Origin of the sequence: Amycolatopsis sp. lyj-23 (assembly GCF_046549135.1) — a bacterium.
Classification (GTDB): domain Bacteria; phylum Actinomycetota; class Actinomycetes; order Mycobacteriales; family Pseudonocardiaceae; genus Amycolatopsis.
On sequence record NZ_JAJPWN010000004.1, the window covers coordinates 167,796 to 281,560 of the forward strand.

General features: G+C 70.7%; 103 protein-coding genes and 1 tRNA gene (2 of these 104 cut by a window edge). 52 read left to right on the forward strand and 52 right to left on the reverse strand.

What is annotated here, in order from left to right:
• The 3 genes in view from ACLJPY_RS10130 to ACLJPY_RS10140 are tightly spaced (at most 2 nt apart) and all read left to right on the forward strand, a layout consistent with a single transcriptional unit that may run on beyond the window.
• Positions 1 to 323, forward strand: partial view of a carboxyl transferase domain-containing protein gene (locus ACLJPY_RS10130; RefSeq protein WP_410587767.1) — the 3' end only. 1,291 nt of this gene lie to the left of the window's left edge; the window shows 323 of its 1,614 coding nt (coding positions 1,292–1,614); its start codon lies beyond the left edge, outside the window; it ends in the stop codon at positions 321 to 323.
• Positions 324 to 325: 2 nt separating this feature from the next.
• Entirely contained in the window at positions 326 to 2,311 is a 1,986-nt protein-coding gene (locus ACLJPY_RS10135; RefSeq protein WP_410587768.1) for a biotin carboxylase N-terminal domain-containing protein, read from the forward strand.
• A complete protein-coding gene (locus ACLJPY_RS10140; RefSeq protein ID WP_410587769.1) occupies positions 2,308 to 3,462 on the forward strand; it encodes an acyl-CoA dehydrogenase family protein in 1,155 nt (384 codons plus the stop codon). The genes ACLJPY_RS10135 and ACLJPY_RS10140 overlap by 4 nt, the downstream gene beginning before the upstream one ends.
• Before the next feature lie 43 nt (positions 3,463 to 3,505).
• Here the strand turns inward: ACLJPY_RS10140 and ACLJPY_RS10145 are convergent, their stop codons facing one another.
• The 3 genes from ACLJPY_RS10145 to ACLJPY_RS10155 are packed head-to-tail and all read right to left on the reverse strand — an operon-like array spanning position 3,506 to position 5,745.
• Positions 3,506 to 4,861, reverse strand: a complete 1,356-nt coding sequence (locus tag ACLJPY_RS10145) for a hypothetical protein (RefSeq protein ID WP_410587770.1) — start codon at positions 4,859 to 4,861, stop codon at positions 3,506 to 3,508.
• Entirely contained in the window at positions 4,858 to 5,193 is a 336-nt protein-coding gene (locus ACLJPY_RS10150; protein ID WP_410587771.1) for a hypothetical protein, read from the reverse strand. The genes ACLJPY_RS10145 and ACLJPY_RS10150 overlap by 4 nt, the downstream gene beginning before the upstream one ends.
• A gap of 15 nt (positions 5,194 to 5,208) precedes the next feature.
• A complete protein-coding gene (locus tag ACLJPY_RS10155) occupies positions 5,209 to 5,745 on the reverse strand; it encodes a YbaB/EbfC family nucleoid-associated protein (protein ID WP_410587772.1) in 537 nt (178 codons plus the stop codon).
• A 145-nt stretch (positions 5,746 to 5,890) separates the two neighbouring features.
• On the opposite strand from ACLJPY_RS10155, the gene map reads away from it, so the two are divergent.
• From map to ACLJPY_RS10175, 4 genes are all read left to right on the forward strand, one after another.
• Positions 5,891 to 6,655 carry a type I methionyl aminopeptidase gene (map, locus tag ACLJPY_RS10160; protein ID WP_410587773.1) on the forward strand — a complete coding sequence of 255 codons (765 nt, stop codon included), beginning with the start codon at positions 5,891 to 5,893 and terminating at the stop codon, positions 6,653 to 6,655.
• A 9-nt stretch (positions 6,656 to 6,664) separates the two neighbouring features.
• Positions 6,665 to 7,177, forward strand: a complete 513-nt coding sequence (locus tag ACLJPY_RS10165; protein ID WP_410587774.1) for a GNAT family N-acetyltransferase — start codon at positions 6,665 to 6,667, stop codon at positions 7,175 to 7,177.
• Between the two features lie 59 nt (positions 7,178 to 7,236).
• The gene (locus ACLJPY_RS10170) at positions 7,237 to 8,082 is read left to right on the forward strand and encodes an SDR family oxidoreductase (RefSeq protein ID WP_410588271.1); all 846 of its coding nucleotides are present in this window, start codon (positions 7,237 to 7,239) and stop codon (positions 8,080 to 8,082) included.
• A 99-nt stretch (positions 8,083 to 8,181) separates the two neighbouring features.
• Positions 8,182 to 9,237 (forward strand): alpha/beta fold hydrolase, encoded by a 1,056-nt coding sequence (locus ACLJPY_RS10175; RefSeq protein ID WP_410587775.1) that lies wholly within the window; start codon positions 8,182 to 8,184, stop codon positions 9,235 to 9,237.
• Between the two features lie 48 nt (positions 9,238 to 9,285).
• Here ACLJPY_RS10175 and ACLJPY_RS10180 read toward each other — a convergent pair whose 3' ends face one another.
• The 3 genes from ACLJPY_RS10180 to ACLJPY_RS10190 form a co-directional block, all read right to left on the reverse strand.
• Entirely contained in the window at positions 9,286 to 10,491 is a 1,206-nt protein-coding gene (locus ACLJPY_RS10180; protein WP_410587776.1) for an acyl-CoA dehydrogenase family protein, read from the reverse strand.
• Positions 10,492 to 10,510: 19 nt separating this feature from the next.
• Positions 10,511 to 11,806, reverse strand: coding sequence for an acyl-CoA dehydrogenase family protein (locus ACLJPY_RS10185; protein WP_410588272.1), 1,296 nt, complete (start codon positions 11,804 to 11,806; stop codon positions 10,511 to 10,513).
• A 97-nt stretch (positions 11,807 to 11,903) separates the two neighbouring features.
• Complete coding sequence (locus ACLJPY_RS10190) at positions 11,904 to 12,707, reverse strand: SDR family NAD(P)-dependent oxidoreductase (protein ID WP_410587777.1); 804 nt, start codon at positions 12,705 to 12,707, stop codon at positions 11,904 to 11,906.
• A 100-nt stretch (positions 12,708 to 12,807) separates the two neighbouring features.
• Here ACLJPY_RS10190 and ACLJPY_RS10195 point away from each other — a divergent pair, with 100 nt between their 5' ends.
• Complete coding sequence (locus ACLJPY_RS10195; RefSeq protein ID WP_410587778.1) at positions 12,808 to 13,632, forward strand: helix-turn-helix transcriptional regulator; 825 nt, start codon at positions 12,808 to 12,810, stop codon at positions 13,630 to 13,632.
• Here the strand turns inward: ACLJPY_RS10195 and ACLJPY_RS10200 are convergent.
• Positions 13,627 to 14,832 (reverse strand): low temperature requirement protein A, encoded by a 1,206-nt coding sequence (locus tag ACLJPY_RS10200; RefSeq protein WP_410587779.1) that lies wholly within the window; start codon positions 14,830 to 14,832, stop codon positions 13,627 to 13,629. The genes ACLJPY_RS10195 and ACLJPY_RS10200 overlap by 6 nt on opposite strands.
• A gap of 147 nt (positions 14,833 to 14,979) precedes the next feature.
• Here ACLJPY_RS10200 and ACLJPY_RS10205 point away from each other — a divergent pair, with 147 nt between their 5' ends.
• From ACLJPY_RS10205 to fxsT (ACLJPY_RS10220), 4 genes are all read left to right on the forward strand, one after another.
• Complete coding sequence (locus ACLJPY_RS10205; protein WP_410587780.1) at positions 14,980 to 15,855, forward strand: effector-associated domain 2-containing protein; 876 nt, start codon at positions 14,980 to 14,982, stop codon at positions 15,853 to 15,855.
• 115 nt (positions 15,856 to 15,970) lie between these two features.
• Positions 15,971 to 17,461 (forward strand): effector-associated domain 2-containing protein, encoded by a 1,491-nt coding sequence (locus ACLJPY_RS10210; protein ID WP_410587781.1) that lies wholly within the window; start codon positions 15,971 to 15,973, stop codon positions 17,459 to 17,461.
• A complete protein-coding gene (locus ACLJPY_RS10215) occupies positions 17,445 to 18,536 on the forward strand; it encodes an AAA family ATPase (protein ID WP_410588273.1) in 1,092 nt (363 codons plus the stop codon). The genes ACLJPY_RS10210 and ACLJPY_RS10215 overlap by 17 nt, the downstream gene beginning before the upstream one ends.
• A 1-nt stretch (position 18,537) precedes the next feature.
• Complete coding sequence (fxsT, locus tag ACLJPY_RS10220) at positions 18,538 to 22,977, forward strand: FxSxx-COOH system tetratricopeptide repeat protein (RefSeq protein ID WP_410587782.1); 4,440 nt, start codon at positions 18,538 to 18,540, stop codon at positions 22,975 to 22,977.
• 22 nt (positions 22,978 to 22,999) lie between these two features.
• On the opposite strand, the gene ACLJPY_RS10225 is transcribed toward fxsT (ACLJPY_RS10220), so the two are convergent.
• On the reverse strand, positions 23,000 to 24,838 hold the full coding sequence (locus ACLJPY_RS10225; protein ID WP_410587783.1) for an aKG-HExxH-type peptide beta-hydroxylase: 1,839 nt from the start codon (positions 24,836 to 24,838) through the stop codon (positions 23,000 to 23,002).
• Positions 24,839 to 24,840: 2 nt separating this feature from the next.
• A complete protein-coding gene (locus ACLJPY_RS10230) occupies positions 24,841 to 25,038 on the reverse strand; it encodes a hypothetical protein (protein WP_410587784.1) in 198 nt (65 codons plus the stop codon).
• Between the two features lie 430 nt (positions 25,039 to 25,468).
• Here ACLJPY_RS10230 and ACLJPY_RS10235 point away from each other — a divergent pair, with 430 nt between their 5' ends.
• The 3 genes from ACLJPY_RS10235 to fxsT (ACLJPY_RS10245) are packed head-to-tail and all read left to right on the forward strand — an operon-like array spanning position 25,469 to position 32,292.
• Entirely contained in the window at positions 25,469 to 26,995 is a 1,527-nt protein-coding gene (locus ACLJPY_RS10235) for an effector-associated domain 2-containing protein (RefSeq protein WP_410587785.1), read from the forward strand.
• Entirely contained in the window at positions 26,973 to 28,028 is a 1,056-nt protein-coding gene (locus tag ACLJPY_RS10240) for an AAA family ATPase (protein ID WP_410587786.1), read from the forward strand. Before ACLJPY_RS10235 ends, ACLJPY_RS10240 begins: the two co-directional genes overlap by 23 nt.
• 1 nt (position 28,029) lies before the next feature.
• Positions 28,030 to 32,292, forward strand: a complete 4,263-nt coding sequence (gene fxsT / locus ACLJPY_RS10245; protein WP_410587787.1) for an FxSxx-COOH system tetratricopeptide repeat protein — start codon at positions 28,030 to 28,032, stop codon at positions 32,290 to 32,292.
• Between the two features lie 5 nt (positions 32,293 to 32,297).
• On the opposite strand, the gene ACLJPY_RS10250 is transcribed toward fxsT (ACLJPY_RS10245), so the two are convergent.
• Positions 32,298 to 34,079 carry an HEXXH motif domain-containing protein gene (locus ACLJPY_RS10250; RefSeq protein ID WP_410588274.1) on the reverse strand — a complete coding sequence of 594 codons (1,782 nt, stop codon included), beginning with the start codon at positions 34,077 to 34,079 and terminating at the stop codon, positions 32,298 to 32,300.
• Here ACLJPY_RS10250 and ACLJPY_RS10255 point away from each other — a divergent pair.
• Positions 34,078 to 34,329 carry a hypothetical protein gene (locus ACLJPY_RS10255; protein ID WP_410587788.1) on the forward strand — a complete coding sequence of 84 codons (252 nt, stop codon included), beginning with the start codon at positions 34,078 to 34,080 and terminating at the stop codon, positions 34,327 to 34,329. The genes ACLJPY_RS10250 and ACLJPY_RS10255 overlap by 2 nt on opposite strands.
• 253 nt (positions 34,330 to 34,582) lie before the next feature.
• Here the strand turns inward: ACLJPY_RS10255 and ACLJPY_RS10260 are convergent, their stop codons facing one another.
• Positions 34,583 to 35,764 (reverse strand): TetR/AcrR family transcriptional regulator, encoded by a 1,182-nt coding sequence (locus ACLJPY_RS10260; RefSeq protein ID WP_410587789.1) that lies wholly within the window; start codon positions 35,762 to 35,764, stop codon positions 34,583 to 34,585.
• 149 nt (positions 35,765 to 35,913) lie between these two features.
• Between ACLJPY_RS10260 and ACLJPY_RS10265 the strand changes: the two genes are divergently transcribed.
• The gene (locus ACLJPY_RS10265) at positions 35,914 to 37,125 is read left to right on the forward strand and encodes an acetyl-CoA C-acetyltransferase (RefSeq protein WP_410567710.1); all 1,212 of its coding nucleotides are present in this window, start codon (positions 35,914 to 35,916) and stop codon (positions 37,123 to 37,125) included.
• A gap of 8 nt (positions 37,126 to 37,133) precedes the next feature.
• A complete protein-coding gene (locus ACLJPY_RS10270; RefSeq protein WP_410587790.1) occupies positions 37,134 to 39,305 on the forward strand; it encodes a 3-hydroxyacyl-CoA dehydrogenase NAD-binding domain-containing protein in 2,172 nt (723 codons plus the stop codon).
• 51 nt (positions 39,306 to 39,356) lie between these two features.
• On the opposite strand, the gene ACLJPY_RS10275 is transcribed toward ACLJPY_RS10270, so the two are convergent.
• The 4 genes from ACLJPY_RS10275 to ACLJPY_RS10290 all read right to left on the reverse strand — a co-directional run bounded on the left by ACLJPY_RS10275 (position 39,357) and on the right by ACLJPY_RS10290 (position 43,603).
• Complete coding sequence (locus ACLJPY_RS10275) at positions 39,357 to 39,662, reverse strand: antibiotic biosynthesis monooxygenase family protein (protein ID WP_410587791.1); 306 nt, start codon at positions 39,660 to 39,662, stop codon at positions 39,357 to 39,359.
• Positions 39,663 to 39,709: 47 nt separating this feature from the next.
• On the reverse strand, positions 39,710 to 41,749 hold the full coding sequence (locus ACLJPY_RS10280; RefSeq protein ID WP_410587792.1) for an MMPL family transporter: 2,040 nt from the start codon (positions 41,747 to 41,749) through the stop codon (positions 39,710 to 39,712).
• 113 nt (positions 41,750 to 41,862) lie between these two features.
• Entirely contained in the window at positions 41,863 to 42,528 is a 666-nt protein-coding gene (locus ACLJPY_RS10285) for a response regulator (RefSeq protein WP_410587793.1), read from the reverse strand.
• 7 nt (positions 42,529 to 42,535) lie between these two features.
• On the reverse strand, positions 42,536 to 43,603 hold the full coding sequence (locus tag ACLJPY_RS10290; RefSeq protein WP_410587794.1) for a sensor histidine kinase: 1,068 nt from the start codon (positions 43,601 to 43,603) through the stop codon (positions 42,536 to 42,538).
• Between the two features lie 90 nt (positions 43,604 to 43,693).
• Between ACLJPY_RS10290 and ACLJPY_RS10295 the strand changes: the two genes are divergently transcribed.
• Both ACLJPY_RS10295 and ACLJPY_RS10300 read left to right on the forward strand, forming a co-directional pair.
• On the forward strand, positions 43,694 to 44,161 hold the full coding sequence (locus ACLJPY_RS10295) for a DUF3761 domain-containing protein (protein ID WP_410588275.1): 468 nt from the start codon (positions 43,694 to 43,696) through the stop codon (positions 44,159 to 44,161).
• An 86-nt stretch (positions 44,162 to 44,247) separates the two neighbouring features.
• Positions 44,248 to 45,651, forward strand: a complete 1,404-nt coding sequence (locus ACLJPY_RS10300; RefSeq protein WP_410587795.1) for an MFS transporter — start codon at positions 44,248 to 44,250, stop codon at positions 45,649 to 45,651.
• A 170-nt stretch (positions 45,652 to 45,821) separates the two neighbouring features.
• Here the strand turns inward: ACLJPY_RS10300 and ACLJPY_RS10305 are convergent, their stop codons facing one another.
• The 4 genes from ACLJPY_RS10305 to ACLJPY_RS10320 form a co-directional block, all read right to left on the reverse strand.
• Positions 45,822 to 46,628, reverse strand: a complete 807-nt coding sequence (locus ACLJPY_RS10305; protein WP_410587796.1) for an SAM-dependent methyltransferase — start codon at positions 46,626 to 46,628, stop codon at positions 45,822 to 45,824.
• 62 nt (positions 46,629 to 46,690) lie between these two features.
• Positions 46,691 to 47,494 (reverse strand): SAM-dependent methyltransferase, encoded by an 804-nt coding sequence (locus ACLJPY_RS10310; RefSeq protein ID WP_410587797.1) that lies wholly within the window; start codon positions 47,492 to 47,494, stop codon positions 46,691 to 46,693.
• Positions 47,495 to 47,535: 41 nt separating this feature from the next.
• Positions 47,536 to 49,089, reverse strand: coding sequence for an acetolactate synthase large subunit (locus ACLJPY_RS10315; RefSeq protein WP_410588277.1), 1,554 nt, complete (start codon positions 49,087 to 49,089; stop codon positions 47,536 to 47,538).
• Between the two features lie 82 nt (positions 49,090 to 49,171).
• On the reverse strand, positions 49,172 to 50,557 hold the full coding sequence (locus ACLJPY_RS10320) for an FAD-binding oxidoreductase (protein WP_410587798.1): 1,386 nt from the start codon (positions 50,555 to 50,557) through the stop codon (positions 49,172 to 49,174).
• Positions 50,558 to 50,738: 181 nt separating this feature from the next.
• Here ACLJPY_RS10320 and ACLJPY_RS10325 point away from each other — a divergent pair, with 181 nt between their 5' ends.
• The gene (locus ACLJPY_RS10325) at positions 50,739 to 51,560 is read left to right on the forward strand and encodes an aldo/keto reductase (RefSeq protein WP_410587799.1); all 822 of its coding nucleotides are present in this window, start codon (positions 50,739 to 50,741) and stop codon (positions 51,558 to 51,560) included.
• Positions 51,561 to 51,601: 41 nt separating this feature from the next.
• Here ACLJPY_RS10325 and ACLJPY_RS10330 read toward each other — a convergent pair whose 3' ends face one another.
• Together ACLJPY_RS10330 and ACLJPY_RS10335 are read right to left on the reverse strand one after the other, a co-directional pair.
• The gene (locus ACLJPY_RS10330) at positions 51,602 to 52,099 is read right to left on the reverse strand and encodes a DUF3830 family protein (protein WP_003079597.1); all 498 of its coding nucleotides are present in this window, start codon (positions 52,097 to 52,099) and stop codon (positions 51,602 to 51,604) included.
• A 2-nt stretch (positions 52,100 to 52,101) separates the two neighbouring features.
• A complete protein-coding gene (locus ACLJPY_RS10335) occupies positions 52,102 to 53,358 on the reverse strand; it encodes an aspartate aminotransferase family protein (protein WP_410587800.1) in 1,257 nt (418 codons plus the stop codon).
• A 94-nt stretch (positions 53,359 to 53,452) separates the two neighbouring features.
• Between ACLJPY_RS10335 and ACLJPY_RS10340 the strand changes: the two genes are divergently transcribed.
• From ACLJPY_RS10340 to ACLJPY_RS10350, 3 genes are all read left to right on the forward strand, one after another.
• Entirely contained in the window at positions 53,453 to 54,916 is a 1,464-nt protein-coding gene (locus ACLJPY_RS10340) for an NAD-dependent succinate-semialdehyde dehydrogenase (protein ID WP_410587801.1), read from the forward strand.
• Positions 54,913 to 55,971 carry a tartrate dehydrogenase gene (locus ACLJPY_RS10345; RefSeq protein ID WP_410587802.1) on the forward strand — a complete coding sequence of 353 codons (1,059 nt, stop codon included), beginning with the start codon at positions 54,913 to 54,915 and terminating at the stop codon, positions 55,969 to 55,971. Before ACLJPY_RS10340 ends, ACLJPY_RS10345 begins: the two co-directional genes overlap by 4 nt.
• 61 nt (positions 55,972 to 56,032) lie before the next feature.
• Positions 56,033 to 56,497, forward strand: a complete 465-nt coding sequence (locus ACLJPY_RS10350; protein WP_410587803.1) for a DUF4262 domain-containing protein — start codon at positions 56,033 to 56,035, stop codon at positions 56,495 to 56,497.
• A gap of 319 nt (positions 56,498 to 56,816) precedes the next feature.
• Here ACLJPY_RS10350 and ACLJPY_RS10355 read toward each other — a convergent pair whose 3' ends face one another.
• From ACLJPY_RS10355 to ACLJPY_RS10365, 3 genes are all read right to left on the reverse strand, one after another.
• Complete coding sequence (locus ACLJPY_RS10355; RefSeq protein WP_410587804.1) at positions 56,817 to 57,536, reverse strand: GntR family transcriptional regulator; 720 nt, start codon at positions 57,534 to 57,536, stop codon at positions 56,817 to 56,819.
• Position 57,537: 1 nt separating this feature from the next.
• Entirely contained in the window at positions 57,538 to 58,284 is a 747-nt protein-coding gene (locus ACLJPY_RS10360; RefSeq protein WP_410587805.1) for a maleate cis-trans isomerase, read from the reverse strand.
• A gap of 61 nt (positions 58,285 to 58,345) precedes the next feature.
• The gene (locus ACLJPY_RS10365) at positions 58,346 to 59,086 is read right to left on the reverse strand and encodes an Asp/Glu/hydantoin racemase (protein ID WP_410587806.1); all 741 of its coding nucleotides are present in this window, start codon (positions 59,084 to 59,086) and stop codon (positions 58,346 to 58,348) included.
• A 100-nt stretch (positions 59,087 to 59,186) separates the two neighbouring features.
• Between ACLJPY_RS10365 and ACLJPY_RS10370 the strand changes: the two genes are divergently transcribed.
• The 3 genes from ACLJPY_RS10370 to ACLJPY_RS10380 are packed head-to-tail and all read left to right on the forward strand — an operon-like array spanning position 59,187 to position 61,880.
• The gene (locus tag ACLJPY_RS10370; RefSeq protein WP_410587807.1) at positions 59,187 to 60,185 is read left to right on the forward strand and encodes a D-2-hydroxyacid dehydrogenase; all 999 of its coding nucleotides are present in this window, start codon (positions 59,187 to 59,189) and stop codon (positions 60,183 to 60,185) included.
• Entirely contained in the window at positions 60,182 to 61,564 is a 1,383-nt protein-coding gene (locus ACLJPY_RS10375) for an amidase (RefSeq protein WP_410587808.1), read from the forward strand. The genes ACLJPY_RS10370 and ACLJPY_RS10375 overlap by 4 nt, the downstream gene beginning before the upstream one ends.
• A gap of 58 nt (positions 61,565 to 61,622) precedes the next feature.
• Positions 61,623 to 61,880: a hypothetical protein gene (locus ACLJPY_RS10380; RefSeq protein WP_410587809.1), complete on the forward strand. Its 258-nt coding sequence runs from the start codon at positions 61,623 to 61,625 to the stop codon at positions 61,878 to 61,880.
• A gap of 3 nt (positions 61,881 to 61,883) precedes the next feature.
• Here the strand turns inward: ACLJPY_RS10380 and ACLJPY_RS10385 are convergent, their stop codons facing one another.
• The 7 genes from ACLJPY_RS10385 to ACLJPY_RS10415 form a co-directional block, all read right to left on the reverse strand.
• Complete coding sequence (locus ACLJPY_RS10385) at positions 61,884 to 63,107, reverse strand: MFS transporter (protein WP_410587810.1); 1,224 nt, start codon at positions 63,105 to 63,107, stop codon at positions 61,884 to 61,886.
• A 553-nt stretch (positions 63,108 to 63,660) separates the two neighbouring features.
• Entirely contained in the window at positions 63,661 to 64,479 is an 819-nt protein-coding gene (pqqB, locus tag ACLJPY_RS10390; protein WP_410587811.1) for a pyrroloquinoline quinone biosynthesis protein PqqB, read from the reverse strand.
• The gene (gene pqqE / locus ACLJPY_RS10395) at positions 64,476 to 65,540 is read right to left on the reverse strand and encodes a pyrroloquinoline quinone biosynthesis protein PqqE (RefSeq protein ID WP_410587812.1); all 1,065 of its coding nucleotides are present in this window, start codon (positions 65,538 to 65,540) and stop codon (positions 64,476 to 64,478) included. Before pqqE ends, pqqB begins: the two co-directional genes overlap by 4 nt.
• A complete protein-coding gene (gene pqqD / locus ACLJPY_RS10400; protein ID WP_410587813.1) occupies positions 65,531 to 65,797 on the reverse strand; it encodes a pyrroloquinoline quinone biosynthesis peptide chaperone PqqD in 267 nt (88 codons plus the stop codon). Before pqqD ends, pqqE begins: the two co-directional genes overlap by 10 nt.
• Positions 65,794 to 66,483 (reverse strand): pyrroloquinoline-quinone synthase PqqC, encoded by a 690-nt coding sequence (pqqC, locus tag ACLJPY_RS10405; RefSeq protein WP_410587814.1) that lies wholly within the window; start codon positions 66,481 to 66,483, stop codon positions 65,794 to 65,796. The genes pqqD and pqqC overlap by 4 nt, the downstream gene beginning before the upstream one ends.
• 3 nt (positions 66,484 to 66,486) lie before the next feature.
• On the reverse strand, positions 66,487 to 66,573 hold the full coding sequence (gene pqqA / locus ACLJPY_RS10410; RefSeq protein WP_043776987.1) for a pyrroloquinoline quinone precursor peptide PqqA: 87 nt from the start codon (positions 66,571 to 66,573) through the stop codon (positions 66,487 to 66,489).
• A 127-nt stretch (positions 66,574 to 66,700) separates the two neighbouring features.
• Positions 66,701 to 68,065, reverse strand: coding sequence for a WS/DGAT/MGAT family O-acyltransferase (locus ACLJPY_RS10415; protein WP_410587815.1), 1,365 nt, complete (start codon positions 68,063 to 68,065; stop codon positions 66,701 to 66,703).
• Between the two features lie 80 nt (positions 68,066 to 68,145).
• Between ACLJPY_RS10415 and ACLJPY_RS10420 the strand changes: the two genes are divergently transcribed.
• From ACLJPY_RS10420 to ACLJPY_RS10445, 6 genes are read left to right on the forward strand one after another with little or no spacing between them, the layout of a single operon-like run.
• Positions 68,146 to 69,321 (forward strand): NAD(P)/FAD-dependent oxidoreductase, encoded by a 1,176-nt coding sequence (locus tag ACLJPY_RS10420; RefSeq protein WP_410587816.1) that lies wholly within the window; start codon positions 68,146 to 68,148, stop codon positions 69,319 to 69,321.
• Positions 69,322 to 69,365: 44 nt separating this feature from the next.
• On the forward strand, positions 69,366 to 70,988 hold the full coding sequence (locus tag ACLJPY_RS10425) for a thiamine pyrophosphate-binding protein (RefSeq protein WP_410587817.1): 1,623 nt from the start codon (positions 69,366 to 69,368) through the stop codon (positions 70,986 to 70,988).
• Entirely contained in the window at positions 70,985 to 73,003 is a 2,019-nt protein-coding gene (locus ACLJPY_RS10430; protein WP_410587818.1) for a hydantoinase/oxoprolinase family protein, read from the forward strand. The genes ACLJPY_RS10425 and ACLJPY_RS10430 overlap by 4 nt, the downstream gene beginning before the upstream one ends.
• Positions 73,000 to 74,700 (forward strand): hydantoinase B/oxoprolinase family protein, encoded by a 1,701-nt coding sequence (locus tag ACLJPY_RS10435; RefSeq protein WP_410587819.1) that lies wholly within the window; start codon positions 73,000 to 73,002, stop codon positions 74,698 to 74,700. The genes ACLJPY_RS10430 and ACLJPY_RS10435 overlap by 4 nt, the downstream gene beginning before the upstream one ends.
• Before the next feature lie 2 nt (positions 74,701 to 74,702).
• Positions 74,703 to 75,488 (forward strand): SDR family NAD(P)-dependent oxidoreductase, encoded by a 786-nt coding sequence (locus ACLJPY_RS10440; RefSeq protein ID WP_410587820.1) that lies wholly within the window; start codon positions 74,703 to 74,705, stop codon positions 75,486 to 75,488.
• A gap of 4 nt (positions 75,489 to 75,492) precedes the next feature.
• Positions 75,493 to 76,206 carry a GntR family transcriptional regulator gene (locus ACLJPY_RS10445; RefSeq protein WP_410587821.1) on the forward strand — a complete coding sequence of 238 codons (714 nt, stop codon included), beginning with the start codon at positions 75,493 to 75,495 and terminating at the stop codon, positions 76,204 to 76,206.
• Here ACLJPY_RS10445 and ACLJPY_RS10450 read toward each other — a convergent pair.
• Entirely contained in the window at positions 76,125 to 76,382 is a 258-nt protein-coding gene (locus tag ACLJPY_RS10450) for a hypothetical protein (RefSeq protein ID WP_410587822.1), read from the reverse strand. The two genes, ACLJPY_RS10445 and ACLJPY_RS10450, sit on opposite strands and share 82 nt — an antisense overlap.
• An 86-nt stretch (positions 76,383 to 76,468) precedes the next feature.
• Here ACLJPY_RS10450 and ACLJPY_RS10455 point away from each other — a divergent pair, with 86 nt between their 5' ends.
• From ACLJPY_RS10455 to ACLJPY_RS10465, 3 genes are read left to right on the forward strand one after another with little or no spacing between them, the layout of a single operon-like run.
• Entirely contained in the window at positions 76,469 to 77,446 is a 978-nt protein-coding gene (locus tag ACLJPY_RS10455) for a DUF5937 family protein (protein ID WP_410587823.1), read from the forward strand.
• A 37-nt stretch (positions 77,447 to 77,483) separates the two neighbouring features.
• A complete protein-coding gene (locus tag ACLJPY_RS10460) occupies positions 77,484 to 78,665 on the forward strand; it encodes a CaiB/BaiF CoA transferase family protein (protein WP_410587824.1) in 1,182 nt (393 codons plus the stop codon).
• 33 nt (positions 78,666 to 78,698) lie between these two features.
• On the forward strand, positions 78,699 to 79,967 hold the full coding sequence (locus tag ACLJPY_RS10465) for an aspartate aminotransferase family protein (protein ID WP_410587825.1): 1,269 nt from the start codon (positions 78,699 to 78,701) through the stop codon (positions 79,965 to 79,967).
• A 69-nt stretch (positions 79,968 to 80,036) separates the two neighbouring features.
• On the opposite strand, the gene ACLJPY_RS10470 is transcribed toward ACLJPY_RS10465, so the two are convergent.
• The 7 genes from ACLJPY_RS10470 to ACLJPY_RS10500 all read right to left on the reverse strand — a co-directional run bounded on the left by ACLJPY_RS10470 (position 80,037) and on the right by ACLJPY_RS10500 (position 85,053).
• On the reverse strand, positions 80,037 to 80,453 hold the full coding sequence (locus ACLJPY_RS10470) for a VOC family protein (RefSeq protein WP_410588278.1): 417 nt from the start codon (positions 80,451 to 80,453) through the stop codon (positions 80,037 to 80,039).
• Positions 80,453 to 80,650: a hypothetical protein gene (locus ACLJPY_RS10475; protein WP_004561810.1), complete on the reverse strand. Its 198-nt coding sequence runs from the start codon at positions 80,648 to 80,650 to the stop codon at positions 80,453 to 80,455. Before ACLJPY_RS10475 ends, ACLJPY_RS10470 begins: the two co-directional genes overlap by 1 nt.
• 133 nt (positions 80,651 to 80,783) lie before the next feature.
• The gene (locus tag ACLJPY_RS10480; RefSeq protein WP_410587826.1) at positions 80,784 to 81,287 is read right to left on the reverse strand and encodes a GNAT family N-acetyltransferase; all 504 of its coding nucleotides are present in this window, start codon (positions 81,285 to 81,287) and stop codon (positions 80,784 to 80,786) included.
• 31 nt (positions 81,288 to 81,318) lie between these two features.
• Complete coding sequence (locus tag ACLJPY_RS10485; protein ID WP_410587827.1) at positions 81,319 to 82,104, reverse strand: IclR family transcriptional regulator; 786 nt, start codon at positions 82,102 to 82,104, stop codon at positions 81,319 to 81,321.
• 122 nt (positions 82,105 to 82,226) lie between these two features.
• Entirely contained in the window at positions 82,227 to 82,934 is a 708-nt protein-coding gene (locus ACLJPY_RS10490; RefSeq protein ID WP_410587828.1) for a family 16 glycoside hydrolase, read from the reverse strand.
• Positions 82,935 to 83,011: 77 nt separating this feature from the next.
• The gene (locus ACLJPY_RS10495; protein ID WP_410588280.1) at positions 83,012 to 84,472 is read right to left on the reverse strand and encodes a PH domain-containing protein; all 1,461 of its coding nucleotides are present in this window, start codon (positions 84,470 to 84,472) and stop codon (positions 83,012 to 83,014) included.
• A 71-nt stretch (positions 84,473 to 84,543) separates the two neighbouring features.
• Positions 84,544 to 85,053 (reverse strand): PH domain-containing protein, encoded by a 510-nt coding sequence (locus ACLJPY_RS10500; RefSeq protein ID WP_410587829.1) that lies wholly within the window; start codon positions 85,051 to 85,053, stop codon positions 84,544 to 84,546.
• A 178-nt stretch (positions 85,054 to 85,231) separates the two neighbouring features.
• On the opposite strand from ACLJPY_RS10500, the gene ACLJPY_RS10505 reads away from it, so the two are divergent.
• Both ACLJPY_RS10505 and ACLJPY_RS10510 read left to right on the forward strand, forming a co-directional pair.
• Positions 85,232 to 86,149 carry a proteasome assembly chaperone family protein gene (locus tag ACLJPY_RS10505; protein WP_410587830.1) on the forward strand — a complete coding sequence of 306 codons (918 nt, stop codon included), beginning with the start codon at positions 85,232 to 85,234 and terminating at the stop codon, positions 86,147 to 86,149.
• Positions 86,149 to 86,880 (forward strand): class I SAM-dependent methyltransferase, encoded by a 732-nt coding sequence (locus ACLJPY_RS10510; RefSeq protein ID WP_410587831.1) that lies wholly within the window; start codon positions 86,149 to 86,151, stop codon positions 86,878 to 86,880. The genes ACLJPY_RS10505 and ACLJPY_RS10510 overlap by 1 nt, the downstream gene beginning before the upstream one ends.
• 4 nt (positions 86,881 to 86,884) lie before the next feature.
• On the opposite strand, the gene ACLJPY_RS10515 is transcribed toward ACLJPY_RS10510, so the two are convergent.
• Entirely contained in the window at positions 86,885 to 87,307 is a 423-nt protein-coding gene (locus tag ACLJPY_RS10515; RefSeq protein ID WP_410587832.1) for a MarR family winged helix-turn-helix transcriptional regulator, read from the reverse strand.
• 64 nt (positions 87,308 to 87,371) lie between these two features.
• Here ACLJPY_RS10515 and ACLJPY_RS10520 point away from each other — a divergent pair, with 64 nt between their 5' ends.
• Positions 87,372 to 87,779 carry a PaaI family thioesterase gene (locus ACLJPY_RS10520; protein WP_410587833.1) on the forward strand — a complete coding sequence of 136 codons (408 nt, stop codon included), beginning with the start codon at positions 87,372 to 87,374 and terminating at the stop codon, positions 87,777 to 87,779.
• A gap of 45 nt (positions 87,780 to 87,824) precedes the next feature.
• Here the strand turns inward: ACLJPY_RS10520 and ACLJPY_RS10525 are convergent, their stop codons facing one another.
• Positions 87,825 to 89,036, reverse strand: a complete 1,212-nt coding sequence (locus ACLJPY_RS10525) for an FAD-dependent monooxygenase (protein ID WP_410587834.1) — start codon at positions 89,034 to 89,036, stop codon at positions 87,825 to 87,827.
• Between the two features lie 115 nt (positions 89,037 to 89,151).
• Between ACLJPY_RS10525 and ACLJPY_RS10530 the strand changes: the two genes are divergently transcribed.
• Positions 89,152 to 89,811 carry a TetR/AcrR family transcriptional regulator gene (locus ACLJPY_RS10530; protein WP_410587835.1) on the forward strand — a complete coding sequence of 220 codons (660 nt, stop codon included), beginning with the start codon at positions 89,152 to 89,154 and terminating at the stop codon, positions 89,809 to 89,811.
• Here ACLJPY_RS10530 and ACLJPY_RS10535 read toward each other — a convergent pair.
• From ACLJPY_RS10535 to ACLJPY_RS10550, 4 genes are all read right to left on the reverse strand, one after another.
• Positions 89,808 to 90,083: a YggT family protein gene (locus tag ACLJPY_RS10535; protein ID WP_410587836.1), complete on the reverse strand. Its 276-nt coding sequence runs from the start codon at positions 90,081 to 90,083 to the stop codon at positions 89,808 to 89,810. The two genes, ACLJPY_RS10530 and ACLJPY_RS10535, sit on opposite strands and share 4 nt — an antisense overlap.
• Before the next feature lie 114 nt (positions 90,084 to 90,197).
• Positions 90,198 to 91,358 (reverse strand): right-handed parallel beta-helix repeat-containing protein, encoded by a 1,161-nt coding sequence (locus ACLJPY_RS10540; protein WP_410587837.1) that lies wholly within the window; start codon positions 91,356 to 91,358, stop codon positions 90,198 to 90,200.
• A gap of 145 nt (positions 91,359 to 91,503) precedes the next feature.
• Complete coding sequence (locus ACLJPY_RS10545; protein WP_410587838.1) at positions 91,504 to 92,973, reverse strand: hypothetical protein; 1,470 nt, start codon at positions 92,971 to 92,973, stop codon at positions 91,504 to 91,506.
• Complete coding sequence (locus ACLJPY_RS10550; protein WP_410587839.1) at positions 92,970 to 93,638, reverse strand: TetR/AcrR family transcriptional regulator; 669 nt, start codon at positions 93,636 to 93,638, stop codon at positions 92,970 to 92,972. Before ACLJPY_RS10550 ends, ACLJPY_RS10545 begins: the two co-directional genes overlap by 4 nt.
• Positions 93,639 to 93,706: 68 nt before the next feature.
• Here ACLJPY_RS10550 and ACLJPY_RS10555 point away from each other — a divergent pair, with 68 nt between their 5' ends.
• Entirely contained in the window at positions 93,707 to 94,204 is a 498-nt protein-coding gene (locus ACLJPY_RS10555) for a VOC family protein (RefSeq protein WP_410587840.1), read from the forward strand.
• A gap of 279 nt (positions 94,205 to 94,483) precedes the next feature.
• Positions 94,484 to 94,876, forward strand: a complete 393-nt coding sequence (locus ACLJPY_RS10560; RefSeq protein WP_410587841.1) for an MAPEG family protein — start codon at positions 94,484 to 94,486, stop codon at positions 94,874 to 94,876.
• A gap of 96 nt (positions 94,877 to 94,972) precedes the next feature.
• On the opposite strand, the gene ACLJPY_RS10565 is transcribed toward ACLJPY_RS10560, so the two are convergent.
• Positions 94,973 to 95,045 (reverse strand) — tRNA-Arg (locus ACLJPY_RS10565).
• Between the two features lie 149 nt (positions 95,046 to 95,194).
• On the opposite strand from ACLJPY_RS10565, the gene ACLJPY_RS10570 reads away from it, so the two are divergent.
• A complete protein-coding gene (locus tag ACLJPY_RS10570; protein WP_410587842.1) occupies positions 95,195 to 96,295 on the forward strand; it encodes an epoxide hydrolase family protein in 1,101 nt (366 codons plus the stop codon).
• 235 nt (positions 96,296 to 96,530) lie between these two features.
• Positions 96,531 to 97,451: a cation diffusion facilitator family transporter gene (locus ACLJPY_RS10575; RefSeq protein ID WP_410587843.1), complete on the forward strand. Its 921-nt coding sequence runs from the start codon at positions 96,531 to 96,533 to the stop codon at positions 97,449 to 97,451.
• Between the two features lie 25 nt (positions 97,452 to 97,476).
• Here ACLJPY_RS10575 and ACLJPY_RS10580 read toward each other — a convergent pair whose 3' ends face one another.
• Positions 97,477 to 98,202: a DUF305 domain-containing protein gene (locus tag ACLJPY_RS10580; RefSeq protein WP_410587844.1), complete on the reverse strand. Its 726-nt coding sequence runs from the start codon at positions 98,200 to 98,202 to the stop codon at positions 97,477 to 97,479.
• The gene (locus tag ACLJPY_RS10585) at positions 98,199 to 99,011 is read right to left on the reverse strand and encodes a DUF3105 domain-containing protein (RefSeq protein WP_410587845.1); all 813 of its coding nucleotides are present in this window, start codon (positions 99,009 to 99,011) and stop codon (positions 98,199 to 98,201) included. Before ACLJPY_RS10585 ends, ACLJPY_RS10580 begins: the two co-directional genes overlap by 4 nt.
• A gap of 196 nt (positions 99,012 to 99,207) precedes the next feature.
• Between ACLJPY_RS10585 and argS the strand changes: the two genes are divergently transcribed.
• The 8 genes from argS (at position 99,208) to prfA (ending at position 109,559) form a co-directional block, all read left to right on the forward strand.
• On the forward strand, positions 99,208 to 100,872 hold the full coding sequence (argS, locus tag ACLJPY_RS10590; protein ID WP_410587846.1) for an arginine--tRNA ligase: 1,665 nt from the start codon (positions 99,208 to 99,210) through the stop codon (positions 100,870 to 100,872).
• A 3-nt stretch (positions 100,873 to 100,875) separates the two neighbouring features.
• On the forward strand, positions 100,876 to 102,306 hold the full coding sequence (gene lysA / locus ACLJPY_RS10595; protein ID WP_410587847.1) for a diaminopimelate decarboxylase: 1,431 nt from the start codon (positions 100,876 to 100,878) through the stop codon (positions 102,304 to 102,306).
• A gap of 5 nt (positions 102,307 to 102,311) precedes the next feature.
• Positions 102,312 to 103,625, forward strand: coding sequence for a homoserine dehydrogenase (locus ACLJPY_RS10600; protein WP_410587848.1), 1,314 nt, complete (start codon positions 102,312 to 102,314; stop codon positions 103,623 to 103,625).
• Positions 103,622 to 104,683 (forward strand): threonine synthase, encoded by a 1,062-nt coding sequence (gene thrC / locus ACLJPY_RS10605; RefSeq protein ID WP_410587849.1) that lies wholly within the window; start codon positions 103,622 to 103,624, stop codon positions 104,681 to 104,683. The genes ACLJPY_RS10600 and thrC overlap by 4 nt, the downstream gene beginning before the upstream one ends.
• Entirely contained in the window at positions 104,680 to 105,567 is an 888-nt protein-coding gene (gene thrB / locus ACLJPY_RS10610; RefSeq protein ID WP_410587850.1) for a homoserine kinase, read from the forward strand. The genes thrC and thrB overlap by 4 nt, the downstream gene beginning before the upstream one ends.
• Before the next feature lie 410 nt (positions 105,568 to 105,977).
• Entirely contained in the window at positions 105,978 to 107,984 is a 2,007-nt protein-coding gene (rho, locus tag ACLJPY_RS10615) for a transcription termination factor Rho (RefSeq protein ID WP_410587851.1), read from the forward strand.
• A gap of 184 nt (positions 107,985 to 108,168) precedes the next feature.
• Entirely contained in the window at positions 108,169 to 108,396 is a 228-nt protein-coding gene (gene rpmE, locus ACLJPY_RS10620; protein ID WP_410587852.1) for a 50S ribosomal protein L31, read from the forward strand.
• Positions 108,397 to 108,488: 92 nt separating this feature from the next.
• Positions 108,489 to 109,559 carry a peptide chain release factor 1 gene (gene prfA / locus ACLJPY_RS10625; protein ID WP_410587853.1) on the forward strand — a complete coding sequence of 357 codons (1,071 nt, stop codon included), beginning with the start codon at positions 108,489 to 108,491 and terminating at the stop codon, positions 109,557 to 109,559.
• 82 nt (positions 109,560 to 109,641) lie between these two features.
• Here prfA and ACLJPY_RS10630 read toward each other — a convergent pair whose 3' ends face one another.
• The 4 genes from ACLJPY_RS10630 to ACLJPY_RS10645 all read right to left on the reverse strand — a co-directional run.
• A complete protein-coding gene (locus tag ACLJPY_RS10630) occupies positions 109,642 to 110,169 on the reverse strand; it encodes a hypothetical protein (RefSeq protein ID WP_410587854.1) in 528 nt (175 codons plus the stop codon).
• Between the two features lie 68 nt (positions 110,170 to 110,237).
• Positions 110,238 to 111,401, reverse strand: a complete 1,164-nt coding sequence (locus tag ACLJPY_RS10635; RefSeq protein ID WP_410587855.1) for a trypsin-like serine protease — start codon at positions 111,399 to 111,401, stop codon at positions 110,238 to 110,240.
• A 269-nt stretch (positions 111,402 to 111,670) separates the two neighbouring features.
• Positions 111,671 to 112,951 carry a hypothetical protein gene (locus tag ACLJPY_RS10640; RefSeq protein WP_410587856.1) on the reverse strand — a complete coding sequence of 427 codons (1,281 nt, stop codon included), beginning with the start codon at positions 112,949 to 112,951 and terminating at the stop codon, positions 111,671 to 111,673.
• Between the two features lie 25 nt (positions 112,952 to 112,976).
• Positions 112,977 to 113,765, reverse strand: partial view of a mannosyltransferase family protein gene (locus tag ACLJPY_RS10645; RefSeq protein ID WP_410587857.1) — the 3' portion only. The gene runs 477 nt beyond the window's last position; only the last 789 of its 1,266 coding nucleotides appear in the window; its start codon lies off the right edge, out of view; the stop codon is at positions 112,977 to 112,979.

Consider the following 113,765-nt stretch of genomic DNA (forward strand, 5'->3'; position numbering starts at 1 on the left):
ACTCGCCGCGGTTCCTCTGGATGTGGCCGAACGCGCGCATCTCGGTGATGGGTGGCGAGCAGGCCGCTTCGGTGCTCTCGACGGTCCGCCGCGATTCGATCGAGGCGCGCGGCGGGGAATGGTCCGCCGAGGACGAAGAGGCGTTCAAGGACCCGATCCGCGAGCAGTACGAGGCGCAGGGCAGCCCGTACTACTCCACCGCGCGGCTCTGGGACGACGGCGTCATCGACCCGGCGGACACCCGCACGGTGCTCGGCCTCGCGCTGTCGGCCGCGGCCAACGCACCCCTGTCCGATGTCAACTACGGCGTCTTCCGGATGTGAGCATGTTCGACTCAGTGTTGGTCGCGAACCGGGGCGAGATCGCGGTCCGGGTCATCCGCACGCTGCGGGCCCTCGGCATCCGCGCGGTCGCCGTGTACAGCGACGCGGACGCCGATGCTCGGCACGTCCGCGAGGCGCACACGGCCGTCCGCATCGGCCCGGCGGAAGCCGCCCGCAGCTATCTGGACATCCCGGCCATCGTGGACGCGGCGGTGTCTTCCGGGGCGCAGGCCGTGCACCCCGGTTACGGCTTCCTGGCCGAGAACGCCGAGTTCGCGCGGGCCTGCGAAGCCGCCGGGCTCGTGTTCATCGGACCGCCGGTCGCGGCGATCGACGCCATGGGCGACAAGATCCGCGCCAAGGCCACGGTGTCGAAGGCCGGGGTCCCGGTCGTACCGGGTACGTCCGATGTGGACATCCCGGACGGCGGCTTCGCCGAAGCCGCCGCTGAAGTCGGCTACCCGCTGCTGCTCAAGCCGTCGGCGGGCGGTGGCGGCAAGGGCATGCGGCTGGTGCACGCGCCCGAAGAACTGGACGCGGCGATCGAGTCCGCGCGCCGGGAAGCCAAGGGCTCCTTCGGCGACGACACGCTGCTGGTGGAGCGGTTCGTCACCACCCCGCGGCACATCGAAATCCAGGTGCTGGCCGACACGCACGGCCACGTCATCCACCTCGGCGAGCGCGAGTGCAGCCTGCAGCGGCGGCACCAGAAGATCATCGAGGAAGCGCCGTCGGTGCTGCTCGACGAGGCCACGCGCGAGAAGATGGGCTCGGCCGCGGCCGAGGCCGCGCGGTCGGTCGGGTACGTCGGTGCCGGGACCGTCGAGTTCATCATGTCGGCGAAGAACCCGGACGAGTTCTTCTTCATGGAGATGAACACCCGCCTGCAGGTCGAGCACCCGGTCACCGAGCTGGTCACCGGCCTGGACCTCGTCGAGTGGCAGGTGCGGGTGGCCGCCGGGGAACACCTGACCGTCGAGCAGGAAGACGTCGTCCTCAATGGACACGCCGTCGAAGCGCGGGTGTACGCCGAGGACCCGGCGCGCGGGTTCATCCCCACCGGCGGCACGGTGCTGGCGGTGCACGAGCCGGCCGGTGACGGCGTTCGCGTCGACTCCTGGATGACGCCGGGCGCGGTCGTCGGCTCGAACTACGACCCGATGCTGGCCAAGGTGATCGCGTGGGGCCCGGACCGGGCGGCGGCGCTGCACCGGCTGGACCTGGCGCTGGCCGACACGGCGTTGCTGGGCATCGGCACGAACACGGCGTTCCTGCGCGGGTTGCTGGCCGACGCCGACGTCCGCGCCGGCCGCCTCGACACCGAGCTCGTCGACCGGCGGCTGTCCACTTTGGTCTCGACCGAGGTGCCCGCGGAGTTCTTCGTCGCGGCGGCGCTGGACCGGTTCCTGGAGCTGCAGCCCGCCGGGCCCGTGGTGGACCCGTGGGACGTGCCGGACGGCTGGCGGATGGGCGGGTCCGGCGGCGTGACGTTCCGGTTGAAGTCGGGCACCGCGCACGCGGTGGTCCGGGTGCAGGGCACTCCGTCGGCCGCGACCGTGTTCGTCGACGACGCTTCGCCGGTGCACGTGTCGGCCCGGCGCGACGGCGACGTCCTCGAGGTCCGCCACGCGGGCGGCTTCCACCGCTACCGCCAGGCCTGCGGTCCGGATCGGACGGTCTGGCTCGCGCGCGACGGCCTGAGCTTCCCCTTCGGGGAGCAGGAGTTCGTGCTCGCCTCGCGCGGCGAGGTGGCCGGCGCGGGCCCGGTCACCAGCCCGATGCCGGGCACGGTGCTCGTCGTCAAGGTCGTCGCGGGTGACGTCGTGAAGGCTGGGACGCCGTTGCTGGTCGTCGAAGCGATGAAGATGGAGCACACGGTCACCGCGCCGATCGACGGCGTCGTCAGCGAACTCCCCGTCCGGGCCGGCCAACAGGTCGCGCTGGACGAAACCCTTGCCGTCGTTACGCCCCAAGAGGAGCAGCAGTGATCGACTTCCGCCTGGACGAGGAGTACGAGTCCCTCCGCAAGACCGTCGAGGACTTCGCGCACGCCGAAGTCGCGCCGGTGATCGGCGAGCTGTACGAGAAGGAAGAGTTCCCGTACGCGATCGTCGCGAAGATGGGCGAGATGGGCCTGTTCGGCCTGCCGTTCCCCGAGGAGTTCGGCGGCATGGGCGGCGACTACTTCGCGCTGTGCCTGGCGCTGGAGGAACTGGCCCGGGTGGACTCGTCGGTCGCGATCACCCTCGAAGCCGGCGTCTCCCTCGGCGCGATGCCGATCTACCGCTTCGGCTCCCAGGAGCAGAAGGAGAAGTGGCTCCCTGACTTGTGCGCGGGCACCGCGCTGGGCGGCTTCGGCCTGACGGAACCGGGCGGCGGCTCGGACGCGGGGGCGACGCGCACGCGCGCCGCGCTGGACGGCGACGAGTGGATCATCAACGGCAGCAAGGCGTTCATCACGAACTCGGGCACGGACATCACGCGCCTGGTCACGGTGACGGCCGTGACGGACGTGATGGAAAACGGCCGCAAGGAGATCTCGGCGATCATCGTCCCTTCGGGCACGCCGGGCTTCGCGGTGGCGCCGAAGTACTCCAAGGTCGGCTGGAACTGCTCGGACACCCACGAGCTGTCCTTTTCGGACGTCCGCGTCCCGGCGGAGAACCTGGTGGGCCGGCGCGGCCGCGGGTACGCCCAGTTCCTGTCCATTCTGGACGAAGGCCGGGTGGCGATCGCCGCGCTGTCGGTCGGGCTCGCGCAGGGGTGCGTGGACGAGTGCCTCAAGTACGTGAAGGACCGGGTGGCCTTCGGCAAGCGGATCGGCGAGTACCAGGCGATCCAGTTCAAGGTGGCGGACATGGAGGTCCGCACGCACACCGCGCGCCTGGCGTACTACCAGGCGGCGTCGAAGATGCTGCGCGGCGAGCCGTTCAAGAAGGAGGCGTCGATCGCGAAGCTGGTGGCCTCCAACGCGGCCATGGACAACGCACGCGACGCGACGCAGATCTTCGGCGGGTACGGGTTCATGAACGAGTTCCCGGTGAGCCGCTTCTACCGCGACGCGAAGATCCTCGAGATCGGCGAGGGGACGAGCGAGGTCCAGAAGATGCTGATCTCGCGGCACCTCGGCGTGGCCTGAGCACCGTGCGGGGCACCTCGGCCGAGGTGCCCCGCACGGTGCGTCACTGCGGTTGCTGCTGCTTCTTGTCCTCTTCCGCCCAGGCGGCTTCCGCCTGCATCTGGATGTCGGTGAGGCCGCGGTCGACCTGCACGATGTCCTTGCCCGCCCAGCCCACGAAGTTCTTCGAGCTCTTGGCGTCGGACAACGCCTTCAGCATCGGGTAGTACTCCGGGTGGTTCTTCTTGATCCAGTCGTCGGCGAACTTCATCTTCTGGTAACTGTCGCCGAACTTCGTCTTCAGCCAGTCCTCGTGCTTCTTGATCGTCGAGACGTCGTGGTCGCTCAGGTGCGACTTCGGCGGGGCCGGCTTCGGCGCGGGCGCCGGGGGCGGCAGCGGCCGCGAGAAGTTCGGCGTCGTCCCGTCGCCCGGCGGCCGCGTGCTCGGCGTGGCGCCCCCGGTGCCGGGGGTGTCGTGGGTGACCGCGGTGCCCGGCGGGGGCAGTGGCCGGGAGAAGTTCGGGACCGTGCCGTCGCCCGGGGGCCGGGTGCTGGGCGTCGCGCCTCCGCCCGGTCGCGGCGGCAGCGGCCGCGAGAAGTTCGGCACGGTGTTGCCGCCCGGCCGCGGCACCGGCGTCAGCTCGTGGCCCGCGCCCGACGCGCCCGGCTTCGGCTTGACCAGCTTCGACAGCTGGGTGAGCCGCGCCATCGTGCGTCCGGCGTAGGCGACGACCTTGGCGAGCTTGGCCGCCATCGCCGCGACCTGCACCGACACCTGCACGACGATCTTGCTCACGCCGACGGCGATGGACGCGCCGAAGGTGAACGCGGCCATCGCGAGGGCGATCAGCATCGTGGAGATGATGTCGCCGAGGATGGTCGTGATGATGTCGCGCAGCAGTGCGCGGACCGCGGCGATCAGCGCCCCGGTGGTCTCGACCATGTAGCCGGCGACGTCGGACGCCTTCGCGTTCGCGTCGATCCAGCCCTTCCGGTCGTCGATGGACTTCTTGAAGCTGTCGTAGCCCTTGCCCTGCCACTGGGTGATCGTCGACTTGAGCGTGTCGTCGAGCTGCGTGCCGGTGTTGCGCAGCGACTCGCCGATCTTGTGCAGCTCGTTGGCGACCTTGGTGACCTCCGACGGGTTGCCCGCCACCTGGTCCAGCGGCCACTTCAGGAACGAAACGTGCTCGATCAGCCAGCCGAGGCCCGCGGCGATCAGCTTCGCCAGCGGGTCCATGGCGAACGCGACGGTGTCCAGCGCGGCGCTGACGATGTTGATGCCGAGTTCCACGCCGACGGCCGCGAGGTCGCCGCCGTGTTCGGTCTGGACCTTGCCGATCGAGTCGCCGACCTGCTTCCAGCTGTCGAAGACACCGGCGCCGGTCGTGGAGTTCGACGCGGTGATGGGAACGGTCACTTGCCCAGCTCCGTCTCGAAGGTGCTCAAACCCTGCGCGGTGTTCGAGTCGTGGGTCGCGTACGTTTCGGCGGCTTTTTTGACGTCCGCGGCGGATTTGCCGATGTCGCCGGCGAGCTTGCCGATCTCGCCGGCGATGACGCCCATGGTGATCCGCGAGGGCACCGCGAGCACCTGGGCCAGCAGGATGCCGAACGCGGCGTTGTCGAACCCGTTGGCGGCCTGCACCCGGTTCGCGGCGTCCTGCACCGCCGGCTGCGTGGTGCCCGACAGGAACTGGCTGAACTTCTGCAGCTCGGCCGGGTCGACCGAGAAACCTGCTCCGGAAACCACCGGTCCTCCTCCGTACTACCAGGGGTTGCTTTCGCCGTCGTCCTCGTCCGGCGCGGGCCGGGGACGACGGCGCGGCGGCTGCCCGCGCTGCGGTTGCGGCGGGGCCGGCGGGCGCTGCGGCGGCGCGGACGGCCGGTCGTCGGCCTCCTGCTCCGGCATGAACACGTCGCTCTTGTCCGGGGGCGGTCCGGCGTCCGGCTCCGGGGCGGGCAGGAACTCCTCCAGCAGCTCGCGGGCGGCCGAGTTCTCGCCGACCATGCCGCCGAAGGCCTCGGCCACCTCGGCCGAGACCTTCTGCTGCGCCCGGCCGATCAGCTGCAGCACCAAGCCGGACAGGGCTTGCGGGGGCCGCTCGTACGCGCGCGGGCCGAACTTGAGGTCCTGCAGGACGCCGCTGGGGCCGACGGTCACCGAAACCGCCCCGTCCGGGGACTGCGCGGTGGCGACGGCGGAGCGGAGTTTTTCCTGGGCGGCCGCGGCTTTCGCCCGGATGTCGTCGAGTTCGGCGCCGAACGCGGCGAGCGGGTCGCCGCCGGGCACTGACTGGGTCAATTTGTCCCCGTCGCGAGAGAGGTCGTGAACGGGTGAAGTCAATCAGCGCCGGTTGAACTCCGGATGACACGGACGGAGCCGACGGTTGAACGCCCCCAGGACGGGCGCACTGGACAGCGATAACTATACCGGTATAGTTATCGCCATGGTCGAAATCAAAACGGAGTCCGAGCTGGCGATGATGCGGGAAGCCGGCCGGGTGGTGGCGAACACGCTGCACGCGGTCAAGGAGGCCGCTGCGGTCGGCGTCTCCCTGCGCGAGCTGGACGACGTCGCCGCCCACGTCATCAGCGAAGCCGGTGCGAAACCGTCGTTCCTGCACTACCAGCCGAGGTCCGCGCCGACGCCCTACCCGAACGTCCTGTGCGCCAGCGTCAACGACGTCGTCGTGCACGGGATCCCGACGGCCTACCGCCTCCGGGACGGCGACCTGGTGAGCATCGACTGCGGCGCGATCCTCGACGGCTGGAACGGCGACGCGGCGATCAGCTTCGTCGTCGGCACGGCCGACCCCGCCGACCTCGCGCTCATCGAGGCCACCGAGCGGGCCCTGCAGGCCGGGATCGCCGCCGCGCAGCCGGGCGGGAAGCTCGGCGACATCTCCCACGCCGTCGGCGTCGCCGGGCGCGCGCAGGGGCACGGCATGCTCGACGACCACGGCGGGCACGGCATCGGCCGCGCGATGCACGAGGACCCGCACCTGCCGAACGAAGGCCGGCCGGGGCGCGGGATGCGGCTGAAGCCGGGGCTCGTGCTGGCGATCGAGCCGATGCTCACCCGGGGCGGCGACGCCTACCGGTACGCCGAGGACGGCTGGTCGATCCACACGGCCGACGGCAGCCGGGCCGCGCACGTCGAGCACACCGTCGCGATCACCGAAGCCGGCCCGCGCGTGCTCACCCTGCGGTAGACAGGGGGAATGGACAACACCGTCATACGATCGGGTGATTCCGGGGACGTCGACACGCTGCTGCGTTTCTTCGACGAAGCGGTCGAATGGCTGGTCGCGCGCGGCAGTTCGGGGCAGTGGGGGACCGAGCCGTGGAGCCGCGTGCCGAAGCGCGTCGAGCGGGTCAAGGGCATGGCCGCGGACCCGGGCCTGCGCATCGCGGTGGTCGACGGCGAGGCCGCCGGCGCGCTGATCGTTTCGGAGGAGCGCGACCCGCACGTGCCGGCCGTCGACGAGCGTGAGCTGTACATCCGGCTGCTCATCACGTCCCGGCGGTTCACCGGGCGGCGCGTCGGCGGGCGCCTGGTCGAGTACGCGCTCGACGAGGCGCGGCGGCGCGGGATCGGCCTCGTGCGCGTCGACTGCTGGGCCGGCGGTGACGGCGAACTCCAGCGGTACTACGAGAGCCAGGGGTTCAGCCCGACCGTCCGGTTCCGCGTCGAGGACTGGTCCGGGCAGGTGCTGGAGCAGCGCGTGGGGTAGCGCTCTTCCGGTTCGGGGGCGACACTGTTGACACGGTGCCAACAGACGAAGGGGTCGCCATGGAACTCGCGGGCAAGGTCGTCGTCATCACCGGCGGCGGGCAGGGGATCGGCGCGGCGACCGCGTCGGCGCTGGCCCGGCTGGGCGCGCGGGTGGTGATCGGCGACCTCGACCAGGTCCGGGCCGAGAAGACCGCCGGCGAGCTGGGCGCCGACGCGTTGCCGCTGGACGTCACCGACATCCGCGGGTTCACCAAGTTCCTCGACGAGGTCGAGCGCCGCCACGGCCGGATCGACGTGCTGGTCAACAACGCCGGCATCATGCCGCTCGGCAACCTGGACGAGGAGAGCGACGCGACCACCCGGCGGCAGCTGGAGATCAACCTGCACGCCGTCATCCACGGCACGCGCGAAGCGGTGAAGCGGATGCGGCCACGGCGGTCCGGGCACATCGTCAACGTCGCTTCGTTCGCGGGCAAGGCCGGCTTCCCCGGCGCGGCGACTTACTGCGCCACCAAGCACGCGGTCGTCGGGCTGTCCGAAGCCGTGCACCTGGAGCTGCACGGCAGCGGCGTGCACGTTTCGTGCGTGATGCCGGCGATCGTGCGGACGGAACTGGCGAGCGGCCTCGGCGAAGCGAAGCTGTTCAAGTCTTCGCGGCCGGAAGATGTGGCCGACGCCATCGTATCCACGCTGCGGAAGCCTCGTTTCGACGTCTACGTGCCGCGCTCGGTGGGTACTATGGGCAAGCTCACCCGGCTGCTGCCGCGGCGGTTCGGCGAAGCGCTCTCGCGAGCGCTCAAGGCGGACCGGCTTCTGGCTTCGGCGGCCCATTCCCCGGCCCGCGCGGCCTACGAAGCCCGTGCGGCGGAGAGCGGGCCCGGGGTAGCTCGAACGGACCAGTGACTGTCCGAAATAGACGTTTCGGCTGGGCGTTGGGTGTTGAGTCCACCCGCCCGGCCCGGCAAGATTGCTCCCGGATCGGTTCTCCGGGAGGCTCGAGCAATGGTTTCACCACCCGCACGGCTGGCGGCCGCGGCGTCGAACGTGGTCGGCAAGGTGCTGCACGGCGGCGTCGCCGACCTGCGCCCGATGCCGCGGGTGCTGATCGACCAGGGGCCCAACCGCTCGCTGTACCGGATGACCCACCGCGGCGGCACGGTGTCCGGGCCGCCGATCCTGCTGGTGCCCCCGCTGGCGGCCCCGGCGATCTGCTTCGACCTGCGCCGCGGCTGCAGCCTCATCGAGCACCTGATCGAGGGCGGCCGCAACACCTACCTCGTCGACTACGGCGTGGTGGCGTTCTCCGACCGCCGCCTGGGCATCGAGCACTGGATCGACGAGGTGCTCCCCCGCGCGATCCGGCGCGTGAGCCTCGATGCGGGCGGCCAGGACGTGCACCTGGTGTCGTGGTCGCTCGGCGGGATCTTCTCCCTGCTGGTGAACGCCGACCGCCCGGACCTCCCGATCGCGTCGATCACCGCGATCGGCTCACCGGTGGACTTCACGGCGATCCCGATCGTGGCCCCGTTCCGCCCCTTGGTCGACCTGACGAACGGCCACCTGCTCACGCCGATTTATCGAGTGTTCGGCGGCGCACCGTCCTATTTGGTCAGCCGCGTCTTCCGCGCGACGGGCATCAGCAAGGAGATCACGAAGCCCCTGGCCATTTTGAGGAACCTCGACGACCGGGACTACCTGGCCCAGATCGAGGCGGTCGACCACTTCATGAGCAACATGTACGCCTACCCGGGGCGCACGTTCGGCCAGCTGTACCACCGCCTGTTCCGCACGAACGACCTGGCGGAGGGCAAGGTGGACCTGAACGGCCGGATCATCTCGCTGTCATCGGTCCGCGTGCCGACGCTGGTGGTGGCGGGCGAGAACGACACGATCGCGCCGAGGCCGTCGGTGGAGCGCGTGGTGGAGTTGCTGGACAAAGCCCCGGAGGTGCGTTTCAAGACGGCCCCGGGCGGGCACTTGGGCGTGCTGACGGGCCGGAAGGCGCGTGGGACGACTTGGCGGTACTTGGACGAGTTCCTGGACGATCAGATTTCTTGAACGCGGTGAAGGCCACCTCGATGGACTCGAGGTGGCCTTCACCGTTTGTCACTTGAGTTCGGCGGACGTTTTCCCGAGGATCCGCCTCGCGACGATCAGCTGCTGAATCTGCTGCGTCCCCTCGAAAATATCGAGGATCTTCGCGTCCCGAGCCCACTTCTCGAGCAGCGACTCCTCGCTGTACGCCCCGGTCAGTTCGACGCACTTCAGCGCGATCTCCACCCCCGAGCGCCCCGCCTTGGCCTTCGCCATCGACGCCTGCAGCGAGTTCGGCTTGCGGTTGTCCGCCATCCACGCCGATTCCAGCGTCAGCAGGTACGCCGACTCGTAGTCCGCCTCCAGGCGCAGGAACTCCGCCGCCGCTGCGTGCTGGGCGTTCGGCGGGCGGTCGTAGTCGATCGGGATGCCGGCCGAGGTGAGGATCTTGCGGGTCTCGTCCAGGGCGGCGCGGGCCACGCCGATCGCCATCGCCGCCACGAGGGGACGCGTGTTGTCGAACGTCTGCATGACGCCCGCGAACCCCTTCTTCGTGTCGATCTCCGGCGTGCCCAGGAGGTTTTCGCGCGGGACGCGGCAGTTCTCGAAGCGCAGCACCGCCGTGTCTGAGGCGCGGATGCCGAGCTTGTGCTCGGTGCGCACCACCTCGAAGCCCGGCGTGCCCTTCTCCACCACGAACGACTTGATCGCCGCCCGGCCCTTGCTCTTGTCCAATGTCGCCCAGACGACCACCGCGTCCGCGCGCTCACCCGACGTCACGAAGATCTTCTCGCCGTTCAGCACGTAGTGGTCGCCGTCGAGGCGGGCCGTCGTGCTGACCGCCGCCGAGTCGGAGCCGAAGCCCGGCTCGGTGATCGCCATCGCGGCCCACATGCCCGAGAACCGCTCGAGCTGCTCGTCCGTGGCCACCGAGCTGATCGCCGCGTTGCCCAGGCCCTGGCGCGGCATCGACAGCAGGAGTCCGACGTCGCCCCAGCACATCTCGATCGTGCCGAGGACGACGTTCAGGTTGGCGCCGTTGCGGTTCCCCTTGGCCGAATCGTCCGCGCCGGAGCGGCGGACGCCGGCCGCGCCCGCGCCGCCCTCGCCGGAGGAGTTCAGCCCGTCCAGCAGCGCCGCGAACATGTCGAGCTCGGTCGGGTACGTGTGTTCCGCGCGGTCGTACTTGCGCGAGATCGGCCGGAACACCTCGGCCGCGGCCTGGTACGCCTGGTTGATCAGCGCGCCGGCCTTCTTGGGGACTTCCAGGTTGATCATGACTTGCCTTTCCCAAAGCCTAGAGAAGGACGGCGCCTTCCATGACGCCGATGGCCCGCAGGTCCCGGTACCAGCGCTCGACCGGGTGCTCCTTGACGAAGCCGTGCCCGCCGAGCAGCTGCACGCCCGCGCTGCCGATCTGCATGCCCTTGTCCGTGGCCAGCTTCCGGGCCAGCGCGACCTCGCGGGCGTAGGGCTTGCCCTGCTCGGCGCGCGCCGCGGCGCGCAGCGTGACCAGCCGCAAGCCCTCCAGCTCGATCGCGATGTCGGCGACGGAGAACGCCACCGCCTGCCGGTGGCTGATCGGCTCGCCGAACGCCACCCGCTCGTTGACGTAGGGGACGACGTAGTCGAGGACGGCCTTCGCGGTGCCGGCGGCCAGCGCGGCCCAGCCCAGCCGCGACAGCCGGACGACCTCGGCGAAGACGTCCGCCTTCCCGCCGCCGAGCAGCGCGCCCGCGGGGAGCGAAACGCCCTCCAGGTGCAGCTTGCCGGTCGCGGCGCCGCGCAGGCCCATCGCCGGCTCGGCCTCGATGGACACCCCGGCGCTCGACGACTCGACGATGAACAGCGCCGGACCGCGGCCTTCGAGGTCGGCCGAGACGATGAACAGCTCCGCCTGCGCCGCCCGCGGGACCAGCGCCTTCACGCCGTCGAGCTGGTAGCCCTTCGGGGTGCGACGCGCCTTCGTCGCCGGCTTGAAGGGGTCGTACAGCGCTTTCTGCTCCTGCAGCGCGAGCGCGGCGGCCGGGACGTGCTCGCCGACGAACGCGGGCAGGTAGTCGGCCTGCTGCTGCTCGTCGCCCCAGCTGACCAGCGCGGTGCTCACCGCCGAGGGCGCGAGCACGGCCACGGCCAGGCCCATGTCGCCGTGGGCGAGCGCTTCCGCGACGAGCGCGTTGGTCACCACCGAGCGCTCGGTGCCGACGCCGCCCAGCTCCTCGGGGATGCCGACCAGGCTGATGCCCAGTTCGGCGGCCCGGCTCAGCAGTCCCTCGGGCGCCTGGAGCTTGGCGTCGGCGTCCGCGGCGGCCGGCCGCAGCTGCTCGGCGGCGAACTCGGTCACCGTCTCGACGATGAGCTGCTGGTCCTCGCTCGGCGTGAGGTCGAACAGCCCGGTGTCGGTGGCCGGCGCGAGCCGGGCGGGCTTCCCGAGCCTCTGCACGGACTTGAACGACCGGCTCGCCGCCCCGGCGACGCGGAAGCCGTTGCGGGTCCCCGCGGTGACCAGGCCTTCGAGGGGCTTGCGCAGCCCGGCTCGCTCGACGACCTTGTTCCCGGCCAGCCGGGTCAGCGCGGACAGGCCCCAGCCCATCGCGTCCCGTTTCCTTGGCGCAGCCATGTGGCCCTCCATCCCGTTACCTACTCGCGAGTAGGTTAACCCGGCGGGCGGGATCGCGCCAGTGCGGGGTTCATCCCCCAGTGAGCCGGGCCGACACCTCCCAGAGCCGGCGGGCCAGGTCGCTGTCCACGCTGCGCTGCCGTTCGAGCTTCGGCCGGCCGCCCGACCGGTCGCCGGGCCCGACGTAGGCGCCGCCCGGGACGTCTCCGGTGGCGGCGAACAGGATCGGCCGGGCCCCGTACTCGGGCTTCTTCTGCGCGATCACCGGGTAAAGCGCTTTCACCACGGCGGCGCGCACGCCGCGGAAGTGCCGGTCGAGCCCGGTCCGCGCGACACCCGGGTGCGCCGCGACGGCGAGCGTGTCCCGCCCGGCCTCGGAGAGCCGCCGCTGCAGTTCGTGCGTGAACAGCAGGTTCGCCAGTTTCGACTGGTTGTACGCGCCCAGCGCCGAGTACCGGCGGTGCTCCCAGTTCAGGTCGTCGAGCGGGAGCTTGCCCCGCCGCGCCAGGTTCGACGACACCGTGACCACCCGGCCGGTGACGTGCGGCAGGAGCAGGTTGGTCAGCAGGAACGGGCCGAAGTGGTTGACGGCCATGTGCGTCTCGAAGCCGTCGGCGGTCTTCGCGTGCGGCACGGCCATCACGCCGGCGTTGTTGATCAGGACGTCGAGGTCGCCCGCCCAGCCGGCCGCGAACGCGCGCACCGAGGCGAGGTCGGCGAGGTCGAGGCGCCGGACCTCGGTGTCGCCCGGCGGCGGCGTGACGCGGGCGGGGTCGCGGACGGCGAGCACGACGCGGGCGCCGGTGGCGGCGAGTTCGCGGGCGGTGATGGCGCCGAGGCCGCTGCCGGCCCCGGTGACGAGGTAAGTGGTCATGCGCTCAGCGTCGCCGGGCCGGGGAGGCCGCGGCAGAGTGCGCCGATCGGGGGATCGGTGATCCCTGGCACCGGGCGGACGGGCGCCGATAATCGAGGACGTGGACCGCACCGGACTCGCCGACTTCCTGCGCCGCCGCCGCGAAGCCCTGCGGCCGGACGACGTCGGGCTGCCGCCGGGGCAGCGCCGCCGCACGTCCGGCCTGCGGCGCGAGGAGGTCGCGGCGCTGTCGGGCATGTCGGCGGACTACTACACGCGGCTCGAGCAGCAGCGCGGGCCGCGGCCGTCGGAGCAGCTGCTCGCCGCGCTCGCCCGCGGCCTGCGGCTCACCCTGGACGAGCGCGACCACCTGTTCCGGCTGGCCGGCCACACCGCACCGACGCGGGTGTCGCGCGCGGACCACGTCAGCCCGGCGCTGATGCGCGTGCTGGACCGGCTGCACGACACGCCCGCGCAGGTGATGTCGAACCTCGGCGAGACGCTGGTGCAGAACCGCCCCGCCGAGGCCCTGCTCGGCACCGAGACCGGCCACCGCGGGCCCGCGCGCAGCGCCGTCTACCGGTGGTTCACCGACCCGGCGGAGCAGCGGATCTACCCGGCGCCCGATCGCGTGCGCCACGCGCGCTTCCTGGTGGCGAAGCTGCGGGCCGCCAGCGCGACCGACCCCCGCGCCACCGAACTCGCGCGGCTGCTGACCGCGAAGAGCGCGGAGTTCGCGAAGCTGTGGGAGGCGCACGAGGTCGCGGTGCCGTTCGAGCGGCGCAAGACGATCGTGCACCCCGGCGTCGGCGAGATCGCGCTCGACTGCCAGCTGCTCTTCACCGACGACCTCGGCCAGGTGCTGCTGGTGTTCACGGCCACGCCCGGGACTGAGGACGCGGAGAAGCTGCAGCTGCTGTCGGTCGTCGGTCCCGGATTGCTATGAGTGCTCGGCGTGCACCTTCCGCCGCCATTCGCCGAACCGCAGCCGCTCGAAGGCGATGAGCCCGAGCACGAGCCCGGCCGCGGCGAGCAGCAGCACGGCGGCGGGCACGTGTTCCAGGACCGGCGTCACCGCGACCAGGAGCACGCCGAGCACGAGCCGCTGGACGTTCCAGCTGCCGAGGTTGCGCTTGCGCAGGGCGCTCAGCGCGATCAGGTAGAGCGCGAGGCCGCCGGTGAGCGTCCAGATGGGGACGCCGTGCAGGGCTTCGCCGGGGGTGTGGTGCTCGGTGTCGGCGATGGAGAGGAAGGCCTTCTTGAGGCCGAGGGCGACCAGCACGATGCCGGCGATCAGCGGCAGGTGCAGGAAGGTGTAGGAGTCGGTGGCGAGCTTCGTGCGCTCGGTCCCGGTCGCCTGGGCGAGCCGGTGTTCGGACACGCGCGCGACGACGTCGAAGTAGGTCCACCACATCCCGGCGGCCAGCGCCAGCCCGCACACGGCCGCGCCCGCGACGAGCCACGACATCGGCAGCGCCCCGATCCCGATCCCGATCGCGACGATCGACTCCCCGAGCGCGATGATCACGATGAGCCCGAACCGCTCGGCGAAGTGCGCGGGCGAGTTCAGCCGCCAGCCCTCCGGCCCGCTGAGGTAGACGTTGAGGTAATCGATTCCCAAGGCGGCGACCCACAACCCGAGCTGCCACGGCCCGCTCAGGAAGGCGGCCACACCGAGCAGGACGACGCTCGGCAGCAGCCCGGCGAACATCTTGAGCAGAACCCGTTTCAAGGCGGGATCGTGCTGCGCGGCCCCGAGGTAGGCAACGAGGTGCAGCACCCGCACGAGCGCGTAGCAGCCGACGAACAACGCGGGCGCGTACAGCCCGCCGGGGTGGTCGACGAAGGCTTCGGGGATGGTCAGCGACACCAGGAACATCACGGCCATGGCCCCGAACATGGCCAGCCGGGCAATGCCGTGGTCGACGTGGATGGTGGTCCCGAGCCAGGCGTAGGAGCACCAGCACCACCACAGAACGGCGAGCATGGCCACCCCCTGCCCGACACCGGTGGGGCTCAGGTGATCGGCCATCAGCTGGGTGATCTGGGTGATGGCGTAGACGAAGACGAGGTCGAAGAAGAGCTCGATGGTGGAGACGCGGTGGTCCTCATCCGCGCTCACCAGGTCCAGGCGTGTCGTGGGCACGACGAATTATGGACGAAACAAGGTCAAGAAGGTCCGGTTTACGCGTAACGCTCTACGCGAACATGGCCGAGCGTGCATGGGTCTGGGACAATGAGCGAGGACGCGGGGAGGTGGGTCGTGCATTCGGCTGCGCACCACAAAACGATCATGGCTGTCGACATCGCCGGCTACAACGATCCGAAACGCACGACAGCGCATCGGCTCGTCGTCCACGACGGCTTCTGGAAGCTCATGCGCACGGCGTTCGCGGAGGCCGGGATCCCGTGGGACACCCTGTTCATGGAGAACACCGGCGACGGGGTGATGATCCACTTGCCCCCTGAGGTGGCGAAGGCGGACCTGGTGGCCCAGTTGCCCGACCGGATGCTGGCCGAGCTGCGCCGGTACAACGAGGTGCACGCCGCTGCGGCGAACGTGCGCCTGAGGGTGGCCCTCCACGCGGGTGAGGTGTACCAGGGAAGTCACGGAACGATCAGCGACGCGAACAGTTACGCGTTCCGCCTGCTGGACGCGGCGGAGGTCAAGGATGCGTTGAAGAAGTCGAAAGCCGCGCTCGCCTTGGTCGTGTCAAACACGTTCTACCAGGACGTCGTCCGCGCGGACCCGGCTGCGGACGCGCCCTCGTATCGCCGGATCCCCATCGAGAATAAGGAAACGAAGACCGAGGCTTGGCTGCGGCTGCTGGGCTTCGTTACGAACGGGTTCCCGGTGTTCGCGCCCGCTTCGCCCGCGGCTCCGGACTTTCCGGCGCTCGTGGAGGCGTTGCTCGCGGTGTCGTGCGTGCGCAAGTCGCAAAGCCGGCAACTGGTGCTGGAGTTGTTCCCGCGTCGGGAAATTGCCGATCTCGTGCCCCACCACGCCGAGGACCGCCTGCAAGTGATCGCGCTGGCGCGCACGTGCCTGCGCTTCGAGGGCGGCCTCGCGGCCTTGCTTGCCGCGGTCCGGACCGTCGAACCGGAATCACCGCAGGTGGTGGCGCTGGGCGCGATCATCGACGAGTGGCCTGAGCGACCAACGCGGTGAAGCAGCCAGCCCTGCTTTCCGTGGTGTCGCGCGTGTCAGGTTTTTGCCCTTTTGTGATTACGCCGAACAGGTAAACTCACGATCTTCGGTGCGCATCTCGGGGGTGGAGGTGAGGGTGAAGCAGGGGCATCCCGGCCTGGGTATCGCGGTCCGCAAGGCAGTGGTGGACGTGCTGGTGGTGGCCGGCTTCGCCGACGACAAATCCATACGCGCCCTGATGGTGAGCGAACTGCGGGAGGCGCTCGATCACCCGTTCACCTTTTCGGACCAGTTGACCGGGCGTGACCAATTGATCGAGATCGTTTCCGCGTGCTGCCGCCTCGCGGAAGGACTGAATGCCCTGGCGGACGTGATCGATTTCCTCCGTCCTGGCAGCAAGGAGTGCGCGGAGGTGCGCGCCCTCGTGACGTCGGTCCGGATGCACGAAGTAGTCCCCGAGGCTGAACAAGAGAAACTCCGGGAAAGGTTGACGGGTTTTGCGCCGCCGGGGCTCGGCATGGCGGTGCGCCGCGCCGCTCGCTACGTCTCGCCGCCGCCTCGCTATGACGATGCATCCTCGGCCTTCTCCGGGCTCGCCGATTTCAACGCCGGCCCCGGTGAGTTACCGCCATTGTTGATCTTTGTCGAACTGATCGCCGCCGAATGCGACGACGACCTCGCGGCCGAATTGCGTGCGTGGTCCGACGGGCAGGTGCGGCGGCTCCGCCTCGGGGACGCCTTGGGGCAGCTGCGAGCGGAACTGGCGGCTGTCCGTCCGGCTCCGGCCCGGCTCCACCTCTTGATCGCGGTGCGCCCGGATCCCATCGAGGAAGACTTGTATGAACTTTCCTGTTGGAGACAGGAAGATCCGGACGACTGGTTGCTGTCGGAGGGCGACGCCGAGCTGGTCCGCGAGAGCGAGTTGGAACGCCGCGTCGACGTGTTGATCGCTGAAACCGAACAAGCTTGGTCGGAGGTGATCTCCGACGTGGTGGTCGAGTTCGTCTTGCCGCGTGCGCTCTTGAACCTTCCCGTGCATTCCTGGGCGACTGAGCGTGCTTCCGGCGCGCCGAGGCCACTGTACCTCGGCTATCAAACCGTCGTGCGGTCCCTGGAACGGATGAGTGCTCCGCGCTGGCACCGCGTCTGGCGGAAGCGGTGGGAGTCGTGGGTCGGCGATTCTTCGTTCGATCGGGTGTATTTCTGCCAGGCTGAGGACCGGCGCGATCCACTTCGGCTCGAAGCGATATTGAGCAATGAGCAATGGGCGATGACCGTGTTGACCGAATCGCCGCCGGTCAGCGCGATCTCCGGGCAGGACGAGCTTTTGCCGGCGTTGCGGACCGGGGTCCCGGTCATCGTCTGGCACCCCACAGCCCCTTCGGAAGTCGTTCGTGAAGTGGTAGCGTGGTTAGCCGAAAGCAGGGGCGGATTGGGTGATTTGCCCGCTCTGGTAAGGGAGTCTCGGCTGGACGCGCTTCGGGATCCACCGTCGTCAGGCGATGGTGGAGCACTAACGGACCTGGTGGTGCTATGGGACGACCCAAATCGATTGCTTCCCATTGCGGAAACCGGGATCGTGGGGCACTCCGGAGGAGGTGTTGACCGAAGTGACCGAGCTTCCTGACCACCGGAGCGGCGGTTCACCGCATCCGGACAGTCCGCCCGATTGGTGGATTTACCGCGGGACCGGACGGCCGCTTCACGACGTCCGGCTGGCTGACCGGTTGCCGGATCCGCCGCCGTGGCGCACGTTCCGGGGGGCCACGCTCCCGGAGCGGGACGTCTTCCCACCGGATGACGGCGAGATCGAGCGCAAGCTGGGAACCGAGCTCAGTTACTCTGCACGGGATGTCGACCCGCACGAGGCGGAGATGGTCAACGCGGCGCTGTATTTGCGGCGGCCGTTGTTGGTGACCGGGCGTCCGGGAAGTGGCAAGTCGTCCCTGGCCTACCGGATTTCGCGAGAGCTCGGGCTGGGGCGCGTCCTTCGCTGGCCCATCACTTCGCAGACCACGTTGAAATCGGGGCTGTACGACTACGACGCGATCGGCCGCGTGCAAGCCGCCGCGGCATGGAAAGAACTTGGCGGTGCCGGAAAGGGGGCGCCGGGCGAGGTCCCCATCGGCGAATTCGTCCGGTTGGGTGAGCTCGGCACGGCTTTCCTGCCGCGACGGCTGCCGCGCGTGCTCCTGGTCGACGAACTGGACAAGTCGGAGTCGGACTTGCCCCATGACCTGCTGGGCCTGTTCGAAGACGGCGAATTCGTGATCCCCGAGCTGGCCAGGGATGCACGGCGTTCGACGTCGGCCGAAGTGTTCACCGCCGATCCCGGCTACACCGCCGAGATCCAGTACGGCCGGGTCCTCTGCTCGGCGTTCCCGATCGTGGTGATCACCAGCAACGGCGAACGGGAGTTCCCACCTGCGTTCCTTCGACGGTGTCTGCGGCTTGAGACTCGTGAGCCGGACGCCGGTCAGCTCGCGGCGATGGTTGCGGCACATGCCTTGGACGCAGAGGGCAGCCGCGCCGGGCTGATCGAAGACTTCATCGCGCGCAGCGCGGCCGTCGGGGGCCTGCCTGCGGACAAATTGCTCGACGCGGTCTTCCTGGCCACTTCTGGTGCCTACCGGCCGGAGGACGGAGCGTGGCCGCGGCTCGTCGATTCGCTCTGGCGGCAGCTCAGCCAGCAGGTGCCGTGAGATGCCGGAGCGGCCGGATCCCACTACGGGTGACCACGACCTGACGTGGACCGAACTCGGCGACGCCCTGTGGCTCACGGCGGCCATCGACGAGGTCTCGGCGCCGGCAGTTCGGCCGATGGTGCCTCCGGAACGGCCGGCCGCCCCGCTGCCGGAGCACCCGGAGAATCGGCGAGCGCGCCGCGAGCCGCGTCCGCGCGAGGCCGACGAACACCCGCTCGCACATACTGCGGATGAGAGCGAACCCGCTGGTGAACCCCCGGTAGCCGACCGACCTTCGTTCACCGCCGAAACTACGGGAAGTGGCGATTCGCTCGCACCGCAGGCTGGGAGATCCTCACCCGACGCGGGCCTTGCCGCCTCGACGCCGACGCCGGTTCTGCCCGGCGTCGCTGAGCTGGTCCGTGCTCTCCGCCCCTTCAAACGGAGGGTGTTTTCGAAGCTGGTGGACGACGTCGAGCTTGATGAAGACCGCACTGCGGAGGAAGCGGCGCAGACAGGGGCGTGGCTGCCGGTCACCAGGCGGCGGCGTGGTCGCTGGCTCGACTTGACGCTCATCGTCGACTCCTCCCCGTCGATGGCGCTGTGGACGCCGACCGTGAGCGCGTTCGTCCGGCTGCTGGAACGCTCGGGAGTGTTCAGGTCCGTTCGGGTCCGGCTGCTGGAGACCGGCAAGACCGGGACCGCCGAAGGGGGTGAGATCCTCGGCCCGACCCTGCGCGGTGGTACAGCCGACGCTCCCGCGCGCGGGGCAGGCGAGGTCATCGGCGCGTCGGATCGGAGTCTGCTGCTGGTCGTGACCGACGGGATCAGCGACGCGTGGCATCGAGACCTCGTTTCGCCGATGCTCGCCAGGTGGGGCCGGGTCATGCCGGTCGCAATCGTGCACTTGCTGCCGCAGCGTCTCTGGCTTCGTGGCGGATTGGGGATCCACCAGGCGGTGCTCAACCCGCCCGGGCCATTGCGGCCCAACAGCACTTACCGCGTGCGGTCGGCCGATGTGCTCTTGGAGCCGGCCGAGGCCGCCGAGTTCACCGTCGGTGCAGTCGCCCTGCCCGTGCTCGCGCTGCAGGACCGGTGGCTCGGCTGGTGGGCTTCTATGGTCACCGGAGTGGGTGGTATCGACCGCAAAGCCGCGGTGATGCTCGCCCGCGATGAGCCACGACCGGGTGATCGCGGTACGGGACAGCAGCCGGAACGGTCCGCACGGGAAAAAGTGAAGCAGTTTCAGAGTTTCGCTTCTCCGTCAGCGTTCCGGCTTGCGACGTTGCTGGCGGGGGTGCCGGTGGATGTCGGCGTTGCCCGGACCCTGCAGGCGGAGCTGATCCCGGGTTCCGGGCCCGGTCACCTTGCCGAGGTGTTCACGAGCGGACTGCTGGAACGGGTCCGGGACGGAACTCCGTGGGACCGCGTGCACTGGGAGTTCTCCGACCACGTCCGTCAGTTGCTCCTGCGAGGCGCGCGACGCTCGGACACGGCCCATGCGGTGATCAGCGCGTCGCGGCGCTTCGGTGACCAGAATCCGGTGCTGGCACGTCTGCAGGCCGCACTGGCAGCTCCGGACGCTACGCCTGACCCGTCGCTGCCTGCAGCGACTCCGGCGGACATCGCCCTCGAGCGTGACCTTATGCGTGCGCTATCCGGGCCTTATTTGTCCCGCGCGGACCGGCTGGAGGGTAGAATCGCGGCCATTGGTCAACGCGGCGGCAACCCAACGGCTAGGATTCCGGCGGTGAGTGACATCATGGCGCAGGAACTCAAATCAGCGGGTTCCTCGAGCAAGCCCGCAGCAGCCGCAGTCCAGCCTGACACCGAGAATGTCGATATACCGCCACCGGTTACCGAACCGTCTGCGGCCATACGGACTAAGATCGTCCGCGAGGTCGCCGATGTGACCAGCCGAAGCGAACGCCGCACCGGGGACGAGGCGCCACCCGTTTGGGGTGCAGTACCACCCAAGAACCCCAATTTCACTGGAAGGCGTGAACTGCTCGATCAATTGAGCGAACGCCTTGAAGCCGGGACGACAGCCGTCCTGCCTGCAGCATTGCACGGAATGGGAGGCATCGGCAAGACTCAGATGGCGGTGGAATATATCTACCGGCATCTGAGGGACTACGACATAGTTTGGTGGATCCAGGCGACCCAGGCGACCCAGATCCGCAGGTCCCTCACTGAACTCGCCCAGCACCTGCGGCTGCCCGGCGCCGAAGAAGCCATCACCGCCGTTCCGGCGGTCCAGGAGGCTTTGCGGCTGGGCCGTCCCTACCGGCGCTGGCTCCTGGTCTTCGACTCCGCCGAGGATCCGGCCATGGTGCGGCCGTTCTTCCCGGTGGACGGACCGGGGCAGATCTTGGTGACCTCGCGCAACCCCAGTTGGGCCGGTATCGCGCGGCCGCTGGAAGTCGCAGTTTTCCAGCGAGATGAGAGCAAGAACCTACTGGCGCTGCGTCGTTCCGAACTCGCCGACGCCGACGCCGACCTCATCGCCGAGAAGCTCGGCGACCTGCCGCTGGCCATCGAGCAGGCGGCCGCCTGGCTGGCCGAGACCGGGATGCCGGCGCAGGACTACCTGGCCCTGTTCGACGAGAAGGTCACCGAAATACTTGACACCGCCGCACCCAATGACTACGAAGTTTCCGTCGCCGCGGCGTGGAACGTCTCGTTCGACGAGTTGAGCTCCCGCAGCCCAGCAGCGCACCAGCTGCTCCAAGTCTGCGCCTTCTTCGCCCCGGAGCCCATCTCGCGCAGTCTGTTCACCGGGGTGCGCGAGGCATCCATTGCTCCAGAACTCGACGCAGCGTTGCGCGACCCCATGAGGCTCGGACGCGCGATCCGTGACGTCAACCGCTACAGCCTGGCGAAGATCGACCACCGCAGCAACACCCTGCTGCTACACCGACTGGTGCAACTAGTTCTGCGCGAGAGGATGAGCGACCAGCACCGGACGGAAATGCGTCACGGCGCACACCTGTTGCTGGCGAAACTGGACCCCAACGATCCGGCCTCAACTGAGACTTGGTCGCGTTACTTAGAAATTCTCCCGCACATCTATGATGCCGAGCTGACCGACTGCGACGATCCGTGGGCGCGTCAGCTGGTGATCAACCTGTTTATGTTCCTTTACCACTGGGGTGACCACGAGGGTGCACTCGCCCTCGCCGAGCGGGCTGTCAAGGCGTGGGCGTCCGATCGTGAGCAGCGTGCGGTCCGAGGCGAACAGCTGGCTGAAGACCCGCCACTGTTGGAACTGAACGCATCCAAACAGCTCGCGTTCCTCTACTGGGTGGTCGGACGGTACGACGACGCCACCAAGGTCGCCGATGACACGCTGGAGCGCTACAAGACAACCCTCGGGCCGGCCAGTGAGGAGACGCTGGGCGCGCAGCTCACTTACGCGCTCATCCTCAAGGCGCGGGGTGCCTTCTCCGAGGCCCGGCAGCGCAATGGGGAAATTTATGCCAATGCCCGCAACCTGTTCGGCGAAGACGACCCTGTCACCCTAGGCGCCGCGCACGATTTCATCGTCGCGCTCCTGCTGACCGGGGAGTACGCGGAAGCGCGCGAACTTGCTGAGAAAACCTACTCTCGCCGTGTTGAAACCTTCGGCTTCGACAACGTCGAGACGATCGCCACACAGGTACTGCTCGTACTCGCTCGTCGCGAACTCGGACACTACCCCTGGGCCAAGATCGAGATCGAGCGAATCGCAGAGCGAGCCGAACAACTCTTCGGTGGCGACAGCATCGGGACGTTGCGCCGCCGCTACTACCAATCGGTGTCGTATCGCAAGGACGGCGACCACGACACAGCGCTCGAACTTTCGAGCGACGCTCTGCGCAGGTTCCGCATCCGCTATGGCAACAGTCACCCGAACGCGATGGCCTGCGCACTCGGGCATTCCATCGACCTCCGGCATGCGCACAGGTTCGCGGAAGCCAAGGCACTCGGCGAGGAGGTTTACAACCTTTATCGGGAGAACCTCGGGGAAAGCCACCCGCACACGCTGTCGGCGCAGCTCGACCTCGGTGTGAGCCTTCGGCTCGGCGGTGATCCCGCGAGCGCGCGTGTGGTCGATGAAAAGGCGCGAGCCGGGTTGAGTGAGAAGTTGGGTGAGGACCACCCTCACACAATTGTCTGCGGGATCAACCTGGCCAGCGACCTTTTCGCACTCGACCGGGTCGAGGAGGCAGTCGCCCTTGATGCCGACCTCTTGGACCGATCCCGTCGTGTCCTGGGCGAAGACCACCCGACCACCTTGGCAGTGCAGCTCAACCGGTCGCTGGACCTGCGGGCCACCGGGCACACCACCGAGGCGGACGCTCTGTACGAGGACGTGATGACGCGGTACCGGCTGGTACTCGGGGAAGAACACCCGGGTACGATGTCGGCGTCCGACGGCGTCCGGGCGGACTGCGACATCGATCCGATGCCGTTGTAGGGAAATCCTCCGGTCGAGTGGTTCAGTGGGTGAACCGCCCCAGCCAGCCGGCGATCGCTTCCACGGGCGGAGTCGTTCCTGGCTCATCGCGCAGCAGGCGATGCACCGCCCGGACCAATTCCGGGCGGTGCAGCAATGCCCGTGACGCCGGTCCGGTGCTTCGCGCCGAAAGGGCGAGGCCCAGGCCGACCAGTGCCGACGGGTCGTCCGGGGTCACGGCGAGCAGGTCCCGGTACCCGGCTGCCGCTTCCGTCGCCCGTCCGGCGACGAAGTGCCTGTCTGCTTGCGTTGCACCCGGCACTGAAGACGCGTGCTCGGCGAACCGGATTGCACCGTCCGGACCCAGGAGAAGCCGGATCAGGTCTGTTCGAGCGTCCGGCCAATCCCCGTCCGGAACCGGCGTTGGCACCCGGGGTTCCGGCGGCCCGGCCACGGCACATCGGGGCCGCGAGAGCCCTTCCCGCCAGGCAGCTGCCAGTTCGGCGACCACGCCGGGGTCGGGACGCAAATGCCTTGTCCGCCAGACCGCGTAGTGGTCCCCGGCGACAAAGCGAGCCCACCTGCGGGGGCATGCGGCGACCGGTTCGGTCTGCCACGGCCGGAGTTCCACGGCAACGCCGTCGAGGAACCGGCGGCCGGCTGGGGTAATGCTCGAATCGGCGTGAACTGCGGTGAGTGTGCGCCAGACCTGCTCGCGCCACAGAGCGAATTCGAAAGCGGCGAGCTCGTGGCTGGGTTCGGCCGTGGCCAGAGCGCGCCAGAACGATGTCACACCGAAGAAAGCGTATATACCGTGGAGCACACCACCGATCGGGCGCGGATCCGAGCGCCACGGCGCGTATAGCCGTTCCCTCGGGTCGTCCTCGCTGATCCGCACGAGATGCAGCAGACCGCCCAAGCGGATGTGCTGGAACTCGTGGACGAGTGCTGCGGCGAGCGTGGCGGGATCCTCGCCATATGCGATTATCGCGCTGCCGAACGCTTCACCCGTCGAGGCACTCGGCAGGCGGAACGGCATGGCGGGCGCGGGCACGAGCGAGTCCAGACCTTCTGGCAAGGTCTGCGCGACGGCGGGCAGGTGCCGGACGAGCAGCTGCCAGGCACCGTCGAGCACCGTTCGCCACGATTCGACATCGATCGGGTGCAAGCGCTCCGGTTGCGTCGGCTCATAAAGCCCGCGATACGGATCCAGATCGTCTAGCCGGATCGCGAGCCGCTGCTCGCCGGCCCACAAAACCGTATTCCGGAGCCCGGACCACCCGGGTGCGTCGGTGGACGGGTGTTCGGGCAGGTGGACCACAGAGTGCCGGTCGTGGATTTTCACGACGCCGTGTGAACTCCGGACGGTGGCAACGGAAAACGGTGCCTCGGCCCGCAGGTGCGCCATCCCGAGCGTCGGTAGCACGGCGTTCCCGCGCCACACCGGCAGCTCCGTCTCGAACGTGATTCCGGCGCGGACGGCGGCCGCCGCGGCCAGGCAGTGCACGTACCCGAGATGGACCCAGAACGGGCAGACCCCGGTGACGTCTTGCTGGTAGAGCCGGGTTGTGTAGCCGGCCCAGGTTCCGGTGTACGGGTGGGAAAGAATCTCTTCGAGCTCTCGCGGCGCTGCCCGTTCGACCCTGGCCAGCAGTTCCCACGCCGTTTCCGGTGACGGCAGCGGGCGGTACAGGTCTTCGGACTTCGTGGCCACTTCGACCAGACCGCGCAACAACAGCAGTCGACGGCTTCGCTCGGCGGCTCGCAGTTTGCGCAGCAGGCCAGGGCCGCCATCGCCACGCGCGATTTCGTCGAAGTCCGTCCACAGCAGCTGGTGCCGGTCGAGTTCCGTGGCGTTGTCCGGAGATTCCGCTGCCTCCACGATCAATCGACCCGTTTCGCGCCGCCGCCGCTTCCGCTGGCGGTCACCGGGATGTGGGCGACGCGTTCCACCGCATGGCGTAGTGCCCTGCGCATTTCACTCCCATCCAGCGTGCGCAGCCTGGTGAGTGGAACGCCGCCGAGATCGACGAGTTCCGATTCGATTCCTTCTTCTGCGCCGGAGCGAGCTGCCTGCATCACGCTTTCCCTTCTCGCAGGGAGAACGGACCCCGTCGGCCCGTCTGCATTATCCCGCATTTCAGGCGGTTACAACAGGGACGGACGCAGTGCGCCGTCCAGGTGACGCAAACGGACGTCCGCCGCAGCCGGGTTCGCGCTCGCAGCCGCACGAGTGATTATAATCGATCGGTCTGCACGCGAAGATGCACCGGCTTTCGTGCGGGAAGGCAGGCGGCAGTGCCCGTCATCACGTGGAAGGCCACGCCGTCGCATGTCGTTGATTGATCGCAACTATCGGAGCTGCGCTGTTCGCCTGTGGCTGCCGGACTCCGCGAGTCCGGCAGCTCGCCCTCTTCCGCCATACCTTGTCCATCTTTTGCCCACTCCGACGCAGGGATCCGGTGGGTAAAATCACCGTTCCCGGGCTGCCGGGCGGGAGGTGGTTCGTCCAGTGTCGGCGGGAGAACGAACTTACGGATCGAGCCGTGAGCTGCACACCCCGTCGACGGTCCGCGTCGCGGTTCGGGAGGCAATCGTCAATCTCCTCGCCGACTCCGGGCTGGCCGCCGACCGGCTTAGCCGGTCGCTGTTGGTGGACTTGGTCCACGACAACCTCGGCTTCTCGTTGACGCTGTCCGAACACGCTACAGGACGAGATCAGCTGATCGACGTCGTGAACGCTTGTGCCCGGGCGGATGGCGGGATGCAGGCGCTCGACCGGGCCGTCCGCATGTTGCGACCGGGCTCTTCGGAAGCAGAGCTCCTCCATCGGCTCGTGCACGAACCGCGGATGCACGACCTGCTGCCGGATCCTGAACTGCTGTGGCTGCGTTCAGCGCTCGCCGGGGTCGCCCCGGCAAGGCTCGGGGCGCTCCTCCGCCGATCGGCTAGCCCCGCCGCGTGCCCGCCCGGCGATCCGGGCGATGCCTGGGAGGCGTTCTGCCTGCTGACCGAGCTCAACACGCCGGCACACGGCCTGCCGCCGGCGCTGACCTTCATTGAACTCGTCGCCGCCGAATGCCCACGGCACCTGGGTGACCAGCTGCGGGAATGGAACACTTGTCAAGCCCGGCGAGTCCAAGGTGAAACTCGTTTGCACGAACTACGCGCCAAGCACAGTCGCGACGCCGGAACCGGGCTGCGTCTGCACCTTGTGATCATGGTGGAAGTGGACGGCATCGACCCCGACCGGCACGTCGTTTCCCATTGGCGACAGGAAGATCCACGCGAGTGGCCTCCCGCCCGTGGCGGGATGGTCACCATCCATGGCGGGGACCTCGAGCACCACGTCGATCGGCTGGTCGTCGAAGCCGAACGTGCTTGGGCGGGATACCGCGAGGAAGTGGCGCTCGAGTTCATCTTGCCGCGGGCGCTGGTCAACCTCCCGGTCCACCGGTGGTGCAAGGAACACGAGACCGGGGATCCTCGGCCGCTTTCCCTCGATTACCCGATCGTCATCCGTTCCCTGGAAAGGATGTTCTCACGGCAGTGGCATCGCGCGTGGCGAATACGGTGGGAAGCGATGCTTGGTAGTCCCTCCGCTGAACGGGTGTATTACTGCCGGTCACAGGACACCGCGAAGCGTCATCGGCTCGACGCCATCCTCAGCGACGGACGGTGGTTGGTGATGGTGCTCGCCGGACCGCCGCCGGTGCATCCGCGTCCCGGGGAGGACGAGCTGGCGACGGGATTGCGGACGGGGATTCCGGTTCTGCTTTGGCACCCCAACGCGCCGGCCGAAGTGGTGCGTGAACTTGTCGGCGGACTGCTCGACGGTGGTGGACTCGGCGATCTTCCCGTACGGACCCAGGATTCCCGGCGTGCCGCGTTTCTCGAGGTGACGATTCCCGTGGACCTGCGGGCGGCCGACGACCTGGTGATCTTGTGGGACGACCCGAGCAGACTGATTTTCTTGGATGACCCTTACCTGTCGGATGTGACGCGGGAGAGTGCGGATGAACGGGGAAAAGCGTCCTGAACGGCCAAGCTGGTGGATCTACCGCGGCACCGGGCGTCCGCTCGGCGGTGGCACGCTCGCCGATCTGCTCCCACCCGCGCCACCGTGGCGTGCATTCGACGGCGGACCGTTGCCGGACGAGGACGTCGTGCCTCCGGACGAGGGCGAGGCGACCCGGCGCCTGGGGTCGGAGGATCGGCTGATCGCCAGGCACGCCGACTCGCACGAGATCGACATGGTCAATGCGGCGCTGTACCTGCGGCGGCCGTTGCTGGTGACCGGCAGGCCCGGCAGCGGCAAATCGAGCCTCGCTTACCGAGTCGCCCGCGAGCTCGGGCTGGGCCGGGTGCTCAGGTGGCCGATCACGTCCCACACCACGTTGAAGGCCGGCCTGTACACGTACGACGCTATCGGCCGTGCTCAGGCGGCCGGCACTCGTTCGGCCGCGAAGGAGGGCGACCATGAGCCGCCGATCGGCGAGTACCTCCGGCTTGGTGAGCTCGGCACGGTCTTTCTTCCCCGCCGGTTGCCCCGCGTACTGCTCATCGACGAACTCGACAAGAGCGAGGCAGATCTTCCGAACGACTTGCTGAGCATGTTCGAGGACGGCGAGTTCACCATCCCCGAGCTAGTGCGGATGCGCAGCCGGACCCGTGAGGTCGAAGTCTTCACGGCCGACCCCGACATGACGGCGACGGTCGTGGACGGCCGGGTCCGGTGCGTGGCTTTCCCCTTCGTCGTGATCACCAGCAACGGCGACCGTGACTTCCCGCCGGCCTTCCTCCGCCGATGCCTGCGGCTCGAAATCCAGGACCCGGACCTCGAACAACTGGCTGCAATGGTGGCGGCACACGCACTCGATCCCGGCGACTCCCACCGGTCCCGCATCATCGAGGAGTTCGTCAGCCGCAGCGATGCGTACGGCGGGTTGCCGGTCGACAAGCTGCTCGAAGCGATCTACCTGGCCACCTCGGGGGCGTACCACGACGAAGGAGATTCTTGGCCGCGGCTGGTGGACGCGCTCTGGCGGCAATTGAACGCCGTGGTGCCGTGAGATGGCTGGGGAGCCGTGGGAGATCCGGGTGGGGGAAGAGCCACTGTCGTGGAGCGAGGTCGCCGACGCGGTCTGGCTGGCAGCTGCGCTGCGTCGGCCGTCAGGGCAGCCGGACCCAGAACCGGAACCGCGCCCGCCGGCTCCGGAGCCGGCACCCGAGCTGCCGCCGCCACCCATCCGTGTGCCGAATCCCGGGGAGGACCGCCGGTCTGCTTCCGGTCCCGAGCCGGTGGCCAAGCGGCAACGGCATCGCGATGCCGGAGGGTTTACCCGGGACGTGCGCGGGGATAGCCGTCAGAGGGAGCCGTCGAACGGCCGGGCCCCGAAGCCGGGAACCATGCCCGGCAGCCCGGATATCCTCCGCTCCCTCCGGCCGCTGAAGCAGCTGCGTCCATCCACGCGAGAAGACGACCTCCAGCTGGACGAGGAATTGACCGCCGAGCAAGCGGTCCAGGACGGTCTCTGGCTTCCCGTGGTGAAGCCGGCTCCGACGACTCGTGTCCTTGACCTGACCGTGGTGGTGGACGCCGGAGCGTCGATGGCGCTGTGGCAGTCGGAAGTCACGGCGTTCCTGAAGCTGGTGCAACAGCTGGGGGCGTTCCGGACGGTCAGGATCCGATACCTCGAGACGGAGGCCCGCGCGACGGACGGCTCTCTCGTGCCGGTGCTGCGCGGTGGCACACCCGACGCACCGCAGCACAGTGCGGCCGAGCTCCTCGGCTGGTACGGCGACCGGCTCATGTTGGTGCTCACCGACGGCTTCGGCGAAGCATGGCGGCGCGACCTCGTTTCGCCGTTGCTCGCACAGTGGAGTAGAGGCATACCGGTCGCATTGGTACAACTGCTGCCGCAGTACATGTGGAAGAAGGGCGGTCTGCCGCTGCATCGAGCCCTGCTCGCCTCGCCTGGCCCATTCCGGCCCAACCGCCGTTACCGGTTCGAGCTGCCAGATGCTTGGATGACCATGGCGGAACCGGAAAAGACGATCGCCGGCGCGGTGCCCGTCCCGGTCCTCGAGCTGGAGGGCCGGTGGTTCAGCTGGTGGGTACGCTTCATCTCGCGCACGGTCACCGAGGCGGTTCCGGGGACGGTCCTGCTCGCCCGCGACCAGCCGCTGCCCGAGCCGGTAGGTGACGAGGCCGCCGCGCCCCTATCGGCCGAAGAGCGGGTCCGGCGGTTCGTAGGTGCTGCCACACCGCCTGCGTTCCGCCTCGCGACGCTGCTGGCCGCAGTACCGGTCAGTCTGTCGATCGCACGGTTCGTCCGAGCAGAACTCGTTCCCGAAGCCGGCACGGCACAACTCGCCGAAGTGTTCACCAGCGGGCTCCTCTCTCCACCCGAGACGGGAAAGGCCTTTGAAGATGACGCCGTTTTCGATTTCCCAATCCCGGTTCGAGAGGCACTGCTCGCGGCCGGACGACGAGCGGAGACCGTGCGGGTGGTCGCCTCGACCGGACAGCGGTTCGGCGAGCGGCACCCTGTGCTGCTGAAGATGGCCGACGCACTCGCCGACCCCCATCACGCCGCCCTGCCAGACGAGGCGGCGGACATTTCCCTCGAGCGCGTCGTCATGCGTGCACTCTCGGGGCCGTATGCCTGGCGAGCCGAACGCCTGCAGGAGCGGGAGCACGAGCTCGCCGCGGCGGAAGACAGCCGGGATGTCGTGGCGGAGGACGGTGCGGTCCCGCTCGGCACCGCCGAGCCGGGCTTGGCGACGAAGCGGCTGGTCGAGGACGTCCGAGAAGAAGTGGCCACCTCCCTACGCCGGGTCCGGCGGATTACCACCGACGCCCCGGTCGTCTGGGGGGCGGTGCCGGCGCGCAATCCGGAGTTCGTCGGCCGAGACGAACTGCTCGACCACCTCACGGCAAGCCTGCGGCCGGTGGGTCGCACGATCCTCCACGGACCCGGGGGCCTCGGCAAGACCCAGATCGCCGTCGAGTACATCTATCGGCAGCTGCGCGACCACGATCTCGTCTGGTGGGTCAGTGCGCCCCGGGAGTCCCAGATCCGCGCTTCCTTGACCGAACTCGCCCGGCAGCTGCGGTTGCCGGGCGCCGAAGAGACCCTCACCGCGGTCCCCGCCGTCCTGGCGGCGCTGCGCACGGGCAAGCCCTATCGCCGCTGGCTGCTCGTCTTCGACGCGGCCGATGATCCCGAATCGCTCCTGCGGTTCTTGCCCACTGACGGGCCGGGCCGGACATTGATCACCGCACGGGACGCCGCTCCCGACGACTTCCCCGCCGAGTCGATCGTCGTCGGCCGATTCGCCCGGACGGAGAGCATCGAACTCCTGCGCCACCGAGACTCCGCGGTCGCGGCCGTGGAGGCTGATGTATTGGCGCGGAAGCTGGGCGATCTGCCGATCGCGCTGGCGCAGGCCGCGGCGTGGCGGGCCGAAACCGGCATTCCGGTTGCCGAGTACATCCGGCTGCTGGAGGAAAAACTGGCCGAGATCCTCTCAACGTCTCCGCGGACGTCCGACGACGAGATCGCCGCGACGGCCGCCTGGAACGTTTCTTTCGACGGCATCGCGACCCGCAATCCGGCCGCACACCAGCTGCTCCAGGTGTGCGCGTTCTTTGCGCCCGAACCGATTTCTCGCAGCCTGTTCGCCGGGGTTCGGGGCGTATCGATCGCCCCGGAGCTGGACACCGCGATGCGGGACCCCGACCTGCTGGACCGGGCGCTGAGGGACATCAACCGCTACCGGTTGGCAAAACTGGACCACCGCAGCGGTGCACTGCTTCTGCACCGGCTCGCGCAACTGGCGTTGCGGGCCCGGATGTCTGAAGATACCCGGGCCGGGATGCGCCACGGTGCCGCGCTGCTGCTGGCCAACCTGGACCCGAACGCCCCTGAGATGGCTCCGCTGTGGCCGCGTTACCAGATGGTGCTACCGCACGTGCGGCACGCCGGACTGATCGACTGCGACGACCCATGGGTTCGGAGGTTGCTGCTCAACCTGATGAAATTCCTGTACGTCTCCGGTGATCATGCCGGGGCGCTGGCGCTGGCGGAAGAAGCCGCGACTGCCTGGACGGACCGGTACGGCGCCGAAGACGCCCAGACTCTGGCCGCATCGGAGCATCTTGGGCGCATGCTGTGGGTGCTTGGTCGGTACGAGGCGTCGTCGGAGGTCTGTAGCCGAACCTTGCACCTCTACCGGCGAATCGCTGGACCGGATTCGGAACAGGCCCTACGGGCGGAGACCCTGGTGGCTGTCGGGCTGAAGGCCAATGGTGACTTCTTCGCGGCACGGGATCTCAACCGGAGGACTTACGAAAAGGCCCGCTCCCTGTTTGGCGACGACGACCCGTCCACATTGGCCGCAGCTCACGACCTCGTTGTGTCGTTGTTGCTGACGGGAGAGTACGAACAGGCACGCCGGCTCAGCGAGGACACCTACGAACGCCGGTCCGAGATATTGGGTTACGACAACTGGAAAACCATCCTCACCCTCAATATCATGGTCATCTGCCGACGCGAACTCGGCGACTACTCTTGGGCGCGGATCGAGCAGGAGAAGGTCGTGGAGCGCGTGCGCGGTCTGTTCGACTCGGACACGGACGGCGTCATCCGTCGCGATTACCACCTCGCGGTAGCGCAGCGGAAGGACGGTCACCACGAGGCCGCGTTGCACTTGTCCGGCAGCGCGCTGGAGCGCTTCCGGCGAAAATACGGGCCAGACCACCCCAATGCGCTGGCCTGCGCACTGGCCCATTCTCTGGACCTACGCAACGCGGGTGAGCTCGCTGCCTCACGCGAACTCGGCGAGCAGGTACTGGCGCTGTACCGCGCCAACATGGGCGATCGGCACCCGCACACCCTGGTGGCCGATGCGGACGTCGGGGCGACCCTGCGCCTGCTCGGGGACCCGGCGGCGGCGTTGAGCCGGGACGAAGGGGCGCTGACTGGGCTGCGGGACCGGCTCGGCCCGGCCCATCCACACGTCCTGGCGTGTTCGATCAACGCCGCGAACGACTGGTATGCACTCGGCGACGTGCAACGTTCCCTGCGGATGAACACCGAAACCCTGGCGCGGCTGCGGCGGGCCCTGCCGGACAGTCATCCCGTGACGCTCGCGGCGCGGCTCAACCGGGCTCTCGACCTCGAGCGGCTCGGTCGCATCCGAGAGGCGGTCAGCCAGCACCAAGAGGTGCTCGGCGCGATCGATCGGACGTTCCGACGTCACCATCCCGCGATCGCCGCCGCGGAAAAGGCCGTGCGTGCGGAGTGCGACATCGATCCGATGCCGCTTTGACTTGGTCAGGAGAGCCGCTCGCCCGTCCAAGCGGCCAGCTCGTCGAGCGCAGGGGCGCCGCCCGTAGCTCGCAACTTCCGGTGCACCGCGCGGACCAGTCCGGGTACGGCGAGCAAGGCCCGCTTGGCCGGTCCGTCGGGGAGCGACAAAGCCAAGCCGATCAGGGCCGAAGCGTGGTCCGGATCGGTTGCGAGTTGCGCCGCGTACGCAGTCTGAGCTTCGTGCACCCGGCCTTTCACCAGCAGGTGATCAGCCTCCAGCGCCTCCGGGACAAGCGACCACAACTGCGACAGCCGGGTTTCGCCGTTTTCGCCCAGTCGGATCCGCACCAGGTCGGCGCGGGCGTTCGGCCAGTCGCCGTCCGAAGCCGTGTCGAGCCGGCCTCCCGATGGCAGGGTCGGACAGGGGAGTCCGTCCGTCCAGGCACGCGCGAGTCCGGCGACTGTCTCAGGCTCGAAGCGGACGTGGCGAAGCAGCCAGCCGGCGTGGTGGTCTGTCGCCAGCGTGTCCGCCCACTTTGCCGCTTCGCCCGCTGTCGGTTCGGCCTGCCACGGACCGAGCACTGCGGCCAGCTCGCCGAGAAAATGCTGTCCCGCGTTGGTCAGGCCCGAGTCGTCGCAGATCCCTTCCAGGGCGCGCCAGCTCTGAGCGCGCCAGTGGGCGAATTCGAACGCGGCCAGCAGGTCGTTCGGGCGCATTCGGGAAAGCGCTCGCCAGAATGCCGATACACCGAAGAAAGCGTAGATTCCGTGCACCAGGCCACCGAGTGGCCGGGGGTCTTCTCGCCACGGGGCGTAAAGCCGCTCGGTACGGTCGTCGTCATGCAGCCGGACGAGCTGGAGCAGGGCACCGAGCCGGATGTGCTGGAACTCGTGGACCAGTGCCGCGGCGAGTGTCGCCGGTTCGTCGGGAGTTGCGATGACCGCGCTGCCGAAGGCTTCGCCCGTCGATGCGCTGGGGAGCCGGAACGGGACGGCCGGTTCCGGGACGATCGACGTCAGACCCTCGGGCAGGACCTCGGCGTATGCGGGCAGACAATCGACGACCAGGCTCCAAGCCTCGCCGAGCAGGTCACGCCAGATCGCCGAATCGGTTTCCGCCAGCCGAGCCGGTGGGATCGGGTGGTACAGACCGCGATGCGGGTCCAGGTCGTCGAGCCGCAGTTCGAGGACACGGTCGCGGGCCTCGAACCGGAATGTCCGGAGCGAGCTCCAAGCCGAATCGCCGGGAGAAACACATGATTGTTCGCCGCGAATCGTGAATGCCCCCGCTGTCCCGTACACCTCAGCGGTGGTGAAGCCGCGGCCTCCGGCTAGCCGAGCCGCTCCCAGCGTCGGCAGCACGACACTGCCGTCCCAAACCGGCACCTGGACGGCGAAGTCCAGGTCCGCGTGGATCGCCGCCGCGGCGGCGAGCGTGTGCAGGTAGCCGTAGTGCACCCATAGCGGGCATTCCCCGGCCAGGTCCTGCTCGATCAGCCGGGTGGTGTACCCCGCCCAGCTTCCGGTGTACGGGTGGGCGAGGATGCATTCCAGCGCGCAGGGATCGGCTTCCTGCGCGCGGACCAGTAGCTGCCAGGCCCCTTCGGAACCGGTCAGCGGTCCAGTCAGCCGCGGGTCGGTCGCCGCCCGTTCCACCAGGCCGTATAGCAGAAGCAGGCGACGGCTCCGATCCGCGGTGCGCAGGGCGTCCACCGCCGCGATCCCACCGCCGCCACCGGCCAGTTGCTCGAAGGTGTTCCAGGCGATCGAGTGCACGTCCGGCTCGGACGAGACGGAGGCCATCATGCGCACGGAGAACCTTTCGGAGCGTTGGTCAGTCGACGCGCTTGGCGCCGCCGTCACTGCCGCTTGCGGTCACCGGGATGTGTGCGGTGCGGTCTACGGCGTGGCGGATCGATCGGTGAAGCGCAACAGGGTTGAGCTTTCGCAGTTCGAACAGCGAGATCGTGCTCAGGTCGAGGAGTTCGGATTTGATCCCCGGCTGTCCATTGCCATCCGGAGATCGCATGACGATATTTCCTCTTCCGCAACTTGAGAAACGACTGGCAAGTCGAACACAATTTAGCATGCGATGTGTAGCGCCATTCGGGTGACCCGGACCAAGTGTTTGCGCTGGTTGACGGATTCTTGGGCAGAGGAATCTGATCAAACATGTGATCGAACCAGCAGGGCGTACAAACCAGGTACTGAGTGTTATGTGTCGGTTGCTCTTGGGTGCGACCGGAAGAAGGTGCAATTCTGAAGGGAGTATTTGTCGATTTGTCGCGAAATGATCGTTCGTCCGGTGGCTAGTCGGCGACGCCGAGGACCGTGTGCAGCAGTGTTGTCAGCTCGGCTTCGAAGTGTGGCCTCGACGCCACCCGGCGCGTCCGGGCCAGGTCGTTGGCGATCGTCAGCGCTGCGTGCACCGTGATCTTCGCTTCGCGCGGAGGCAGCGAAGGCCGGACCGCCGACAGCAGCGTCACCCACTGGGCCACGTAGTCGCGCTGCACCCGCAGCAGGTCCACCTTGTCGCGGTCCGGCATCGTCACCCGGTCCGCCGAAAACGACACCAGCAGCTCCGGTGTGCGCAAGATCGTGTGCACGTACGACTCCGCCAGCCGGCGCAACGCCGAACGCTCGTCGGACGTCTGGAGGGCTTGCTCCGCCGCCCAGGCCAGCCTGTCCGCCGCGCGGTGGCCGATCGCCACCATCAAGGCCGCCTTGCTGGGGAAGTGTCGGTACACGCTCGGGCCCGCTATGCCCGCCGCGGCTCCGATGTCCTCCATGCTCACGGCGTGGAAGCCTCGCTGGGCGAACAGGGCCGTTGCCTCGGCCAGCACCTGCTCGCGGCGGGACGGCGTGCCCAGGCTCGACGCCGCCGGTGGCGGTGGGGAAGACGGTGCCGGCAGTGTGGCGTTCAACACACCCAGCGCCAATTCGACCAGCAGCTGGGCGAAGCGGCGGCGGGCCACCGACGTGTGGTGGACCGATACGCTCCCGAACACCGACAGCGCCGCCCAGCAGAGCAGCTCCGCGTCCTCGGCCGGCAGCTCCGGGCGCCGGGCCAGCAGGGCCTTCGACCACGCCGTCAGTGCCAGCGCCGACCGGCGGGCGATCTCGCGCTGGTCCTCCTTCGGCAGGTGGCGGCCTTCCCAGCGCCACAACGCCGCGATTTCGCGACGCTCGACCGCTTGGGTGGCGAGCCGTCCCAGAAGGACCTCGAGCTGGTCAGCGGGGGAAACCGCGTCCGACAGCGCCTCCGCCGTCGCCGTCTCGAGATCGTCGAAACCGCTCAGGACCACGTACGCCAGGATCGCCTGCTTGTCCGCGAAGTGGCGGTACAACGCCGGGCCCGTGACGCCCGCCGCGTCCGCGATGTCCTTGATGCCGACTCCGGGGAAGCCGCGCGCGCGGAACAGCTCCGCCGCCACCGCGGCCAGCTGGGCCTTGCGGTCGCGGGGGCGCGTGCTGCGTTCGACGTCGGTCATGGTGAGTGAACGATAGCGGCTAACGGCACACCTGCAACCCATTGACACCTTGGGGTTATCCGGCGCTAAGTTAATGGGCATTAGCCCTACTGGCCGGTATCATCGGTCACGGTACGAAGACGTCCCACACGCTCGCGAGGAGTTGTTCTGTGAGTAGCGAGGCCTACATCTACGAGGCGATCCGCACGCCTCGCGGCAAGAACAAGGGCGGTGCCCTGCACGGCACCAAGCCGGTCGACCTCGTGGTCGGCCTGATCAACGAACTCAAGGTCCGCCACCCGAACCTCGACCCCGCCGCGATCGACGACGTCGTGCTGGGCGTCGTCTCGCCGGTCGGCGAGCAGGGCGCCGTCATCGCGCGCACCGCCGCGCTGAACGCGGGCCTGCCCGAGACCGTCGCCGGCGTGCAGCTCAACCGCTTCTGCGCCTCCGGCCTCGAGGCCACCAACACCGCCGCGCAGAAGGTCCGCTCCGGCTGGGACAACCTGATCATCGCCGGCGGTGTCGAGTCGATGTCGCGCGTGCCGATGGGCTCCGACGGCGGCGCGCTGTTCATGGACCCGGCCACCGCGTACGACAACTACATCGTCCCGCAGGGCACCGGCGCCGACCTGATCGCCACCATCGAGGGCTTCTCCCGCGAGGACGTCGACCGCTGGGCCGTCCGCTCGCAGGACCGCGCCGAGGCGGCCTGGTCCGGCGGCTACTTCGCCAAGTCCGTCGTCCCGGTCAAGGACATCAACGGCGTCACCATCCTGGACCACGACGAGCACCGCCGTCCCGGCTCCACCGTCGAGGGCCTCGGCAAGCTCAAGCCCGCCTTCGCCGGCATCGGCGAGCTGGGCGGCTTCGACGCCGTGGCGCTGCAGAAGTACCACTCGGTCGAGAAGATCAACCACGTCCACACGGGCGGCAACTCCTCCGGCATCGTCGACGGCGCCGCGCTGGTGCTCGTCGGCTCCGAGCAGGTCGGCAAGACCTTCGGGCTGACCCCGCGCGCCCGGATCGTGGCGACCGCGTCGATCGGCTCCGAGCCGACGATCATGCTGACCGGTCCGACGCCGGCCACCGAGAAGGTGCTGAAGGCCGCGGGTCTCAAGCCCGAGGACATCGACCTGTGGGAGCTCAACGAGGCGTTCGCCTCCGTCGTGCTCAAGTGGATCAAGGACCTGCACCTCGACGAGGAGAAGGTCAACGTCAACGGCGGCGCGATCGCCATGGGCCACCCGCTCGGCGCCACCGGCGCCATGCTGGTCGGCACCGTGGTCGACGAGCTGGAACGCCGCCAGGCGCGGCGCGCGCTGGTGACCCTGTGCATCGGCGGCGGCATGGGCGTCGCCACCATCATCGAGCGGGTGTGAGGACCGAAATGCCTGAAAGCAAGACCATCCGCTGGGAGCAGGACGAAGACGGCATCGTCACCCTGACCCTGGACGACCCGAACCAGTCGGCGAACACGATGAACGCCGCCTTCCGCGAGTCGCTCGGCGTCACCGTCGACCGGCTCGAGGCGGAGAAGGACACCATCACCGGCGTGGTGATCACGTCCGCCAAGAAGACGTTCTTCGCCGGCGGCGACCTGAACGACCTCATCCAGGCCAAGCCCGAGAACGCGGTCGAGCTGACCGAGGGCAGCGGCGCGATGAAGGGCCAGATGCGCCGCATCGAGCAGCTCGGCAAGCCGGTCGTCGCGGCGATCAACGGCGCCGCGCTCGGCGGCGGCCTCGAGATCGCGCTGGCGACGCACCACCGCATCGCCGCCGACGTCAAGGGCAGCCAGCTCGGCCTGCCCGAGGTGACGCTGGGCCTGCTGCCCGGCGGCGGTGGCGTCGTGCGCACCGTGCGCCTGCTCGGCATCCAGAGCGCGCTGCTCAACGTCCTCCTGCAGGGCCAGCGGCACCGCCCGGCCAAGGCGCTCGAGCTCGGGCTGGTGCACGAGCTCGTCGGCTCGGTCGAGGAGCTCGTGCCCGCCGCGAAGGCGTGGATCAAGGCGAACCCCGAGGGCGGCGTGCAGCCGTGGGACGTCAAGGGCTACAAGATCCCCGGCGGCACCCCGTCGAACCCGAGTTTCGCGGCCAACCTGCCGGCGTTCCCGGCGAACCTCCGCAAGCAGATCAAGGGCGCGAACATGCCGGCGCCGCGGGCGATCCTGGCCGCCGCGATCGAGGGCGCGCAGGTCGACTTCGACACCGCGCAGCTGATCGAGACGCGCTACTTCATCCACCTCGCCACCGGCCAGGTCTCGAAGAACATGACGAAGGCGTTCTTCTTCGACCTGCAGACCATCAACTCCGGCGGCTCGCGGCCGGACGGCTTCGAGAAGTACACGGCCAAGAAGGTCGGTGTCCTCGGCGCCGGGATGATGGGCGCCGCGATCGCGTACGTCTCGGCGAAGGCGGGTATCGACGTCGTCCTCAAGGACGTCTCGCTCGAGGCGGCCGAGAAGGGCAAGGGCTACGCGGAGAAGCTGGAGCAGAAGGCCCTCTCGCGCGGCAAGACCACGCAGGAGAAGTCGGACGCGCTGCTGGCGAAGATCAAGCCGACCGGTGACCCGGCCGACTTCGCGGGCGTCGACTTCGTCATCGAGGCCGTCTTCGAGAGCGTCGAGCTGAAGCACAAGGTGTTCGGCGAGATCGAGAGCGTCGTCAACGCCGACGCGGTGCTGGGCTCCAACACCTCGACGCTGCCGATCACCACCCTCGCCGAGGGCGTGCAGCGCACCGAGGACTTCATCGGGATCCACTTCTTCTCGCCGGTGGACAAGATGCCGCTGGTCGAGATCATCTGCGGTGAGAAGACGTCGCCGGCCACGCTGGCGAAGGTCTTCGACTACACGCTGCAGATCAAGAAGACCCCGATCGTCGTCAACGACAGCCGCGGCTTCTTCACCTCGCGGGTGATCGGCACGTTCATCAACGAAGCGGTCGCCGCGCTGGGCGAGGGCGTCGAGCCGGCGTCGATCGAGCAGGCCGGTGCGCAGGCGGGCTACCCGGCGCCGCCGCTGCAGCTGATGGACGAGCTGACGCTGACCCTGCCGCGCAAGATCCGCAAGGAGACGCGCGAGGCGGTCGAGGCCGCGGGCGGCACCTGGAAGTCGCACGCGTCGGAGGCCGTGATCGACCGGATGGTCGAGGAGTTCGACCGCAAGGGCCGCTCGACGGGCGCGGGCTTCTACGAGTACGACGCCGAAGGCAAGCGCGCCGGCCTGTGGCCGGGCCTGCGCGACGCGTTCAAGTCCGGCTCGGCGGAGGTGCCGTTCGAGGACCTCAAGGAGCGGATGCTCTTCGCGGAGGCCCTCGAGACGGTGAAGTGCTTCGACGAAGGCGTGCTGACGTCGGTGGCGGACGCCAACATCGGCTCCATCTTCGGCATCGGCTTCCCGGCGTGGACCGGCGGTGTCATCCAGTACATCAACCAGTACGAGGGTGGCCTGCAGGGCTTCGTCGACCGGTCCCGCGAGCTGGCCGCCCGGTACGGCGACCACTTCGAGCCGCCGGCTTCGCTGGTGGAGAAGGCCGCCAAGGGCGAGATCTACGAATAGGCAGTGACGCAGACGGGCCGTTCCCCTGTTCAGGGGAACGGCCCATTTTCGTCACAGTGCGACGGCGACTTCCGCGTGGTGCACGCGGTCGTCCCAGCGGCTCAGCGCCCGCCGTCCGGCTTCTTCGACACGGGCTTCTTCGTAGCTGTCTCCGGCGAAGCCCCGTACGGCGTCGAGGTCGGTGAAGAACGTGATCGAGGTGAACTCGACCTCCTCGCCGTCCGTCCGGCGCAGCAGCCGGGCGCCGCGGAAGCCGGGCAGGTCGCGCAGGTGCTCCGCCACTTCGGTCTCGTAGTGCCGCTCGTAGTCGTCGGCCGTCGCGGCGGGCGCCCAGCCCCGCCAGGTGCGTGCGATCATTCGGTTCCCCTGTCCGTGAAGGGGTGTCGACGGTACAGCGACCGGAGTCAGGGCTCCAGCGCGAAGTGCGGCAACCGCCGGTCCAGCCACCCCGGCAGCCACCACGCCCGCGCGCCCAGCAGCCGCATGACGGCCGGGACCACCAGGCAGCGGATCACCACCGCGTCCAGCAGGACCGCGACCGCCAGGCCCAGGCCGAACTGGGCCAGCATCCGCGACGGGTCCAGCAGGAACGCGCCGAACACCAGCACCATGATCGCGCCCGCCGCCGTGATCACCGCGCCCGTCGAGGCCAGGCCTTCGCGCACCGCCAGCTGGGCGTGGCCCGTCCGGCGCCACTCCTCGTGCATGCGGGACACCAGGAAGACCTCGTAGTCCATCGACAGCCCGAAGACGATCGCGAAGATCATCACCGGGACGAACGCCTCGATCGGGCCCGGCTGCGCGCCGAACCAGCCGTCGCCGAACACCAGTGTCAGCACGCCGAGGGACGCGCCGATGCTCAGCAGGTTCAGCAGCGCCGCCTTGAGCGGAACCAGGACCGAGCGGAACACCACCACCAGCAGTAACGCCGACAGCCCGACGACGACCAGCACGAACAGCGGCAGCCGGTCCGCGACGGCGTCCGCGAAGTCCGTGGCGGCCGCCACCGAGCCGCCGACCAGGTAGTGCCCCGGCAGCGTCGGCAGCACCTCGGTCCGCAGCCGCGTCACCAGCTCGGCTGTGGCCGCGTCCTGCGGTGACGTCGTCGGGAACACCAGGGTCGTCCGGCCTGTGGGCGGCAGGACCCGTGCGACGCCCGGGGTCGAGGACAGTTTCCGCTGCAGCGCAACCGGGTCGCCGTCCTCGGTGACGATCGCGAGCGGGCCCGTGAAGCCCGGGCCGAAGCCCTCGGCCAGCAGCTCGTACGCCTGTCGCGTGGTGGAACCGGCCGGGTCGGTGCTCGCGTCGGCGAACCCGAGCCGCATCCCGGCGGCCGGAATGGACAGTCCGATCAGGACGGTCAGGCCGACGGCCAGCGGGGCCCACGGACGGCGCTGGACGCCGTCGGCGAGCCGTCGCCACGCCTTGCCGTGGTCCCGCCGGAGAGCGTGCCGCCGGATGCCGCGTTCCAGCCGCTTGCCGAACAGCGAGAGCAGCGCGGGCAGGAGCGTCACGGACGCGAGCATCGTCATCAGGACGGTGAGCGCGACGGACAGCGCGACCCCGCGCAGGCCGCCGAGCCCGAGCGCGAGGAGGCCGAGCAGCGCGATGATCACGGTCGTCCCGGCGAACAGCACCGAGCCCGCCGTGTCGAGCGCCCGCCGTCCGGCGGATTCGCGGTCGTGGCCGGCGAGGATCTCGCTGCGGTAGCGGGAAAAGACGAGCAACGCGTAGTCGACGCCGACGCCGAACCCGACCAGCATCATCAGCGGCGAGGTGTAGCTCGCGATGTCGACGAAGTGCGAGACGACCGTGATCACGCCCAGCGTGCTGCCGACGGCGAACACCGCGGTGAGCACCGGCAGCCCGGCCGCGAGCAGCGAGCGGAACAGGAACACGAGGATGACCAGCGCGGCGAGCAGGCCGACGCCTTCCGCGGGGCCGCCGCTCTTGGAAATCCGCTCGATCGGGTCCCCGGCCAGCGCGACTTCGACGGGCCCGGCCCGCTTGGCGGTGTCGGCGAACTTCACGATGTCGTCGTAGGGCAGGTCGGTCGAGGCCGCGTCGAAGGTGACGGTGGCGTACCCGATCCGCCCGTCGGGAGCGAGCGTCTCGGTCACCGACCGCACGTGCGGCAAGGACCGGACCTCGCTCAGCATGGTGTCGATCGGTGCGCGGTGCGCGGCGAGCCCGTCGCCGGCCTTCAGCACGATCTGCGCGCTCGCGCCGGACTGCGCGGTGTTGTGCAGCAGGTCGACGACCTGCTGCGATTCGGTGCCGGGCAACGAGTTGTCGTCGTGGAACGCGCTGCCCGCGAGCCGGGAGGTGAACGTGACGCCGAGGAGAACGAGGGCCCAGAGCGCGACGGCGAGCCACCGGTGGCGCTGGGCCCAGCCGGCCAGCCGGGCCAAGCCGCCGCCGGGAGTACGGGTGATGGTGTCCATGGCGGATAAGGATTCGCGAGCCGGGCCTACCGCGCGTCGCGCAGCGGAGGACACTTCGCGTGCTCCCGGCGGTGTCCCTTAAGGCCGGTCCCGTACACCCGGGGGAGTACGGCTCAGGGCGCGAGCCACCTCGGCGTCACCGCGCCGGACTCGTAGGCGAGGACGACCAGCTGCGCCCGGTCGTGCGTGCCGGTCTTGGTCATGATGCGGCTGACGTGCGTCTTCGCCGTCGCCGGGCTGAGGGTGAGCTCGCGCGCGATCTCGTCGTTCGACAGCCCGGCCGCGACCAGGGTCAGCACCTCGCGTTCGCGGTCGGTGAGCCGGTCCAGGGCCGCGGACGGTGCCGGGCGCGTGCTGCGGGCCGCGAATTCGGCGATCAGCCGCCGGGTGATGGACGGCGCCAGCAGCGCGTCGCCGCGGGCGACCACCCGCACGGCGTGGATCAGCTCCTCGGGCTCGGTGTCCTTGACCAGGAACCCGCTCGCACCCGCCCGCAGCGCGCCGTAGACGTCTTCGTCGAGGTCGAACGTCGTGAGGATGACGACCTTGGCCCGCACCGCCGGGTCTTCGAGCAGGTGCCGGGTGGCGGCGAGGCCGTCGAGGACCGGCATCCGGATGTCCATCAGCACGACGTCGGGGTGGTGGTCGTGCGCGGCCTGCAGCGCCTCGCGCCCGTCCGCGGCCTCGGCCACGACGGTGATGTCGTCCTCACCGTCCAAAATGGACCGGAAGCCGGCGCGGACGAGCCGCTGGTCGTCGACGAGCAGGACCCGGATCATCGGCCCATCATCGCACCGGCAGCCGGGCGCGCACCCGGTAGCCGCCGCCTTCGCGCGGCGCCGCGGTCAGTTCGCCGCCGAGCGCCCGCGCGCGTTCGGCCATCCCGCGGATGCCGTTGCCCGCCGGGGCCGCGCCGCCGCGGCCGTCGTCGTCGACCTGCACGGACAGCTCGTCTTCGCCGTAGCCGAGCCGGACGACGACGGTCCGCGCGCCGGCGTGCTTGGCGACGTTCGTCAGCGCCTCCTGGACCACCCGGAACGCGGCGTGCTCGACGTCCGGCGGCAGGTCGCGGGCGACGCCGTCGACCTCGGTCCGCACGGTCCGCCCGGAGGCGCCGACCGATTCGGCCAGCTCGGCCACCCGCTGGAGGCCGGGGCCGCCGGCCTGGCGGAGCATGCCGAGCGTCGTGCGCAACTCCTGGAGTGCGGTCTTGCTGGCGTCCTTGATCGCCGCGAGCGCCTCCTCGGCCTGGCCCGGGTCACGCCGGTGCAGCGCGGCGCCGGCCTGGACGTTGATCAGCGCGAGGTGGTGGCCGAGGACGTCGTGCAGCTCGCGGGCGATGCGCAGGCGCTCGTCGGTGGCGCGCGCCCGGGCCTCGGCCTCCTTGGTGCGCTCGGCCTCGGCCCGGTAGTGCGCGACGGCGCCGCCCGCGACCAGGGCGACGAACCAGCCGGTCATCAGGAAGAAGGCGAAGTTGTCGACGTGCCGCCCGGTCCGCGAGCTGATTTCGCCGGCGGTGACACCGGCCATCGCGGCGACGACGAGCAGCGCCGCCCCGCGGATCCGCCCGGCCGCGGCGGCGTTGTAGAGGGCGTAGGCGAAGGCGAGCAGGACGAGGCCGTCGGGATCGGTGAGCGGGTAGTAGAGCGCGCAGCAGACGAGCGCGAACCCGGCGACACCGAGCGGGTACCGGCGCCGGAGGAAGAGGGCGGCGCAGCACAGGAGGGTGAGCACCCAGCCGAGGGCGGCGTGGTGCGCGGGCTTGGCGCCGTCGTTCAGGACGGCGAAGAGCGAGCCGGCGAGGACCGCGACGACGACGGCGAGCTCGGCCGCGAACCGCCGGAGCCAGGACATGCGGAAAGTTTAGGAGAACGGCGTAACAACCGGGCGCTCCCGATCGACTTCCGCACATTGCTTCGTGTTGCTAAGGGAGTCGTCGTGCGGATGAAACTCGGTGCGGTCCTGGCCGCCGGTGTGCTGGTCGCGGGGTGCGGGGTCGGTTCCGTGCCGCCCAAGGACGCCGGCAACCTCGGCGTTCTCGCGCCCACTACTTCGGCCTATCCCACCCCCACCTACCCGACGCCCACGCCGACGCCGACCGAGGTCACGACCTCGGCTCCGGCCACCTCCGAAGCGCCGGTCGTCACCGCCGCTCCGGTGGCCACCGCCGCTCCGGTGGCCCCGCGGACGACAGTGGCGAAGCCGAAGGCGGCAGCCACCACCGCCCAGGCCGCGCCCAAGCCGGCCGAGTGCGGCGCCGACTACTACCGGAACTCCGACGGCACCTGCGTCCACCGGCCGAGTGACAACCCGTCCGGCGCGACGGCCATCTGCAAGGACGGCAGCTACAGCTACAGCCAGCACCGTTCGGGCACCTGCTCCGGCCACGGAGGCGTCCGCACCTGGCTGTGACGAAACCGCCACTCGTACGGAAACCCGTCACCCCGTGGGTACAGTGCATGAAGTTGCATGACGCGTACTAAGTACACGCTGGGGGTGTGGTGGTGTCCCGTTCCGGCCGCCCGATCGTCGTGGTGCTCGCTTCCTGCGGGCTCGTCGCGTCGTTCATGCAGACGCTGGTCGTGCCGCTGATCCCGGTCTTCCCGCGGCTGCTGCACGCCTCCGCCGCCGATGCCTCCTGGGTCGTCACCGTGACGCTGCTGGCCGCGTCCGTCATCACGCCGGTCAGCGGGCGGCTCGGCGACCTCTACGGCAAACGGCGGATGATCCTGGTCAGCCTCGGGCTGCTCATCGCCGGCTCGATCGTGTCCGCGACGACCAGCGCGCTCGCGTTCCAGATCCTCGGCCGCGGGCTGCAGGGCTGCGCGATGGGCGTCATCCCGCTCGGCATCAGCATCATGCGCGACGAACTGCCGCCCGAACGCGTCGGCGGCGCCATCTCGCTGATGAGCGCCACGCTCGGCGTCGGCGGGGCGATCGGGCTGCCGGTCGCGGCCGTGGTGGCCGAGAACGCCGACTGGCACGTGCTGTTCTGGACCGCTGCCGGGCTCGGGCTGGCCTGCGCGCTGCTCATCCTGACCGTGGTGCCCGAGTCGCCGCTGCGCACGCCCGCGCCGTTCGACTACTTCGGCGCGCTCGGGCTGGCCGCCGGGCTGCTCTGCCTGCTGCTGCCGGTGGTCAAGGGCGGCACGTGGGGCTGGACCAGCGCGCCGACGCTCGGGCTGGCCGCGGTCGCCGTCGTCATCCTGCTCGGCTGGGGCGCCTACCAGCTGCGCCGCCGCGACCCGCTGGTCGACCTGCGGGTGTCGGCGCGGCGTCCGGTGCTGTTCACCAACCTCGCGTCGATCATGGTCGGCTTCGCCTTGTACGCCATGGCGTTGTCGTTCCCGCAGCTGCTGCAGGCGCCGGCGTCGACCGGCTACGGGCTGGGGCAGACGATGGTCGAGTCCGGCCTCACGCTGGCCCCGAACGGCCTGGTGATGATGCTGCTCTCGCCGGTTTCGGCGCGGCTCATCGCCCGGTTCGGCCCGCGTCCGACGCTGATGAGCGGCGCGCTGGTGATCGCGGCCGGGTACGGGTTCGCGATCGTGCTGATGGACAACGCGTTCGAGCTGATCACGGCGTCGGTGATCATCGGCGCCGGCGTCGGCATCGCGTACGCGGCGATGCCCGCGCTGATCATGGGTTCGGTGCCGGTCACCGAAACGGCGTCGGCGAACGGCCTGAACTCCCTGATGCGCTCGGTCGGCACGGCCATCTCCAGCGCGGTGATGGCGGCGATGCTGGCCCAGCTGACGATCACCGTCGGCGGCCTGCCGGTGCCGTCGCTGGCCGGCTTCCGCGCGACGTTCGCGGTGGCCGCGTCCGCCGCGCTGGCCGGCGTGCTGCTGGCGGCGCTGGTCCCGAGGACGCGGACCGCGCCGGAGCTGGTCGCCGTCTAGTTCTTGCGTCTGAGGTTCGTTGAGCGGCCCGGCTCAAGCGCCCCAAGGCGGCCTTGGGTGCGTCTGACGCACCGAAGGCCACATTGGGGCGCTCGGGACCCGCACTCCGGCTCGGCTCGGCTCGGCTCGGCTCGGCTCGGTGAGCATCAATCAATTCGCGACGCGCGGCACTAATTCTTGCGGGCCACCAGGGCCAGCCCGCCGCACTCCGCGGGGTTCGGTGGCATCTCGGTGGGGTCGTCCGGCCGCCACTCGGGGATGAACACGATGCCCGGGTCGACGATCTCGAAGCCGTCGACCAGCGCGCGGAGCTCGTCGGCCGAGCGCGGGGTTACCGGGTTCGCGCTCTTCTGGTACATCGCGACCGCGCGGGCCGTGTCGTCGCTCTGCTGCTCGTACGTCGCGGACGACAGGGCGAGGTAGCTGCCGGGCGCGAGCGCGTCGCGGTAGGCGGCGATCAGCCGGGCCGGGTTGCGCTCGTCCGGGATGAAGTGCACGAACAGCGCCATCACCACCATCAGCGGCTGGTCCAGGTCCAGCAGCATCTCGGTGGTGTCGTGTTCGAGGACGTCTTCGGGGAACTCGGCGTCGGCGTGCACCATCGCCGCGTTTTCGTTGTCCTCCAGGACGATCTCGCTGTGCGCCACGGCGACCGGCTCGTTGTCGACGTACACGACCCGCGACCGGGCGTCGACGGCCTGGGCGACCTCGTGCACGTGGCCCACGGTCGGCATGCCGGAACCGATGTCGAGGAACTGCCGGATGCCCTGGTCCATCCCGAACCGGATGGCCCGGCGCAGCCACTGCCGGTTGAGCCGCGCCCGCTCGCGCGCGTTCGGCTGCGCGGCCAGCACCTGCTCGGCGAACATCCGGTCGACGGCGTAGTTGAGCTGCCCGCCGAGGATGTAGTCGTACACGCGCGCCGCGTTGGGTTTGTCGAGGTCGATGCCCCGCCGCGCGTACTCGTCTTCGCTCATCCGCCGCTCCTGGAGTCAGGTGTGACGCGAGGATAGCCGGAGTTCTCCCGCCGCCGGCGAGGTCATCGGTTCTTGCGCGCCACCAGCGCAAGTCCGCCCGACCGCTCCGGCGGGTCCGCCGGCGGCTCGTCCGGGCGCCACTGCGGCGTGAACACGATCCCCGGCGGCAGGATCTCGAACCCGCGCACCAGCGCCCGCAGCTCGTCCGGCGAGCGCAGGGTCAAGGGCGTGCCGCTCTCCTCGTACAGCGCCACCGAACGCCGGGACTCCTCGCCCTGCCCCTCCCAGGTGCCCGACGACAGCGCCAGAAAACTGCCCGGGACGAGCGCGTCGCCGTAGGCCGCGATCAGCCCGGCCGGGTCGCGGGAGTCCGGGACGAAGTGGATGAACGCCGCCATGATCACCAGCACCGGCTCGGTGAAGTCCAGCAGCCGCTCGGTCGTCGGGTGCTCGAGGACGTCGGCCGGGCGCTCGGCGTCGGCCTGCACCATGGCGGCGTTCTCGTTGCCCGCCAAGACGATCTCGCTGTGCGCGATCGCGATCGGCTCGTTGTCGACGTACACGACCCGCGCCTGCGGGTCGACCGCTTGGACGACTTCGTGCACGTGCCCGACCGTCGGCATGCCCGAGCCGATGTCAAGGAATTGCCGGATGCCCTGCGCCGCGGCGAACCGCGCGGCCCGGCGCAGCCACATCCGGTTGACCAGCGCCATGTGCCGCGCGTTCGGCAGCACGCCGAGGATCTGCTCGGCGAACACCCGGTCGACGGCGTAGTTGAGCCGGCCGCCGATCAGGTAGTCGTACACGCGGGCGGCGTTCGGCCGGTCGAGGTCGAGTCCCCGCTGCGCGTGTACGTCTTCGTGCATCCGCCGCTCCCCGGCTCGGTGTGTCGGCGAGGATAGCCGGGTCAGAGCAGAGGCGGCACCACCGCGTCGATGAGGTGCGGACCCGGTTCCGCGAAGGCGCGCTGGAGCTGTTCGGCGAGCTCCTCGGCGGTCGTCGCGCGGGTCGCGGGCACGCCCATGCCCTCGGCGATCTTGACGAAGTCCATGTCCGGCCGCGAAAGGTCGAGCAGGTCGTTCGCCTTCGGGCCGCCCGAGGCCGCGCCGACGCGCTGCAGTTCCAGCCGCAGGATCGCGTACGCGCGGTTGTTGAGCAGCACCGTCGTGACGTTCAGGTTCTCCCGCGCCTGCGTCCACAGCGCCGAAATCGTGTACAGCGCACTGCCGTCGGACTGCAGGTTCAGCACCGGCCGGTCCGGCGCCGCGACGGCCGCCCCGGTGGCCACCGGCATGCCGTAGCCGATCGCGCCGCCGGTCAGCGTCAGGACGTCGTGGCGCGGCGCACCGGCCGTCGCCATCGGCAGCATCAGGCCGGAGGTGTTGGCCTCGTCGGCGATGATCGCGTCGTCCGGCAGCAGCGCCCCGATCACGTCGACCCAGTTCTGCGGGGTCAGCGGCCCGCTCGGCAGCGACGGCCGCGCCGGAGGAGCCAGCACGGGCTCGGTGTCCGCGGCGACCAGCTCGGCGACCTCGTTCAACGCCCGCGTGACGTCCTGACCGACCGACGCGAGCGTGTGCACCTGGGCGCCTTCGGGCACCAGATCGCTCGCCTTGCCCGGGTAGGCGAAGAACGACACCGGCGCTTTCGTGCCGGCGACGACGACGTGCTTGATCCCGTCGAGCTGGTAGGCGACCTGCTCGGCGAGGTAGCCGAGGCGCTCGATCGCGGGCAGGCCGGCGCCGCGCTCCAGCCGGGCCGGGAACGTCTCGACGAACGCCTTCGCGCCGGTCGCGGCGGCGATCCGGCTCGCCGCTCGCAGGCCCTCCTCGCGGCACGCGCTGCCGCCGACGAGCAGCGCCACCGGCTCCCCGGTCCCGAACACCGCGGCGATGTCCTTGACCGTCGTGGCGTCCACGGCCTGCGGCTCGCGCGGCGGGATCGGCGCGCAGGTCTCGCCGCCCTCGCCCCACGACGCGTCGGCGGGCAGGATCAGCGTGGCGACGCGGCCGGGCGCGTCCTGGGCGGCAGCGACCGCGGCGGCGGCGTCCGCCCCGACGTCCTTGGTGTGCTCCGAGCGGCGCACCCAGCCTTCCAGCGAACCCGCGACGGCCTCGATGTCCGACTCCAGCGGCGCGTCGTACTGCTTGTGGTAGGTCGCGTGGTCGCCGACGACGTTGACGATCGGCGTGTGCGCGCGCCGCGCGTTGTGCAGGTTCGCCAGGCCGTTGCCCAGGCCGGGCCCGAGGTGCAGCAGCGTCGCGGCGGGCTTGTCCGCGATCCGCGCGTACCCGTCAGCAGCACCGGTGACGACGCCTTCGAACAGCGCGAGCACGCCCCGCATCTCCGGGACGGTGTCGAGCGCGGCGACGAAGTGCATCTCCGACGTGCCGGGATTCGCGAAGCAGACCTCCACACCGGCGTCGACCAGCGTGCGGATCAGGGACTGGGCGCCGTTCATCTCACTCATGCGCACACCTCGCTGACGCTCGGCGCGGCCTGAGCGGCAAACGCTGTGTTGAATGATTCGTTCGCAAGCTCACTCATGCGGTTCCTTCGGGAAAGAGAACGCCGGGGTTGAGGATCCCGGCGGGGTCGAAGCTCTGCTTGATCCGGCGCATCAGCTCGATCTTCGCCGGGTCTTCGAGTTCCTGGTGGTACTTCGCCTTGGTGCGGCCGAGGCCGTGCTCACCGGAGATCGCGCCGCCGAGTTCCATGGCGTAGGCGAAGATGTCGGTGAGCAGCTGCTTCCGCTTCGCGTCGTCCTTGCAGAAGATGCCGAGGTGGACGTTGCCGTCGCCGGCGTGCCCGCAGCCGAGCGCGCCGCCGCCGGCGGCCATCGCGAGCTCCCGCGCCTTCGCGATGAACTGCGGCATCGCGGTCCGCGGCACGACGACGTCGATCACGTCGTCGGCGCCGGCCGCTTTAGCGGTCCAGAAGGCCTTTTCGCGAGCCTCGATGAGCTTGCGGGCGGCATTGCCTTCGAGGACGTACACGTCGGTGGCGCCCAGTTCGCTCAGCAGCTCGCCGACGGTCTCGACGTCCTCCTCGAGCCGCCCGCTCTCGCGGTTTTCCAGCGCCACCACGAGGTACGCCTCGCTGGTTTCGCGGATCTTGTCCGGGACGCCCAGTTCGAGCTTCTCGTTGTAGACGATCGCCGCCATCGTCAGGTTGTCGATGTACTCGAGGACGTGCGGCGCGAGCCCGCTGGAGAGCACCTCCGGCACCGCGGCCATCACCTGGCCGAAGTCGCCGAAGGGGGCGAGCACGGTGGCGCCGTGGGCCAGCCGCGGGTGCAGCTTGACGGTGATCTCGGTGGCCAGCGCGAGGGTGCCTTCGGAGCCGATGATCAGCTGCGTGAGGTCGTAGCCGGTGGAGATCTTGGACGTCTTCCCGCCGGTCCGGATGATCTCGCCGGTCGGCAGCACGGCCTGCAGGCCGAGCACGTTGTTGCGGGTGACGCCGTACTTGACCGCGCGCATCCCGCCGGCGTTGGTCCCGACGTTCCCGCCGACGCTCGCGCTGAGCTCGCCGGGGTAGACGGTGTAGCCGAGCCCGGCTTCGGCGGTCTTGGCGTCGAGTTCGGCGAGCGTGACGCCGGGCTGGACGACGGCGACGTGGTTCCCGGTGTCGACTTCCAGGACGGCGTTCATCCGCTCGAAGGAGATCAGCAGCCCGTCCGCCTGGGGCCGGGCGGCCCCGGACAGCCCGCTACCGGAGCCGCGGGCGGTCACGGGGACGTTGTGCTCCGAAGCGGCCTTCAGCAGCTCCGCGACTTCTTCGGCCGTTGCCGGCTTCGCGACGTACGCGGGCTTCTGCGGTTCCGCCGTCAGCGCTTCGTCGTGCGCGTAGTCCTCCGAAATCGCCTCGCCGGTGAGCAGGTTTCCGGTCCCGACGATCTCGGCCAGGCGTGCTGCCACGTCGCCCATCGGCAGTTTCTCCTCCGCGCCGTTGCTGTGGTTACCGCAGCGTAGTACGTACCGGCGGTACGCCGCCATGAAGGAGTTTCATGTTAGCGCCACGCAGGGTGATCACCCTGTTACGCAGGCTTCGATTTAGCTCAGGCTAAATCTCTGGCGGGTGACGGCGACGGCGGGCGAAGCTTCCGGCATGACCTCGACGTACACCTTCGAAGACGGGTTTTCCGTGCACCGCTTGGGTTTCGGTGCGATGCGGCTCACCGAGTGGGACCAGGTGAACGACGGCGCCGAGCAGGTCGCGCGCCGCGCGGCGGAGCTCGGCGTGACGTTCTTCGACACCGCCGACGCCTACGACCTCGGCCGGAACGAGGAGCTGCTCGCCGACGCGCTCCACCCGTACCCGGGACTGCTCGTCGCGACGAAGTGCGGGCACGCGCGTCCCAGCCGCGGCGAGTGGGTCCCGCTCGGCCGGCCCGAATACCTCCGGCAGCAGGCGGAACTGTCGTTGCGACGCCTGCGCGTCGACCGCCTCGAGCTCCTGCAGCTGCACCGGGTCGACCCGCAGGTGCCGCTCGCCGACCAGATCGGGGCCCTCGCCCGGCTGCGCGACGAAGGCAAGATCGCCCGGATCGGGCTGTCCGAAGTCACCGTCGGGCAGCTGGCGCAGGCGCGGGCCATCGCGCCGATCGCGAGCGTCCAGAACCGCTACAACCTGACCGACCGCGCGTCCGACGACGTGCTGGACTACTGCGAGCGCGCCGGGATCGCGTTCATCCCGTGGCTCCCGATCGCCCGCGGTGACCACGCGAAGGCGGGCGGCGTGCTGGGCAAGATCGCGGCCGATGCCGGCGCGACACCCGCACAGGTGTCGCTCGCGTGGCTGCTGCGCCGGTCGCCGGTCGTGCTCCCGATCCCGGGGACGTCTTCGGCCGCGCACCTGGAGGAGAACTGCGCCGCCGACGGCGTCACGCTGTCCGACGGCGACTTCGAGCAGCTGAACGCACTGGGCTGAACCCGGCCCGGCCGCGGGAAGTCCGCGGCCGGGCCGGTGGTTCAGGCGCGCGCGAACGAAAGTGTCTCGCCTTCGACACCCCGCAGCCACAGGTCCTGCGCGGCCGCCGCCATCTCGGCGAGGCCCTCCTCGATCGTGGCGAACACGTTGCCGGGCACCCAGCCCGCGTCGCCGTTGATCAGCAGGTTGTTGCGGCCGTAGAAGATGGCCAGGTCGGTCGCGCCCTGGTCGCTGTGCGCCTCGCTGCCTTCGTCGTAGCCGTACGCCGGGTTGCCGATTTCCCAGGCCTCGAACCCGAAGTACACGACGTCGCCGGGGATCGGCGTGATCGTCGGGTTCTCCCGCCCCGGCTTGGGTTCCGCGAACGGCGGCACGAGCGTGTAGACCTCGTTGCGCGCGTACTTCGCGTGGTAGGCCGAACCGCTCTGCGGCAACGCGTCCCAGACCGCTTTGCAGGTCCGCGGCGCCTCGTCATCCAGCAGCCGCGCGCGGCAGGAGACACCGCGCTTGTCGAGGGTGATCGTGATGTACCGCGCCACGCTCAGCTCCCCGTGACCGAGGCGACGACGTCGCCCCAGATCCGCAGGGCGTCGTCGACCTGCTCGGCGGTGACGACCAGCGGCGGCACCATGCGGACGACGTTCATGTACGGCCCGCAGGTGAGCAGCAGCAGCCCGTTCTTCGCCGCCGCCTGCTGGGCGGCCTGCGCGGTGGCCGTGTCCGGTTCGCCGTCGGCGGTGGTGAACTCCGAGCCGACCAGCAGCCCGAGCCCGCGCACCTCGCCGATCGACGGCGTCTTGTCCGCGATCACCCGCGCGCCTTCGAGCAGCTGCCGACCGCGCTCGGCGGCGTTCTCGACGAGGTTCTCCTGCTGGATCACTTCGAGCGTCGCGATCGCCGCGGCGCACGAAACGGCGTTGCCGCCGTACGTCCCGCCCTGCGAGCCCGGGAACGCCTTCGCCATCAGCTCCTGCGAAGCGGCGATGCCGGACAGCGGGAAGCCGCTCGCCAGGCCCTTCGCGATGAGGACGATGTCGGGGGAGACGTCGAAGTGGTCGTGGCCCCAGAACTTCCCGGTGCGGCCGAACCCGGTCTGGATTTCGTCGACGACCAGCAGGATCCCGTGCCGGTCGGCGCGCTCGCGCAGGCCGGCCAGGAACTCGGTGTTCGCCGGGACGTACCCGCCCTCGCCCAGCACCGGCTCGACGAAGAACGCGGCCGTCTCGTTCGGCGCGCTGACGGTCTGGAACAGGTAGTCGAGCTCGCGCAGCGCGAACTTCGTCGCCGTCCGCTCGTCCCAGCCGTAGTGGTAGGCGTACGGGAACGGCGCCACCTGCACGCCCGCCATCAGCGGGCCGATGCCGGCGCTGAACCGCGTCCCGGACGTCGTCATGGACGCGGCGGCGACGGTCCGGCCGTGGAACCCGCCCTGGAAGACGATGACGTTCGGGCGTTTCGTCGCCTGCCGCGAGAGCCGCAACGCCGCTTCGACCGCTTCGCTGCCCGAGTTCGCGTAGAAGAGCGAGTCGAGTCCGCTCGGCAGGACGGCGCCGAGGCGTTCGGTCAGCTCGAGGAGCGGCTTGTGCATGACCGTCGTGTACTGGCCGTGGACCAGCTTGCCGATCTGCTCCTGCGCGGCCCGCACGACGTGGGGGTGGCAGTGCCCGGTGCTCGTGACGCCGATGCCGGCGGTGAAGTCGAGGTGGCGTTTGCCCTCGACGTCGTAGAGGTAAACCCCTGCACCGTGGTCGACCACGACGGGCGTTGCCTGCTTGAGCAGCGGAGATAGCTGGGCCATGGCAGCGTGCTCCTAGGTCGGTTCGAGCGGGTTGTCGATTGTTGACAATATCCATAGCATGGCCCTCGGGACAACACGTGAGGAGCAAGTCGGGATGAGCGCGAGCACCGAGTCCGGCGTCGTCGAGGCGGTCGGCAAGGAACTGTTCATCGGCGGCAAGTGGGTGGCCGCCCAGGGCGGGAAGACGTTCGCCGTGGTCGATCCGGCCACCGGGAAGGAGCTGTGCCACGTCGCCGACGCCTCGCCGTCGGACGGCGTCGCGGCCCTGGACGCCGCCGTCGCGGCGCAGGCCGATTTCGCGAAGATGGCGCCCCGGGAGCGCGGTGAAATCCTCCGCCGCGCCTTCGAGCTGCTGATGCAGCGCCAGGAGGAACTGGCGCTGCTGATGACCCTGGAGATGGGCAAGCCGCTCGCCGAGTCGAAGGGCGAGATCGCCTACGCCGCCGAGTTCTTCCGCTGGTTCGCCGAAGAAGCCGTCCGCATCGACGGCGGCTACGCGACCGCTCCCAACGGCGCCGGCCGGTTCCTCATCACCAAGCAGCCGGTCGGGCCGACGCTGCTGATCACGCCGTGGAACTTCCCGATGGCGATGGGGACGCGCAAGATCGGCCCGGCGATCGCCGCGGGCTGCACGACGGTGATCAAGCCGGCCGCCCAGACGCCGTTGTCGATGCTCGCGCTGGCCGGCATCCTCGCCGAAGCGGGGCTGCCGGACGGCGTGCTCAACGTCGTCACGACCAGCGACTCCGGTGGCGTGATGGAACCGCTGATCCGCGACGGCCGCGCCCGCAAGCTGTCCTTCACCGGCTCGACCGGCGTCGGCCGCAAGCTGCTGGAGCAGTGCGCCGACAAGATCTTGCGAACGTCGATGGAGCTGGGCGGCAACGCGCCGTTCCTGGTCTTCGAGGACGCGGACATGGACGCCGCCGTCGAAGGCGCGATGCAGGCGAAGATGCGCAACATCGGCGAGGCGTGCACCGCGGCGAACCGGTTCTACGTGCAGCGCGGCGTCGTCGACGAGTTCGCGCGCCGGTTGACCGAGCGCATGCAGGGCCTGCCGATGGGCCGCGGCACCGAGAAGGACGTCGTGGTCGGCCCGCTGATCGACCAGAACGCCGTCGACAAGGTGACCGAGCTGGTCAAGGACGCCACCGACCGCGGCGCCCGCGTCCTCACGGGCGGTTCGGGCGTCGACGGCCCGGGCCACTTCTACCAGGCCACCGTGCTCACCGACGTGCCGCAGGAGGCGCGGCTGACGCACGAGGAGATCTTCGGGCCGGTCGCCCCGATCACGCCGTTCGACACCGAAGAAGAGGCGGTGGCGAAGGCGAACGACACCGAGTTCGGGCTGGTTTCGTACGTCTTCACCAGCGACCTCAAGCGCGCGCTGCGGGTCTCGGAAGCCCTGGAAGCCGGGATGATCGGGCTCAACCAGGGCATCGTGTCGAACCCGGCGGCGCCGTTCGGCGGGATCAAGCAGTCCGGGCTGGGCCGCGAAGGTGGCTCGGTCGGCATCGACGAGTTCCTGGAGACCAAGTACATCGCGGTGGCCCTGTGACGGCCTACCGCCTGGCGAGCATCCCCGGCGACGGGATCGGCGTCGACGTCACGGCCGAGGCCCGCAAGGTCCTCGACCGGGCGTCGGCCCGGTTCGGTTTTTCGCTGGAGTGGACCGAGTTCGACTGGAGCTGCGAGCGGTACGCCCGGGTCGGCGCGATGATGCCGGAAGACGGCGTGGCCCAGCTTTCGGCGTTCGACGGCATCCTGCTCGGCGCGGTCGGTTTCCCCGGCGTGCCGGACCACGTTTCCCTGTGGGGCCTGCTGATCCCGCTGCGACGGGCGTTCCAGCAGTACGTCAACCTGCGCCCGGTGCGGCTGCTGCCGGGCACGGTCTCGGCGCTGGCCGGGCGGAAGGCCGAGGAGCTGGAACTGGTCATCGTCCGGGAGAACTCCGAAGGGGAGTACTCGGCGATCGGCGGGCGGCACAACGCCGGCCGTCCGGACGAATTCGTGCTGCAGGAGTCGGTGTTCACGCGCGTCGGCGTCACGCGGATCATCCGGTACGCCTTCGAACTGGCCCGGACGCGGTCCTTGCGCGTCTGCTCGGCGACGAAGTCCAACGGGCTGATCCACTCGATGCCGTTCTGGGACGAGATCTTCGCCGAGGTCGCGGCGGAGTTCCCGGGAGTCCACAGTGAACAGATGCACGTGGACGCGCTGGCCGCGCGGATGGTGCAGGCCCCGGACCGGCTCGACATCGTGGTGGCGTCGAACCTCTTCGGCGACATCCTGAGCGACCTCGCGGCCGCGATCACCGGCGGGCTCGGCATGGCACCCTCCGGCAACATCAACCCATCGGGTGAATTCCCGTCGATGTTCGAGGCGGTCCACGGGAGCGCTCCGGACATCGCCGGGCAGGGGATCGCCAACCCCGTGGCGCAGATCCTGGCGGCCGCGATGCTGGTCGAACACTTGGGCGAAACCGTTGCGGCACAAGCAATCCGTGCCGCGGTGGACGGCGTCCTCGACGACGGCCGCGTCCGCACGCCCGACCTCGGCGGCACGGATACCACAGAACGCCTCGGCACGGCGGTGGCCGAAGCGCTGGGCTGAGTTTTGTCGGTGCCCTCCGGCACGGTGGTCCCCGAGCCCACCGAAGGGGGAGGAGTCACCGATGTGCTTCGAGTGCGAGAACCCGGACAGATCCGGTTACCTGGAACGGCTTCGCGGCGGCGTGGCCGACCGTGGCTGGCTGGTGCAGGCAGTGGCGCCAACGGGCCCGTACCCGCCGTGGGCGTACACGATCGGCCTGAGCGGGTACGGCTTGCCGGAGCTGGTCGTGACGGGCCTGCCGATGCTCACGGCCGGCACCCTGCTGAATTCCCAGGCTTCCGCCACCCTGCGCGGCTCGCCACCTTCGGCGGGCGAACGCATCCCGCTGCCCGGCGGCCCGTTGCTGGAGGTCGTCGAGCTCGCGGAGCCGTCGGCGCACCTGGTGTTCGCGGTCGCGCTGTACGGCCCGGCGATCCGTGCGCTGCAACTGGTCCACGCGGACACCCAGGGCCGCTTCCCCTGGTCCCCCGCCTACCGCAACGGCCAAGCCGGCCAGCCAGTCCTGGGACCCCGCCATGCCCACTGACCAAACCCCCAAGATGCCCCTCCAGTCACGCAAGATGCCCGCCCAATCACGGGAGATGCCCCTCCAGACACGCGAGATCCGCCCCCAATCACGCGAGTCCCGGCCCCAATCACGCGAGTTCCGGTTCGGATCACGCGAGTCCCGGCCCGAGTCACGTGAGTTCCGGTCCCGGAACCGCGTGTCGTCCTCGCCGGTCCGCGAACCGACCCTCCAGGTACGCAGGCCGACCCTCCAGGTACGCAGGCCGACCCTCCAGGTACGCAGGCCGACCCTCCGGGTACGCGAACCGACCCCCGAGGCACGCGAGTCGACCCGTCCGTCACGCGCTTCCCGGCACCGGCGGCGCGTGCCCGTCCCGCAGGCTCGTGCCCGGCGCAAGCCGCTGGACCGCATCCTCCATGTGCGCCTCCAGCAACGTCAGCGCCGTGTCCTCATCACCGTCGCGCAGAGCCTGGATGAGCTTCGTGTGCTCCTCCACGCGCTCCTCGACCCGCTGGTACGTGCTCTGCAGCGCCGTCAGGCACATGCGCGTCTCGATGAGCAGCGTCCGGGCCATCCGCACGAGCCGCTTGCTGCCCGAGGCGTTGATCAACGCCTCGTGGAACTTCAGGTCCGCGGTGGAGAGCGCGCCGGGGTCGTCCTCGCTGGCCGCCGTCGCCATCTCGGTGACGGTCTGCTCGAGCAGGTCCGCGATCCGGTCGCGGTCGCCGCCGCGGAGGGCGCGCAGCATCGCGGCTCGCTCGATCGCGGACCTGGCCGCGTAGATGTCGTAGACGTCGCCCGGCTCGAGGTCGATCACGAACAGCCCGCGGTGCCGTTCGCTGCGCAGCAGCCCTTCGGACACCAGGTGCTGCATGGCTTCCCGGAGCGGCCCCCGTGACACCTGGAACCGCGCGGCCAGCTCGGTCTCGCCGAGCTGGGTCCCGGGCGGGAGGGCGCCCGTCATGATCGCGTCACGCAGCTGGCGCGCGATGACGGCGGCCGTCGACTCGCGGCTCACCGGCTCGATCTCGGGCAGCATGCCCGGTGGCAGGGCCATCTCAGGCGCTCCCGTCCGGCAGGTGCCGGAAGAGCGCGCCGAGCGAGCGGACGAGCCGGTGCTGCCCGGTCAGGCGCAGGCCCTCCCACACCGTGACCTGGTTGGCGGTCAGCACGGGCTTGCCGAGCGCGGCCTCCACGGCGTTGATCTCGCCGAGGGTGCGCATGGCGGTGTCCGGCACGAGCACCGCCTGGGCGTCCGGGTGGTCGTGGCCGACAGCGAGCTCGACGACGGCCTCCGGGCTCATCGCGCCGACTTCGGCCGCCGTGACGATGTCCGCGCTGGCCATCGACACGACCTCGATGCCGCCGGCCCGGAGGAAGTCCGCGAACAGCCGGGCGATGTCGTCCGGGTAGCTGGCGGCGACGGCGACCCGCTCGACGCCCAGCGCCCGCGCGGCGTGCACGAACGCGAAGGAGGTGCTCGACGCCGGAACCCCGGCGACGGCGGTGAGGCGGTCGGCCTGGTCGCGGGCGCCGTCCCAGCCGTAGACGAAGCTGCCGCTGGTGCACGCCCAGATCACCGCGGCGGGCTCGTGCTTGGCGAGGAGGGCGGCGCCGTCGGCGAGGCGGGCTTCGCTGCCGAGGTCCAGCAGCTCGGCCACCGCGTGCTTGTCGGTGCCGTAGATGTGCTCGACCGCCAGCCGGATGTCGCCCTCGTCGACGGCGGTGCCGCCGAGCAGCTGCTCGGCCAGCGGGTAGTCGTCTTCGGCGGCGTGGTCGGGGTAGATGAAACCGATGGTGGTCACGGAACCTCCGGAGGGGACGCAAATTGTCGACAATCCTAGAGGGAAGGTCAAGGAAAACCCTTCACGACACGTCACGAAGCCACTTCCCGGGTCCGACGATGGGGAGGTTCATCCGGCGCAGGCACGCCCACATCGTCAGCTGGTTGGCGGTGAGCACCGGTTTGCCGAGCGCGGCTTCCAGGGGTTCGATCAGGTCGTAGGTGGGGAGGTTGGTGCAGCTGACGAAGATCGCTTCGGCGGCGCCGTGGTCGGCGGCGAGGATGCGCTCGGCGATGGTCCGGTAGCTGACCTTCCAGATGCCGCCGCCCAGGCCGAGGTGGTCGCTGGCCACCGTCTCGACGTCCAGCTCGGCGAGGAAGCCGTGCAGGGCGCCGGTCAGGTCGGCGTCGTACGGTGTGAGCACGGAGACGCGGTGGAGGTCGAGCTGGTGCAGCACTTCGGCGAGCGCGCCCGAGGTGGTGACGGCGTCGGGCGCGCCGGCGTCGCAGATCGCCTTGGTCAGCGAACGCTCGTAGTCGACGCCGTTGACGAAGCTGCCCGACGTGCAGAGGTAGGCGACGACCTCGGGCTCGACGTGCAGCACGTCGCGCGTGGCGCTGGCCAGGTGGTGGCTGTCGCTGACCAGGCGGGCCATCTCCATGCTGACCGGCACGGGCTCGTACGGCGTCCGGGCGAGGTGGAGGGACACCTCCATCGGCACCCAGCGCCAGAGCTCGCGCTCCAGCGCGAGGTCGAAGGGGGCGATGACACCGATGCCGCGTTGCGCCAGCGGGCCGTCGAACGACAGGAAGTCGAAATCCAAGGCTCAGCCTCCGGAAGACGTCGGCACAGGACAGTCCGGTGCTCCGGGGGTCGTTCCTCGGATTGTTGACAATCATACGAGTGACTTTTACCGTGTCAACGTGATCGCCTCGGAACACCGGGAACTCCCCGTCCTGGCCGTGCTCTGCGGCGAGTCCCGCCCACCGGACATGCGTGCAGTCGAATCCGGGGCGGTCGTGCGTTACACGGACGCGGCGGGCCTCGCCGAAGCGTTGTCCGGAGCGGACGCCCTCTTCGTCTACGACTTCCTCTCCACGGCGGTGCCCGGGGCCTGGCACGCGGCCGGCCGGCTGCGCTGGCTGCACATCGCCAGCGCGGGGGTCGACCCCGTGCTGTTCCCCGGCCTGCGGGAAAGCGACGTGGTGCTGACGAATTCGCGGGGTGTCTTCGACGACGCCATCGCGGAGTACGTGCTGGGTGTCGTACTCGCCTTCGCGAAGGACTTCGCGCGCTCGCACGACCTGCAGCGCGAACGTCGCTGGCAGCACCGCGAGACCGAACGCGTCGCCGGGCGCAAGGTGCTGGTCGTCGGCACCGGGCCGATCGGCCGGGCCATCGCGCGGCTGCTGCGCGCGGCCGGGATGCACGTGAGCGGCGCTGGGCGCAGCGAGCGCACGGGTGACCCGGACTTCGGCGTGGTGCACGACTCCGCGCGGCTCACCGAGGTCCTGCCGCACGCCGACTACGTCGTCGCGGTCGCGCCGCTGACCGAGCAGACCAAGGGCCTGTTCGACGCGCGCGCGTTCGCCGCGATGAAGCCGTCGGCGCGGTTCGTCAACGTGGGCCGCGGCGAGCTCGTGGTGACGTCGGACCTGGTCGAAGCGCTGACCACGAAGTCCATCGCCGGAGCCGCGCTCGACGTGTTCGACACCGAGCCGCTGCCGCCGGAAAGCCCGCTGTGGACCCTGCCGGACGTGCTGATCTCGCCGCACATGTCCGGGGACTTCGTCGGCTGGCGCAACACGCTGGTCGAGGTGTTCACCGAGAACTTCCGCCGCTGGCGGGCCGGGGAGCCGCTGCGCAACGTCGTCGACAAGACGCTCGGGTACGTGCCGTCGGGGAACCAGGGAGCCGGATGAACGACAGGATGCTGACCGCCAGCGAGCTCGTCGCCGCCTACGCGACCGGCGAGCTCTCGCCGGTCGAGGCGACGCAGAACGCGCTGCAGGCCATCGAAGCCCGGGACGCCGAGTGCAACGCCTACTGCCTCGTCGACGCCGACCGCGCGCTCGAGCAGGCCAAGGCGTCCGAGGGCCGCTGGCGGGACGGCAACCCGATCGGGTGGCTCGACGGCGTGCCGTCCTCGATCAAGGACATGTTCCTCACCCAGGGCTGGCCGACCGTCCGGGGCTCGAAGAGCATCGACCCGGACCAGCCGTGGGACGTCGACAGCCCGGTCGCCGCGCGGATGCGCGAGGCCGGCCTGGTGTTGCTGGGCAAGACGACCACGCCCGAGATCGGCTGGAAGGGCGTCACGGACAGCCCGCTCCGCGGCATCACGCGCAACCCGGCCGACCCGTCGAAGACGGCGGGCGGGTCGAGCGGCGGCAGCGCGGCGGCCGTCGCGGCCGGGATGGGCGAGCTGTCGGTCGGCACGGACGGCGGCGGCTCGGTGCGGATCCCGGCGTCCTTCTGCGGCATCGTCGGGCTGAAGCCGACGCACGGCCGCATTCCGCTCTACCCGGCGAGCCCGTTCGGCCCGCTCTCGCACGCCGGCCCGATGGCGCGGTCGGTGGACGACACCGCGCTGCTGCTCGACGTCCTTTCGCTGCCCGACCACCGCGATCCGGCCGCGCTGGCGCCGCCGGCGGGTTCGTTCCGCGAGGCCGTCCGGCGGGACGTGCGCGGCCTGATCGCCGCGTTCTCGCCGACGCTCGGTTACGTCGACGTCGACCCGGAGGTGGCCGCGATCATCGCCGATGCGGTTCGCGCGCTCGGGGACGCCGGCCTGCACGTCGAGGAGACCGACCCCGGGTTCGCCGACCCGAAGCCGGCGTTCGACGTGCTGTGGTCGTCGGGCGCGGCGAAGCTGCTGGACTCGTTCCCGCCCGGGTCCGAAAGCCGGACCGACCCGGGCCTGCGCCGGGTCTGGGAGCTCGGCCGCAAGTGGACGGCGAGCGACTACCTCGACGCGACCGCCGAGCGGGCCGCGCTGGGCATCCGGATGGGTGAGTTCCACACGCGCTACGACGTGCTGATCACGCCGACGCTCCCGATCGCGGCGTTCGAGGCCGGGCACGACGTGCCGCCGGGCAGCGGGCTGAGCGAGTGGCCGGAGTGGACGCCGTTCACCTACCCGTTCAACATGACCCAGCAGCCGGCGATCAGCGTGCCCGCCGGGCGCACGTCGGCCGGGCTGCCGGTGGGCCTGCAGATCGTCGGGCCGCGGCACTCGGACGACCTCGTCCTGGCCGTGGCGAAGCTGCTGGAGGAAGTGCGGCCCTGGGCGTCCGCCTGAGTACACGTGAGGGTGAAACCCGGGTCGCGGCGGCGGAAGCTGTGCCAGTGTCGGCCGGGTGAACGCTCAAGGCTGGCGGTACGAACGGGCCATCCCGACCGTCGACGTCACCGGGAAGCCGACGTGCGTGGTCGTCGGCCTGGTCGAACACGGGGAGAGGCTGGCCGCGGCGCTGCGGGTCGACGACGGCAAGGCGGCGCTGGTCCCCCTGGAGACCGGCGGCGAGCTGCTGCAGGCGCTGCGCGAGACGCTGGAGAGCTGGTGGCGCCTCGACGGCCACCGCGACCTGACGTCGGGATCCCGCGTGGGCCGGTAGCCGTCAGGCCGGACTGACCGGCGTCCGGCGGACGAGCCCGCGCACCTGCGTGCTGCACAGCACGGGCGCGGTCGCAACGACGACCAGGGCCGCGCCGCCCAGGAGGGTCGCGGACGTGCCGGCGTGCGCGGCCACCGGGCCCGCGGCGATCTGGCCGAGCGGCAGCGCGATCATCGAGCCGAGCATGTCGTAGGAGTAGACGCGGGCGAGCTTGTCCGGTGGGATGTTCTCCTGCAGCGACACGTCCCATGCGACAGAGAACTGTTCGAGCGCAACGCCCGAGAGGAACATCGCGGCCAGCAGCGGAAGCAGGTACGGGGTCTCGCCCAGGGCGAGCATCGGCAGCGCGCCCGCCACCACCCACGCGACGCCGGCGAAGAGCATCCGCCGCGGTTGCCAGTGGGCGGCGAGGACGCCGCCGAGCAGCGACCCGGCGGTCTGCACGGCCAGCGCGAGGCCCCAGCCGGTGCGGCCGAAGGTGCCGTCGGCGACGAGCGGGCCGATCACGCGCAGCGCGCCGGAGAGCACCGCGTTGACGATCATGAACTGCAGCACCACCAGCCACACCCAGGACCGGGCGCGGAACTCGCGCCAGCCCTCGGCGAGTTCGGCGAGCGGGCGGCGGCCGGGCACGCGTTCCCCGCGCGGCAGCCGGATCCGCCGGTAGGCGAGCGCGGCGGCGAGGAAGAGCAGCGAGTTCGCGGCGAGCGCCCACCCGGAGCCGGCGAAGGCGACGAGCACGCCGGCCAGCCCGGCCCCGGCGATGCGGCCGGTGTTGGAGAGCAGCCGGACCAGGGCGTTCGCCGTGGTGAGCAGCGGAGCGGGCACGGTCGACGGCGTGAGCGAGGCGGCCGCGGGCAACGAGATGGCCGAGACGGCCCCGTTGACGAGCCCGAGCCCGGCCAGCAGCGGGATCGAGGCAAATCCACAAAGGACACTCACCGCGATGGCGGCCTGCGTGAGGGCGGCGGCGGTTTCGGTGCCCTGCAGGATGACCGACCGCGGCAGCCGGTCGGCCAGCACCCCGCCGAAGAGCAGCAGAAGCACATTGGCGAGCGAGCGCGCCCCGACGACGACCCCGAGATCGACGGCGGACCCGGTCAGATCGACAACGGCGAAGGCGAGCGCAAAGGGAGCAACGGCATTCCCGAAGTCGGCCAGCCCCCGGCCGGCGACGAGGGCACGGAACCGAGGCTCCCGCAGCGGCCTGGGCAGCGCCGCGCTCACGACCGCGGCTCCGACCGGGAACACTGCGGCCGGCGGGTGGCCGAGCGCGGGATGGGGTGACGGGGCTGGGTTGCTGGGGTGTGGCCGGGAGTCGCAGGCAGGTGGTGCGCGGCCGAGCGCGGGTTCCGGTGGCGGGGGTCGGTTGGTGGGGCGTGGCCGGGGTTCGTCGGCTGGTGGCGCGCGGCTGAGCCCGGATTGCGACGGCCGGGATCGGTTGCCGGAACGCGGCCGGGGTTCGTCGGCTGTTGGCGCGCGGCCGAGCGCGGGATGGGGTGACGTGGCTGGGTTGCCGGGATGCTGCCGGGAGTCGCAGGCTGGTGGCGCGCGGCCGAGGGCGGGTTCCGGTGGCGGGGGTCGGTTGCTGGGGTATGGCCGGGATTCGTCGGCTGGTGGCGCATACCCGAGGGCGGGTCGCCGTGTCGCGAGTCGGTTGCCCAGCTGCGGTCGGCCCGCCCGAAACTCACCCACCGGCGATGCGAGACCAACCCCCGCGCTCCGCGATGCGCGGTCCCCTCGAGGCGCATGTCCCCACCCAACCACCGCTGTCAACGGCCTAAAGTACGTACCTCGTACCGTCCGGCGGTACCGACGCCCCCGCGGCCAGCACCGCGGCGTGCTCCGCCGATGCCGGGTCCAGCACCGGGTTCGTGTTGTTCAGGTGCGTGTACGCCCACCGCCGACCCGCCACTCGGGGGAGGCTCGCCGTGATCGGGAGGTGGCCCATCGCGAGCTGGTCCGGGCCGCCCACTCCGCTCATCTCGTCCGGTGCGAAGAACGTCCCGTCCAGCAACACGAGTGAAGCGTCCGCAACGAACGCGTCGAACCCCGCGGGCCAGCTCCGCAGGCACGGCGCGTACACCAGCACCCCGCCCGTCGCCGGGTCCGTGATCCGGTACGCGACCACCCAGGGCCCGTCGGCACCCGAGGCGTATTTCGGCCGCTTGTCGCTCACCGGCAGCACCTCCACCCGCAGGCCCGGAAGATCCACCAGGGACGGCCAGCTGCCGTAGCCGTCGAGCACCGTGCGCAACGGCGACAGCGCGGCCCACGCCGCCGCCGGGGCCCGTACCGGGAGGCCGCCCGACTCGCGCAACATCGCCAAGCCCAGCGTGTGGTCGAGCTCGGCGTCCGTCAGCAGCACCCCGCGCAGCGGGATCTCGCGCGGGCCCGGCCCGGCCCGCAGCTCCGGCGTCCCGAGGAGCTGGGCGCGGATGTCCGGCGAACAGTTCAGCAGGTACCAGGCGGCGCCGTCCGCGCTGATCGCGACGCAGTCCTGCGTGCGCGGTGGCAGGTCCGAGACGCAGAAGCGGCACGCGCAATTCCACTGTGGACACCCGCCGCCCGCCGCGGTGCCCAGCAGGATCACCCTCACCGGCGCATCACCAGGTCGGGCGCCGGTGGCCGCGAAAGGATCAGGTCGACCGCGCCGCGGTCCGGCGAGCGGGAACACACCGGGTCGGTGGCCGCGGCGTCGCCGGTGAGCAGGAACGCCTGGCAGCGGCAGCCGCCGAAGTCGAGGCCGCGGCGGTCGCACGTGCGGCACGGCTCGCTCATCCACTCCTCGCCGCGGTAGGCGTTGAACGACGACGAGTGGTACCAGATGTCGGCCAGCGGCGTGTCCCGCACCGAGGACAGCGAAAGCGCCGAGATCGCCGACGCCGCCGGGCACGGCAGCACGGTCCCGTCCGGCGCCACGGTCAGCTGCCGCGCGCCCCAGCCGTGCATGCACGGCTTCGGGTACGGCTCGTGGTAGTCGGCGACGACGTAGACGATCTCCATCGTGCCCCGCAACCGGGCGACGGCCGCGCGCACCACCGGCTCGGCGGCCGCCAGCTGGGCCGCGGTCGGCATCAGCGCGTCCCGGTTGCGCAGCGCCCAGCCGTAGTACTGCGTGTTCGCCAGCTCCAGCCGGTCCGCGCCCAGTTCCTCGGCCAGCTCGATGATGCCGGCCAGCTGGTCGTGGTTGCGCCGGTGCAGCACCACGTTCAGCGACAGCGGCAGCCCGGCCGCCTTCACCAGGGAAGCCGCGGCGCGCTTCCGGTCGAAAGCCTTCGCGCCGGCCAGCAGGTCGGACCGCTCCCGGGTCGCGCCCTGCGCCGACAGCTGGACGTGCGCCAGCCCGCGCGAGACGAGGTCGTCGAGCCGTGCAGCCGTCAGGCCGAGCCCCGACGTGACGAGGTTGACGTAGCACCCGAGCCCGTGCGCGTGCGCGACGAGCGAGGGCAGGTCCGGCCGCAGCAACGGTTCCCCGCCGGACAGGTGCACCTGCAGGACACCCAGCTCCCGGGCCTGGGAAAACACCGACAGCCAGTCCTCCGTGGACAATTCGGCGTCCCGTGTGGTCAGTTCCAGCGGGTTCGAGCAATAAGGACAGTGCAGCGGGCAGCGGTGGGTCAGCTCGGCCAGCAGGCCCAGCGGCGGGCTCACGTCCATGCGACGACCCGCCGTTCGCCCAGCCGCGACAACAAACCAAGGACGTCCTGGGCGACGACGCCGGAGTAGCGCGAAGAAAGCGCCGTCGTGATCTCGGTGACGGACCGGGCGCCGTCGCACAGCTCGAGCACCGCCGCCGCGGTCGCGTTGGGCACCAGGACACCTTCGGGGAACAGCAGCACGTGCGTCTCCCGGACGTGGTCGAAGGACAGCCGGACGCCGCGACGCAGCTGCGGGACGGACTCGGCGGTGATCACGCGGCGGCCCGTTCGACCGCGTCGAGCATCGACCACAGGACGTCGCACTTGAAGGACAGCGCGGCGATCGCGCGGTCCTGCTGTTCGCGCGTGACGCAGTGGCGGACCACGATGTCGAGCGTGTCCTTGCCTTCGCCGGAGACCTTGTCGATCCGGTTGGTGAAGTAGGCGAGGTCGTCGGGGGCGATCCACGCGTAGTGCGCGAGCATGTCCGCCACCCGTTGCTGCATCAGGTGCCCGGCGAACATTTCGGTCAGTCCGGACGCGATCGCCTCCCACCACGGTTTCGTCCGCGCGAAGGTGACGTAGGCGTCCACGGCGAACCGGACGCCGGGAGCGACGTGCCGTTCGTCGAGCACTTCGTCCCGCTCCAGGCCGACCGCGGTGCAGAGCCGCAGCCAGCGTTCGGTGCCGCCGGTGCCGGCGCTCACGCCGTCGTGGTAGACGATCCGGTCGAGCCACTGGCGGCGGATTTCCGGCAGCGGGCAGTTGCTGATGATCGCCGCGTCCTTCTGCGGCAGCACGCACTGGTAGTACCAGCGGTTAGCCGCCCAGATCCGCAGCGCGCGCTCGTCGAGTTCGCCCGCGTGCAGCCGGCGGTGGAACGGGTGCGTGCCCCAGTACCGGCCGGAAAGACCGCGGAGCGCCTCGATGAATGCGCTTTCCGAGAGTGGCTCGACCGGCATCGGTCAGTCCGCCATGCGGGCCGCGTAGGCGGTGACCTCCATCGGGGTTTCGTACTCGACGAAGTCCGGGGTCGTCCATTCCTCGGTCATGCCCTGCTCCTCTCTCCGGGGTGGATCGTCGCCACCCTAGGAGCCGGAAGAGCCGCCTGACGAGCATTTTCGGGCCCCTTTCGGAAAGATTCCTTCCGATGGGGGAGCCGGCGTGCCGTTGAGCGGGCTACCTTACCGCAGCTTCGAGTTCCACCAAGGCCGTGTCGAGGTGTGTCAGGATCCGTTGCAGGTGCGGGACGCTGCGGCGGCAGCCGGTGACGCCGAAGTCGAGGTGGTCGCCGTTGCTCGTCAGCGTGATGTTCACGGCCTGGCCGTCGAGCAGCACCGACGCCGGGTAGATGCCGTCGAGCTGGGCGCCGTTCCAGTACATCTGCTTGCGCGGGCCGGGCACGTTCGAGATCACCAGGTTGAACGGCGGCCGCGTGTTCTTGACGACGCCGGGGATCGGCGAGACGCCGAGCTGGGCGACGTTCACCGCCGAGAGCAGCAGCGTCTGCAACGGCGTCAGCTCCGAGAAGAGCCGCTTGCCGTTGCGCATCGACTGGTGGATCGTGACGAGCCGCTTGCCCGCGTCCGGCAGGTCGGTGGCCAGGTTGCACAGCAGCGCGCCGATGTTGTTGCCCGCCGCCTCGCCGGGGTCGTTCTGGCGGCGCAGCGACACCGGCACCATCGCGATCAGCGGCGCGTCCGGCAGCGCCCGCTGTTCGATCAGGTAGTCCCGCAGCGCGCCCGAGCACATCGCGAGCACGACGTCGTTGCGCGACACCCCGGCGGCGGTGGCCACCTGCCGCACGCGGTCCAGCGGCCACTTCTGCGCCGCGAACCGCCGCGCGCCGCCGATCGGCACGTTGAGCATCGTCTTCGGCGCCTGTCCCGGCAGCGTCAGGGTGTGTTCGCCGAACGCCTCGCGCGCGACCTTCATCGCGGCCGGCGCCAGGCTCGCGAGCTGGTTGGCCGTCTTGCTCGCGGTCTGCCGGAACGAGCGGGGACGCTTCTCGCGTTCGGCGCCGGGCTTGCGCCGCGACCCCCACCACGGCGGGCAGTCCAGGTCCGCGGGGTCGTCCGACAACGTGTCCTGCAGCTGGCGCAACGCCGAGACGCCGTCCATCAGGGCGTGGTGGACCTTGGTGTAGACGGCGAACCGGCCGTCGGCGAGCCCTTCGATGAGGTGGGTTTCCCAGAGCGGCCGGTGCCGGTCGAGCAGGGTGCTGTGCCAGCGGCCGGTCAGTTCCAGCAGCTCGCGGATGCGGCCCGGCTGTGGCAGCGCCGAGTGCCGGAAGTGGTAGTCGAGTTCGAGTTCGGCGTCGTTCGCCCACGCCACGTGGCCCATGGTGTTGACCGGCCGGGCCGGCCGGCGGCGGAACACCGAGCGCATGTTGTCCGATTCGAGCAGGCTCTTCCGGACATCGCGGAGGTACTCGTCGCCGGCGCCCTCCGGTCTCTTGAACAGCTGCAGGCCGCCCACGTGCATCGGATGCTCGCGCGTTTCGACGAGGAGGAACATCGAATCGGTCACGGGCATCATCGCCATGGGACATCACCTTCCGAGCTCGGCACGCCGACTCTACGCGCTCGGCCGCCGCCGGTGGATCACGTTCTACTCTGGCGAGTATGACCGCCCGCCGCGCAGGGGAAACGTCCTTGCCACCGATGGCCGAATGCGTGGTGATCGGCGGTGGTGTCATCGGGGTCAGCTGCGCGTTCCGGCTCGCCGAGGCCGGCGTCGGCGTGCTGCTGCTCGAGCGCGGCGAGCTGGGCGGCGGCTCGACGGCGAAGGCCGCGGGCGGCATCCGGTCGTCGTTCACCAGCCCCGTGAACGTCGAACTCGGCCTGCGCGGGCTGGCCGCGTACAGCGCTTTCTCCCGCGACTTCGGCGTCGAGATCGACTTCCGCCGCGACGGCTACCTCTACCTCGTCACCGACCCCGCCGACGTGCCCGCCTTCGAACGCTGCGCCGAGCTGCAGCGCGAGCACGGCGTCCGCAGCCACCTGCTCGACCCGGCCGAGGCGAAGCGGGTGCTGCCGCTGCTGGCGACCGACGGTGTCGTGGCCGCGCTCTGGTCGCCGGACGACGCCAAGGCGACCCCGGACGCCGTCGTCCAGGGCTACGCGAGAGCGGCCCGGGCCCACGGGGCGCAGCTGCGCACCGAGGTCGAGGTGACCGGGATCGAGCGGGACGGAGACACCCTGACCGGCGTCGTCACGACGGCGGGGTTCGTCCGGACCGGCGCGGTGGTGTGCGCGGCCGGCGCGTGGTCGGGCCGGATCGGCGAGCTGGCCGGGCTGGACCTGCCCGTGCGCCCGTTCCGGCGGCAGGTCGTGTTCACCGGGCCGGTGCCCGGGCTGCCGGAAGCGGTTCCGCTGACCATCGAGATGCCGTCGGCCTTCTACTTCCACCGCGAGGGGCCCGGTCTGGCGATGTCCTTTTCCGGCGGCGACGGCGTCCCGGGCTTCGACACCCGCTACGAGGCCGGTGAGTGGCTGCCGCGGCTGGCCGAGCTCGCCGGCCGCCGGATCCCCGCGGTGCTCGACGCCGGCATCCGGACGGCCTGGGCCGGGCTGTACGAAACGACGCCGGACCGCAACCAGATCATCGGGGAAAGCGTCCTGCTGTCGCGGTTCTTCTACGCGACCGGCTTTTCGGGTCACGGCTTCCAGCTGGGGCCGGCCACCGGCGAGCTGATCCGGGACCTCTACCTGCGGCGACGGCCGGCGGTCGACATCGCCGAGCTCGACGTCCGGCGGTTCGCCACGGGCGCGGCGAGTGCCGAGCACAACATCGTCTAGGGGCCGATTGCCAGATCGTTGAACGATCTGGCAGTATCCGGGCCGTGGCTGTGAGTGGTGCTCGGGAGCTGGTGGACGCGCTGCAGGCGCTCGGAACGGAGATCGTCTTCGGCCTCCCGGGGGTGCACAACCTGCCGTTGTGGGAGGCGCTCGGCGAGACCGGGATCAAGCTCGTCGGGGTCCGCCACGAACAGACCGCCGGGTACGCCGCCGACGGCTACGCCCGCGCCACCGGCAAGCTCGGCGTCGCGCTGGTCACCACCGGCCCAGGCGCGGCGAACACGCTCGGCGCGGTCGGCGAGGCCATGGCGTCCGCGGCCCCGGTACTGGTCATCGCCACCGACATCCCGTCGACGCTGCGGCGGCCCGGCGTCGTCCGCGGCGTGCTGCACGAGACGTCCGACCAGCAGGCGATGTTCGCGCCGGTGACCAAGGGCGGCTTCACCGTGCGGGCCGCCGACCAGATCGGCACCACCGTCCACCGCGCCGCCCGGCTCGCGCAACTGCCGCAGAGCGGCCCGGTCTACCTCGGCGTCCCGACCGACTACCTGCGCGAACAGGTGCCGCACCGGCGTCCGCCCGCCCCGCACCGCAAACCTGACGTCGACGTCCCCGACCTCGCGCGGGCCGAGGCGCTGCTGTCCGACGCGCGGCACCCGCTGATCTGGGCCGGCGGCGGCGCGCTGCGCTCGGGCGCGGGCGAGGCGATCGGCGCGCTGGCCGAAAAGCTCGCCGCGCCGGTCATCACCACGTTCGCCGCCCGCGGGCTGCTCCCGCTCGACCACCCGTGCCTGGCGCCGAACCCGGTGCACACGCCGGAGGTCGGCGAGCTGTGGGACGAAGCCGACGTCGTGCTCGCCATCGGCACCGACTTCGACGGCCTGATGACGCAGAACTGGCGGCTGCCCAAGCCGCCCCAGCTGATCGCGGTCAACGTCGACGCCGACGACGCCGCCAAGAACTACCCGCCGGACCTGACGCTGGTCGGGGACGCGCGCTCGATCGTCGAGCGGCTGCTGCCGAAGCAGCGGCCCGGCCTCGACGACATCACGCTGCGGCTGGCCGGCATCGGGCGGCGCGTGCGCCAGCGCATCCGGGACGAGGAGCCGCAGGCCTACGACTTCTTGTCCACTTTGGACGAGGTGCTGCCCACGGACGCGGTGCTGGTCTCGGACATGTGCGTCGCCGGCTACTGGGTCGGCGGCTTCCACCGGGTGCGGGCGCCGCGCAAGCTCGCCTACCCGATGGGCTGGGGCACCCTCGGCTACGGCTTCCCGGCGTCGCTCGGAGCCGCCGCGGCCGGTACCGGGCGGGCCATCTGCATCACCGGGGACGGCGGTTTCCTCTACGGCTGCGGCGATCTGGCCACGCTGGCCCAGGAGCAGCTGCCGGTCACCGTCGTCCTGGTCGACGACGGCGGGTACGGGATGCTGCGGTACGACCAGGACCGCGAGGGGCTGCCGCACCGCGGGGTCGACTGGGACAGCCCGGACTTCGTCGGCCTCGCCCGGTCGTTCGGGGTGCACGCCGACCGCGTCTCCGGCTTCGGGCGGGCGTTCCGGCGGCTGCTCGGCGAGTTCGTCGAGTCGGACGAGCCGAACGTGCTGGTCGTGAAGGCCAAGCTGAAGCCGCCGCTGAACACCTCGCCGCGGTGGTACCGGACGTGAGGATCGGCGTCGACATCGGCGGCACGTTCACCGACCTCTGCGCGGTGGACGAAACGGGGATCGTCGCCGTCCACAAGGTCCTGACCACGCACGACGAACCGGCCCGTGCGGTCGAGGAAGGCCTGGCCGCGCTGCTGCCGGACCTCGGGGCCGTCGAGCAGGTGGTGCACGGGACGACGCTGGTCACGAACGCCCTGATCGAACGCACGGGTTCACGCACCGCGCTGCTGGCCACCGCCGGGTTCCGGGACGTCCTGGAGCTGCGGCGCGAGCACCGGTACGAGCTCTACGACCTGCGCCTGGAGCTGCCCGCGCCGCTCGTCCCGCGCCACCTGCGGTTCGACGTCCCGGAGCGGATCCTCGCCGACGGGTCCGTCCACACCGGACTGGACGAACACTTCGTCGCGCGGCTCGGCCGGGAGCTGGCCGCGCGCGGGGTCGAGGCCGTCGCGGTCTGCTTCTTGCACTCCTTCACCAATCCGGCGCACGAACGCCGTGCGGGCGAGATCCTCGCCGAGGTCGCACCTTCGCTGAGGGTGGCGCTGTCCTCCGACGTCGTGCCGGAGATCCGCGAGTTCGAGCGCACGTCGACCACGGTCGCCAACGTCTACGTCCAGGACCGCACCGAGCGGTACCTGCGCGACCTCGAACAGCGGCTGCGCCGGCTCGGGATCCGCCGGGCCCCGCACATCATGCTGTCCAGCGGCGGACTGGCCACTGTGGACACCGCGGCCCGGTTCCCGATCCGGATCCTGGAGTCCGGCCCGGCGGGCGGGGCGCTGGCGGCCGCGGAGCTGGGGCCGCCGGACCTGCTGGCCTTCGACATGGGCGGCACGACGGCGAAGCTGTGCCTGATCGCGGGCGGTGCGCCACTCGTGACGCACCAGTTCGAAGTGGACCGCAGGTACCGGCTGCGGCCCGGGTCCGGGCTGCCGGTGCAGGTGCCGGTCACCGACATGATCGAGATCGGCGTCGGCGGCGGCTCGATCGCCCGCATCGACGCGCTCGGCCTGCTCACCGTCGGTCCCGATTCGGCCGGGTCCGAACCCGGGCCGGTCTGCTACGGCCGCGGCGGCACCGAGCCCACGGTCACCGACGCCGACCTCGTCCTCGGCTACCTCGACCCGGGCTACTTCCTCGGCGGGGCAATGCGCTTGGCCGCCGAGGCCGCGAAGGCCGTGATCGCCGCGAAGGTCGCCGAGCCGCTGGGCGTAAGCGTCGAAGAAGCCGCGTGGGGCATCCACACCAGCGTCAACGAGGACATGGCGAACGCCGCCCGCGTGCACGCCGTCGAGCGCGGGCACGACCCGGCGAAGCTGCCGATGTACACCTTCGGCGGGGCCGGTCCGGTGCACGGCGTCGGCGTGGCGCGCGCACTCGGGGCACCGTCCGTCGTCGCGCCGCCCGCCGCCGGGGTGCTGAGCGCGGCCGGGTTCCTGACCGCGCCGCTGGCGTTCGACTTCGTGCGCTCGGCCCGCGCGGCCGTCCACGACCTCGGGTGGGAGCAGGTCGACGCGCTGTTCGCCGAGATGGAAGCCGAGGGCGAAGCGCTGCTGACCAAGTCCGGAGTGGACGATGTGACGCACCACCGCGTCGCCGAAATGCGGTACGCCGGGCAGGGCTACGAAATCCGCGTCCCGGTGTACGAAGGCCCCTGGCCGGAAGCCTTGATCGACGAGTTCACCCGCACCTACCGGACGCTCTACCGGCGCACCGGACCCGAGGTCGGCGTCGAGGTGCTGAACTGGCGGGTCGTCTCGAGCGGGCCGAAACCCCAGGTCACACTGCGGCTTCCCGGGCAGCCCACGGGCAACGCGCGGAAAGGCAGCCGACCGGCCTGGTTTCCGTCGACAGGTGGATTTGTCGACACGGCCGTGTTCGACCGGTATCGGCTGGCGCCGGGAACCCGGGCCGACGGACCGGCCATCGTGGAGGAACGCGAGCCCACTATGGTCGTCCCGCCCGGCGCGCACTGCGTCGTACGAGAGGACGGCGCGCTGGAGGTGACGGTGTGACCGTCGACCCGATCCTGGCCGGGGTGTTCGGCAACCGCCTGCACTCCATCCTCGCCGAGCAGCAGAACGCGCTGGTCAACACGGCCTTCTCGGCGGTCGTGCGCGAGTCGCTCGACCTGGCGTGCGCGGTGTTCGACTCGCGCGGCGAGATGATCGGCCAGTCCGTCGGCGGCACGCCCGGGCACATCAACGCGATGGCAACCGGCATGCACCACTTCGTCGCGGCCTACCCGCCGGAGACCCTCGAACCCGGTGACGTGCTGCTCACCAACGACCCGTGGCAGACCGCGGGGCAGCTCAACGACATCACGGTGGCCACCCCGGTGTTCCGCCGCGGCCGGCTGGTCGCGTGGTTCGCGTCGTGCTGCCACGCGCCGGACATCGGCGGGCGGCTGGTCTCCGCCGAGGCCCACGAGGTCTTCGAAGAAGGCCTGCGCCTGCCGATCCTGAAGTTCCTGCGCGCGGGCGAGGTCAACGCCGATCTGGAGCGGCTGGTCCGGGCCAACGTCCGGACGCCGGAAGAGACGATCGGTGACCTGTACGCCCAGGTCACCGGCAACGAGGTCGGCGCGGCGAGCCTGCTGCGGCTGCTGGACGAGCTCGGCCTGGACGGCCTGGACGAGGTCGCCGCCGAGATCATGGACCGCTCGGAGCGGGCGTTGCGCGACGCGTTGCGGGAACTGCCCGACGGCGTCTACACCAACGAGATCGGCACCGACGGCTTCGACGACGAAGAGATCGTGCTGCGCGTGGCCGCCACGGTGGCCGGTGACGAGATCCACCTCGACTTCGCGGGGTCGTCGCCGCAGAGCCGTCGCGGGATCAACGTCGTCCTGAACTACACGCGGGCGTACGCGTCGTTCGCCGTCAAGGCGGCGATCTCGCCGGAGGTGCCGCACAACGCCGGGTCGTTCCGGCCGGTGCACGTCACCGCGCCCGAAGGCTCGGTGCTGAACTGCCTGCCGCCGGCGCCGGTCGCGTCCCGGCACCTCATCGGGCACTTCCTGCCGTCGCTGCTGATCGGCGCGCTGCCCGGCGCGGCGATCGCGCCGAGCGCGGACGCGCTGTGGATGACGATCTGGCGCGGGCCCGGGTTCATGCTGAACGTCTTCCAGACCGGCGGCATGGGTGCGCGGCCGGACCGGGACGGCTTGTCCGCCACGGGCTTCCCGAGCGGACTGCGCTCGACGCCGACCGAGGTCATCGAGACCATGGCCCCGCTGGTCCAGCACACGCGCGAGCTGCGCGTGGACTCCGGCGGCGCGGGGCGGTTCCGCGGCGGACTCGGACAGGTGACCACGATGGGTGCACTCGGCGTGACTTCCTGGTCCGTCAACGGGAACGTCGACCGGGTGCGCGCCGCCGCGGCCGGGGTGGCGGGTGGCCGTCCCGGCGCGGCCGGTCGCTTCGGCCGCCACGGCGGAGCGGACCTGCCGGCGAAGAGCCGGGTGACGCTGGCCGCGGAGTCCGTTGTGGACGTCACGCTGCCGGGCGGCGGTGGGTACGGGCCGCCGCTCGAGCGGCCGGTGGCCGCGGTGCTCGACGACGTCGTCGAGGGTTACGTCTCGGTGGCGGCGGCGCGCGAGGTGTACGGCGTCGAGGTGCGTTACCTCGGGGAGCCGGACGCGGTCGTCCGGCTCCCCGAGGACTACGCGGTGGACGAAGAGCAGACAGCACGACTGAGAGCGGGGCAGTGAGCATGGGTCGGTTGGCCGGCAAGGTTGCGGTGGTCTTCGGCGGCGCGCGGGGCATCGGCCTCGCCACCGTGAAGGAGTTCCTCGCCGAGGGTGCGACGGTCTTCGCCTCCGACATCCGCGAGCCCGCGGAAGCACTCGACGGCTACCGCCGCGCCGTGGTGGACGCCACCGACGAGGCCGCCGTGGCGGCGTTCGTCGACGGCGTCATCGCCGAGGCCGGCCGCATCGACGTGCTGTTCAACAACGTCGGCATCCACCTCGGCAAGTCTCTTGTGGACACCACGCTGGCGGACTTCGACCACGTCTTCGCGCTCAACGTGCGGGCCGCGTTCCTCGGCACCCGCGCCGTGCTGCCGCACATGATCGAGCGGAAGGCGGGCAGCATCATCACGACGTCGTCCAACGGCGGCGTGATGGGCCGCCCCGGCGACCCGGTGTACAACGCCACCAAGCACGCGCTGGTCGGGCTGACGAAGTCCATCGCCGTCGCGCACGCGCACCAGGGCATCCGGGCCAACACGGTGAACCCCGGCGCGATCGACACCGACATGCTGCGCAGCACGCTCAACTCGCCGGAGGAGTTCGAAACCAAGCAGCACCAGCTCGTCGCGAGCACCCCCGCGGCGCGCGTCGGAGAGGCCTGGGAGGTCGCGAAGGCGGTGGTGTTCCTGGCGAGCGACGAGTCGCGGTTCGTCAACGGCGTCGTGCTGCCGATCGACGGGGCCAAGGCCGCGGGGGCGATGCCGGGCAACCGGTACAGCCTCGACTTCGAACTCGGCGTCAGGTAGTGCCGTGACCGTCGATGCCTCGGGACTGGAGAGCGCGCGGCACCTGCTCGAGCGCAGCGGCACGGCCGAGCGGGTCGCGGCGATCCTGCGCCAGTACATCACCGACGGCGTCTTCGCCCCCGGTGAACGGCTGTCCGAGCCGGTGATCAGCTCGGCGCTCGGCGTCTCGCGCAACACGCTGCGCGAGTCGTTCCAGCTGCTCGCCCACGAGCGGCTGGCCGTGCACGAGCTGAACCGCGGCGTGTTCGTGCGCGAGCTGACGACCGACGACATCGAGGACCTCTACGTCGTCCGCCGCGCCACCGAATGCGGTGCCCTGCGGCGGGCGGCCGAGCTGTCCACAGTGGATCTGTCGGTGGTGGAGCAGGCGCTTCGGGACGGCCGGACGGCGGCGCGGGCCGAGGACTGGCGGTCGGTCGGCACCGCCAGCATCCACTTCCACCAGGCCCTCGCGGACCTGGCCGGCAGCGAGCGCCTGTCCGCGACGATGCGCCAAGTCCTCGCCGAGACGCGCCTGTTCTTCGTGCTCAACGAAAACACGCGCTCGTTCTACGAGCCGTTCCTCGACTGCCACGAGCAGATCCTGCGCGACCTGCGCCGCGGCCGGTTCGACGCCGCCGAAGCGGCGCTGGACCGCTACCTGCGTGACGCCGAGGCCCGGCTGCTCGCGCTCAGCACACCGGCGTCGGACACCGGGAACACGACGCTGAACGAGTAGGGGCGGCGGACCGTGACGGCGTGGTACCGCCCGTCGGGGCCGGGCGCCCAGCCGATCCAGGCGATCGTGCGGACGACGGAACAGGTGCGGTAGCCGTTGGCCGCCGTGGCCGCCGGTGCCGAAGCGAGCAGCGCGGCGGCCACGACGGCGGTGGTCGTCGCGCGTCGGGGGAACACGGCTCCCACTCAACCGCGGGACGACCCCGGACCGGAAAGGATTCGAGCCGGTTCGAATCCGCCGTTCCGGCTGTTACCGTCGGTGGGTGTTCACGCTGCGGGTCGACGCGGAGACGGTCGCCAGGACGCGCTTCTCGCCGTCGCTCGCGGCGGAGTCCCTGGCCTGGCTGAGGCTCGCGGCCGAGTCGGCGCGGCACCCGGTGTTCGGCGATCCCGGCCCGCTCGCCCGCGGAGCGCTCGCGCACCCCGACGTCGCCCTGCTGCTGGACCTGCTGCCGCAGACCGGCGAGGTCTACACCCCCGACCTGCTCACCCCGCAGCCCGGCACGGCGACCCGGCCCGGTGACCTGCTCGACGAGCAGCTCGCGCGGATCGAGGCGACCCCGCAGGACGACGTCGAGGAGCAGGTGCTGGCGCACACGCAGGTCCACTGGCGGCGTCCGCTGCCGGTCAGCGCGCGCCGGGTCGTGGAGTCGGGCGCGCTGCCCCGGCGCCTGGCGAACGGGCTCGCCCGGTTCTGGCGGGACGCGCTGGGCGAGGACTGGACGGCGCTGCAGTCGGTCGTCGAGGGGGACATCACCCACCGCGCGCGGACCATCGCCGCGCGCGGCGTCGGCGCGGCGCTCGGCGAGCTCCACCCGACCATCGGCTGGGCGGGCGACGCGATCACGGTCGTGAAACCGTTCGACGGCGAAGCCGACATCTCCGGCCGGGAGCTGGTGCTGGCCCCCGGTGTGCTCAGCTGGCCCGTCATCAGCATCCAGATCGACGTGCCCGGCCAGGTCGTCCTCTCCTACCCGGCCCACGGGGTCGGCACGGGCGCCGGTCGCCCGCCGGGCCGGCTCGCGCCGGTCGTCGGCGCGGCCCGTGCGGCGCTCCTGGCCGATCTCGAGACGCCGCGGTCGACCGCGGAACTGGCCGCCCGGACCGGGTACAGCGCGGGCACCGTCTCCTACCACCTGGGCGCCCTGCACCGCGCGGGCCTCCTCGGCAAGGTCCGGGACGGGCGGTACGTGCTCTACCAGCGGACCGCCCGGGCCGTCGCGCTCCTCGAGTCCGGGTAGAAAGGGACCGAACGCCGAGCCCGACTAGGAGCCGCTGATGCCCCCTGCTGTCCGCCCGCTCGACGGGATCAAGGTCGTCGACCTCTCGCGGATCCTGGCCGGCCCGTACTGCACCCAGTACCTCGGCGAAATGGGCGCCGACGTGGTGAAGGTCGAGCCGCCGGGGCACGGCGACGACACCCGCGGCTGGGGGCCGCCGTTCGTCGGGGAGGAGGCCGTCTACTACCTGGCGGCGAACCGCAACAAGCGCGGGATCGTGCTCGACCTCAAGAGCGACCGCGGCCGGGACGCGCTGCGGCGGCTGGTCGCCGGCGCCGACGTGCTCGTCGAGAACTTCCGGCCCGGGACGCTCGAGAAGTGGGGCCTCGGGTACGCCGCGCTGGCGGAGCTGAACCCGCGGCTGATCCACGTGTCGATCACCGGCTTCGGCCAGACCGGCCCGTACCGCGACCGCGCGGGGTACGACCTGGTGGCGCAGGCCCTCGGCGGCGTCATGGCGCTGACCGGCGAGCCGGACGGCGCGCCGGCGAAGGTCGGGCTGCCGGTGGCGGACCTGAACGCGGGGACCTGGGCGATCATCGGCGTGCTGATGGCGTTGCAGGCCCGGCACACCACCGGCCGCGGTCAGTACCTCGACGTGTCCCTTTTGGACAGCCAGCTGGCCTGGCACGTGTACGCCGCCGGCGCGCACTTCTACGACACGCCCCGGCCGCGCCGGATGGGCTCGGCGCACCCGAGCATCGTCCCGTACCAGGGCTACCACGTCGCCGACGGCTGGCTGGTCATCGCGGTCGGCAGCGAGAAGCTGTGGCACGCGTTCTGCGGCGTGCTCGGCCTGAACATCGCCGCCGACCCGCGGTTCTCGTCGAACGCTTCCCGCGCGGCGCACCGCGACGAGCTCAACGCGCTGCTGGAACCGGTGCTCCTTAAGCGTCCGGCGGCGGAGTGGATGACGGCGTTCGACGCGGCGGGCATCCCGGCGGCCCCGGTCAACGAGATCGACGACGTCTACGCGGACCCGTGGGCGGAGGCGCGCGAGCAGGTGGTGCGGCTGCCGCACCCGACGGTGGGGACGTACGTCGGGACCGGGTTCCCGGTGAAGGCGTCGGACACCCCGGCCCGGCCGACGTCCGCCCCGCCCACCCTGGGCCAGCACACCGCGGAGGTGCTGGCCGAGCTCGGGTACGCGCCGGAAGAGATCGCGCAGTTCCTGGACTGATGGTAGGGATGGGGGCAGGACTGAGGAGGACCGATGTCAGCACAGCACGCCCTGTGGCACCCGTTCGCCGACATGGGCGCGGTCGACGGCGACCGGATGGTCATCACCCGAGGCGAGGGCTCGTACGTCTGGGACGACGCGGGCCGCAGGTACTTCGACGCGACGGCGTCGCTCTGGTACGCGAACTTCGGCCACGGCCGCCCGGAGATCACCGAAGCCGTCTCCCGCCAGCTCGGTGAGCTCGACTCGTGGAACCTGTTCGGGTACAACGCGAACCGGCCGGCGATCGAGCTGGCCGACCGCGTCGCGGCCCTGGCGCCGGAGCCGGGGTCGAAGGTGTTCTTCGGCTCGGGCGGTGGCGACGCCATCGACACGGCGGTGAAGCTGGCGCGGGCGTACTTCGCGCAGACCGGGCGCCCGGAGAAGGTCCACGTGATCGGCCGCGCCCAGGGCTACCACGGAACGCACGGCTTCGGCACGGCGGTGGGCGGGATCCCGGCGAACGCGACGGGCGTCGGCCCGCAGCCACCGGACTTTTCGCACGTCCCGTTCGACGATGCGGCCGCGTTGGAGGCGGAGATCCAGCGCTTGGGCGCGGCCCGCGTCGCGGCGTTCTTCTGCGAACCGGTGATCGGCGCGGGCGGAGTGCTGCTGCCCCCGGAGGGCTACCTCGAAGAGGTGGCGGCGATCTGCCGCCGTCACGAAGTCCTGTTCGTGGCGGACTGCGTGATCGCGGCGTGGGGCCGGCTGGGCACGTGGTTCGGCATCGACCGCTGGCCGGTGCAGCCGGACATGATCACGACGGCGAAGGGCATCACGGGCGGAACGATCCCGCTGGGCGCGCTGGTGGTGGCCCCGCGGGTGGCCGAGCCGTTCTGGACGGGCGAGCCGGGTGCCCCGATCTTCCGCCACGGCCCGACGTACGCGGGCCACCCGGTGGCGTGCGCGGCCGGGCTGGCGACGCTGGACGTCTACGAGCGCGACGGCTTGATCCCGAGGGGCCGCGAGCTCGAGAAGCCGCTGGCGGACGCGGTGTCCTCGGTCAGCGGGCACGCGCTGGTGAAGGAGATCCGGGCGGGCCTGGGCTTCCTCGCGGCGGTGGAGCTGACGGCCGAGGTCGTCGACGCGGACCCGGGCGCCCCGGTGAAGCTGCAGCGAGCGTGCCGCGACGAGGGCGTGATCGTCCGCAACCTGGGCCGGGGAGTGGCCGTTTCGCCGCCGTTGGTGGCGGCGGAGCCGGAGCTGGACCTGCTGGCGTCGGCGCTGCCGAAGGCCTTGGACCGCTTGGCGAAGCAGGTGTGAGAGGTGAGAGGCTCTGTCCTGTCCTCCGACGGCAGGAAAGAGCCACTCACGACACCGGCTCCCGGCGGTTCAGGAAACGCAGAACTCGTTCCCTTCCGGATCGGCCATGGTCACCCAGCTGTGCGGCCCCTGCCGTCCCCGCCACAGGAACTCCGCTCCGCGCGCCTTCAGCTTCTCCAGCGTCGCCTCGACGTTGTCCGCGCCCACCCACACGTCCAGGTGGAGCCGGTTCTTCACCGTCTTGGCCTCCGGGACCTCCTGGAACAGGATCCGCCGCGGCGGCCCCTCCGGTGGCGAATCCGGGTGCCGGATGCCCGCTCCCGCTTTCCACACCAGCGAACCCCGGTACGTCCGCGTTTCCGACTCCGTCGCGTACCCCTTCGCGATCATCTCGCGGATGAAGCCCTCGTCCGTCGGTTCCACGGACCAGCCGAGCGTCTCGGCCCACCAGTCGGCGAGCACGTGCGGGTCGGCCGAATCCACCACTACCTGGAAGTCATGCGCCATACCGGCACATTAACGACCGAGTCCGACATTTTCCGGAGCATCGGGTCCTCGGGCACGACCGTGAAGCGCCACTTGTCCACGCCGCCGCCCATGATCTCGGCGTACCGGCGAGCGCCGTCGGCGTTGGCGAAACGCACCTGCTGGCCGTTCGTCAGGTGGGTGATCTTGACCGCCACAACAACCTCCCGAAGTCTGTGGGCCGGCCCGCGGAGCTTCCCCCTCCGGGACCGGCAGGCACAGTAGAACACATGTTCGACCACCCGCGCCACTCTCTCCCCCGACTAGGGGAGCGAACAATAAAACCGCAGGTCAGAGCGGTCGGATCAGCGCGACACGCGGCCAGGCGTCGAGGCCGCGGGCCGCTTCGGCACGGCGGATCGAGCGCAGGCCGGGCCCCGTTTCCGCCTCCGGGACGACCCGGAACCCGAGCCTCTCGTAGTACGGCGCGTTCCACGGCACCGCCGCGAACGTCGTCAGGGTCAGCGCCGTCAGCCCCCGCGGGCGGGCCCACTCGGCCAGCGTCTCGATCAGCGCCCGGCCGATCCCGCGCCGCGCGTGCGACGGCCGGACCGAGACCTGTTCGATGTGCGCGCAGCCGTCGACGACCTCGGCGACGAGGTACGCCACCGGCCGGTCGGCGTCATCGACGCTCACCCACGCGCGGCCGTCGGACTGGTACTCCGCCAGTTCCGCCACCGAGCCCGGGTCGTCGTCGGCGATCGCGGTCATGCCGACATCGCGGAACAACGCGCCGGCCTCGCGCTCGACGTCGATGAGCGCGGGCAGGTCGTCGGGACGCGCGAGCCGGATCACCCGGGCAGTTCTACGCGCCCGCGCGGGTTTCTCACAGCGAATAAGACGACATCGCCCGCTGGATGCGGATCGCGTACCCCTGCAAGGCCGTGATCGCCGTCTGCCGGGCCTCTTCGGTGATCCGGGCAGCCGGTCCGGCCAGGGTCAGCACCGTGGGCCGCCGCCCGATCGCCGGCACCGGCACCGAACAGGCCCAGACGCCTTCGTCGAGTTCGCCGGAGCTGACCGCGTACCGGTTCTCCAGCGCCCGCTTCAGCTCGTCGCGCGCCGCCGTTCCGCGCTCCTCGACGATCGACGCCCACCGCCGGTCGCGCTCGATCTCCGGCAGCAGCGCGAGCAGCATCTTGCCGGAGGCGCCGACGCCGAGCGGCAGCGAATGCCCCGGTTCGAACGTGAACCGCATGGCGCGGTCGCACTCGACGCGGTCCGCGCACACGGCGGAGTCGCCGAACTGCTGGAACAGCAGCACCGTCTCGCCGAGCTCCCGCGCGGCCTCCTCCATGGCCGGCCGCGCCAGCTGCACCATGTCGTTCGCCAGCTGCGCGGCCCGCGCCAGCGGCATCACCTGGCTCGTCAGGTGGTAGTGCCCGGCCCGGCCCTCCTCGAGCAGCTGGAGTTCCTTGAGCAGGGCCACGTAGCGGTAGGTCGTCGCCACCGGGGTGCCGATCGTCGCGGCCAGCTCGGCGACGCTCGCCTCCCACCGGCGCTCCGAGAAGGCCAGCAGCAGCTGGAGGACCTTGCGGGAACTGCTGGCCCCCGGGGTGCGTCGCGGCGAAGTGGTGGCGGAACCGTCGACGGTACTGACGGCAGGCGTCATCGTGACCCTCTCGGTGAGACAAAAACTACCTTCGCTATCACACGGGGTGAATAAATTAGCACGTAGTGTGAAACGAAGGCCAGCAATGGCCCGGAAATGGGGCCATCGCCGGCGCACCGAGGTCACATCGTGAGAAATCCGCCCGGTTTCGTCACCACGGGTGACTCGACGTAGAGCCCGCGGTATTCGTCCTGGATCCCGGAGTTGTGCACCTGCAGCGCCAGCGGGCCGGCGCGCCCGGCCGTCTTGTCGGTGAACCGCAGGACTTCGACGCCCTTGCAGGTGACTGCCGTACCGGTGAGCGGGCAGCACGCCATCCGCGCGACGCCGGTGGCGGCGTCGCCGATCAGCTCGCACTGCGCCCACTTCTTGCTGTCGATGGCGGGGTGCGGCAGCTGCTGGAACAGTTTCCCGCCACCGTCGTTGTGCCCCGGCCGGTAGTCCCAGTGCCCGCCGTTCGGCGGCTGGAACTGGATGGCGCTCAGCGCGTCGCGGATCGGTTCGGTGGTGCCCCAGATCAGCACGGTCGGTTTGTGGTTGCCCTTGACCTGCCGGACGTCGAATATCCACCGGAACGTGCCGACCTGCTGTTTGTTGTAGTACAACCAGCCGCGCGCGGTGCCGTTGCCGTGGATGACGCCGTTCTTCGCCGACCACAGGCCGGTTTTCGACGACGTCCACGCGCTCAGGTCCGAGCCGTCGAACATCGAAACCAGATTCGGATCGCCGTACGGGTTTCCCGCGCCGCCGGTCGCCGCGGTCGCGGCCGGTGCCGCCGCCGAAGCCGTGATGACCACCGCGGCCAGCACACCGAAGAGCTTGCGCACCATGCTGCCGTCCTCTCGTGAAACGCGGATCGAGGGTTCGGACGGCGGATTTTCACGTTAGGAGCGGCGCGGGGCGAGCGTCAACCGCGGTCCCGGTCACCGGTGAGGAACGGCGTCAGCAGGCCCGGCAGCGCCCGGTCGGCGAGCGCGAGCCCGTCGGCCTCGCCGACGTCGAGCACCCGGTACTTCCCCTTGCCCGCGGCGACCGGCGCGATCAGCGTGACCAGCCCGGCCCGGCGCTGGAAGTAGGAGCGCTCCACGACGATCCCGGTCAGCCCGTCGCAGCGGACCGCCGCGGTGCCGCGGTCCAGCGAACCCGACCGCGTCACGAGGTAGCGGCCGGTGAGCGCGTGGCCGAGGCCGCGGTAGCGGTCCCAGCCGACGAGCGCGGCGAACGGCACCAGCACGAGCGCGACCTGCCAGGGCCAGTCCGGCAGCGCACCGAGCCACGCCAGGCCGTAGAGCGCCGCGGCGAGCAGCAGCACGCTGACGACGGCCCGCGAAAGCCGCCGGTACAACGCCCGGCGCGGGTGTCGCGTCAACGGCGTCGCGGCCGGGTCCGCACCCAGCACCTCGGCGACGACTTCGTGCGCGCGTGCCAGCGGCGCCGGCGGCAGCAGCAGGCTGCCGCCCTTGTCCGCGCTCTTGCCCTCCCGCAGGCCGGCCGCGATGGCGACGCAGCGCGCGCCGCCGGCCAGCCGCAGCGGCAGCGGCTCGCGGATTTCCGCGCCGCGCAGGCGGTCCTCCTCGATCGACACCGACCGCGTGGTGATCAGCCCGCGCCGGACGTGCAGCGTGCCGGCCGGCTCGCGGGTGAGCCGGAAGTTCCAGAACGACAGCACGTACCCGCCGACCGACAGCAGCGAGACGAGCACCAGCAGCCCGACGGCCGCCACCACCAGGCTCAGCCACACCGGGGTGTCGGCGAAGTGCCCGACGACCGCCTGGACCAGCGAGAACCGGATCGGGTCGAAGTGCAGTTCGTGCGCGAAGTGGTAGACGGTGCCGACGACCGCGCCGACCACGGCCAGCCCCGACAGCGTGAACGGCGCGTACCGCAGCCAGCGCTTGTCGACCGCGGCGATCAGCTGCTCCGGCGGCGCGGCGGCGGTCTCGGGCGAGACGGCCTCGGCCTTGCGGTGCAGCAGCAGCGTCCGCAGCCGCTGGGCCTCGGCGATGGTGACGGCGTCGAGCACGAGCTCGTCCTTGTGCCTGCTCCCGTTGGAGTGCCGTCCGGTGCCGATCCGCGCCGCGGCCAGCGAGAACAGGCGGTGCTTCGGCTCTGAGGTGACGTCGACCGTGCGGATCCGGTCGCGGGGGATGGCCCGGTGCTTGCGCTGCAGCAACCCGGTGCGCCACTCGACCTGCGACTCGGTGATCCGGTAGCGCGAGGTCAGCACGTGCGAGACGCCGGTGAACACGGCGATCGCGGTGACGGTGAGACCCACCCACTGCCACGACTCACCGTGGCCGAACAGCAGCGCGCCGAGCAGCACCGGCAGCGACTTCACCAGGTCCAGCACCGGCCGGATGATCAGCATGCGCCGGTCGAGGCGGTGCCACGGCGCGTCCTGCGTGCCTTCGGCGGGCGGCGTCTCGACGGTCTGGGTGGTCACGTCGCGTCCCCTCGCACGGCCTGCGTGGTCTTCGTCAGCTCGTCGGCCAGCGCGAGCGCGCGGTCGTGCGCCAGGCCGGCGATGCGCAGCGGGCCCGCCGCGGACGCCGTCGTCACGGTGATCTTGGCCAGCCCGAACAGCTGCTCGACGGGGTCGCGCTCGATGTCGACGGTCTGGATCCGCGACACCGGGGCGATCCGCCACTCCTGCTTCAGCCAGCCGGCCTGCGTGTAGACGGCCTCGTCGGTGACCTCCCAGCGGTGCACGCGGTAGCGCCACTGCGGCATCACGATCAGGTGCAGCGGGCCCAGCACGCAGGAGAGCACCAGCGTCACGGTGAGGAACGACGGCGCGTCGTCGCTGGTCACCACGATGAGCGTCTGGACGCCGATCAGGACGATCCAGACGATCGAGGCGGTCACGGTCCAGTAGCCGATGGCCCGGCGGCTGACCCGGTGCGCCGGCGGCCGCAGCCGGGGCGCCGTGTTCGTGCTGTGTTCGCTCACGCCTCAAGCGTGCCCGATCGGTGACTTGCGCGCCCACGACACTTGTCACGATGGTGATCCGGTTCGGCCTCGACAGCGTGGCGTTACGATCGGCGACACCGTCGGCGGAATGGAATCCCGGTCGGGGTGTGTTGTGCTTGGCGGACAGCCGTGTGGAGAGCAGCAGCAGGAGGATCCGGTGGGACTCGATCCCGACGACCTGTACGAGGTGGACTCGGACGTCCCCGACCTCACCGGGGCGGTGCTGCTGCACCACTTCGAAGGGTTCATGGACGCCGGCTCGGCGGGCCGTCTGCTGGCCGAGCACCTGCTGAGCGGCGAGCACCGGGTGGTCGCCCGCTTCGACGTCGACCGGCTCATCGACTACCGCTCGCGGCGCCCGCCGATGACCTACGCGGTCGACCACTGGGAGGACTACGACGCGCCCGAGCTGGTGGTGCACCTGCTGCACGACACCGACGGCCTGCCGTTCCTGCTGCTGACCGGTCCGGAGCCGGACCACGACTGGGAGCGGTTCTGCGCGGCGGTCCGGAACCTCGTCGAGCGCTGGGGCGTCCGGCTGACCGCCGGGTTCCACGGCATCCCGATGGGCGCGCCCCACACGCGCCCGCTCGGCGTCACCGCGCACGCCACCCGCAAGGACCTGATCGGCGACAACCAGCCGCTGCCCAACCGGCTGCAGGTGCCGGGCAGCCTCGCCGCGCTGCTGGAGTACCGGCTCGGCGAGTGGGGCCACGACGCCATGGGCTTCGCCGCGCACGTGCCGCACTACCTGGCGCAGTCGACGTACCCGGCGGCGTCGCTGATCGTGCTCGACGCGCTGAGCCGGGCGACCGGCCTGAGCCTGCCCGAGGGCGAGCTGCGCACGGCCGCCGACCTCGCCGACGCGGAGATCAACCGCCAGGTCGCGGAGTCCGACGAGATCGCCGACGTCGTCCACGCCCTGGAGCGCCAGTACGACACGTTCATCGAGGCGTCCGACCGCGGCAGCCTCCTCGCGGAGTCGGTCGAGCACATGCCGACCGCGGAGGAGCTCGGCTCGCAGTTCGAACGCTTCCTCGCCGAGCAGAACGGTGGCGACGGACCCGAGCGCTGATGGCGCGCTACGACGAGATCGGCGTCGGCTACGCGCGGGGGCGGAGGACGGACCCGCGCTGGCTGGCGCCGGTGGAGTCCGCGCTGGGCCCGGCGGTTTCGGTGCTGGACGTCGGTTCGGGCACGGGGTCGTACGAGCCACCCGGGCGCGAAGTCGTCGCGGTCGAGCCGTCGGCGGAGATGATCCGGCAGCGCGCGCCCGAGGCCGCACCGGTGGTGCGGGCGATCGCGGAGGCCCTGCCGTTCGGGACGGCGGCGTTCGACGCGGCGCTGGCGGTGCTGACGGTCCACCACTGGGCCGACTGGCGCCGGGGGCTGGCCGAGCTGCGCCGGGTCGCTTCCCGGCAGGTCGTCCTGGCGTACGACACCGCGCTGCACAACGACTTCTGGCTGGTGCGCGAGTACGTGCCGGAGGTCGCTGCGCTCGAACGTTCGCGCCCTTCGGCCCCGGAGATCGCGCAGTTCCTCGGAGCGGTCTCCGTGCTGCCGTTGCCGGTGCCGTGGGACTTCACCGACGGGGTGTTCCCGGCGTACTGGCGCCGGCCGCACGCCTACCTCGACCCGGCGGTCCGCCGCTCGTGTTCGGCGCTGGCCCAGACCGCCCCGGCGGCGGTCGCCCGGGGAATGGCCCGGTTGCAGGCGGACCTGGACTCCGGGCGCTGGCGGGAGGAGCACGCGGAGTTGCTGGAGCTGCCGGAGTGGGACGCGGGCTTCCGGTTGATCGTGGCCTGAGGGGTCACCATTCGCTGCGCGCGAGTTTGCCGACGCCTTCGACGGTGTTCCGGAACCCGGCTTCGCCGAGGACGGCCAGCAGCCGGGCGTTGAACTCCTGGCCCTCTGGGGCGACCCGGACCAGTGCTTCTTCGCCCGCCGCGGTCAGCCGCAGGACGACCGCCCGGTGCTCACGCGGGTGCGGCTCCTTGGCGACCAAACCGGCCTCGGCCAGCCGGGCCACCATCGCGGTCACCGCCGATTCGCGCTGGCCGAGGCGCTCGGCCACGTCCCGCTGGGTTGAGCCGCCTTCGCCGACGGCGAAGAGGGCGCCGAGCTGAGCGGTGGTGATGCCGGCCGCGGCGAGGCAGCGGCGGTCGGCGGCCACGCGCAGGCGGTGGGCGGCCTGCTGGAGCAGGAAGAACAGGCGCTGATCGGGTTCGGCCACCCGCCGATCTTGACAGCCGGAGCGCCGTCCCGCCATGCTGACTTCACTAGTGAAGTGAGGGATCGTGCTCGATTTCGCAGCAGCGCGCGCGGGTCTGGCGAGCCAGCCGTTCAGCCGGCTCCTCGGCGCCCGGCTGACCGAGTTCGGCGACGGCGCGGCCACGCTCGAACTGGACATCCGCGAAGAACTCCAGCAGCAGAACGGCTACCTCCACGGCGGCGTGCTCGCCTACGCGGCCGACAACGCACTGACGTTCGCGGCGGGCACGGTCCTCGGACCGGCGCTGCTCACGGCCGGCTTCACCATCGACTACCTCCGCCCGGCGGTGGGCGAGGTCCTGCGCGCCCACGCGGTCGTCGTGCAGGCCGGGCGGTCGCGGGCCACCTGCCGGTGCGAGGTGTACACAGTGGACGGAGGCGGCGAGCCGGTGTTGTGCGCCGCCGCGCAGGGGAGTGCGCGGCGCCGGAGCTAGTCCGCGCCGGGCCGGGCCTCCGCGGCCCGGCGGGCCGACCCGGCGTCAGGAACGCCCCACCGCTCGACGAGCCGGCTCGAGCCCCGGGTACTCCCGGTATTCGAGCGCGTTGGCCGCCCGGTCGGTCATCCAGGTGAAGATGCTGCCGAACAGCCGCGTGCTCAGCATCCGGTAGCCGCGGTTGCGGCTGCGGATCTTCGCCGCCGTGCGCGGCGCCAGGAAGTTGCCGGAGCCCTTGCCGTTCTTCTGCCCGATCGTGGCCGGCTTGCGCAGCCGCTCCTCGTACTTCGCGAACGCCGTCACGTGGTCGCCGCCGGCCGCCGCGAGTTCGCCGGCCAGCACCTGGGCGCCCATCATCGCGAGCCCGGTGCCGGACCCGCCCGGCCCGGCGCACCACGCGGCGTCGCCGAGCAGCACGACCCGGCCCTTCGACCAGCGCTCGAGGTGGATCTGGCTGATCGAATCGACGTACAGGTCGTCGGCCGCGGGCAGCGCTTCGAGCAGCTTCGGCGTCTCCCAGCCGGTGCCGGCGAACAGCTGCGCGACCAGCGCGCGCTGGTCGTCGAGGGAGCGGCGGTGGAACTCGACGTTGTCGGCCGCGAAGACCAGGTTGACGTGCAGCCGGTCCGGCAGCCGGTGGCTGCCCACGCTCAGGCCGCGGCCGGGCTCGTTGTACATCACGCTCGTGTGGTCGAGCCCGAGGTGGTTGGGCGCGGTGAACCCGGCGATGCCGAAGCCCAGGTCCCGCCGGAAGCTTTGCTCGGGTCCGAACGCGGCGGCCCGCACGCCGGAGTGCACGCCGTCGGCCCCGGCGACCAGGTCGAACTTCCGCGGTGCGCCGTGGCGGAAGGTGACTTCGACGCCGTCCGCCGTCTCGGTGAGGCTCGTGACGCGGTCGCCGAAGACGTACTCGGTGTGGTGCGCAGTGTGCTCGTACAGGATTCGCGCGAGGTCGCCGCGCAGGATCTCGACCTCACCGCTCCACGCGGCGCCGGGCACGGTGAACACGGGACGGCCGTCGAGGCCGACCACGGTCTGGTCGCCCATCGCCGTCTCGTATCGGCGGATCTCGTCGAGTACACCCATCGCGGTCAGCAGCTTCACCTGCTCACCGCGGAAGTCGACGGCCTGGCCGCCGGGCCGCAGGCCGGGTGCGGATTCGACGACGGTCACGCGGTAGCCGCCGCGGTGCAGCCAGTGGGCGGCGGACGGGCCGGCGATGCCTGCCCCGGAAACGAGCACGGTCTTGCTGGTCATCGGAGGGTTCCTCTCGGGTCGGTCGGTGCCGGCGCCGAGACTGCGGGCCGCCGCTGACCGTCCGCGCACGGTCCGCTGACGGTTCGGCCAGTGCGGCGCGGTTGCAGTCGCTAACATGGCCCGGGTGGACCGCGCCACCGACGGCCGGATCCGGGAGGACGGCGAGGGCGTCGTCGAGGCACGCATCCTGGATGCCGCTGCACACCTGATCGCCGAAGAGGGCTTCGGCCGGTTGAAGATCGGCGGCGTCTGCGCCCGATCCGGGTACGCGCGGTCGGTCGTCTTCCAGCACTTCGGCGACAAGGAGGGGCTGGGGCAACGGCTCGTCGAGCACGCCGTCGAGGCCTTCACCGACGCCTACAGCGAGGCCGTCGCGGCCCGCACCGGGTCGGCGAACGCGACGCCGATGGACATGCTGCGCGCGCTGCTGGACATCATCTTCGAGCTGATCCGCACGATGCCGACGCTCAACCAGGCGTTCCTGGCCCTCTGGGGCGACGCGGCGGCGGAGTACTCGGCCCTGCGCGGCGCGCTGACGGAGGCCGACCGCCGGTTCCGGTTCGCCATCGCGCAGACCGTGGCCAGCGGGGTCGCGGACGGGTCGATCACCGGTGTCCGCGACCCCGATTCCTACGCTTCGGCGCTGCTGGCCCAGCTGCGCGGGATCTCGATGCAGGCCCTCATCGACCCCGACGGCGTCGACCTGCCGGGGCTGCGCGCGGAGCTGGAGCGCAGCGTCGACCGGCTGTCGGCGAGCTTCCGCGGCTCGCTCTAGAGGGCGTACACGATGGCCCGCAGCACGATCACGCCAATGAAGACCAGCGTGAAGGCCAGATCGAGCGAGAGCCCGCCGATCCGCACCGGCCGCACGACCCGCCGCACCGGCCCGATCACCGGTTCGGTGGCGGCGTACGCCAGCCCGCGGGCGCGGCGCGTCCACGGCGGGGTGTCCGCCACCACCGCGACCCAGTCCAGCACCATCCGCGCGACCAGCACGAGCAGGTACAGGCTCAGCGCGAACCCGAGCAGCGTTCCGAGTGCACCCATGGCCCCTCCGTTCTTCCCACCCCGAGAACGCACGGGGTGGGCGGGAAGTGCCGGTTGTGTCCGGTTCATTGGATTTCGACAGGATCGGGTGATGGCGGTCACCGCCGGTGGCGATCAGCCGAAGGTCACCACGAGCCGGCCGTCGGCGGCGAAGGACCACTTCATCGGGCCGGCGTAGGCCGCGCAGCGGGACCCGTTCTTGCCGGTCCAGAACTGGTCCGAGCTGTCGACGCTGCCGACGGTCTTGTCGTTCGAGCCGCCACTGGCGAAGCGGCACGAAGTGTCGTTGCGGAACACCGAAGTCCCCGTGTCGAAGGAGAAGTTGCGTTCGGCGTTGTCGATGCCGACGTTGTCGGAAACGGTGATCGTGCCGGGGTTGCTGTTGTAGGTGAACCCGTGGTGGCCGTTGCGGTAGGCGATGTCGCGCCGGACGATGTGGTTCACCGCGATCTTGTCGCCGCCGAGCTTGTAGCCGTTGCGGTCGCCGTTCTTGTTGACGGTGCCGTCGGTGAGGGTGCCGTTGGCGTAGGAAAGCGAGTCCTCGATGGTCACCGGGCCGATCGGGCCGGTGTCGGTCTTGGTGTAGAGGTCCCAGCCGTCGTCGATGTTGTGGTGGGAGACGTCGTAGCGGAAGACGTTGCCGGGACCGGCGGTGAGCTTGGCGGCGAACCCGTCGGCGTCCTCGCCGTCGGAATCGGCGTTGTCGTGCGATTCGGAGCTGATGATGAGGTTGTTCGACGGCCACTGGTCCTTCGGCGTGCTCGACGCGGTGCGGGAGATCTGCAGCCCGGAATCCCGGTTGAAGCGGGTCACCACGCGCTCGATGACGTTGTTGCTGCCGCCGACGAAGATCCCGTTGTCCCCGGCGCGTTCGACGACGATGCCGGCCACGCGCCAGTACGAACCGTTGACGGCGAGCCCGCGGTTGGCCGGGTCTTCTTTCATGGCCGAGAAGTTCAGCACGGGTGTCTCGCCGGGGTAGGCGGAAAGCGTCTTGCGCGCGCTGGAGGTGCCGCTGTTGCCGGGGGCGATGGTGACGGTCTGGGAGTAGGAATAGGTGCCGCCGCGCAGCGAAATGGTGCCACCGTCGGTGATCCGGGTGAGCGCCGAAGGCAGGGTGGTCGGGTCCGCCTGCGTGCCGGCGGCGGAGTCTTTGCCGTTGGGGGCGACGTACAAGGTGGTGGCCGCGGCGGCGGCCGCCGGAGCGAGGCCGGCGATCGTGACGAGCGCGGCGCTTGCTGCAAGCGCTTTCTTGATGGTTCCGTGCGAATTCATGCGCGCCTCCTTGCGGGCAGGAACAGGGCCGGACATCAGGCCCGGGAGCGCTCCCAGTCGGAGCGGGATCCGGGGTGAGGCGACGGTAGCACCGGGTCGCGGTGGCCCGAGTGGGCCAAGCGGGTCGTCTGTTCTGAAAACGCTTTCAGGCGCCGTGGGCGAGACGCCGGGCGGTCCGTGGAGGACGGGTGTTCACCCGTCGAGCACGAGCGGGTTCGGCCGCCCGCAGGGCCTCCAGCACGTCCTCGGGTACGACCGGCGCCAGGCCGCCGCCGCCGAGGATGTTCACCACCGGGTTCGCCGCGGCGCGGACCACGCTGCCACCCGGGGCGACGTCGAGGAGGCCGGTGTAGGTGGAGATGTCGCGGTACAGGAGACCGCGCTCCTCGGCTCCGGGGCCGGTGATGCGCGTGGCGGGGGCGCGGGTGGCGAAGACGCGTTCCTGGACGACGAACCCGCCCGCTTCGCGCTCGGCGGCCGCGGCGCGGACCCGGCGTGCCCAGTCCTCCGGGGCGAGTTCGGCGCCGAGCGAGACCGACTTGCCGCCGTAGTCCCAGTTCCGCTTGATCACGAAGCTTTTGCGCTCGGCGACGAGCCGGGGCACCAGGGCGGCGTCGAGACGACGGGTCCAGGGCAGCGCCCGGGCGGCGGCGCGCTCGCGGTCGTCCAGGCCGGCCCGCTTGGCCAGCCGTTCGTCCTCGGCGCACTCCGAAAGCCGGGCGAAGAGGGCTTTCGCTTCTAGGAGCCCGTTGACCGGGTTGGCCAGGACATACGACTCCGGCGCGAGCAGGGCGCAGGCGAACGGCGCCTCGGCCGGGGTCCGGTGGGCCCAGACGTGCCGGTACGGCACGTCGAACTCCTCCGGCGTGCAGGTGGCGGGCAGCAGCGTCTCGGCGTGGTGGCCCCGTCGGCGGAAGTGCTCGGCGAGCCGGCGTTGTTCGGCGAGCTGGGCGTCACCGGGGCGCGCGACGAGCGCGATGCTGGGGTGCTCCCGCCTGCCGCCGCGCACGCGGTAGCAGTGCACGAGGGTCTCGCGCAGCGCTTCCATGTGGCTGCCGCAGCGGTTGACGAGTGCGTCGCCTGCCGACGGCGGCAGTCCGCGTCGCGCGGCCGCGGCGCGGATCCAGCCGTGCGCCGCGAGATCGGCGTAGGCCTGCATGGCCGGGATGGTGGCGTTCAGTTCGAGCGCCTTCGGGGCACCGCCCGCTTCAGGGACCAGGAAGTCGACCCGGGCCAGGACCGCCGGGCAGGGCGCGCCCGCGAACAGCTTCCGCAGCGCCTCCCGTTCGAGCCCGCGGAACGGCCCGAGCAACGCTTCGCGGTCGCGCGGATCGCCGGCCCGCAGGAGGTGCCGGGCGAGTTTCACCGACCCCGAGAGGATCGCCTTGGCCTCCGCCGCGACGGACGCGAGCGTGGCGCGGGGGAGGACCTGCGGCTCGCAGACGAGCGGGATCGGCACCACCGAGCCGTCGGGCCGGTGGACCGTCATGCCCTGCGACCAGGCGTCCGTGGCGGCGGCGCGGCCGATGGCGCGCAGCTCGCCGTCGGTGAAGCCGTGGCTCGCCGGCGAGGTGTCGGCTACGTCGTTCCGTTGGGGTGCAAGGGAATCAGTCATTGCGGTCCGTCCTCGGCCGGAGCGGACGCGGCGGCGACGAGCCGGGTCCAGGTGGTGTACAGCCAGTCGCGGTACTGGCCGGGCTCCCAGTGGAGCGTCTCGCGGAGCAGCAGGTAGGTCTGGTTCTGGCCCAGCGCGCCGGCCGTGTCGCAGAGCCAGCCGACATCGGCGGTCTCGGCGATCAGCCCGTCGGTGTGCAGCTTGGTGAAGAACTCGCGCATCGATGCGCTGGTCGCGGCCCGCCCGGCCCGGAAGGCCTCGGCGATGTCCGGCTCGACCGGTTCGGCCTGGACGGCGACCGCGAAGACGTCCCCGGCGCGCGCCATCAGGGCGGCCACCCCGTCCGCGAGCCGGGCGAGTCGTTCGGCGGCGGTCGGGGCGCTCAGGGCCAGCTGGTACCAGTCGCGGCTGGGTAGGTCGACGGGCTGGGTGTCACCGACGATGGCGACGTCGACGACCCGCTTGAGCAGGTCGGCCTTGGTGCCGAAGCGGACGTAGACGGTGCGGTGCCCGACCCGGGCGGCGTCGGCGACCGCCTTGAGCGTGGTGGCGGCGTAGCCGTCGCGCACGAAGAGCTCGCGGGCCGCGGTGAGGATGCGCTCTTCGGTATCGGCGACGCGGGCGGCGCGCAGGTCGCTCGGCCGGGGATTGACGGGCTCGCTCATGAGATGCAGTATAACTGCAAAAGTGCAGTCAGACTGCAATAAATTTCGGCTTCCACCGGAGGGCCGCCATGACCACCGACGCACCCCTGCTCGACGGCGTTCACCACCTCAAGCTGCCGGTCGGCGACCTCGACCGGTCCCGCGCGTGGTACGAGTCGCGCCTCGGGTACCGGGTGACCACCGAGTTCACCGAGCACGGCACGGTCACCGGCCTGACCATGACGCACCCGAACGGCGGCCCGCTGTTCGCGCTGCGGCTCGCCCCCGAGCGCGCCCGAGCCGCCGCCGGGTTCGACTACTTCTCGATCGGTGTCCCGACCAAGGAGGCGCTCGACGCACTGGCCGCCCGGCTGACCCGCCTCGGCGAAACCCACGCGGGCGTCCACTTCGCCACGGTCGGCTGGATCCTGCCCAAGACACACGACCCCGACGGCCACGAGATCCGCTTCTACACCACCGAACACCACACCGACGCGGCCGACGCCGAGATCCGGCGCGTCGACGACGCCCGCGCCACGGCGGCCCGCCGTGAGAAGTCGTACGTCGCCGACCACCGGTCCGAGTAGGCCGGCCGTGCCGGCCCACCGGAGTCCCGCCATCGGGCCGCGCGCCTTGGACGACTTCGTGTGGGCCGGGGTGTTGGAGCCGAGCTGATTCCCGCGTGCCCGGACGGTTCTTCGGTGCCGCGGGTGTCGGCCGCGCGGTTCGGTCGGCGGTTCACCGAGGCCGCCAGGCTTCGAACCAGGCGGCCAGCTGGAGCGCCGCCGCCGGCTGGCGGCGCCTGCCACGCAGTTTCCTGCCGCGCTGACCCGATTTCCCGCCCCACCGGACAACCGGAGACCGACATGACCCTGGCCCTGATCTGCGCCGCCGTCCTCGCGGCACTGGTGTTCGTCCTCGGGGGGAACGTCACCCGCCTGCGGGTGGCGGGCGCCAAGACCGGCGGCCCGTTCGCCCCCAGCGACCCGGCCGACCCGCTGTACAAGGCGATCCGTGCCCACGGCAACGCCATCGAATACATCCCGACCCTGCTCGTGTTGTTCGTCCTCGACGCAGTACGGGCTCCGGCGTGGACGCTCGTTTTCGTCGTAGGGGCAACGCTCGCGCGCCTGGCGCACGCGGTCGGAATGCTGACGACGCGCACGCTGGCCGAGGCCACCCCGCTGCGCGTGGCCGGCGCGTCCGGCACCTACCTGTTCGGGGTCGCACTCGCCGTGACCCTGGTGAGCACGTTGTGACACCGGCGCTGCGGCGGTACCTGGCCGGGTAAGACGCAAATCAGCCCCTGCCGCGTTCTCGCTGGCAGGGGCTGTCTGGCCGTTGTTCAAAAAGGGTGCCCTCGGCAGGATTCGAACCTGCGACACCTGCCTCCGGAGGGCAGTGCTCTATCCCCTGAGCTACGAGGGCCCATCGCTGGGCGACTCCGAAAGCTTAGCGCATGCCCCGCACCCCACCTCCCGCAGGTGGGCCGACGAACGTTCTCCCTGGTCAGCCCGGCAAGTTGATCGGCTCGGCACGTCCTCGCTAGCGTGGGAGGCCCACCTGAAGGAGCCGACATGGCCGAGCCGTTCCGGGTAGCTCTCGATGAGGGCGAGGTCGCCGATCTGCGGGAGCGGCTGCGGCGGACCCGGTGGCCCGAGGCCGAGACCGTCGACGACTGGTCGCAGGGGGTTCCGCTCGCCTACGTGCGCGAGCTCTGCCGGGACTGGGGCGAGGAATACGACTTCGGGTTCGCCGGCCGGCTCAACGCCTTTCCGCAGTTCCGGGCCACCGTCGGCGGGGTGGGTCTGCACTTCCTGCACGTCCGGTCGCCCGAACCCGGGGCGCTTCCGCTCGTTCTCACACACGGGTGGCCCGGGTCCGTGCTCGAATTCCTCCGCGTGCTCGGGCCGCTCACCGATCCCGCGAAGCACGGGGGCGATCCCGCCGATGCCTTCCACGTCGTCGCGCCGTCGCTGCCCGGGTTCGGGTGGAGCGACAAACCCGCCCTCAAGATCCGGCGCGTGGCCGAACTCTGGGACGAGCTCATGACGTCGCTCGGCTACGACCGCTACGGCGCGCAGGGCGGTGACTGGGGCGCCGCCGTCACGAACGCGCTCGCCGCGTCCGGGCACGTGGCCGGGGTGCACGTCAACTTCGCGCCCGTGCGGATGGACACCGCCGATCCGACGCCGGCGGAGCGGCAGGCGCTCGCCGACCTCGAGGAGTTCCGGCGGACCGGGAGCGGGTACTCCGCCCAGCAGGGCACGCGCCCGCAGACGCTCGGCTACGGCCTCACCGACTCGCCCGCCGGCCAGGCCGCCTGGATCGCCGAGAAGTTCTGGGCCTGGACCGACCACCGGGGCAACCTCGAGGACGCCGTCGACCGGCAGCGCATCCTGGACGCCGTCTCGGTCTACTGGTTCACCGCGACGGCGGCCTCGTCCGCGCGGATGTACTGGGAGAACCACGACCGCGATCTGTCTACTGTGGACGTGCCGGCCGGGGTCTCCGTCTTCCCCAAGGAGATCGTGCGGCCGTCGCGGCGGCAGGCGGAACAGCGCTACACCGACCTGCGCTGGTTCGAGGAGCTGCCCGCCGGCGGGCACTTCGCCGCCATGGAGCAGCCCGAGCTGTTCGTCGAGCAGGTCCGCGGGTTCTTCCGGCTCGTGCGCTAGGCACGCCATCCGGGTGAAAAGTGGCCGGCGCGCCGAGCGCACCGGGGAGCCGGCCGGGCGGATGGCCGACGTCGAAGCGTGACGAACCCGCCTGGTGGGAAACCCCGCCTGGTGGATTGGTCGGCCTCGCCGCGCGCGGTAGCTTGCGGATGGGTGAACTTAGGCTGTCCTCTGTTGCATATATGCGCATCCGACTATATGTTTGGCCTGACGGCGAACCGGGAACGGAGGCGGAATGGGGCACGGACACGGCCACGGGCAGGCAATCGCGCCGGCGAGCGCATCGGGGCGGCACGTGCGCGCCCTGGCGGTCGCGCTGGGCATCGGGGCCGGGTTCATGGTGCTCGAGTTCGTCGTGGCCGTGACGACCGGTTCGCTGGCCCTGCTCTCGGACGCGGCGCACATGTTCACCGACGTCCTCGGGGTCGGCATGGCCCTGGCCGCGATCATCCTGGCGCGCCGCAGCGGGCCGACGGTCAGCCGCACCTTCGGGCTCTACCGCGCCGAGGTGCTGGCGGCGCTCGCGAACGCGCTGCTGCTGTTCGGCGTCGCGGGGTACGTCCTCATCGAGGCCATCGGCCGCGTCAGCGCCCCGCCGGCGGTCCCCGGCCTCCCGGTCCTGCTGGCCGCCGCGGCGGGCCTGGTGGCCAACCTGGTGTCGTTCGCGGTGCTGCGCGCCGGGGCCAAGGAGAGCCTCAACGTCCGCGGCGCGTACCTCGAAGTGCTGGCCGACCTGATCGGCTCGGTCGGCGTCCTGGTGAGCGGCGCGGTGACGCTGCTGACGGGCTGGCGCTACGCCGACCCGATCATCGGTGTGGCGATCGGGCTGTTCGTCCTGCCCCGCACGTGGACGCTGGCCCGCCGGGCGCTGCGCATCCTGTTCCAGCACGCGCCGCAGGGCGTCGACGTCGGAGCGATCAACGCGGAGCTGGCGGCCCTCCCGGGCGTCGCGGACGTGCACGACCTGCACGTGTGGACGCTGACTTCGGGTATGGAGGTGGCTTCGGCGCACCTGACGCTGGCGCCGCCGGCGAAGCAGTCGGACGTGCTGACCGAAGCGCAGGACCTGCTGTCTTCGCGGTACGCGATCGACCACGCGACCTTGCAGGTGGAGGCGCCGCAGTGCGCCCGCCGCTGCCAAGAACTGTCCTGGTAGCGGCGGACGGGAAGCGAAAGCGGGATCAAGCGGGCAGCGGCTGGGCACCCCGGCCCGAAAGCATCAGCTTCATCTGGTCCATTTCCGCACCCTGCGACGCGAGAATGCTGTTCACCAGCGCCTTCAACGCGGGCAACGTCGAATGCGCCGACGCGTACTGGGCCATCGACGTCCCGCCCTGGTGGTGGCGCAGCATCAGCTGCAGGAAGAAGACGTCGAAGTCGCGGCCCGACAGCGAGCGCAGCTTCTTCAGGTCCGCGTCCGTGGCCATGCCCGGCATCAGCGGCCCGCCGGCCGGGTTGACCGAAGCCGGGGCCATCGACATGCCCGGCATGTCACCGTGGCCCGGCATCGGTTCGGTCATCCACTGCATCGGGGCGCCGATCGGCTGCTCGGGCTGGTCCCACAGCATGAGCCAGCCCTTCATGCGGCCGACCTGCTCCAGCTGCGTGCGCTCGATGTCGAACGACAGCTGCTTGATCTCCGGGTCGGTCGTGCGGTCGCGGGCGATGCCCGCCATCGTCACCGCCTGGAGGTGGTGCGTCGACATGTCCTGGGCGAAGCCGACCTCGACCGAAGCTCGGTCGGGAGCAGCGGCGGCCGGCGCGTCGTCGATGGCCCGGGTGAGGAACATCCCCGCGGTCGCGCCGATCAGCAGGACCGCCAGCAGCGTTCCGCCGATGACCACCCAGCGCGACCAGGTCGGCTGCTCGGTGGCCTCTTCGGTGCCGAGGTCGGCTTCGGTCGTCACTTCTTCGTCGGTGTGGGGGAGGCGGGGGCGGACGCCGGGGCCGAGGACGCCGGCATGCCGTTCTCACCCTGGGCGGACGTGCTGCCCTTGTAGTCCATCGGCTTCGCGTCCGGGCCCGGCTTCGACGGGTCGAACGGCGGCGGGTTGTCCGGGTCGAACTGACCCGGCACCGCGTCGCAGGACGCGCCGACCTCGGGGTACACGCCGTTCGGGTTGCTCCGCAGCGCCGCGATGAACTCGTCGATCCGCGGGTCGTTGGCGTCGTCCAGCTTCAGCTGGTGGCCCCACGACTGCAGCGAGATCGGCTTGTCCAGGCCCGGGTACGGCGACAGCATCGTGTACGGCTTGCCCTTGGCGCGGACGCTCAGCAGGTTGAGCGCGTCACCCGAGACCTGCTGCGGGTTGTAGGCGATCCAGACGGCGCCGTGCTCGAGCGCGTGCACCATGTTCTCGGTGCGGACGGCGGTCGGGTAGACGGTGCCGGTGCAGGTGGCCCACGTCTGGTCGTGCGGGCCGCCGAAGGGTGGGGTCTTGTCGTAGGCGACGCGCTCGGTCGGCAGCACGTGGACGCTGCCCGTGTAGGTCGCGGTCACCACGCCGGGGATGCGCTTCGAGGGGTCGGGGTCCTGCGCGCTCGGCGCGAACGACGCGGCGGCGGCCTCGCGGTCGGCCTGCTCGCGCTTCGGCGCGGACTGCACCATGTAGTAGATGATCACCGAGGCCGCCAGCGCCACGACGGCGACGACGGCGATGATCGTCCCCCACGGCGTGCCCTTCTTGCTCACCACGGAACCGCGGGCCGCCTTCACCGCCGACCCCTTTTTCCGAGTTGTCCCGTTCGCCATGGCTCCCGCGTTCTCCCTCTGGTGGCTGCGGACGGATTCCCGCCCGGGCCAGTGTAGAGACCACGCGTCTGATCACCGTTAACGCCTCACACACCTACCCGCCGTGACGTCTTCGAGACCGATGGAAGCCCCCGACCAGGGCGCACCTAGAATTCGGCAAGTGACTCCCGCCGCTCTCGCCGACCTGGTCCGCAGCTCCGCCGTGCAGGTGCTCGCCGCACGCGGCATCGACGACGCCGTGCTGCCGGAGCAGGTGACCATCGAACGCCCGCGCAACCCCGACCACGGCGATTACGCGACGAACCTCGCGCTCCAGGTGGCCAAGAAGGCCGGCCTCAAGCCCCGCGACTTCGCCGAGGCGCTCGCCGAAGCGGTCTCCGCGGACGACGGCGTCGCCTCGGCCGAGGTCGCCGGCCCCGGCTTCCTCAACTTCCGGCTCGCCGCCGCCGCGCAGGGCGACATCGTGCGCCAGGTGCTCGACGCCGGCGCCGCGTACGGCCGCGGTGACGCGCTGGCGGGCACCCGGATCAACCTCGAGTTCGTCTCGGCGAACCCGACCGGCCCGATCCACCTCGGCGGCACCCGCTGGGCCGCGGTCGGCGACGCGCTGGGCCGCGTCCTGGCCGCGCAGGGCGGCGACGTCACCCGCGAGTACTACTTCAACGACGCCGGCGCCCAGATCGACCGGTTCGTCCGGTCGCTGATCGCCGCCGCGAAGGGCGAGCCGGCGCCGGAGGACGGCTACGCGGGCGGCTACATCAACGACATCGCCGCCAACGTCCTCAAGCAGGAGCCGAGCGCGCTGTCGATGCCCGAAGAGCAGCGGCACGAGACGTTCCGCCGGATCGGCATCAACCTGATGTTCGGCGAGATCAAGCAGAGCCTGCACGAGTTCGGCACCGACTTCGACGTCTACTTCCACGAGAACTCGCTGCACGAGTCCGGCGCGGTCGACGCCGCCGTCCAGCAACTGAAGGACTCCGGCAACCTGTACTTCGCCGAAGGCGCCTGGTGGCTCAAGTCGTCGGAATACGGCGACGACAAGGACCGCGTCGTCATCAAGCAGGACGGCAACCCGGCCTACATCGCCGGTGACCTGGCCTACTTCAAGGACAAGCGCAACCGCGGCTTCGACCTGTGCATCTACATGCTCGGCGCGGACCACCACGGCTACATCGCCCGGCTCAAGGCCGCGGCCGCCGCGTTCGGCGACGACCCGGCCACGGTCGAGGTGCTGATCGGCCAGATGGTCAACCTGGTCAGCGACGGCAAGCCGGTGCGGATGTCCAAGCGCGCGGGCACCGTGATCACCATGGAGGACCTGGTCGAGGCCGTCGGCGTCGACCCGGCCCGCTACGAGCTGATCCGCTACTCCGTGGACTCCACTTTGGACGTCGACCTGGACCTGCTGCGCAAGCACTCCAACGACAACCCGGTCTACTACGTCCAGTACGCGCACGCGCGGCTGGCGTCCCTGCAGCGCAACGCGGCCGACCTGGGCATCAAGTCCGCTGCGTCCTCATCGGACGTCGACTTCGGACTCCTGACGCTGCCCGCCGAGGGCGACCTGATCCGCACCATCGGCGAATTCCCGGAAACCGTGCGCCGCGCCGCCGAAATGCGGGAGCCGCACCGGATCGCGCGCTACCTCGAAGAACTCGCGGGCGCCTACCACAAGTTCTACACCGTGGGCCGCGTGCTGCCCATGGGCGACGAAGAGGCGACCCCTCTGACGCACGCCCGGCTCGCGCTCTGCGAAGCCGCCCGCCAGGTGCTGGCGAACGGCCTCGCGCTGCTCGGTGTCTCCGCTCCGGAACGGATGTAAGAAATGGCGCACCCCGCGGGCCCCAGGCACGCCGACGTCTACCCCCACGCCGACACCTCCGGGCTGCAGCCGTCCGGGGCCGAAGAACTCGACAAGCTGCCCGCCAAGGTGTGGCCGCGCAACACCTTCCGCGCCGGCGACGGCGTCGTCCGGATCGCCGGCGTCGACGTCCGCGAGCTCGCCGAGGAGCACGGCACGCCGCTGTTCGTGGTCGACGAAGCCGACTTCAAGTCCCGGTGCGCCGACTACGCCGAGGCGTTCGACGACCCGTCGCTGGTGCACTACGCGTCCAAGGCGTTCCTCTCCATCGAGATCGCGCGCTGGGTGGCCGAACAGGGGCTGAGCCTGGACGTCTGCAGCGGCGGCGAGCTCGCCGTGGCGCAGCGCGCGAACTTCCCGGCCGAGCGGATCACCTTCCACGGCAACAACAAGTCCTCGGCGGAACTCGAAGCCGCGGTCGTCGCCGGCGTCGGCACGGTCGTGCTCGACAGCTACTTCGAGATCGCCCGGCTCGCCGACATCGCCGCGCGCCACGACGTCGTGCAGCCGGTGCTGATCCGGGTCACCGTCGGCGTCGAGGCGCACACCCACGAGTTCATCGCGACCGCGCACGAGGACCAGAAGTTCGGCTTCTCGCTGGCGTCGGGCGACGCCGCCGAGGCCGTGCGCCGGGTGCTCAACGCGCGCTCGCTCAAGCTCGTCGGCCTGCACAGCCACATCGGCTCGCAGATCTTCGACGCCGACGGCTTCGAGGTCGCCGCCCGCCGCGTCGTCGGGCTGCTCGCCGACCTGGCCAAGGAACACGGTCCCGAGCTGCTCGACCAGCTGAGCCTGGTCGACCTCGGCGGCGGCTTCGGCATCGCCTACACCGAGAAGGACAACCCGCCGCCGCCCGCGCAGATGATCACGCAGATCCGCGAGATCGTCCGCAAGGAGTGCGCGTACGCGGGCCTGCCGGTGCCCCGGATCGCCGGCGAGCCGGGCCGCGCGATCGCCGGGCCCGGCACGATCACGCTCTACGAGGTCGGCACCATCAAGGACGTCTCGCTCGGCGACGAGTCGGCGCGCCGGTACGTCAGCGTCGACGGCGGGATGAGCGACAACATCCGGACCGCGCTCTACGACGCCGTCTACGACGTCCGGGTGGTTTCCCGCTCCGCGGGCGACAGCGATCAGCCGGTGCAGGCCGTGCTGTCCCGGGTCGTGGGAAAACACTGTGAATCCGGCGACATCGTCGTACGAGACTGCTGGCTGCCCGACACGCTGGCTCCCGGCGACCTGCTGGCGGTCGCGGCGACCGGCGCGTACTGCTACTCGATGGCGAGCACGTACAACCGGATGCCCCGCCCGGCCGTGGTCGCCGTGCGCAACGGCAGCTCGCGGCTGCTGCTGCGGCGCGAGACGACCGACGACATGCTCCGCCTGGAGGTCTGAACACAGTGGCTGCCCCTGAGGAACGCCCGGCGATCCGCGTCGCCCTGCTCGGCTGCGGGACGGTCGGCGGCGAGGTCGCCCGGCTGCTCACCGAGCAGGCCGACGAGCTGGCCGCGCGGGCGGGCGCGCCGGTGGAGCTGGCCGGCATCGCCGTCCGCCGCCCGGACAAGCACCCCGAGCTGCCGCCGGAGCTGCTGACCGCCGACGCCGAGAAGCTCGTGACCAGCGACGACGTCGATGTCGTCGTCGAGCTGGTCGGCGGCATCGAGCCGGTGCGCGGCTGGCTGCTCGCCGCGCTGAAGGCCGGCAAGTCGGTCGTCACGGCGAACAAGGCGCTGCTGGCCGAGCACTCCGCCGACCTGTTCGAGGCGGCCGACGCCGCGGGCGCCGACCTGTACTTCGAGGCCGCGGTGGCCGGGGCCATCCCGCTGCTGCGCCCGCTGCGCGAGTCCCTCGCCGGTGACCGGATCACCCGCGTGATGGGCATCGTCAACGGCACGACGAACTACATCCTGTCCGCGATGGACTCGACCGGCGCCGGCTACGCCGAGACGCTCGACGAGGCCAGCCGGCTGGGCTACGCCGAAGCCGACCCGACCGCCGACGTCGACGGCTACGACGCCGCGTCCAAGGCCGCGATCCTCGCGTCCCTGGCCTTCCACACCCGTGTGACGGCGTCGGACGTGCACCGCGAGGGCATCGCCGACGTCACGGCCGCGGACCTCGCGGCGGCCCGGATGCTGGGCCGCACGGTGAAGCTGCTGGCCATCTGCGAGCGGGTCACCGACGACGACGGCGTCGAGTCGGTGTCGGCCCGCGTGCACCCGGTGATGATCCCGCGCCGCCACCAGCTGGCCGGGGTCGGCGGCGCGTTCAACGCCGTCTACGTCGAGGCCGACGCGGCCGGCGAGCTGATGTTCTACGGCCAGGGCGCGGGCGGCGCGCCCACCGCGAGCGCGGTGCTCGGCGACCTGGTCGCGGTGGCCCGCAACCGGGTCGTCGGCGGCCGCGGCCCGCGTGAATCCGCGCACGCCGCGCTGCCGGTGCGGCCGATGGGCCAGACGCCGACCCGGTACCACGTCAGCCTGTCCGTGGCGGACCGCGCCGGGGTGCTCGCCCAGGTGGCACAGGCGTTCGCCGACCACGGCGTCAGCATCGCGGCGGTGCGGCAGAGCGACGTCGGCGACCGCGCCAGCCTGGTCGTGGTGACGCACCAGGCGCCCGACGCCGCGTTGCAGTCCACTGTGGACCAGATCGCGCGGCTCGACGTCGTGCACGAAGTTGTCAGCGTGATGCGGGTGGAAGGCGAAGACCAGTGATCAGGCACCCCTGGCCCGGGCTCATCGAGGCGTACCGGGACCGCGTTCCGGTGCCGGACGGCGCCCGGGTCGTCACGCTCGGAGAGGGCAACACACCGCTGCTGCCCGCCCACCACCTGTCCGAGCTGACCGGCTGCGAGGTGTACCTCAAGGTCGAAGGGGCCAACCCGACCGGCTCGTTCAAGGACCGCGGGATGACCGTGGCCATCACGCACGCGCTGGCCAGCGGGCTCAAGGCGGTGATCTGCGCGTCGACCGGCAACACGTCCGCCTCGGCCGCCGCCTACGCCGCCCGCGCCGGGCTCACCTGCGCGGTGCTGGTCCCGCAGGGCAAGATCGCGATGGGCAAGCTCGCCCAGGCCGTCCTGCACGGCGCGCGCATCCTGCAGGTCGACGGCAACTTCGACGACTGCCTCGAACTGGCCCGCAAGACCGCGGCGGACTACCCGGTCACGCTGGTCAACTCGGTCAACCCGGTGCGCATCGCCGGCCAGAAGACCGCCGCGTTCGAGATCTGCGACGTGCTCGGCACGGCACCGGACGTCCACTGCCTGCCGGTCGGCAACGCGGGCAACATCACCGCCTACTGGGCGGGGTACGCGGAGTACGCGGCCGACGGTGTGGTGAAGAACACGCCGCGGATGTTCGGCTTCCAGGCGGCCGGCGCGGCCCCGCTCGTGCACGGCGAGCCGGTGCGCGACCCGGACACGATCGCGACGGCGATCCGCATCGGCAGCCCGGCGTCGTGGACCGCCGCGGTGAAGGCGAAGGACGAGTCGGACGGGCTCTTCGAAGCCGTCACCGACGAGAAGATCCTCGAGGCCTACCGGCTGCTGGCCGGCCGCGAAGGCGTGTTCGTCGAGCCCGCGTCGGCGACCAGCGTGGCAGGCCTGCTGGCCACGGCCGCCGACGGACGGCTCCCGAAGGGCTCCCGCGTCGTGTGCACGGTCACCGGGCACGGCCTGAAGGACCCGCAGACGGCCCTGGCGGGCAACGTCGAGGTCGAACCCCTCGCCGTGGATCCCTCGGCCGTCGCGGCGGCGCTGGACCTGCGGTGAGCGCGGGCTTCCGGATCACCGTCCCGGCGTCGACGGCGAACCTCGGGCCGGGCTTCGACGCCTTCGGACTGGCGCTGAGCCTCTACGACACCGTCGAGGTGCGGGTCACCGACACCGGGCTCAAGGTCGAGATCATCGACGCGGGCGCGGGCGGGGTCGAGGACGTCCCCACCGACGAAACCCACCTGGTCGTGCGGGCCATCCGCAAAACCTGCGCGCAGCTGGGCGTCGAACCGCCCGGCCTGCACCTGCGCTGCTTCAACGCCATCCCGCACGCGCGCGGCCTCGGCTCGTCCGCGGCCGCGGTGGTGTCCGGCGTGGCCGCCGGGTACGCGCTGGCCGGCCGGGAAATCGACCCCGCCGAGGCGCTGCAGCTGGCCGCCGGCTTCGAAGGCCACGCCGACAACGCCGCCGCGAGCCTGCTCGGTGGCCTGGTGGTGGCCTGGTGCGACGGCGGGGAGTTCCACGCCGAACGGCTGACGCCGCACCCGTCGATCCAGCCGGTCGTGGCCGTCCCGGCCGTCCGCTCGGCCACCGCGACCACGCGCGGCCTGCTGCCGTCGACCGTGCCGCACGTCGACGCCGCGCACAACGCCGGCCGCGCCGCGCTCGCCGTCCACGCGCTGACGGCCAAGCCGGAGCTGCTGCTCGCGGCCACCGAAGACCGGCTCCACCAGCACTACCGCGCGCCGGCGTACCCGGCCAGCGGCGAGCTGGTGGCGACGCTGCGTGCACGGGGCGTGGCCACCGCGGTCTCCGGCGCCGGTCCCACGGTGCTCGCGCTCACCACCACGGGAATACTGCCGCCGGAGGTCGACGTTGAAGGCTTCGACGTCCTCGAGCTGCCCGTGGATCTCACGGGTGTGCAGGTTGCGGCTCAGTAAAGGCTGGGTCACGTGCTTGCCGCCACGCCCGCCACGCGGGGGGTGGTTGTTGCACCCGGCACCGCTGCGGTCTACCCTCGGGGGCGTTCGATCACCGTGCGTTTCCGCACCCGATGCCGGTCCCGGGGAATCCCCGGATCCGCATCCGTCGTCGATCCGCCGAATCCGCACCGCCTGGCAAGCGGGGTAACGCGGAACGACTTGGGCGGGTTTCCGGTTTCGGCGGTGCCGAATTCCGTGTCCTCCGTTTGGAGGACGCAAACCCCTGTGGTGGAGGCGCTCCAGCTGTGTTCCGCACGGCCGAAGAGCTCATCTCCCGCATCGGGGGGCAGATACGCCGGTTCGCGATCAGAAGCGAGCGGCAGTCCGCTGATCCGCCTGGAGGCGTGGATCGGTCAGGAAGGACATGTGTGAGCAACACCGATCTTTTGAGCGACGTGGGTAGCGACACGGCCGGATCGAACGGCACGGCCCCCGCTCCCAAGCGGGCGGTCGGCGGGCTGACCGGTAAGACCGTCGCCGAACTGCGTTCGCTGGCTGGGGAGCTCGGCGTCGGCGAGACGACGGGCATGCGCAAGGGCGACCTGATCGCCGCGATCCGCGAGCGCCAGGGCAAGTCCCGCAAGCCGCGTGCGGCGGCCGAGACGCTGCCGCTCGAGGGCGTCGGCGAGCCGGCGAAGGCGGCCCCCAAGGCCGAGGCGAAGGCGGAGGCGCCTGCCGAGGCGAAGCCGGAGCCGAAGGCCGAGGCACCCGCCGCCGCGCCGTCGGACACCCAGCCGCAGGCCGAGCGCCCGCAGCAGGACCGGCCGGACGGCCACCAGGGCCAGGACGGCCAGCCCGAGGAGGGCGGCCGCAGCCGGCGTCGCCGCGGTGCCAACCGCGCCGCCGGAGCGCCCGACGGCCAGCAGAGCGGCGACCGCCAGCAGGGCGGCGACCGCCAGCAGGGTCAGGGCGGCGAGCGCCAGCAGGGCGACCGCAACCGCGACCAGCAGCGCCAGGGCGGCGGCAACCGTGGTGACAACCGCGGTGACCGCGGGGACAACCGTGGTGACAGCCGGGACGGCAACCGCCAGGACGGCGGCCGGGACGGCAACCGCCAGCGCAACAACCAGCAGGACGGCAACCGCGGCCAGGACAACCGCGACAACCGCGCCCAGCAGGACGACGACGAGGAAGGCGGCCGCCGCGGCCGTCGCTTCCGCGACCGCCGTCGCCGGGGCAGCGGGGGCGGCCGGGCCGAAGGCGGTTCGCCGGACACCGAGATCCGCGAGGACGACGTCCTGCTGCCCGTCGCGGGCATCCTGGACGTGCTCGACAACTACGCGTTCGTGCGCACCTCCGGTTACCTCGCCGGCCCGAACGACGTCTACGTCTCGCTGTCGCTGGTCCGCAAGTACGGCCTGCGCCGCGGTGACGCCATCACCGGCGTCGTGCGCCAGCCGCGTGACGGCGAGCAGCAGCGGCAGAAGTTCAACCCGCTGGTGCGCGTCGACTCGATCAACGGCCTGGAGCCGGACGAGGCCAAGCGGCGTCCGGACTTCACCAAGCTGACCCCGCTGTACCCGAACGAGCGGCTGCGCCTCGAGACCGAGTCGCACAAGCTCACCACCCGCGTGATCGACCTGATCATGCCGGTCGGCAAGGGGCAGCGCGCCCTGATCGTGTCGCCGCCGAAGGCCGGCAAGACCACGATCATGCAGGACATCGCGAACGCGATCTCCACGAACAACCCCGAGTGCCACCTGATGGTCGTCCTGGTCGACGAGCGTCCGGAAGAGGTCACCGACATGCAGCGCTCGGTGAAGGGCGAGGTCATCGCCTCGACCTTCGACCGGCCGCCGTCCGACCACACCTCGGTCGCGGAGCTGTCGATCGAGCGGGCCAAGCGCCTGGTCGAGATGGGCCACGACGTCGTCGTGCTGCTCGACTCGATCACCCGCCTCGGCCGCGCGTACAACCTGGCGGCCCCGGCGTCCGGCCGGATCCTGTCCGGTGGTGTCGACTCGACGGCGCTGTACCCGCCGAAGCGGTTCCTGGGTGCGGCCCGCAACATCGAGAACGGCGGTTCGCTGACCATCTTCGCCACGGCGATGGTCGAGACCGGCTCGACGATGGACACGGTCATCTTCGAGGAGTTCAAGGGCACCGGCAACGCCGAGCTCAAGCTCGACCGGAAGATCGCCGAGCGCCGCGTGTTCCCGGCGGTCGACGTCAACCCGTCCGGCACCCGCAAGGACGAGCTGCTGCTTTCGCCGGACGAGCTCGCGGTCACCGTGAAGCTCAGCCGGGTGCTGCACGCGCTCGACTCGCAGCAGGCCATCGACCTGCTGATCTCGCGGCTGCGCAAGACCAAGACCAACGTCGAGTTCCTCATGCAGGTCTCGAAGACCGCCCTCGGCGGCGGCGAAGACGACTGAGTCCCGGTCTGCGGAAGGGGCCTCCCCGGCTGGCCGGGGAGGCCCCTTCCGCGTCGGGAATAGCTGGTCAGCGGGGTGCGTTCCAGTACACGTCTGCCCGTCTGGCAGAATCACCCGCTGAAGTCCGGCGCCGGTTCACCCCGTGGGAACGACTGGGGACCCGGAGCCAACGAGAGAGGACACCATGAAGAGCGGTATTCACCCCGAGTACGTGGTCACGAACGTGAACTGCGACTGCGGCAACAGCTTCACCACGCGCAGCACCAAGACCAGCGGCGACATCCACGTCGAGATCTGCTCGAACTGCCACCCGTTCTACACGGGCAAGCAGAAGATCATGGACACCGGTGGCCGGGTCGCGCGCTTCGAGGCTCGCTACGGCAAGCGCCAGAAGAAGGCCGACGCCAAGTAGCTTTTCCGACGACGCCCACTCGCCCGCGCGAGTGGGCGTCGTCGTTTTGTGTGGACACGGTGTCCTTCGTCCCGGGCTGAGAGGTGGCAGAGGTGGATTCGAGCTCGCTCAAGGGGCTGCTCGCCGAGCACGCGGAGCTGGAGCAGCAGCTCGCGGACCCCGCGGTGCACGCCGACCAGGCGCGCGCCCGCAAGCTCGGCCGCCGCTACGCCGAGCTGACGCCGGTGGTGAAGGCCGTCCGCGAGCTGGACAGCGCCCGCGACGACCTCGCGGCCGCCCGGGAGATGGCCTCGGAGGACGCGGAGTTCGCCGCGGAGGCCGAGGAGCTCTCGGCGAAGGTCCCGGAGCTGGAGTCGAAGCTCACCGAGCTGTTGCTGCCGCGCGACCCGTACGACGGCTCCGACGTGGTGATGGAGATCAAGTCCGGCGAGGGCGGCGAGGAGTCGGCCCTGTTCGCCGGCGACCTCCTGCGCATGTACCTGCGCTACGCCGAGCGCCACGGCTGGAAGGCGGAGGTCCTCGACTCGGTGGACTCCGACCTGGGCGGCTTCAAGGACGTCACGCTGTCGATCAAGACGAAGGCGGCCGACGTCGACGGGGTGTGGTCCCGCCTGAAGTTCGAGGGCGGCGTCCACCGCGTCCAGCGCGTGCCGGCGACCGAGTCGCAGGGCCGCATCCACACGTCGGCCTCCGGGGTGCTCATCTACCCGGAGCCGGAAGAGGTCGAGGTCGAGATCGACCCGAACGACCTGCGCATCGACGTGTTCCGGTCCTCCGGCCCGGGCGGCCAGAGCGTCAACACGACGGACTCGGCGGTCCGCATCACCCACCTGCCGACGGGCATCGTGGTGTCCTGCCAGAACGAGAAGTCCCAGATCCAGAACCGCGCCCGCGCCCTGCAGGTCCTCCAGGCCCGGTTGCAGGCGATCGCGGAGGAGGAGGCGGCGGCGAAGGCGTCGGACGCCCGCAAGTCCCAGGTCCGCACGGTCGACCGCTCGGAGCGGATCCGGACGTACAACTTCCCGGAGAACCGCATCTCGGACCACCGGGTGAACTACAAGGCGTACAACCTCGACCAGGTCCTGGACGGCGACCTGGACGGCGTTCTGGACGCACTGGCGACGGCGGACCGGGAAGAGCGCCTGGCGTCCCAGTCGGGCTGAGCCCGGCGGCGACTTCTTCCGGCTGGTCGAGGAACGGCGACCGGGCAGCCCAAGCTGTCCGGTCGCCGTTTTCGTTCGGTGATCAGGGTGCGGCGGTCAGCTGCAGGAGGGTGGTGGGGGCGTTGTTGGGGTTGGCGCCGATGCCGACCTGGGTGCTGCCGCTGGGGTTGACGTCGACGGTGGAGTGCTGGCCGGCGTCGGTGGTGACTTCGGCTTTGACTTTGTGGCCGGTGCCGGTGGTGCGTCCGTCGCCGCGGATTTCGTAGACGGCGGGGATGCGCAGTTCGAGGTGGCCGGTGGGGGCGAGGACCTTGAAGCAGACGAGGCCGTTGGTGCCGACGTCTTCGGTGGAGCGGACCTGCATGACGCTGATGTTGTCGACGGGTGGGGTGGCGCAGTCGGCGAAGATGATGTGGCCGTCGCCGGAGATGAGGGTGACGTGGTACTGGGCGAGGATGGCGGCGGCGCCGGGGTAGGAGTAGTCCTCGACGATGGACGGCGGGGTGTCGTCCTGGGTGGTGTTGGAGGCGGCGGAGGCGGTCCAGACGCCGGCGGTGGCGAGTGCGGCCGCGGCGACGGCCGTGACGGCGATCTTCTTGGTGAAGTGCATGCGTTCGTCCTTCTCGTGCTGGCGCGGACCACCGGGGTGCCGGCGTTCCGCGGGGGACCGGAAAGTTGTCAGCCGAGGAGCCAGCGCTGGTTGGCCTGGTTGGTGGTCCAGCACTGCCAGGCGTTGACCGTGGAGTGGGGCCGGCCGTCGGTGTAGTCCTGGTCGAGGCACTGGCCGCTGGCCTTGTTGACCAGCGTCACGGTGCCGTCCTCGTAGTGCGGCTGGACGGTCCACTGCTGGTTGGTCTGGCCCGGGGTCCAGCACTGCCACGCGTTGACGGCGGGGTGCGGCTGGCCGTTGGTGTAGTCCTGGTCCAGGCACTTGGCCGAGCGGGCGTTCACCACCTGGACGGTGTCGCGGGAGAGCCAGCTGAGCTGCCACTGCTGGTTGGTCTGGCTCGGGGTCCAGCACGCCCAGGCACCGACGTCGGGGTGTTCCTGTCCGTTGGCCCAGTCCTGGTCCAGGCACTGGCCGCTGGCCTTGCCGGTGATCGTCGCGGCGACCGGTGCGGTCACCTGGCTCACCCACGTGCCCAGGTCGTCCACGCGGGTTTCGACCGTGCCCTGGCGCGTCTCGGTCGAGGTGTAGCAGCCGTGCTGCCACGACCGGGCGTTGATCGCGGCGAGTTCCACCCGCGTCCCGGTCTCCCGCAGCGCCGGGCCGCCGGCGTCGCCGAGGCAGGTGGTGGCGTCCCCGGTGGCCGCGGTGACGGCCACCGCCGTGCCGTCGACGCCGCTCACGGTGAACGACGCGGTGCTCAGCCGGTCCGGCACCCACCGGTCGGCGGTGCGGCCGTAGCCGCCGATCCGCAGGACGTCCCCGGCGGCCGGAGCCCGGGTGGCCAGCGGGACGGGGTCGACGTCGACGATCGGCAGGGCCAGTTTGGCCAGCACCGCATCCCGGTCGGTGGCGGGGACGAGCGTGGTGATCTTGACGGTGTGCCCGGCGGTGCCGGTCAGGTCGGCGCGCCCGATCGTCGCCGTGTAGGGCGTTGCGGGCGGCCCGGCGGACAGCGGCGCGGCACCGAAGCACGCGGCCGCGGTCAGCACCCACTGCGGGGCGACGAGCGCGCCGGTGCACCCGCGGGCACCGCTGATCTGGGCGGTGAACGCATAACTGCCGTCGGCGGCCGGAGTGCCGCCGGTCAGGGCCTGCGCGGGCGCCGCGGTGATGAGGCCGGCGGCGGTCAGGGCAGCGAACCCCGTCCCGAGTTTGCGGAGTGCACGTGTCATCGAATTCCCCCTCGGTGATCGTGAAAAAAAGCAGTGCACCGGTAGTTGCCGATGCCTGATAGCCGGTGAGCGTCGTACCGCTCACCGGAACAACGGCGTGCCGAATGGGCAGCCTTGGATTTCCCCCGTGCTACGGCCGGTTCCCGGCCGCACTTTCTCCCCCCGTGTTCCGTTCCTGAAAGGCAGCGAACGGCCCCTCGCCCGGTGGTTCCATCGCCGGGACGGTCCGGGTATTACCGGATCGGGGGGTGATCTGGATCACGTGTGGCTCAGCGGGCGAGCGGCTCCCGGACACGGTGCCGGCGGAAGTCCCAGACGGCGTACCGGACCAGCACGACCAACGCGCACAGCTCCAGCGCCGCGAGGATGCGGAAGTCGACCGTTTCCCCGCCCGCCTTCGCGAAGAAGATGTTCGGGATGTAGCACATGAGCGAACAGAACTCGACGATGATCGGGACGTACCACAGCTGCCGCGGCAGGTAGAAGGCGAGGACGAGCGTCAGGACGTCGGCGAGGTAGAAGTAGCGTTCGTGCATCGACGGCAGGACGAAGGGCACGAGCACCGCCGAAATCGCCCCGATCAGCAGGATGCGCGTGTCGGTCAGCTCGACCCGGCTGAGCACCACCAGCAGGCACAGCGTGAAGATCAGCAACGCGGTCAGCAGGACCGCGGCGGTCTTCATCGTTTCCATGCCGTGCTCGCCGCGGAAGAACTGCCAGATGTTGGGCGCGCTGAGCGTCATGTCGGGGTAGATGCTGGTCTGGCTCAGGTAGATCGTCAGCAGTTTCGCCGGTGACGCGCCGACGAGCAACGCGGGGACGTCGAGCAGGAGGTAGACGACCGGGATCGCCACCAGGGCGCGCCACGGCACCCGGCCGAGCAGCACCATCACGAGCAGCAGCGGGAAGAGGAAGATCGCCTGCAGCTTGAACGAAAGCGCGAGCCCGAAGAAGACGCAGGCCCACCACGGCTGCTTGCGCAGGAGGAAGTACACCGCGCCAAGGGAGAACGCGGTGTAGATCGCGTCGCCCTGGGCCCACATCGCGCTGTTGATGACGACGGTCGGCAGCATGAACACGGTGAACGCGGCCGCGGCCGCGATCCAGCGCGAGGGGTACCTCAGCGCCACGATGCGGTACACGAAGAACGCCGTCACCATGTCGAAGAAGACGGAGAAGGCCTTGATCCCGGCGAGCGGGGACGGCACCGGCAGGTGGGGCAGCAGCACCATGAAGTACCGGTAGGGCGCGTTCAAATCGGAGAACTCGTACTTGAGCGCCTCGATCCCGCCGTGGCTGACGACGAAGTCGTACCAGCGGCGGTAGAACGCGGTGTAGTCCGCGGTCTCGTAGCGGAACAGCGACAGCCGGACGCCGAAGGCGAGCAGGACCAGCAAAGCGGCGAGGACGGCCACGTAGAACCGGCGGGTCCGTTCGGACGGACCCGCCACGACCGGCGGCTCGGCGGTGGTGGCGGCGATTTCCGTCGTCCGCTCGGTCGCCGAGGGTTCATCCTCGGTCTCCTGGCGAAGCGAACCCGACAAGCTCATGTCTTCTCTCCCCTTGGCCGTGCTCTCAGCCGGACCAGAAGCCCGTGATGAAGCGCAGGTAGATCATCCCGCAGACCAGCGCGTTCGCGTACAGCACCACGTGCACGGCGCCGCGCAGCTGCGGGCGGCGCTCGCCGAACAACACCAGGGCCACGTACATCACCAGGCACGGCAGCAGGTAGCGGTGCACCGACACCACGTTGCTGTTCATCGTCAGCATCACGATCGACGCGAACCCGAACAGCGCCAGCGGCACGCCCTTCGCGCGCAACGCCACCAGGACGTACACCGACGACACGAACAGCAGCGTCAGGCCGATCATCGGCAGCACGTGGCTCATCAGCGTCCACGCGTCCATGCGGGTGTCACCGAGCAGGGCGTGGCCGGTGATCTTGGCTTCGTTCCACAGCGTCTCGAAGATGTTCGGGTTGAACTTGTGGTACGACCACTCCCGCACGCCCTTGAGCGCGTTGAAGCTCGCGAACGCGTCCCCGGTCTGGACCTTCATGTAGACCATCACCGCGGCGAGGCCGGCGAACGCCGCCGGGAACCACAGCAGGTTCCACGACAGCAGGCCGCGCAGCTTCCAGTCCTTCGACCGCCAGAACTCCAGGAAGCACAGGCCGACGAACACCGCCGCCGTGATGCGGGAGGCCGTCAGGGGGACGAGCGTCAGCCCCATCCAGAGCCACTGGCGGCGCAGCGCGAACAGGTAGGCCCAGAAGCCCAGCGCGCAGAACACCGCTTCGCTGTAGAACGAGTGCAGGAAGAACGCGGCGGGCGCGGTCAGGAAGGCGGCGACGACCAGCCACGG

Excerpts from the sequence above, each read along its gene's own strand:
- ACLJPY_RS10135 (WP_410587768.1), top strand. The coding sequence starts at position 326 with ATGTTCGACTCAGTGTTGGTCGCGAACCGGGGCGAGATCGCGGTCCGG.
- map (WP_410587773.1), top strand. The coding sequence starts at position 5,891 with ATGGTCGAAATCAAAACGGAGTCCGAGCTGGCGATGATGCGGGAAGCC.
- ACLJPY_RS10165 (WP_410587774.1), top strand. The coding sequence starts at position 6,665 with ATGGACAACACCGTCATACGATCGGGTGATTCCGGGGACGTCGACACG.
- ACLJPY_RS10170 (WP_410588271.1), top strand. The coding sequence starts at position 7,237 with ATGGAACTCGCGGGCAAGGTCGTCGTCATCACCGGCGGCGGGCAGGGG.
- ACLJPY_RS10175 (WP_410587775.1), top strand. The coding sequence starts at position 8,182 with ATGGTTTCACCACCCGCACGGCTGGCGGCCGCGGCGTCGAACGTGGTC.
- ACLJPY_RS10180 (WP_410587776.1), bottom strand. The coding sequence starts at position 10,491 with ATGATCAACCTGGAAGTCCCCAAGAAGGCCGGCGCGCTGATCAACCAG.
- ACLJPY_RS10185 (WP_410588272.1), bottom strand. The coding sequence starts at position 11,806 with ATGGGCTGGGGCCTGTCCGCGCTGACCCGGCTGGCCGGGAACAAGGTC.
- ACLJPY_RS10190 (WP_410587777.1), bottom strand. The coding sequence starts at position 12,707 with ATGACCACTTACCTCGTCACCGGGGCCGGCAGCGGCCTCGGCGCCATC.
- ACLJPY_RS10205 (WP_410587780.1), top strand. The coding sequence starts at position 14,980 with ATGGCTGTCGACATCGCCGGCTACAACGATCCGAAACGCACGACAGCG.
- fxsT (WP_410587782.1), top strand. The coding sequence starts at position 18,538 with ATGCCGGAGCGGCCGGATCCCACTACGGGTGACCACGACCTGACGTGG.
- ACLJPY_RS10240 (WP_410587786.1), top strand. The coding sequence starts at position 26,973 with ATGAACGGGGAAAAGCGTCCTGAACGGCCAAGCTGGTGGATCTACCGC.
- fxsT (WP_410587787.1), top strand. The coding sequence starts at position 28,030 with ATGGCTGGGGAGCCGTGGGAGATCCGGGTGGGGGAAGAGCCACTGTCG.
- ACLJPY_RS10255 (WP_410587788.1), top strand. The coding sequence starts at position 34,078 with ATGCGCACGGAGAACCTTTCGGAGCGTTGGTCAGTCGACGCGCTTGGC.
- ACLJPY_RS10250 (WP_410588274.1), bottom strand. The coding sequence starts at position 34,079 with ATGATGGCCTCCGTCTCGTCCGAGCCGGACGTGCACTCGATCGCCTGG.
- ACLJPY_RS10260 (WP_410587789.1), bottom strand. The coding sequence starts at position 35,764 with ATGACCGACGTCGAACGCAGCACGCGCCCCCGCGACCGCAAGGCCCAG.
- ACLJPY_RS10270 (WP_410587790.1), top strand. The coding sequence starts at position 37,134 with ATGCCTGAAAGCAAGACCATCCGCTGGGAGCAGGACGAAGACGGCATC.
- ACLJPY_RS10275 (WP_410587791.1), bottom strand. The coding sequence starts at position 39,662 with ATGATCGCACGCACCTGGCGGGGCTGGGCGCCCGCCGCGACGGCCGAC.
- ACLJPY_RS10280 (WP_410587792.1), bottom strand. The coding sequence starts at position 41,749 with ATGGACACCATCACCCGTACTCCCGGCGGCGGCTTGGCCCGGCTGGCC.
- ACLJPY_RS10285 (WP_410587793.1), bottom strand. The coding sequence starts at position 42,528 with ATGATCCGGGTCCTGCTCGTCGACGACCAGCGGCTCGTCCGCGCCGGC.
- ACLJPY_RS10290 (WP_410587794.1), bottom strand. The coding sequence starts at position 43,603 with ATGTCCTGGCTCCGGCGGTTCGCGGCCGAGCTCGCCGTCGTCGTCGCG.
- ACLJPY_RS10295 (WP_410588275.1), top strand. The coding sequence starts at position 43,694 with ATGAAACTCGGTGCGGTCCTGGCCGCCGGTGTGCTGGTCGCGGGGTGC.
- ACLJPY_RS10305 (WP_410587796.1), bottom strand. The coding sequence starts at position 46,628 with ATGAGCGAAGACGAGTACGCGCGGCGGGGCATCGACCTCGACAAACCC.
- ACLJPY_RS10310 (WP_410587797.1), bottom strand. The coding sequence starts at position 47,494 with ATGCACGAAGACGTACACGCGCAGCGGGGACTCGACCTCGACCGGCCG.
- ACLJPY_RS10315 (WP_410588277.1), bottom strand. The coding sequence starts at position 49,089 with ATGAACGGCGCCCAGTCCCTGATCCGCACGCTGGTCGACGCCGGTGTG.
- ACLJPY_RS10320 (WP_410587798.1), bottom strand. The coding sequence starts at position 50,557 with ATGGGCGACGTGGCAGCACGCCTGGCCGAGATCGTCGGGACCGGAAAC.
- ACLJPY_RS10325 (WP_410587799.1), top strand. The coding sequence starts at position 50,739 with ATGACCTCGACGTACACCTTCGAAGACGGGTTTTCCGTGCACCGCTTG.
- ACLJPY_RS10335 (WP_410587800.1), bottom strand. The coding sequence starts at position 53,358 with ATGGCCCAGCTATCTCCGCTGCTCAAGCAGGCAACGCCCGTCGTGGTC.
- ACLJPY_RS10340 (WP_410587801.1), top strand. The coding sequence starts at position 53,453 with ATGAGCGCGAGCACCGAGTCCGGCGTCGTCGAGGCGGTCGGCAAGGAA.
- ACLJPY_RS10350 (WP_410587803.1), top strand. The coding sequence starts at position 56,033 with ATGTGCTTCGAGTGCGAGAACCCGGACAGATCCGGTTACCTGGAACGG.
- ACLJPY_RS10355 (WP_410587804.1), bottom strand. The coding sequence starts at position 57,536 with ATGGCCCTGCCACCGGGCATGCTGCCCGAGATCGAGCCGGTGAGCCGC.
- ACLJPY_RS10375 (WP_410587808.1), top strand. The coding sequence starts at position 60,182 with ATGAACGACAGGATGCTGACCGCCAGCGAGCTCGTCGCCGCCTACGCG.
- pqqE (WP_410587812.1), bottom strand. The coding sequence starts at position 65,540 with ATGGACGTGAGCCCGCCGCTGGGCCTGCTGGCCGAGCTGACCCACCGC.
- pqqC (WP_410587814.1), bottom strand. The coding sequence starts at position 66,483 with ATGCCGGTCGAGCCACTCTCGGAAAGCGCATTCATCGAGGCGCTCCGC.
- pqqA (WP_043776987.1), bottom strand. The coding sequence starts at position 66,573 with ATGACCGAGGAATGGACGACCCCGGACTTCGTCGAGTACGAAACCCCG.
- ACLJPY_RS10415 (WP_410587815.1), bottom strand. The coding sequence starts at position 68,065 with ATGGCGATGATGCCCGTGACCGATTCGATGTTCCTCCTCGTCGAAACG.
- ACLJPY_RS10420 (WP_410587816.1), top strand. The coding sequence starts at position 68,146 with ATGACCGCCCGCCGCGCAGGGGAAACGTCCTTGCCACCGATGGCCGAA.
- ACLJPY_RS10440 (WP_410587820.1), top strand. The coding sequence starts at position 74,703 with ATGGGTCGGTTGGCCGGCAAGGTTGCGGTGGTCTTCGGCGGCGCGCGG.
- ACLJPY_RS10460 (WP_410587824.1), top strand. The coding sequence starts at position 77,484 with ATGCCCCCTGCTGTCCGCCCGCTCGACGGGATCAAGGTCGTCGACCTC.
- ACLJPY_RS10465 (WP_410587825.1), top strand. The coding sequence starts at position 78,699 with ATGTCAGCACAGCACGCCCTGTGGCACCCGTTCGCCGACATGGGCGCG.
- ACLJPY_RS10485 (WP_410587827.1), bottom strand. The coding sequence starts at position 82,104 with ATGACGCCTGCCGTCAGTACCGTCGACGGTTCCGCCACCACTTCGCCG.
- ACLJPY_RS10490 (WP_410587828.1), bottom strand. The coding sequence starts at position 82,934 with ATGGTGCGCAAGCTCTTCGGTGTGCTGGCCGCGGTGGTCATCACGGCT.
- ACLJPY_RS10495 (WP_410588280.1), bottom strand. The coding sequence starts at position 84,472 with ATGCTGATCATCCGGCCGGTGCTGGACCTGGTGAAGTCGCTGCCGGTG.
- ACLJPY_RS10510 (WP_410587831.1), top strand. The coding sequence starts at position 86,149 with ATGGCGCGCTACGACGAGATCGGCGTCGGCTACGCGCGGGGGCGGAGG.
- ACLJPY_RS10525 (WP_410587834.1), bottom strand. The coding sequence starts at position 89,036 with ATGACCAGCAAGACCGTGCTCGTTTCCGGGGCAGGCATCGCCGGCCCG.
- ACLJPY_RS10530 (WP_410587835.1), top strand. The coding sequence starts at position 89,152 with ATGGCCCGGGTGGACCGCGCCACCGACGGCCGGATCCGGGAGGACGGC.
- ACLJPY_RS10535 (WP_410587836.1), bottom strand. The coding sequence starts at position 90,083 with ATGGGTGCACTCGGAACGCTGCTCGGGTTCGCGCTGAGCCTGTACCTG.
- ACLJPY_RS10540 (WP_410587837.1), bottom strand. The coding sequence starts at position 91,358 with ATGAATTCGCACGGAACCATCAAGAAAGCGCTTGCAGCAAGCGCCGCG.
- ACLJPY_RS10545 (WP_410587838.1), bottom strand. The coding sequence starts at position 92,973 with ATGACTGATTCCCTTGCACCCCAACGGAACGACGTAGCCGACACCTCG.
- ACLJPY_RS10550 (WP_410587839.1), bottom strand. The coding sequence starts at position 93,638 with ATGAGCGAGCCCGTCAATCCCCGGCCGAGCGACCTGCGCGCCGCCCGC.
- ACLJPY_RS10555 (WP_410587840.1), top strand. The coding sequence starts at position 93,707 with ATGACCACCGACGCACCCCTGCTCGACGGCGTTCACCACCTCAAGCTG.
- ACLJPY_RS10560 (WP_410587841.1), top strand. The coding sequence starts at position 94,484 with ATGACCCTGGCCCTGATCTGCGCCGCCGTCCTCGCGGCACTGGTGTTC.
- ACLJPY_RS10570 (WP_410587842.1), top strand. The coding sequence starts at position 95,195 with ATGGCCGAGCCGTTCCGGGTAGCTCTCGATGAGGGCGAGGTCGCCGAT.
- ACLJPY_RS10575 (WP_410587843.1), top strand. The coding sequence starts at position 96,531 with ATGGGGCACGGACACGGCCACGGGCAGGCAATCGCGCCGGCGAGCGCA.
- lysA (WP_410587847.1), top strand. The coding sequence starts at position 100,876 with ATGGCGCACCCCGCGGGCCCCAGGCACGCCGACGTCTACCCCCACGCC.
- rpmE (WP_410587852.1), top strand. The coding sequence starts at position 108,169 with ATGAAGAGCGGTATTCACCCCGAGTACGTGGTCACGAACGTGAACTGC.
- ACLJPY_RS10630 (WP_410587854.1), bottom strand. The coding sequence starts at position 110,169 with ATGCACTTCACCAAGAAGATCGCCGTCACGGCCGTCGCCGCGGCCGCA.
- ACLJPY_RS10635 (WP_410587855.1), bottom strand. The coding sequence starts at position 111,401 with ATGACACGTGCACTCCGCAAACTCGGGACGGGGTTCGCTGCCCTGACC.
- ACLJPY_RS10640 (WP_410587856.1), bottom strand. The coding sequence starts at position 112,951 with ATGAGCTTGTCGGGTTCGCTTCGCCAGGAGACCGAGGATGAACCCTCG.